This is a genomic window from Micromonospora sp. NPDC049559 (assembly GCF_040676675.1).
Lineage (GTDB): Bacteria > Actinomycetota > Actinomycetes > Mycobacteriales > Micromonosporaceae > JBFAPK01.
In genome coordinates this window covers 56,433-171,775 of sequence record NZ_JBFAPK010000012.1, presented here as the reverse complement: position 1 = coordinate 171,775, position 115,343 = coordinate 56,433, and the positions used below count along the sequence as shown (strand labels likewise).

At 73.4% G+C, this 115,343-nt stretch carries 96 protein-coding genes (2 of these 96 cut by a window edge); 51 read left to right on the top strand and 45 right to left on the bottom strand.

The genetic code is table 11. The features are described from left to right. Window positions 1-28, bottom strand: the start of a protein-coding gene (gene mdlC / locus AB0J86_RS16260; protein ID WP_363857718.1) for a benzoylformate decarboxylase. Its footprint begins 1,574 nt before the window's first position; 28 of the gene's 1,602 nt are visible here — the first part of the coding sequence; it begins with the start codon at window positions 26-28; its stop codon lies beyond the left edge, outside the window. A 126-nt stretch (window positions 29-154) separates the two neighbouring features. After that, entirely contained in the window at window positions 155-1,837 is a 1,683-nt protein-coding gene (locus AB0J86_RS16255) for a hypothetical protein (RefSeq protein ID WP_363857716.1), read from the bottom strand. A 261-nt stretch (window positions 1,838-2,098) separates the two neighbouring features. On the opposite strand from AB0J86_RS16255, the gene AB0J86_RS16250 reads away from it, so the two are divergent. After that, window positions 2,099-3,160: a phosphatase domain-containing protein gene (locus tag AB0J86_RS16250; protein ID WP_363857714.1), complete on the top strand. Its 1,062-nt coding sequence runs from the start codon at window positions 2,099-2,101 to the stop codon at window positions 3,158-3,160. Here the strand turns inward: AB0J86_RS16250 and AB0J86_RS16245 are convergent. Further along, complete coding sequence (locus AB0J86_RS16245; RefSeq protein ID WP_363857712.1) at window positions 3,151-3,783, bottom strand: pyridoxamine 5'-phosphate oxidase family protein; 633 nt, start codon at window positions 3,781-3,783, stop codon at window positions 3,151-3,153. The genes AB0J86_RS16250 and AB0J86_RS16245 overlap by 10 nt on opposite strands. A gap of 169 nt (window positions 3,784-3,952) precedes the next feature. Between AB0J86_RS16245 and AB0J86_RS16240 the strand changes: the two genes are divergently transcribed. Next, entirely contained in the window at window positions 3,953-4,528 is a 576-nt protein-coding gene (locus AB0J86_RS16240; RefSeq protein ID WP_363857710.1) for a hypothetical protein, read from the top strand. A 97-nt stretch (window positions 4,529-4,625) separates the two neighbouring features. Here the strand turns inward: AB0J86_RS16240 and glgB are convergent, their stop codons facing one another. From glgB to AB0J86_RS16225, 3 genes are all read right to left on the bottom strand, one after another. Continuing rightward, complete coding sequence (gene glgB / locus AB0J86_RS16235) at window positions 4,626-6,728, bottom strand: 1,4-alpha-glucan branching protein GlgB (RefSeq protein WP_363857708.1); 2,103 nt, start codon at window positions 6,726-6,728, stop codon at window positions 4,626-4,628. Between the two features lie 7 nt (window positions 6,729-6,735). Further along, complete coding sequence (locus AB0J86_RS16230; RefSeq protein ID WP_363857706.1) at window positions 6,736-7,503, bottom strand: maltotransferase domain-containing protein; 768 nt, start codon at window positions 7,501-7,503, stop codon at window positions 6,736-6,738. 211 nt (window positions 7,504-7,714) lie between these two features. Next, a complete protein-coding gene (locus AB0J86_RS16225) occupies window positions 7,715-8,734 on the bottom strand; it encodes an NADPH:quinone reductase (protein WP_363857704.1) in 1,020 nt (339 codons plus the stop codon). Between the two features lie 97 nt (window positions 8,735-8,831). Here AB0J86_RS16225 and AB0J86_RS16220 point away from each other — a divergent pair, with 97 nt between their 5' ends. The 3 genes from AB0J86_RS16220 (at window position 8,832) to pgm (ending at window position 12,093) form a co-directional block, all read left to right on the top strand. Further along, complete coding sequence (locus AB0J86_RS16220) at window positions 8,832-9,185, top strand: metalloregulator ArsR/SmtB family transcription factor (protein ID WP_363857702.1); 354 nt, start codon at window positions 8,832-8,834, stop codon at window positions 9,183-9,185. 195 nt (window positions 9,186-9,380) lie between these two features. After that, complete coding sequence (locus tag AB0J86_RS16215) at window positions 9,381-9,932, top strand: hypothetical protein (RefSeq protein ID WP_363857700.1); 552 nt, start codon at window positions 9,381-9,383, stop codon at window positions 9,930-9,932. Window positions 9,933-10,449: 517 nt separating this feature from the next. Beyond that, complete coding sequence (pgm, locus tag AB0J86_RS16210; protein WP_363857698.1) at window positions 10,450-12,093, top strand: phosphoglucomutase (alpha-D-glucose-1,6-bisphosphate-dependent); 1,644 nt, start codon at window positions 10,450-10,452, stop codon at window positions 12,091-12,093. Between the two features lie 113 nt (window positions 12,094-12,206). Here pgm and AB0J86_RS16205 read toward each other — a convergent pair whose 3' ends face one another. From AB0J86_RS16205 to AB0J86_RS16195, 3 genes are all read right to left on the bottom strand, one after another. Next, window positions 12,207-15,308 carry a M14 family zinc carboxypeptidase gene (locus AB0J86_RS16205; protein ID WP_363857696.1) on the bottom strand — a complete coding sequence of 1,034 codons (3,102 nt, stop codon included), beginning with the start codon at window positions 15,306-15,308 and terminating at the stop codon, window positions 12,207-12,209. A 209-nt stretch (window positions 15,309-15,517) separates the two neighbouring features. Next, complete coding sequence (gene asnB, locus AB0J86_RS16200) at window positions 15,518-17,398, bottom strand: asparagine synthase (glutamine-hydrolyzing) (protein ID WP_363857741.1); 1,881 nt, start codon at window positions 17,396-17,398, stop codon at window positions 15,518-15,520. Between the two features lie 47 nt (window positions 17,399-17,445). Further along, the gene (locus AB0J86_RS16195) at window positions 17,446-18,690 is read right to left on the bottom strand and encodes a glycosyltransferase family 4 protein (RefSeq protein WP_363857694.1); all 1,245 of its coding nucleotides are present in this window, start codon (window positions 18,688-18,690) and stop codon (window positions 17,446-17,448) included. A 276-nt stretch (window positions 18,691-18,966) separates the two neighbouring features. On the opposite strand from AB0J86_RS16195, the gene AB0J86_RS16190 reads away from it, so the two are divergent. The 7 genes from AB0J86_RS16190 to AB0J86_RS16160 all read left to right on the top strand — a co-directional run bounded on the left by AB0J86_RS16190 (window position 18,967) and on the right by AB0J86_RS16160 (window position 26,578). Continuing rightward, window positions 18,967-19,893 (top strand): NAD(P)-dependent oxidoreductase, encoded by a 927-nt coding sequence (locus tag AB0J86_RS16190; protein ID WP_363857692.1) that lies wholly within the window; start codon window positions 18,967-18,969, stop codon window positions 19,891-19,893. Between the two features lie 11 nt (window positions 19,894-19,904). Then, entirely contained in the window at window positions 19,905-21,227 is a 1,323-nt protein-coding gene (locus AB0J86_RS16185; RefSeq protein ID WP_363857691.1) for a nucleotide sugar dehydrogenase, read from the top strand. Beyond that, window positions 21,227-22,264 carry an NAD-dependent epimerase/dehydratase family protein gene (locus AB0J86_RS16180; RefSeq protein ID WP_363857689.1) on the top strand — a complete coding sequence of 346 codons (1,038 nt, stop codon included), beginning with the start codon at window positions 21,227-21,229 and terminating at the stop codon, window positions 22,262-22,264. Before AB0J86_RS16185 ends, AB0J86_RS16180 begins: the two co-directional genes overlap by 1 nt. Next, window positions 22,245-23,156 carry a methyltransferase domain-containing protein gene (locus tag AB0J86_RS16175; RefSeq protein WP_363857687.1) on the top strand — a complete coding sequence of 304 codons (912 nt, stop codon included), beginning with the start codon at window positions 22,245-22,247 and terminating at the stop codon, window positions 23,154-23,156. The genes AB0J86_RS16180 and AB0J86_RS16175 overlap by 20 nt, the downstream gene beginning before the upstream one ends. Beyond that, window positions 23,153-24,745: an O-antigen polysaccharide polymerase Wzy gene (wzy, locus tag AB0J86_RS16170; RefSeq protein ID WP_363857685.1), complete on the top strand. Its 1,593-nt coding sequence runs from the start codon at window positions 23,153-23,155 to the stop codon at window positions 24,743-24,745. The genes AB0J86_RS16175 and wzy overlap by 4 nt, the downstream gene beginning before the upstream one ends. 178 nt (window positions 24,746-24,923) lie before the next feature. Beyond that, a complete protein-coding gene (locus AB0J86_RS16165; RefSeq protein WP_363857683.1) occupies window positions 24,924-25,658 on the top strand; it encodes a sugar phosphate nucleotidyltransferase in 735 nt (244 codons plus the stop codon). 11 nt (window positions 25,659-25,669) lie between these two features. After that, window positions 25,670-26,578, top strand: coding sequence for an FkbM family methyltransferase (locus tag AB0J86_RS16160; protein ID WP_363857681.1), 909 nt, complete (start codon window positions 25,670-25,672; stop codon window positions 26,576-26,578). Window positions 26,579-26,653: 75 nt separating this feature from the next. Here the strand turns inward: AB0J86_RS16160 and AB0J86_RS16155 are convergent, their stop codons facing one another. Then, on the bottom strand, window positions 26,654-27,928 hold the full coding sequence (locus AB0J86_RS16155) for a hypothetical protein (RefSeq protein ID WP_363857679.1): 1,275 nt from the start codon (window positions 27,926-27,928) through the stop codon (window positions 26,654-26,656). Then, a complete protein-coding gene (locus tag AB0J86_RS16150) occupies window positions 27,925-29,151 on the bottom strand; it encodes a glycosyltransferase (protein WP_363857678.1) in 1,227 nt (408 codons plus the stop codon). The genes AB0J86_RS16155 and AB0J86_RS16150 overlap by 4 nt, the downstream gene beginning before the upstream one ends. Window positions 29,152-29,397: 246 nt before the next feature. Between AB0J86_RS16150 and AB0J86_RS16145 the strand changes: the two genes are divergently transcribed. From AB0J86_RS16145 to AB0J86_RS16110, 8 genes are all read left to right on the top strand, one after another. Next, entirely contained in the window at window positions 29,398-30,612 is a 1,215-nt protein-coding gene (locus tag AB0J86_RS16145; protein WP_363857676.1) for an aminotransferase class I/II-fold pyridoxal phosphate-dependent enzyme, read from the top strand. Beyond that, the gene (locus AB0J86_RS16140; RefSeq protein WP_363857674.1) at window positions 30,609-31,355 is read left to right on the top strand and encodes a sugar transferase; all 747 of its coding nucleotides are present in this window, start codon (window positions 30,609-30,611) and stop codon (window positions 31,353-31,355) included. Before AB0J86_RS16145 ends, AB0J86_RS16140 begins: the two co-directional genes overlap by 4 nt. Continuing rightward, window positions 31,352-31,996, top strand: coding sequence for an acetyltransferase (locus tag AB0J86_RS16135; RefSeq protein ID WP_363857672.1), 645 nt, complete (start codon window positions 31,352-31,354; stop codon window positions 31,994-31,996). The genes AB0J86_RS16140 and AB0J86_RS16135 overlap by 4 nt, the downstream gene beginning before the upstream one ends. Before the next feature lie 77 nt (window positions 31,997-32,073). After that, complete coding sequence (locus tag AB0J86_RS16130) at window positions 32,074-33,321, top strand: glycosyltransferase (RefSeq protein WP_363857670.1); 1,248 nt, start codon at window positions 32,074-32,076, stop codon at window positions 33,319-33,321. Window positions 33,322-33,539: 218 nt separating this feature from the next. Next, window positions 33,540-34,589, top strand: a complete 1,050-nt coding sequence (locus tag AB0J86_RS16125) for a DUF389 domain-containing protein (protein ID WP_363857668.1) — start codon at window positions 33,540-33,542, stop codon at window positions 34,587-34,589. A 32-nt stretch (window positions 34,590-34,621) separates the two neighbouring features. Beyond that, window positions 34,622-34,933, top strand: coding sequence for a nucleotide pyrophosphohydrolase (locus AB0J86_RS16120; protein ID WP_363857666.1), 312 nt, complete (start codon window positions 34,622-34,624; stop codon window positions 34,931-34,933). A 74-nt stretch (window positions 34,934-35,007) separates the two neighbouring features. Further along, window positions 35,008-35,460, top strand: coding sequence for a GNAT family protein (locus AB0J86_RS16115; RefSeq protein WP_363857664.1), 453 nt, complete (start codon window positions 35,008-35,010; stop codon window positions 35,458-35,460). Between the two features lie 133 nt (window positions 35,461-35,593). Further along, complete coding sequence (locus tag AB0J86_RS16110) at window positions 35,594-36,778, top strand: zinc-dependent alcohol dehydrogenase (protein WP_363857662.1); 1,185 nt, start codon at window positions 35,594-35,596, stop codon at window positions 36,776-36,778. Between the two features lie 160 nt (window positions 36,779-36,938). Here the strand turns inward: AB0J86_RS16110 and AB0J86_RS16105 are convergent, their stop codons facing one another. Further along, the gene (locus tag AB0J86_RS16105; RefSeq protein WP_363857660.1) at window positions 36,939-39,389 is read right to left on the bottom strand and encodes a Tex family protein; all 2,451 of its coding nucleotides are present in this window, start codon (window positions 39,387-39,389) and stop codon (window positions 36,939-36,941) included. 193 nt (window positions 39,390-39,582) lie between these two features. Continuing rightward, a complete protein-coding gene (locus tag AB0J86_RS16100; RefSeq protein WP_363857658.1) occupies window positions 39,583-40,239 on the bottom strand; it encodes a GPP34 family phosphoprotein in 657 nt (218 codons plus the stop codon). 214 nt (window positions 40,240-40,453) lie between these two features. On the opposite strand from AB0J86_RS16100, the gene dgt reads away from it, so the two are divergent. Continuing rightward, a complete protein-coding gene (gene dgt / locus AB0J86_RS16095) occupies window positions 40,454-41,965 on the top strand; it encodes a dGTP triphosphohydrolase (protein WP_363857656.1) in 1,512 nt (503 codons plus the stop codon). 111 nt (window positions 41,966-42,076) lie between these two features. Here the strand turns inward: dgt and AB0J86_RS16090 are convergent, their stop codons facing one another. The 5 genes from AB0J86_RS16090 to AB0J86_RS16070 all read right to left on the bottom strand — a co-directional run bounded on the left by AB0J86_RS16090 (window position 42,077) and on the right by AB0J86_RS16070 (window position 48,187). Continuing rightward, complete coding sequence (locus AB0J86_RS16090) at window positions 42,077-43,213, bottom strand: MBL fold metallo-hydrolase (protein ID WP_363857654.1); 1,137 nt, start codon at window positions 43,211-43,213, stop codon at window positions 42,077-42,079. 151 nt (window positions 43,214-43,364) lie between these two features. Beyond that, window positions 43,365-44,291, bottom strand: coding sequence for a serine hydrolase (locus AB0J86_RS16085; RefSeq protein WP_363857652.1), 927 nt, complete (start codon window positions 44,289-44,291; stop codon window positions 43,365-43,367). 485 nt (window positions 44,292-44,776) lie between these two features. Further along, window positions 44,777-45,538: a succinate dehydrogenase/fumarate reductase iron-sulfur subunit gene (locus AB0J86_RS16080; RefSeq protein WP_363857650.1), complete on the bottom strand. Its 762-nt coding sequence runs from the start codon at window positions 45,536-45,538 to the stop codon at window positions 44,777-44,779. Between the two features lie 19 nt (window positions 45,539-45,557). Continuing rightward, a complete protein-coding gene (locus tag AB0J86_RS16075; protein WP_363857649.1) occupies window positions 45,558-47,495 on the bottom strand; it encodes a fumarate reductase/succinate dehydrogenase flavoprotein subunit in 1,938 nt (645 codons plus the stop codon). A gap of 2 nt (window positions 47,496-47,497) precedes the next feature. Continuing rightward, a complete protein-coding gene (locus AB0J86_RS16070; RefSeq protein ID WP_363857647.1) occupies window positions 47,498-48,187 on the bottom strand; it encodes a succinate dehydrogenase cytochrome b subunit in 690 nt (229 codons plus the stop codon). Window positions 48,188-48,264: 77 nt separating this feature from the next. On the opposite strand from AB0J86_RS16070, the gene AB0J86_RS16065 reads away from it, so the two are divergent. Both AB0J86_RS16065 and rfbB read left to right on the top strand, forming a co-directional pair. After that, window positions 48,265-49,326 (top strand): LysR substrate-binding domain-containing protein, encoded by a 1,062-nt coding sequence (locus tag AB0J86_RS16065; protein ID WP_363857645.1) that lies wholly within the window; start codon window positions 48,265-48,267, stop codon window positions 49,324-49,326. Window positions 49,327-49,708: 382 nt separating this feature from the next. Further along, window positions 49,709-50,725, top strand: coding sequence for a dTDP-glucose 4,6-dehydratase (gene rfbB, locus AB0J86_RS16060; RefSeq protein WP_363857643.1), 1,017 nt, complete (start codon window positions 49,709-49,711; stop codon window positions 50,723-50,725). A gap of 119 nt (window positions 50,726-50,844) precedes the next feature. Here rfbB and AB0J86_RS16055 read toward each other — a convergent pair whose 3' ends face one another. The 6 genes from AB0J86_RS16055 to hrpA all read right to left on the bottom strand — a co-directional run bounded on the left by AB0J86_RS16055 (window position 50,845) and on the right by hrpA (window position 62,521). Beyond that, the gene (locus tag AB0J86_RS16055) at window positions 50,845-54,291 is read right to left on the bottom strand and encodes a ThuA domain-containing protein (protein ID WP_363857641.1); all 3,447 of its coding nucleotides are present in this window, start codon (window positions 54,289-54,291) and stop codon (window positions 50,845-50,847) included. A gap of 128 nt (window positions 54,292-54,419) precedes the next feature. After that, complete coding sequence (locus tag AB0J86_RS16050) at window positions 54,420-55,208, bottom strand: ABC transporter ATP-binding protein (protein ID WP_363857639.1); 789 nt, start codon at window positions 55,206-55,208, stop codon at window positions 54,420-54,422. A gap of 7 nt (window positions 55,209-55,215) precedes the next feature. Then, complete coding sequence (locus AB0J86_RS16045; protein ID WP_363857638.1) at window positions 55,216-56,220, bottom strand: ABC transporter substrate-binding protein; 1,005 nt, start codon at window positions 56,218-56,220, stop codon at window positions 55,216-55,218. 96 nt (window positions 56,221-56,316) lie between these two features. After that, window positions 56,317-57,270 (bottom strand): ABC transporter permease, encoded by a 954-nt coding sequence (locus AB0J86_RS16040; RefSeq protein WP_363857636.1) that lies wholly within the window; start codon window positions 57,268-57,270, stop codon window positions 56,317-56,319. Between the two features lie 150 nt (window positions 57,271-57,420). After that, window positions 57,421-58,188, bottom strand: a complete 768-nt coding sequence (locus AB0J86_RS16035; RefSeq protein ID WP_363857634.1) for a cupin domain-containing protein — start codon at window positions 58,186-58,188, stop codon at window positions 57,421-57,423. 82 nt (window positions 58,189-58,270) lie between these two features. Further along, the gene (hrpA, locus tag AB0J86_RS16030; RefSeq protein ID WP_363857632.1) at window positions 58,271-62,521 is read right to left on the bottom strand and encodes an ATP-dependent RNA helicase HrpA; all 4,251 of its coding nucleotides are present in this window, start codon (window positions 62,519-62,521) and stop codon (window positions 58,271-58,273) included. Window positions 62,522-62,836: 315 nt separating this feature from the next. Between hrpA and AB0J86_RS16025 the strand changes: the two genes are divergently transcribed. The 7 genes from AB0J86_RS16025 (at window position 62,837) to AB0J86_RS15995 (ending at window position 69,134) form a co-directional block, all read left to right on the top strand. After that, window positions 62,837-63,955 carry a beta-eliminating lyase-related protein gene (locus AB0J86_RS16025; protein WP_363857630.1) on the top strand — a complete coding sequence of 373 codons (1,119 nt, stop codon included), beginning with the start codon at window positions 62,837-62,839 and terminating at the stop codon, window positions 63,953-63,955. Window positions 63,956-64,129: 174 nt separating this feature from the next. Further along, window positions 64,130-65,146 (top strand): iron ABC transporter permease, encoded by a 1,017-nt coding sequence (locus AB0J86_RS16020; RefSeq protein WP_363857740.1) that lies wholly within the window; start codon window positions 64,130-64,132, stop codon window positions 65,144-65,146. Then, a complete protein-coding gene (locus AB0J86_RS16015; protein ID WP_363857628.1) occupies window positions 65,143-66,252 on the top strand; it encodes an iron ABC transporter permease in 1,110 nt (369 codons plus the stop codon). Before AB0J86_RS16020 ends, AB0J86_RS16015 begins: the two co-directional genes overlap by 4 nt. Next, on the top strand, window positions 66,252-67,040 hold the full coding sequence (locus AB0J86_RS16010; RefSeq protein WP_363857626.1) for an ABC transporter ATP-binding protein: 789 nt from the start codon (window positions 66,252-66,254) through the stop codon (window positions 67,038-67,040). The genes AB0J86_RS16015 and AB0J86_RS16010 overlap by 1 nt, the downstream gene beginning before the upstream one ends. Before the next feature lie 42 nt (window positions 67,041-67,082). Further along, window positions 67,083-68,027: an iron-siderophore ABC transporter substrate-binding protein gene (locus AB0J86_RS16005; RefSeq protein ID WP_363857624.1), complete on the top strand. Its 945-nt coding sequence runs from the start codon at window positions 67,083-67,085 to the stop codon at window positions 68,025-68,027. A 189-nt stretch (window positions 68,028-68,216) separates the two neighbouring features. Beyond that, complete coding sequence (locus AB0J86_RS16000; RefSeq protein WP_363857622.1) at window positions 68,217-68,600, top strand: hypothetical protein; 384 nt, start codon at window positions 68,217-68,219, stop codon at window positions 68,598-68,600. A 399-nt stretch (window positions 68,601-68,999) separates the two neighbouring features. Next, window positions 69,000-69,134, top strand: a complete 135-nt coding sequence (locus tag AB0J86_RS15995) for a hypothetical protein (protein WP_363857620.1) — start codon at window positions 69,000-69,002, stop codon at window positions 69,132-69,134. A 117-nt stretch (window positions 69,135-69,251) separates the two neighbouring features. Here the strand turns inward: AB0J86_RS15995 and AB0J86_RS15990 are convergent, their stop codons facing one another. After that, a complete protein-coding gene (locus AB0J86_RS15990; protein WP_363857738.1) occupies window positions 69,252-69,914 on the bottom strand; it encodes a hypothetical protein in 663 nt (220 codons plus the stop codon). Between the two features lie 1,207 nt (window positions 69,915-71,121). Between AB0J86_RS15990 and AB0J86_RS15985 the strand changes: the two genes are divergently transcribed. Next, a complete protein-coding gene (locus AB0J86_RS15985; protein ID WP_363857618.1) occupies window positions 71,122-71,685 on the top strand; it encodes a helix-turn-helix domain-containing protein in 564 nt (187 codons plus the stop codon). Beyond that, a complete protein-coding gene (locus AB0J86_RS15980) occupies window positions 71,682-72,767 on the top strand; it encodes a glycosyltransferase (RefSeq protein WP_363857616.1) in 1,086 nt (361 codons plus the stop codon). Before AB0J86_RS15985 ends, AB0J86_RS15980 begins: the two co-directional genes overlap by 4 nt. Window positions 72,768-73,686: 919 nt before the next feature. On the opposite strand, the gene AB0J86_RS15975 is transcribed toward AB0J86_RS15980, so the two are convergent. Then, window positions 73,687-74,088, bottom strand: a complete 402-nt coding sequence (locus tag AB0J86_RS15975) for a hypothetical protein (protein WP_363857614.1) — start codon at window positions 74,086-74,088, stop codon at window positions 73,687-73,689. A gap of 256 nt (window positions 74,089-74,344) precedes the next feature. On the opposite strand from AB0J86_RS15975, the gene AB0J86_RS15970 reads away from it, so the two are divergent. Next, window positions 74,345-74,770 (top strand): DUF6223 family protein, encoded by a 426-nt coding sequence (locus AB0J86_RS15970; protein ID WP_363857612.1) that lies wholly within the window; start codon window positions 74,345-74,347, stop codon window positions 74,768-74,770. Window positions 74,771-74,891: 121 nt separating this feature from the next. On the opposite strand, the gene AB0J86_RS15965 is transcribed toward AB0J86_RS15970, so the two are convergent. The 4 genes from AB0J86_RS15965 to trmB form a co-directional block, all read right to left on the bottom strand. Further along, window positions 74,892-75,554 carry a response regulator transcription factor gene (locus AB0J86_RS15965; protein WP_363857610.1) on the bottom strand — a complete coding sequence of 221 codons (663 nt, stop codon included), beginning with the start codon at window positions 75,552-75,554 and terminating at the stop codon, window positions 74,892-74,894. Next, window positions 75,551-75,895: an ATP-binding protein gene (locus tag AB0J86_RS15960; RefSeq protein WP_363857608.1), complete on the bottom strand. Its 345-nt coding sequence runs from the start codon at window positions 75,893-75,895 to the stop codon at window positions 75,551-75,553. Before AB0J86_RS15960 ends, AB0J86_RS15965 begins: the two co-directional genes overlap by 4 nt. A 143-nt stretch (window positions 75,896-76,038) precedes the next feature. Next, the gene (locus AB0J86_RS15955) at window positions 76,039-78,537 is read right to left on the bottom strand and encodes a DUF3516 domain-containing protein (RefSeq protein WP_363857606.1); all 2,499 of its coding nucleotides are present in this window, start codon (window positions 78,535-78,537) and stop codon (window positions 76,039-76,041) included. A gap of 52 nt (window positions 78,538-78,589) precedes the next feature. Then, window positions 78,590-79,366: a tRNA (guanosine(46)-N7)-methyltransferase TrmB gene (trmB, locus tag AB0J86_RS15950; RefSeq protein WP_363857736.1), complete on the bottom strand. Its 777-nt coding sequence runs from the start codon at window positions 79,364-79,366 to the stop codon at window positions 78,590-78,592. Between the two features lie 201 nt (window positions 79,367-79,567). Here trmB and AB0J86_RS15945 point away from each other — a divergent pair, with 201 nt between their 5' ends. The 3 genes from AB0J86_RS15945 to AB0J86_RS15935 are packed head-to-tail and all read left to right on the top strand — an operon-like array spanning window position 79,568 to window position 81,234. Then, a complete protein-coding gene (locus tag AB0J86_RS15945) occupies window positions 79,568-80,098 on the top strand; it encodes a hypothetical protein (protein ID WP_363857604.1) in 531 nt (176 codons plus the stop codon). 10 nt (window positions 80,099-80,108) lie between these two features. Next, window positions 80,109-80,804 (top strand): class F sortase, encoded by a 696-nt coding sequence (locus AB0J86_RS15940; RefSeq protein WP_363857602.1) that lies wholly within the window; start codon window positions 80,109-80,111, stop codon window positions 80,802-80,804. 37 nt (window positions 80,805-80,841) lie between these two features. After that, on the top strand, window positions 80,842-81,234 hold the full coding sequence (locus tag AB0J86_RS15935; protein WP_363857600.1) for a VOC family protein: 393 nt from the start codon (window positions 80,842-80,844) through the stop codon (window positions 81,232-81,234). Window positions 81,235-81,282: 48 nt separating this feature from the next. Here the strand turns inward: AB0J86_RS15935 and AB0J86_RS15930 are convergent, their stop codons facing one another. From AB0J86_RS15930 to add, 4 genes are all read right to left on the bottom strand, one after another. Further along, a complete protein-coding gene (locus AB0J86_RS15930) occupies window positions 81,283-81,603 on the bottom strand; it encodes an antibiotic biosynthesis monooxygenase (protein ID WP_363857598.1) in 321 nt (106 codons plus the stop codon). 9 nt (window positions 81,604-81,612) lie between these two features. Then, window positions 81,613-82,476: an exodeoxyribonuclease III gene (locus tag AB0J86_RS15925; protein WP_363857596.1), complete on the bottom strand. Its 864-nt coding sequence runs from the start codon at window positions 82,474-82,476 to the stop codon at window positions 81,613-81,615. Between the two features lie 103 nt (window positions 82,477-82,579). Then, window positions 82,580-83,500 carry a PAC2 family protein gene (locus AB0J86_RS15920; protein WP_363857594.1) on the bottom strand — a complete coding sequence of 307 codons (921 nt, stop codon included), beginning with the start codon at window positions 83,498-83,500 and terminating at the stop codon, window positions 82,580-82,582. Between the two features lie 3 nt (window positions 83,501-83,503). Beyond that, the gene (gene add / locus AB0J86_RS15915; RefSeq protein WP_363857592.1) at window positions 83,504-84,556 is read right to left on the bottom strand and encodes an adenosine deaminase; all 1,053 of its coding nucleotides are present in this window, start codon (window positions 84,554-84,556) and stop codon (window positions 83,504-83,506) included. Between the two features lie 443 nt (window positions 84,557-84,999). On the opposite strand from add, the gene AB0J86_RS15910 reads away from it, so the two are divergent. The 3 genes from AB0J86_RS15910 (at window position 85,000) to AB0J86_RS15900 (ending at window position 87,382) form a co-directional block, all read left to right on the top strand. After that, window positions 85,000-85,977: a peptidase M23 gene (locus tag AB0J86_RS15910; protein ID WP_363857590.1), complete on the top strand. Its 978-nt coding sequence runs from the start codon at window positions 85,000-85,002 to the stop codon at window positions 85,975-85,977. Window positions 85,978-86,257: 280 nt separating this feature from the next. Continuing rightward, window positions 86,258-86,404 carry a hypothetical protein gene (locus tag AB0J86_RS15905; RefSeq protein ID WP_363857588.1) on the top strand — a complete coding sequence of 49 codons (147 nt, stop codon included), beginning with the start codon at window positions 86,258-86,260 and terminating at the stop codon, window positions 86,402-86,404. Window positions 86,405-86,701: 297 nt separating this feature from the next. Continuing rightward, window positions 86,702-87,382, top strand: coding sequence for an EcsC family protein (locus AB0J86_RS15900; protein WP_363857734.1), 681 nt, complete (start codon window positions 86,702-86,704; stop codon window positions 87,380-87,382). 177 nt (window positions 87,383-87,559) lie between these two features. Here the strand turns inward: AB0J86_RS15900 and AB0J86_RS15895 are convergent, their stop codons facing one another. Together AB0J86_RS15895 and AB0J86_RS15890 are read right to left on the bottom strand one after the other, a co-directional pair. After that, a complete protein-coding gene (locus AB0J86_RS15895) occupies window positions 87,560-88,783 on the bottom strand; it encodes an MFS transporter (protein WP_363857586.1) in 1,224 nt (407 codons plus the stop codon). 119 nt (window positions 88,784-88,902) lie between these two features. Next, window positions 88,903-89,751: a GDSL-type esterase/lipase family protein gene (locus AB0J86_RS15890; RefSeq protein ID WP_363857584.1), complete on the bottom strand. Its 849-nt coding sequence runs from the start codon at window positions 89,749-89,751 to the stop codon at window positions 88,903-88,905. Between the two features lie 227 nt (window positions 89,752-89,978). Between AB0J86_RS15890 and AB0J86_RS15885 the strand changes: the two genes are divergently transcribed. After that, the gene (locus AB0J86_RS15885) at window positions 89,979-90,884 is read left to right on the top strand and encodes a methyltransferase domain-containing protein (protein ID WP_363857582.1); all 906 of its coding nucleotides are present in this window, start codon (window positions 89,979-89,981) and stop codon (window positions 90,882-90,884) included. A gap of 9 nt (window positions 90,885-90,893) precedes the next feature. After that, window positions 90,894-91,526 carry a helix-turn-helix domain-containing protein gene (locus AB0J86_RS15880; protein ID WP_363857580.1) on the top strand — a complete coding sequence of 211 codons (633 nt, stop codon included), beginning with the start codon at window positions 90,894-90,896 and terminating at the stop codon, window positions 91,524-91,526. 154 nt (window positions 91,527-91,680) lie between these two features. On the opposite strand, the gene AB0J86_RS15875 is transcribed toward AB0J86_RS15880, so the two are convergent. Genes AB0J86_RS15875 through AB0J86_RS15850 form a run of 6 tightly spaced genes read right to left on the bottom strand, consistent with a single transcriptional unit; the run spans window position 91,681 to window position 97,799 of the window. After that, the gene (locus AB0J86_RS15875) at window positions 91,681-92,106 is read right to left on the bottom strand and encodes a PPOX class F420-dependent oxidoreductase (protein WP_363857578.1); all 426 of its coding nucleotides are present in this window, start codon (window positions 92,104-92,106) and stop codon (window positions 91,681-91,683) included. Window positions 92,107-92,115: 9 nt separating this feature from the next. Beyond that, window positions 92,116-93,210, bottom strand: coding sequence for an NAD-dependent epimerase/dehydratase family protein (locus tag AB0J86_RS15870; RefSeq protein WP_363857576.1), 1,095 nt, complete (start codon window positions 93,208-93,210; stop codon window positions 92,116-92,118). Continuing rightward, window positions 93,207-94,397 carry a cytochrome P450 gene (locus AB0J86_RS15865; RefSeq protein WP_363857574.1) on the bottom strand — a complete coding sequence of 397 codons (1,191 nt, stop codon included), beginning with the start codon at window positions 94,395-94,397 and terminating at the stop codon, window positions 93,207-93,209. The genes AB0J86_RS15870 and AB0J86_RS15865 overlap by 4 nt, the downstream gene beginning before the upstream one ends. Then, window positions 94,394-95,863, bottom strand: a complete 1,470-nt coding sequence (locus AB0J86_RS15860; RefSeq protein WP_363857572.1) for a class I adenylate-forming enzyme family protein — start codon at window positions 95,861-95,863, stop codon at window positions 94,394-94,396. The genes AB0J86_RS15865 and AB0J86_RS15860 overlap by 4 nt, the downstream gene beginning before the upstream one ends. Next, a complete protein-coding gene (locus AB0J86_RS15855; protein ID WP_363857570.1) occupies window positions 95,863-96,687 on the bottom strand; it encodes a glycosyltransferase family 2 protein in 825 nt (274 codons plus the stop codon). The genes AB0J86_RS15860 and AB0J86_RS15855 overlap by 1 nt, the downstream gene beginning before the upstream one ends. Next, entirely contained in the window at window positions 96,684-97,799 is a 1,116-nt protein-coding gene (locus AB0J86_RS15850; protein ID WP_363857568.1) for a ketoacyl-ACP synthase III, read from the bottom strand. Before AB0J86_RS15850 ends, AB0J86_RS15855 begins: the two co-directional genes overlap by 4 nt. A gap of 109 nt (window positions 97,800-97,908) precedes the next feature. Here AB0J86_RS15850 and AB0J86_RS15845 point away from each other — a divergent pair, with 109 nt between their 5' ends. From AB0J86_RS15845 to AB0J86_RS15825, 5 genes are all read left to right on the top strand, one after another. After that, window positions 97,909-98,178 carry a DUF6343 family protein gene (locus AB0J86_RS15845; protein WP_363857566.1) on the top strand — a complete coding sequence of 90 codons (270 nt, stop codon included), beginning with the start codon at window positions 97,909-97,911 and terminating at the stop codon, window positions 98,176-98,178. 61 nt (window positions 98,179-98,239) lie between these two features. After that, window positions 98,240-99,655: an NADP-dependent succinic semialdehyde dehydrogenase gene (locus tag AB0J86_RS15840; protein WP_363857564.1), complete on the top strand. Its 1,416-nt coding sequence runs from the start codon at window positions 98,240-98,242 to the stop codon at window positions 99,653-99,655. A 108-nt stretch (window positions 99,656-99,763) separates the two neighbouring features. Further along, window positions 99,764-101,338, top strand: coding sequence for a Na+/H+ antiporter (locus AB0J86_RS15835; RefSeq protein WP_363857562.1), 1,575 nt, complete (start codon window positions 99,764-99,766; stop codon window positions 101,336-101,338). Then, the gene (locus AB0J86_RS15830; RefSeq protein ID WP_363857560.1) at window positions 101,335-101,592 is read left to right on the top strand and encodes a UBP-type zinc finger domain-containing protein; all 258 of its coding nucleotides are present in this window, start codon (window positions 101,335-101,337) and stop codon (window positions 101,590-101,592) included. The genes AB0J86_RS15835 and AB0J86_RS15830 overlap by 4 nt, the downstream gene beginning before the upstream one ends. A gap of 262 nt (window positions 101,593-101,854) precedes the next feature. Beyond that, entirely contained in the window at window positions 101,855-103,279 is a 1,425-nt protein-coding gene (locus AB0J86_RS15825) for an Nramp family divalent metal transporter (RefSeq protein WP_363857558.1), read from the top strand. A 60-nt stretch (window positions 103,280-103,339) separates the two neighbouring features. On the opposite strand, the gene AB0J86_RS15820 is transcribed toward AB0J86_RS15825, so the two are convergent. Then, window positions 103,340-105,994 carry a glycoside hydrolase family 9 protein gene (locus AB0J86_RS15820; protein ID WP_363857556.1) on the bottom strand — a complete coding sequence of 885 codons (2,655 nt, stop codon included), beginning with the start codon at window positions 105,992-105,994 and terminating at the stop codon, window positions 103,340-103,342. Window positions 105,995-106,331: 337 nt separating this feature from the next. Here AB0J86_RS15820 and AB0J86_RS15815 point away from each other — a divergent pair, with 337 nt between their 5' ends. From AB0J86_RS15815 to AB0J86_RS15805, 3 genes are read left to right on the top strand one after another with little or no spacing between them, the layout of a single operon-like run. Then, a complete protein-coding gene (locus tag AB0J86_RS15815; RefSeq protein ID WP_363857554.1) occupies window positions 106,332-107,465 on the top strand; it encodes a transporter substrate-binding domain-containing protein in 1,134 nt (377 codons plus the stop codon). After that, a complete protein-coding gene (locus AB0J86_RS15810; protein WP_363857552.1) occupies window positions 107,414-108,577 on the top strand; it encodes a hypothetical protein in 1,164 nt (387 codons plus the stop codon). Before AB0J86_RS15815 ends, AB0J86_RS15810 begins: the two co-directional genes overlap by 52 nt. A 43-nt stretch (window positions 108,578-108,620) precedes the next feature. After that, complete coding sequence (locus AB0J86_RS15805) at window positions 108,621-109,343, top strand: protein phosphatase 2C domain-containing protein (protein WP_363857550.1); 723 nt, start codon at window positions 108,621-108,623, stop codon at window positions 109,341-109,343. 20 nt (window positions 109,344-109,363) lie between these two features. Here AB0J86_RS15805 and hrpB read toward each other — a convergent pair whose 3' ends face one another. Further along, complete coding sequence (gene hrpB / locus AB0J86_RS15800; protein WP_363857732.1) at window positions 109,364-111,892, bottom strand: ATP-dependent helicase HrpB; 2,529 nt, start codon at window positions 111,890-111,892, stop codon at window positions 109,364-109,366. Window positions 111,893-112,080: 188 nt separating this feature from the next. After that, window positions 112,081-112,911: a SigB/SigF/SigG family RNA polymerase sigma factor gene (locus AB0J86_RS15795; protein WP_363857548.1), complete on the bottom strand. Its 831-nt coding sequence runs from the start codon at window positions 112,909-112,911 to the stop codon at window positions 112,081-112,083. Between the two features lie 206 nt (window positions 112,912-113,117). Here AB0J86_RS15795 and AB0J86_RS15790 point away from each other — a divergent pair, with 206 nt between their 5' ends. Next, on the top strand, window positions 113,118-113,741 hold the full coding sequence (locus AB0J86_RS15790) for an NTP transferase domain-containing protein (RefSeq protein WP_363857546.1): 624 nt from the start codon (window positions 113,118-113,120) through the stop codon (window positions 113,739-113,741). Window positions 113,742-113,965: 224 nt separating this feature from the next. Then, window positions 113,966-115,343: the 5' end (the start) of a LamG domain-containing protein gene (locus AB0J86_RS15785; protein ID WP_363857545.1), read on the top strand. Its footprint extends 1,466 nt past the window's final position; only the first 1,378 of its 2,844 coding nucleotides appear in the window; its start codon is at window positions 113,966-113,968; its stop codon lies beyond the right edge, outside the window.

Here is a 115,343-nt window from a genome sequence, read left to right as displayed (position 1 = left end):
CGTAGGTCGCCTCACGGACCGTCGCCATCTGCCAGCGCCTCCTGAGTACCGTCGGCCACGGAAGTTGCACGGACGAAGACCCGCCTATCCGTCATACCGCATCCGACCATGATCAAACCGACGATCCATCGCGGGACCGGGGTCCGGCCGTGGCTCATCGTTGCCATGGCCGGACCGGCCGGTCGGGCTGGTAGATCCGGTACGGGCCGACGTCGGTGACCCGGGCGGCGACGCCGCGTTCCCGCAGGTGCTCCCGGAACGCCGTGTCGGCGGCCTCGCCGACGGTGAAGATGAAGGCTGGATCGGCGGCGGCGTTCACCCGCTCCGGGTACGGGTCGTACCGGTTCTGCCCGAAGCGCAGGCGCTCGCCGAGCACCGCGCAGACGACCCGCTCGTTCGTGTAGAAGATCAGCCGGTTGCAGGTCCAGTACTCGGCGTAGGTGTCCCGGATCCCGGCCCGCCGGACGGCCGTGGCCAGCGCCCGGGCCTCCGCCTCCTCGGCGCGGATCTCGCCGACGTGTTTCACCAGCACCGCCGTCGTGTAGATCATCGCCGCGACGGTGGCCGCGAGCAGCACGGTGGCGCCCCCGCCGGCGACCCGCCCCGTCCGGCGCGCCACCGCCCGCCCGCCCACCGGTGTTCGGGGCGCCCGGCGCCAGGCCGCGCGGGCCGTCACCCAGAGCGGCCAGAGCGCGGCCGGCAGGGAGATCTGCAACGTCGAGAGGTACCGCGCGCTGGCCAGCGGCGCGGTCGCGGCGAGCGCGTTGCGGGCGTACCCGGCCACGGTCAGCGCCGCGCCGACGACCAGGGCGAGCTGGGCCACGTACCCGATCCGGCGCGCCACCGCCGACCCGGCGTCCGGTTCGCCCGCGCCGGCGGCCGGGGTGCCGGGCCGCAGCAGCCCGAGCACCGCCAGTACGGCCGCGACCAGCAGCAGGAGCAGATAGAACGGCCCCCACCAGCCCTGCCAGGAGCGGCAGCCGTCGGGCCGGCAGACGCCGTGGGCGAGCGGGATGCCGGTCAGCACCGCGCCGCGTACCCGGTCGGGGAGCGCGGCCGGTTCGCTCTCGCCGTGACTGAGCTGACGGAACACCGAGAGCGAGTCCTGCCCCGGCGGGGCGGTGAGGTTGTCCGCGACGAGCGGGGCGAGGCCGATCAGGAAACCGAGCAGCACCAGCAGGCCGGCCCGGCCGAGCAGCCGCCGGTGGCAGCCGACCAGCAGCACCACCACGGCGACCGCGAGGTACGGCAGCACCAGCCAGTCGTTCCACAGGGCGAGGCCGGCGAGCAGCCCGAACGCGCTGAAGGCGAGCCAGGGGTGCCGGCCGCGCCCCTGGCCGAGCGCGACCGCCAGCAGCAGCAGCGCCACCACGGCGAGCTTGACCTCGGGCCGGCCGCCCACGGCGGTCATCTGGTCCCGGACCACCCGCTCGGAGCCGAGCGCGAGCAGACCCACGGTGAGGACGGCCAGCCAGGGGGAGTAGAGCCGGCGGGTCAGCCGGTACATCAGGTAGACGAAGGCCGCGTAGAGCAGCAGGAGCGGGGTGCGCAGCAGCGCCCAGGTCGGCTCGAAGAGCACGAAGAGCGGCGCGGCGAGGTACGACTCCAGGGTGCCCATGTAGTGCTGCCCGTAGAGGAAGACCGGGAAGTCCCGCCCCGCCGCGATGTGGATCGCGACCAGCCCGAAGGTCGCCTCGTCGCTGTTGGAGCCCGGCACGTCGAGGGCGACCAGGGCCGCGCGGTAACCGAGCCCGGCGAGCCCGAGGACGAGGGCCACCAGGGCCGGCCGGTCGAGCCGTGGCCGCGGTCGCGCGCGGTGTCGCTCTGCTCCTGACACGACCAACGCCCCCGTCGCCGCCTCGCCAGGAGTCTTTCACGGTCCGCCCGACGAATGGTGGCGAATCGGGGCGTTCTCCCCGGGCCGCGCCGCCGTCCAGCGTACGTTCAGCTGCCCTCAAGCCGCTGGTCGGCCGCGCTCCGCCCCGCGGTCGCCGGGCTGACTCGCCGCCCGTGACGACGCCCGCCGGGGGCCGGCGGGCCGCCCCCAGGGGCTCCTCCCGGATGGGCGAACGTTGATGATCTGTGGCAGGGTGGCAGCGTGTCCCTCACGCCCCTTGGTCGAGCGGCCGCTCCTCGCCTGCACCGGGCCGCCCGGATCGAGGACGCGGTGCACAAGTTCGTCGAGCGCCGGATGCGCCGTACCGGTTGGGATGTCACGCTGATCGCGTACACCGGATACGGCACGCCCGAGTGGATCCGCGTGATGGCCCGGGTCCTGCTGCGCCGGCCCGAGACGAAGCCCCGGCGGCGCGCCGCCAACGTACGCGGCTGGCGCAGCTTCGCCACCCTGCCGGCGAAGAACGTGCCGGTCCTGATCGAGGCGGGCGGCGTACGGCACGAGACCAACGCCGACCGCAGCGGCATGATCGACACCGTGGTCCGGGCGGAGCTGCCGAGCGGCTGGCAGACCGTGCGACTGAGCAGCCTCGACGCCGAACCGGTCGAGGCGCCGGTACGCATCGTCGAGCCCGGCGTACGCTTCGGCGTCATCTCCGACATCGACGACACGGTCATGGTCACCGCGCTGCCCCGGCCGCTGCTCGCCGCCTGGAACACCTTCGTCCTGGACGAGCACGCCCGGATGGCGGTACCGGGCATGGCCGTGCTCTACGAGCGGCTGACCCTCGCCCACCCGGGCGCCCCGGTGCTCTACCTCTCCACCGGCGCCTGGAACGTCGCGCCGACGCTGACCCGGTTCCTCTCCCGGCACCTCTACCCGGCCGGCCCGCTGCTGCTGACCGACTGGGGCCCCACGGCCGACCGCTGGTTCCGCAGCGGCCGGGAACACAAGCGCGCCACCCTGGCCCGGCTGGCCACGGAGTTCCCGGACGTCCGGTGGCTGCTCGTCGGCGACGACGGCCAGCACGACCAGGAGATCTACGCCGAGTTCGCGGCGGCCCACCCGGAGAACGTCGCCGGGGTGGCGATCCGGCGGCTCTCGCCGACCCAGTCGGTACTGGCCGGAAGCCTGCCCATTCCGCACGCCGGCGGGGCGCGGGCGACCGGGCGGGAGGGGCAGCTCTGGTTCTCCGCGCCGGACGGCGCCGGGCTCTGGCACCTGCTGGAGGAGTCCGGGCTGGTGGTACCGCCTCAGCCGTAGAGCCGCCGGGCGTACTCGGGGCCGTAGTAGCGCTCCAACTCCTCGATGCTGTCCGTCGGGCGCTCGACCGCCTTGGCGATCAAAGCACGCGACGGCGCCGCCTCCGGCTGCCAGGTCTCCGGCTTCCAGAGCTGGGAGCGCAGGAACGCCTTGGAGCAGTGGTAGAAGACCTCCTCGATCTCCACCACGATGGCGAGTACCGGCCGGTGCCCCTTGACGATCATGCGTTCGAAGAACGGCGCGTCCCGGACCAGCCGGGCCCGCCCGTTGATCCGCAGCGTGTCGCCCCGCCCGGGCAGCATGAAGATCAGCCCGACGTGCGGGTTCGCCAGGATGTTCCGGTAGCCGTCCGCGCGCCGGTTGCCCGGGCGCTCCGGGATCGCGATCGTGGTGTCGTCCAGCACCAGCGTGAAGCCGGCCGGGTCGCCCTTCGGCGAGACGTCGCAGGTGCCGTCCGCCCCGGCCGTCGCCACCAGGCAGAACGGCGAGGCGGCCAGCCACTGCTTGTCGTACTCGTGCAGGCTCGGTCGGTCCTTGCCGGCCACCTGCGGCAGCGGCGTACCCAGCAGCTCCCGCAGCTCCTCCGGGGACGCTATCTCCGTCCACTCGCTCGTCTGGGTCATCGTGACCTCCGCCCTGTTTCCGGCCGTGGCACGCCGGTCGTCACCGGCCCGCGCGGCCTGGTTCCAGCCGTCCCGCGTCCGCGCCGTCGGGGACCGGGGGTCCGAGCCCAGCCTAGATCAGGCGTCAACGGGGAAACGGCCGGCGGCGGGGCAGGTGCAGGATGTCCGCGTGTACTACTCCCTCACATCGCCGCTCCAGCGGCGGGTACCGGACCTCTTCGACTTCGTCTCCGCCCGGCCCGGCCGCTCCCACGAGGGGGTACGCCGGCGGATCTTCGAGACCCTCGTCCTCGGCCGGGGCGACGCGCGGTTCCTCGCGTACACCACCGTCGTCGTCCAGGCGCAGGAGGGGATCACCCCCGAACTGATCGCCGACGCGGACTACCTGCCCACCGTGGCCGGACCGCCGGTCTTCTCGGCGGCCTTCGCCGAGGCCACCCGCGACGAGCTGCGCGACGAGCTGGACTGCCATCCGTGCCTGGTGCGCTGCGGCGGTACGGAGTTCGGCGGCTTCGTGGTGGCGCGGGTGCGCAGGTTCCTCCCCCTGGTCGACCCGGAGCGCTCCGAATACTGGACCGGCGCGACCGGGACGCCGCTGTTGCGTACCCCGGTCTACCGTCCCGAGCTGGCGGAGAGCTTCCACCTCGCCCGGGACGTCGACCATCCCGAGGTGCTGGTCTGCGGCCCCCGGCTGGTGCGGCTGGTCGAGTCGAAGGGACTCCGGATCCTCTTCGACCCGGCCTGACCGCGCCGACGGCTCCCGGCCGCCGGACCTGCCGCCCCGCCCGGCTGCCACGCCCGACCGCCCCGCCCGGCCGTCGGACCGGCCGCCCCGCCCGGCGCTACGCCGGGCGCAGCCAGAGCACGCCGAGCGGCGGTACCCGCAGCGCGGCGGAGGCCGGCATGCCGTGCCACGGCACGTCCTCGGCCGTGACCTGGCCGAGGTTGCCCACGCCCGAGCCGCCGTAGAGGTCCGCGTCGGTGTTGAGCACCTCGCGCCAGGTGCCGCCCGAGGGGAGTCCGACCCGGTAGTCGTCGTGCGGTACGGCCGCGAAGTTCGCCACGCAGACCAGGGTCGACCCGTCCGCCGCGATCCGGACGAAGGCCACCGTGTTGTTGTCCCGGTCGTCGCCGACGATCCAGCGGAACCCGTTCGGCACGGTGTCCTGCGACCAGAGGGCCGGAACGTCCCGGTAGACGGTGTTCAGGTCGCGGACCAGACGCTGCAGGCCGGCGCGCGCCGGGTCGTCCAGCAGGCGCCAGTCCAGCCCCCGGTCGGCGCTCCACTCGTGCTCGTCGCCGAGTTCGCAGCCCATGAAGAGCAGCTGCTTGCCCGGGTGGGCCCACATGTACGCCAGCAGCGCGCGTACGTTCGCCAGCCGGCGCCAGGTGTCGCCCGGCATCTTCCCGACCAGGGAACCCTTGCCGTGCACCACCTCGTCGTGGCTGATCGGCAGCACGTAGTTCTCGCTCCAGGCGTACACCAGCGAGAAGGTGAGCTGGTCGTGGTGGTACCGCCGGTGCACCGGGTCCTTGCCGACGTAGGTCAGCGTGTCGTGCATCCAGCCCATGTTCCACTTGAAGCCGAAGCCCAGGCCGCCGCCGTCGGTCGACCCGGTCACGCCCGGCCACGCGGTCGACTCCTCGGCGATCATCAGGATGCCCGAATGTCGCTTGTAGACGGTCGCGGTGACCTCCTGGAGGAAGCCGATCGCCTCCAGGTTCTCCCGGCCGCCGTACTGGTTCGGCGCCCAGCCGCCCTCCGGACGGGAGTAGTCGAGGTAGAGCATCGACGCGACCGCGTCCACCCGCAGCCCGTCGACGTGGAACTCCTCGCACCAGTAGAGCGCGTTGGCGACCAGGAAGTTGCGCACCTCGCGCCGGCCGAAGTCGAAGACGTACGTGCCCCAGTCGGGGTGTTCGCCGCGGCGCGGGTCCGGGTGCTCGTACAGCGGCGTACCGTCGAACCGGGCCAGCGCCCACTCGTCGCGCGGGAAGTGCGCCGGCACCCAGTCGAGGATGACCCCGATGCCGGCGGCGTGCAGCCGGTCCACCAGGTGCCGGAATTCGTCCGGGTCGCCGAAGCGGCTGGTCGGGGCGTAGTAGCCGGTGACCTGGTAGCCCCAGGAACCGCCGAACGGGTGCTCCATCACCGGCAGGAACTCCACGTGCGTGAAGCCCAGCTCCAGCACGTACGCGGTCAGCTGGTCGGCCAGTTCCCGGTAGGAGAGCCCCGGGCGCCACGAGCCGAGGTGCACCTCGTACACGCTGACCGGCTCGCGGTGCGGCTGCCAGCCGGCGCGCCGCGCCAGCCAGTCGGCGTCGTGCCACTCGTAGGTCGAGTGGTGCACCACCGAGGCCGTGCGCGGCGGCACCTCGGCGTAGGCGGCCAGCGGATCGACCTTGTCCCGCCAGACGCCGTCCCGGCCCAGGATCCGGTACTTGTAGCGCTGGCCCGGGGCCGCCTCGGGCACGAAGATCTCCCAGACGCCGCTGGCGCCCATCGAGCGCATCGGCCAGCCCTCGTGCGGGCCCCAGCCGGTAAGGTCGCCGACCAGCCGGACGCCCCGGGCGTTCGGCGCCCAGACCGCGAACGCCACCCCGCCGTCGCGCGCCCGCGCGCCGAGCGCCGTCCAGAGCCGCTCGTGCCGCCCCTCCGAGATCAGATGCAGGTCGACCTCGCCGATCGTCGGCGGGTACCGGTACGGGTCGTCGTGGATCTCCCCGTCGACGTCGAGCCGGTAGTTCAGGGCGGTACCGGGGACGCTCGCCTCGAAGACGCCCTCGTCGTGCACGCGGACCATCGGGTACCGGTCCCCGTCGACGAGTACGGCCACCTCGGCGGCGCCGCGCCGCCAGGTGCGGATCAGCGTACGGCCGTCGCTCGGGTGCGCGCCGAGCAGCGCGTGCGGGTCGTGCAGCTCACCGCTGATCAGGTGATCCATCGACTCGTCAATCCTCCGGGGTGTAGGTGAGGGGTGTGGGGTGGGCGGCGCCGGGGGTGGTCGTCGCCGCCGTCTCCGGCCGCCGGTGGTGGGCCGGACCGGCGTCCTCGGGGCCGGCGACCAGCGGGTTGTTGCATCCCTTGCGGTTGACCCGCCCGATCGGGTGCATGGGCGGAGGGTAGAGCACGTCGAAACCCATCGCCGCCACGTCCGCCAGCCGCTCTCGCGCGGTGGCGAACGCACCGTGCCGCACCGGCCCCGCCCGCCCCTCCGCCAGGGTGGCGACCTCGCCGGACCCGGTGCTCTCGGAGCGGGGGAAGAACTCGTACCAGGCCGAGAAGAGCGCCCGTGGGCGGTCTACCCGAATCGGGTACGCGTCGCTGCTGGTCACCCCGGTGCGCAGCGGGTACCGCCAGAGCAGCTCGGCCAGCTCCAGCGCGGGGCCGATCCGGCCGGCGAACGGTCGGGCGGTGTCGACCAATGCCGCCCCGGCGGCGCGTACCCGCCTCCGCTGCTCGTCGGGGAGGCACCCGGCGGCGGCGAGGAGCTGTGCGCCCTCGGCCAGGTCGTTGCCCGGCTCGGCGGCGCCCTGGCCCGCGTCGATCTCTTTGGTGTGCGCGGCTCGCCAGGTCAGATACCGGTCCCCGAACGCCTCATGTCCCTCCCGGTACGCTTTCGCGGCGACCGGCACCCGCTCGCCGACGACCGCCTTGGCCGGGTACCGACCGCACGCCACCGAGGGCGAGACGTCCTCGATCACGAAGCGGCCGGTCACGATGACAACCTACTGCCCGGCCGCCCACCCCGCCCGACGTAACGAGCGCCCCCTGGCGGACACGTCTCACGGCAGGGCCTTTCCACGCGGCGTGTTGGGGCCAGCGCTCCGCACGCTCTGGACAGCGACTGAAAGCCCGCGCGGCTTCCGGATCCGCCGACGAACGGACCCGCGCCCGATGCGGGTCGGAGATGCGGTAGTTGGAGGAACTTCAGGGCGTGACGTCCACCAGTACCTTGCCGACCGCGCCGGCCTCCACCGCTCGGTGAGCGTCGGCGGTGCGGTGCAGCGGAAAGCGGAGCAGTGGCAGGCCGTGCTCCTCGCCGACCGGCAGGGCGCCGGCACGGATCGCGGCGGCGACGTCCTCGACGGCTGCGGCGCGCGCCTGCGGGCCAGCCGTGTAGAGCACCAGGAACTGCAAGCGCGTGTTCAGCACCATGTTCTGCCCGACGTTCAGCTCGACCGCGTGTCCGCCCTCGTTGGCGTACGTCGCGATCGTGCCGCGGGTACGCAACACGGCCAGGTCCAGAGCCAGGTTCGCGCCCAGCGCCACCTCGGCGACGATGTCGACGCCGTCCGGGGCGATCGCACGGATGGCGGCGGCCGGGTCGCCCTCGCGATAGTTGATCGTGTGGTGGGCTCCGGCCGCGGTGGCCAGCTTCGCCTTCTCCGGGCCGCTGACCGTGCCGATCACAGTGGCGCCGGCCCATCGGGCGAGCTGGATCACCGCGTGCCCGACCGCACCGGCCCCGCCGGCGGCGAGCACCACCTTGCCGTCGAGTACGCCGGGGTGCAGGCGGCGTGGCCCGTCCTCGGCAACGGTGAGCGCGCGGTGTGCGGTGAGCGCGGGGACGCCGAGCGAGGCGCCGACGTCGAAACCGGCCTCGTCCGGCAGCGGCACGGCCTGATCGGCGGGTACGACGGTGAACTCGGCGGCGGTGCCGGTGGGCCGTCCGGCGGCGGCCATGAACAGCCACACACGCTGACCGACCCGGCCCGGGTCGACCCCGTCACCGACGGCGTCGACCACACCGGCGCCGTCGAGGTGCGGGGTGATCTCGGAGAACAGCTTGCGGTGGGAGATGCCGGAGCGGGCCTGCCAGTCGACCGGGTTGACCCCGGACACGGCAACCCTGACGCGGACTTCGCCGGGTTCGGGCGCGGGCCGGTCACGCTCGACGAGTTGGAGAACGTCGGGGCCGCCGTTGTCGCGGTAGATGATCGCCTTCATGATCCTCCAGTGTTCGATCTGCATCGAACCGTTCGAGCTGCATCGAACCGTACGATGAGAGTCGAACTTTCCGCAAGATCTGGCTAGGCTTCGTCTCGTGACCGAGGTGATCGAACCCGCCATCGAGACCGTGACGATCGACGTCGTGCTCAGCGCGCTTGCCGACCCGGTGCGGCTCGCGCTCGTGCGCGCCCTCGACGCCGCTGGGGACTGGACGTGCGGCAGCGACGTGCTCAAGGGCACCAGTGTCACGATCGGCAAGTCGACGCTGTCGCACCACATCAAGGTGCTGCGCGATGCCGGCCTGATCCGCACGCGCGTCGACGGCATCCGCCGGCTGGTCACGCTCCGCTACGACGAGGTGGAACAACGCTTTCCCGGGCTGTTGACCATGCTCCGTGAACACGGCCCTGCCCGTGCCGCCGCGGCGGCGCCCGCCTCAACCGCATGACGCAGACGAGGACGAGGACGAGCGCCACCAGATCGCTTTCGTTCGCGAGCCTTGCGGCGGGCGAGTTCAGCCTGGTTCAAACCAGCAAGGCTCCGTCGACGCTGACGGGTGCCACCCACCGCCACCGGTGCGCGCCGCCCAACTGGGACGTATGCCCGTTCTCGCTATCCGCGACTGACCCACTAGGCTTCCCGCATGTCAAGCTCGACGCCCGGCGTGGACTCGGCCCGCAGGCTGGTGTGGGCCTCCGACGAGGTGATCGCCCGCATCGAACAAGAGGTTCGGCCGCAGGTCAGTTTGCCGAGAATGATTGCGCTGGCAGCAACATCCGCCTTTGTTTTCACCTGGCTGCCGGCCTTCGTCGTGTTCGCGGCCACGACCATCGTCGCGCCATCGTTGACCAACGAGGCCAGCGTCGGGACGGCTGCCTTCTGGGCGCTGCAGGTCTCCATGCTGGTCGCGATTACGGCGGCGGTCACGACAGTGAGGCGGCGCGCCGCCAAGCTCGGCGGGGCCGGCACGGACGCGTCGACTCAAGGAACCTTGCTGCGTGTTGCGATCCACATACTGCTCACAGGCGCATGCGCGTGGTTGGTGCTTGCGCTGCAAGGGCTCTCAATCAGCCAGATCGCCTCGCTGACCGCCGTGCTCGTTGTCGTGCTGCACTTGGTGCCCGTGATCGGCGCCAGGCTACTGCGAGGAATTCGTGGGCGTCGTGGACCCAGCTTGTCTGACCCGGTGTCGTGACTACCCTCGGGTGATGATCCGCCCGGCCTCCGCTGAGGGATGATCGGTCCGTTCGGCCAGCCGGACGCGATGCTGTCGGCGTTCGTGCCTCCGCCAGCGAAACCAGCGCGCCGGACTCCCACCATCACCTCTCCCGGCATATCTGCCACTGACCCGAACAAGCCGCCGGACCCGTCCCGAGCACGGTCAGCACCCCGGGGCTCGAACAGTGACGCACGTGGCCGTGCGTCGGTGCGTGCGAGTGTGAATTGCTGTGGCGGAGGGGGCGAGCAGTGACCGGGAGCGGCAGCGTCTCGCCGGGCGGCGTGGTGGTCCTCGGCAAGGGCCGGGTCGTCCAGCCGTGAGGCGGAGATCCGCAGGTGTACGGCGCGCGGCGTCGGGCATGATGGCCGGGTGCCCCCGGTGCCCCCGGTGCCGCCGCGCACGCCCGGCGCGGGCCGTACCGGCGGCGCACCGCAACCGGCACCCGCCGCACCCGAGCCCGTAACCAGCGAGCCCGTAACCAGGAGGTCCACCGATGGTCCACGCCCGCGCCGGTCAGCCCGCCGAGCCCGGTGACCTGGTCGACGTACCACGCCTGATCACCGCGTACTACGCGGAGCACCCCGACCCGGCCGACCCGGCGCAGCAGGTCGCCTTCGGCACCTCCGGGCACCGGGGCTCCAGCCTGCGCACCGCGTTCAACGAGGACCACATCCTCGCGGTGACCCAGGCGCTCTGCGACTACCGTCAGGCGCAGGGCATCACCGGGCCGCTCTTCCTCGGCCGCGACACGCACGCGCTCTCCGAGCCGGCGACCGTCAGCGCGCTGGAGGTGCTCGCCGCCAACGACGTGACCGTGCTGGTCGACAGCCGGGACGGGTACACCCCGACCCCGGCGCTGTCGCACGCGATCCGCACCCACAACCGGGGACGCGACGCCGGGTTGGCCGACGGCGTGGTGATCACCCCGTCGCACAACCCGCCCACCGACGGCGGCTTCAAGTACAACCCCACCAACGGCGGGCCGGCCGACACCGACGTGACGAAGTGGATCCAGGACCGGGCGAACACGCTGCTCACCGGCGGTCTCAAGGAGGTGCGGCGGATCCCGTACGCGCGGGCCCGCGCGGCGGCCACCACCGGACGGTACGACTACCTCGGCGCGTACGTCGACGACCTGCCCTCGGTGCTGGACCTGGCGGCGATCCGGGCGGCCGGGGTGCGCATCGGCGCCGACCCGCTCGGTGGGGCGAGCGTGGCGTACTGGGGCGAGATCGCCTCCCGGCACGGGCTGGACCTGACCGTGGTCAACCCGGAGGTCGACCCGACCTGGCGGTTCATGACGCTGGACTGGGACGGCAAGATCCGGATGGACTGCTCCTCGCCGCACGCGATGGCCTCGCTCATCGCGGCGCGGCAGAGCTACCAGGTGGCCACCGGCAACGACGCCGACGCCGACCGGCACGGCATCGTCACCCCGGACGCGGGGCTGCTCAACCCGAACCACTACCTCGCCGTCGCGATCTCGTACCTCTTCGCGAACCGGCCCGGCTGGGCGGGCGACGCGGCGGTCGGCAAGACGCTGGTCTCCTCCTCCATGATCGACCGGGTCGCCGCCGACCTGGGCCGGAAGCTGGTCGAGGTGCCGGTCGGGTTCAAGTGGTTCGTGCCGGGGCTGAGCGACGGGAGCATCGGTTTCGGCGGCGAGGAGAGCGCGGGCGCCTCGTTCCTGCGTACCGACGGCGGCACCTGGACCACCGACAAGGACGGCATCCTGCTCTGCCTGCTCGCCGCGGAGATCATCGCCACCACCGGCCGTACGCCGAGCGAGCACTACGCCGACCTGGTCGCCCGCTTCGGCGACCCGGCGTACGCCCGGGTGGACGCCCCGGCGGGGCGCGCGGAGAAGGCGGCGCTCGGCAAGCTCACGCCGGACCGGGTCACGGCCGACACCCTCGCCGGCGAGCGGATCACGGCGAAGCTGACCAGCGCGCCCGGCAACGGCGCCCCGATCGGTGGCCTGAAGGTCTGCACCGAGTCGGGCTGGTTCGCCGCCCGGCCCTCCGGTACCGAGGACGTCTACAAGATCTACGCCGAGTCGTTCCGCGGGCCCGACCACCTCGCCCAGATCCAGGACGAGGCCCGCGAGCTCGTCTCCGACGTGCTGCGCCGCGCCTAGCCCCCGCGCCCCCCCGCCCCGCCCCCCGCGATCTAGGGCATATCGTCGTTACTTGATCTCCAATCACGACGATATGCCCTAGATCGACGGGGAAGGGCTAGTGGCGGGAAGGGCTAGTGGCGGGGGAGGAGGTGGCGCAGGGAGCGGGCGACCAGGTCGTTCCGGGCCGCCGGGGCCAGCCCCTCCAGCCCGAAGCCGAGATAGACGGTGTCCGGGGTGGTGACGACGGCCCCCTCCTCGAAGAGCTTCTGGCTGCGGGCGAAGTCGTTCGCCGCCGCCGTCGAGCCGGGCGGTGGCCCGGCCACCGTCCAGCCGCCCAGGTCGGTCTCGAACGACGTCTCCGCCACCGTGGCCCCGCCGACGATCACCCGGGCGTCGTCGACGAAGACGCCGAGCCCCTGGGTACCCCAGTCCGAGGCGTACGAGATGGAGACCTCGACCCGCTTGCCCGCGTACGGGGTGAGGTCGACCGACCACTCCTGCCAGCCGCCCGACGGGCCGGTGGCCGCGTGCCAGCTGCCCGTGGTGCCGGTGGGGGAGCAGTCGGCGCCCTGGTAGTGGGCCAGCTGCGGGTGCAGTTCGGCCACCCAGCCCTCGCCGCAACTGCTGCCGGTACCGGTGCCGGTGTGCCCGTTCGCGTCCGGCAGCGTGGTCCAGTCGTCGGTACCCACCTCGTGCGCCTCGACGAAGAGGTAGTCCCAGTTCGGCTCGGTGTCGTACGAGGTGGCGAAGCGCAGCTCGCCGCTGGTCGCCGACGTCAGGTCGACGGTCCGGGTGAGCCGCTTGTACGACGCGTCGGCCTGCCCGCTGGCGACGTACCAGTCACCCGTGCGCGGGTCGTACGGGGCGCCGCCCGGCCGGACCCAGCCCGCCGCCGCCTCGCTGCGGAACTGCGGGAACTGCTGCGGCGGCAGGAAGCTCGACGTGATCAGGAACGACGCCGTGTGGTCCTGGTTGCCGGCCGAGCCGGGCGCGTTGAGCGTGCCGGCGTACCCGGCGAACGCCCCCGCGTCGCCCCGCACCGGGTACGGCGTGCCCTCGGCGGTGCTGCCGCCGTCCGAGACGTACCCGTAGGCGCCCAGGTAGTACTGCTGGAAGTCGTTCGTCAGCGGCAGGCAGGTCGCGTCGTCGGCCGCGGCGCACTCGGGCGGCGCGTCCGGGTGGTAGACGTACGAGCCGTTGGCCGACTGGGCGAACAGCGCGTTCTTGCCGCTGACCAGCAGCTTGCCGCCCTCGTTGAGGTAGTCGCGGACGGCCAGCTCGGTCTCCAGCGCCGCCTTCGCGGCGGTGCCGGCCGGCTGGCCCGGCGCCCGCAGGATCACGTCGTCGCCGGTCTCCCAGACCACCGCCCGGTAGTGCGACAGCACCCCGAGCGGGTGCGGCGCCCTACGGCCGGCCGCGTCGAAGTCGTAGACGTCGCTGCTGCGGCCGGCGGCGGCGAGCGCGGCGGCCACCTCGTCGGCGTACCTGGCGCCGGTGCCGCCCTGGGTCGGGCTCGCGCCGGTGACGTCCTCGACGGCGAGCACCAGCACGTCACCGCCGATGTCACCGTTCACCCGATAGGTGAAGTGCTCGCTGGCGACCGTGCCGGCGCCGGGTTTGCGGCCGGTGAACCAGACCTCGACCCGGTCGCCGGGCCGGGCCCCGGTGACGGTACCGCGCAGCTCGGCGTAGTAGTCGTCGTTCTCGTCACCGTAGCGCTCGCCGCCGCGCCACTCCTTGACCCCGACCGTCCTCGGCCGGCCGCCGTTCACGACGTAGTGCATCCGTACGTCCTTCAGGGCCCGCCGCGTGATCGCCGCGACCTGCTGGTTCGTGCCGTACGAGACGTCGAAGGAGTCCACCACGAAGTCCGGGGTGCTCCGGCCGACCACCGACACCGGGTTGTCCGGGTCGGCCGCCGACTTCGCCACCGCGAGCGCGAACGGGAGGTTCTTGGCCACCTCGGCGGCGATCAGCTTCTCGTCGTCCGGGAAGATGAAGACGCTCGCGCACTCCTCCGGTTCCCACTGGTCGTCCGGGTCGACGGCCGAGGCGGTCTCGCAGGTCGACATCTCGGGGGTGAAGCCGAGCGTGCCGTACCGGGCGGTGGCGTAGCTGTCGGTGTCGCCGTTGGTGGGGTACAGCTCGGCGGAGATGTCCGGGTCGTAGCCGGGTACCGCCGGGTGGGCGTCGTCGCCGACCATCGCCTCGTAGATCACGTCGTCCGGGGTCGGCGTGCTGACCTGCCAGCCGGTGCCGTAGAGGAGCAGTTCGGCGGCGGAGTGGTAGTTGACGAAGAACTCGAAGCCGACCCGCCGGAAGAGCCGGTCCATCGCCTGGGCCTCCGGCTCGGAGTTCGGACCCGGGCCCCGGTACGTCTCGTCCGCCGGGTCGGGCGAGGAGCCCTCGTTGTCGTAGCCCCACTTGAAGTCGAAGTTGCGGTTGATGTCGACGCCGTCACCATTGGTGATCTTGCCGTCGCCGTTGTTGTCCCGCAGGTTCTTGCGCCACAGCCGGTTGTCCGGGGTGAACGTGTAGTCGTAGCCGTCCGGGTTCGCCACCGGCAGGAACCACAGCTCGGTGGTGTCCACCAACCGGGTGATCTCGCGATCACCGCCGTAGTTGTCCAGCACGTGGTGCAGCAGCCGCCGGGTCATCTCCGGGGTGATCCACTCCCGGGCGTGCTGCGTACCGGCGTAGAGCACCGCCGGCCGCTTCCCGTCCGCGACCCGGCTCGCGTCGCGGGTGACCTTCACCGCGAGGATCGGCTTGCCCTGGGTGGTCCGGCCGATCGTCTCCAGCTTGGCGAGCCGGGGGAACCGGGCCGCGGTCGCCACCAGCTCGTCGCGGATCCCGCCGGGCTCGCTGTACGAGCGGAACGCCGTCCAGCCGCTGGCCGACTGCTCCCGCAGCGTCCGGGACGCCTCCTTGCCGTGCACCTTCTTGACGCTCAGCCGGACGCCCCGCCCGACCAGCCGGGCCGCCTGCGCGCCGGTGAGCACCGCCTCGACCCGGGTGTTGCCGGCGGCGTCCCGGTCGGTCGCGGTGTCGGTGAGATCCACCCCCTCGGCCCGCAGCTCGTCGAGCTGTTTGGCGTCGACCGTGCCGGCGTAGACCTCTAGCCGATCGTGGTGCGCCGGATCCGACGGCGGCGCCGCGGTCGCGGGTGCGGTCAGCGCCAACGCGCCGACCAGGGTGAACACGCCGGCGACGGCCAGCGGTCTGAGCCTCATCACGCATGCCCCCTGGGTTGAAGGATCTGGTCGCCCGAGCCTTTCCCGTCGATGTGATCGGCGTCAATTAGTAGATCATCCTGAATCTCCTGGCCGGGCCGCTCAGCCGGCTCGCCGGGTGGCCGCCGGTCGCGGCCCCGGGCCTGGGGTGTCAGGAGCGGGCGGACCGGCTCGTGGGTGGCCGTCGGTCGCGAGCCGGGCCCGCGGTGTCAGGAGCGGGCGAGCAGGCCGGAGCTGCCCGAGGGCGGGGCCGGGGCGTCGACCGGGGCGAGGGCCTGGTGCGGCTCGTCCAGGAACCGGCGGTGCCAGAGTTCGAACTGGAGCAGCGCCCAGAGACGGTAGCCGAGGTCGTCACCGCGCATGTGCCGTTCGAGCAGCGCGGTCACCGCCTCGGGACGGAACAGTCCGCGCTCGCGGGTGGTGTGGTCGGTGAGCACGTCCCAGACGAGGTCACGCAGCTCGCCCCGGAGCCACCGGCCCAGCGGTACGCTGAACCCCTTCTTCGGCCGGTGCAGGATCTCGGCCGGCAGCCACGGTTCGAGGGCGCGCTTGAGCAGGTACTTTCTCGTGCCGGAGCGCACCTTCAACCGGGTCGGCAGGTGTCCCGCCCACTCCAGCAGCTCGTGGTCGAGCAGCGGCGAACGGGCCTCGAGGGAGGCCGCCATCGTGGTGATGTCCACCTTGGGCAGCAGGTCGCCGGGCAGGTACGTGTTGATGTCCGCGTCGATCACCCGGCCGACGTGGTCCGTCGCGCGCGACGACCGGTACGCCTCGCGCAGCAGCTCGTGGCTGTCCACGCCGGCCAGGTGTGCCCGCAGCTCGTCGGTGTAGAGGTCGTACTTCTGGTCGTCGCCGAAGATGGAGACGATCCGGGCGTACCGGTCGACCGTCGGTTCACCGAGAAGTTCCAGCACCCGGCCGAGACGGTGGACCGGGGTGCCCCGGGCCCCGCGCCTCGCCAGCGCCGGCCCGACCGTCCTGAGCAGCGGGGCGCTGCCCAGCGTGGGGACGCGGCCCAGCAGCCGCAGGATCGAGTACCGGTGGTAGCCACCGAACGCCTCGTCCCCGCCGTCGCCGTTGAGCACCACCGTCACGTGCTCCCGGCTCATCCGGGCGACGAGCAGGCTCGGTATCGCCGACGAGTCGGCGAACGGTTCGTCGAACTGCCAGGTGAGGGTGGGTAACAGGCCGATGCTCGACGGCGTGGCCACCAACTCGTGATGTTCGGTGGCGTACCGCTCCGCGACGACGCGGGCGTAGGGACGCTCGTCGTACCGGTCCTCGGTGAACCCGATGCTGAACGTCTTGACGGGCGCCGTCGAGAGCTGTGCCATCGCCGCGACCACGGCGGAGGAGTCCACGCCACCGGAGAGGAAGGCGCCGATCGGGCGTTCGCTGACCATCCGGATCCGGACCGCGTCCAGCAGCCGCTCGCGGAGTTCCGCGGCGGCCTCGCGCTCGTCGCGCACCTCGCGCGGCGTGCAGTCGAGTCGCCAGTACCGGCGTACCTCGACCGCCCCGTCCTGCCAGACGAGCAGGTGGCCGGGCGGCAGCTTCCGTACGCCCTCGAACATCGACCACGGCGCCGGGACGTACTGGTAGGTGAGGTAGTGGTGCAGCGCCGTGAGGTCGAGCCGGCGGGTCAGCCCGGGGTCGCAGAGCAGCGACTTGAGTTCCGAGGCGAACGAGATCGTCCTGTCCGCCGACGACCGCCAGTAGAGCGGCTTCTTGCCGACCCGGTCCCGCCCGAGCAGCAGTCGCCGGCGGCGGACGTCCCAGATCGCGAACGCGAACATCCCGCGCAGGCGGTGCACGAGGTCGTCACCGTGCTCCTCGTAGAGGTGGACCAGGCACTCGGAGTCACCGTCGCTGGTGAGGCGGTGCCCGCGGCCGGTCAGCTCGGCCCGCAGCTCGCGATAGTTGTAGATCTCGCCGTTGAAGACGGCGACCACGCTGCCGTCCTCGTTGCGTACCGGCTGCTGCCCACCCGCGACGTCGATGATCGCCAGTCGCCGCATGCCCAGTGCGGCGTGCTCGTCGGTGTGGAGGCCGAAGCCGTCCGGGCCGCGATGTGCGATCACGTCGCACATCCGCCGGACCAACTCCGGGTCGGGACGGCCCGCTCCGATCGTCCCCGCTATGCCGCACATGGGCGCTCCAGGATGTGTCGCTGCTGATAGATGGCAAGGTGGGCCGCCGCGGCGGCGTCCAGGCTGAAGGGGCTCGACCGGAACGCCGCCGCCGCGGACTCGCGGTCGCGGTCGCCGCCCGGGCGGACCCCCGCGGCGTCGATCGCCTCCGCCCAGTCGGCCGCGCTCGCGTCCTGAGCCAACACGGTGACGCCCGGCAGTTGTCCGGCGATGAACCGCACGCCCGGCAGGTCCGAGGCGGCCACGGCGGTGCCGACCGCCAGCGCCTCCAGTACGACGCCGGGCAGCCCCTCCCGCTGGGAGGGGAGCAGGAGCACGTCGGCCTGCCGCATCAGGCTGCCCACGTCGTCGCGCGCCCCGAGCAGGTGCAACCGGTCGCCGACGCCGTACGCCTCGGCCTCGCGCGACACCCGCGCGTCGTCGTCGGGATCGTGGCCGCCGACCAGGACCGCGCGCGCCGGCAGGCCGCGCGCCTGTAGCCCCGCGACGATCGCCGGTACCAGCCATCGGCGCTTCTCCGGCGCCGCCCGCCCGACGTGCATGCAGATGATCTCGTCGGGCGCGGCCCCGACCGCCGTGCGCAGGTCGAACCCGTGGTCGCGATGGAGGCGGTCCAGGTCCAGCCCGTTGGGGATGACCCGGCACCGGGGGTCCGTCCGCCAGGACGGCAGGTAGCAGTGGGAGAGCGCGCCGGGCGCGACCCCGAGGATGTCGGTGGCGCAGAGTCGCACCAGCCTGCGCATCACCCAGCGTTGGGCCCGGCGCCGTGGACCGTTGCCGTGTCCGTCCGCGTCGCTGCGGAAGTGCGCGATCCGGACCGGTACCCGGGCCGCCCAGGCGAGCAGCAGGATGAAGCCGGAGAAGGTGGCGACGTCGGAGTGCACCACGCGCGGTCGCAGGCGACGGAGCAGCCGGAGGAAACGCGGGGGGAAGGCGAGGCTCAGACGCAGCGGGTGCACCCTGGCGCCGAGCCGCTCCACCTGGGGCGCCAGTACGCCCGCCCGCCCGGTCAGGGTGACGAAGTGGATCTCGGCTCCGGCCGCGATCAGCCGGGGCAGCAGTTCTATGGTGCGTAGCTCCGCACCTCCGACGTCGAGCGCGCCGAAGACCCGGACGACGCCGTACGGGTGAACGGACGAGGACGGGGCGGTCTGCGGCGACTCCTCGCCGTCGACCGGAGCCTCGACGCGAGGCGTGGGGCAGGACACCTGCGCTGCTGGTTGTCGGGTCATCATCTCTCCGCGGTCCGCCCGACCAGGTGGTGTGTGGCCGGACAGTGGGTTTCTGCCCGAGCTGGGCACCTCATCACCATAAGGTCGGCGATGCGATTATTTGATCGGTCTGGGCTTTTGCCGCGCCAAACGGCTTTTGTCGGATATCTTGGTCTCGATCGACTTATAGGGCATTTGCCGCGCAACCGAACACTTCAGCCTTCGTTGACCGAGATGCCGTCCCGCGCCGCCGGTCGAATGGCCGGCGAGGAGGACCGAATGAGAGACGGAGCTGGCATGACCAGAGTGCTGCTCTTCGGCGGTAACGGCTTCCTCGGCCGGCACGTACGCGACGCGCTCACGCCGTACGCCGAACTGCTCTGCCCCGACCGCAACGGCTGCGACCTGGTGACCGCCGGGGTCAAGGAGCTGACCGGGCTGCTGCGGGCGACCGAGCCCGACGCGGTGGTCAACTGCACCGGCCGGCTCGACGGCAGCGGATACCAGCTGGTCACCGCGAACACCGTGGTCACCGCGAAGCTGATCGACGCCGTCGCCGCCGGGGCGCCCCGCGCCCGGCTGGTCCGGATCGGCTCGGCCGGCGAGTACGGTCCCGTGCCCACCGGCCACGCCGTCTCCGAGCAGGACGCGGCCCGGCCGGTCAGCGAGTACGGCCTCAGCCACCTGGCCGGCACCCGGCTGGTCGAGCTGGCCTGCGCCGCCGGCCGCCTCGACGGCGTGGTGCTGCGGGTGTTCAACCCGATCGGCCCCGGCCTGCACACCGACACCCTGCTCGGCCGGGCGCTCGCCCTGCTGCGCCAGGCGCTGATGCACGGCGCCGACCGGATCGAACTCGGCCCGCTCGACGCGTACCGGGACTTCGTCGACGCGCGCGACGTGGCCCGCGCCGTCCGCGCGGCCGTCGAGGCCCCGGAGCTGAGCCAGCCCGTCCTCAACATCGGCGGCGGCCGGGCCGCCGCCACCCGCAGCGCGGTGCGGCTGCTCGCCCAGGTCGCCGGCTTCACCGGCGAGATCCTGGAGGGCGCCAGCGCGCCGGGCGCGAACCGCACCGCCGCCATCGGCTGGATCTGCGCCGACATCTCCGCGGCGGCCCGGGTGCTCGGCTGGGCCCCCACCTACGACCTCAGCGATTCCGTGAAGGCCCTCTGGGCCGAGCCGGGCGGCGGCGGGCCGCGGGCCACCGCCGGTGACCCGCATATCTAGGAGGCAACAAGTTGTACCAGAGAATTGGCGTCGTCGGTCTCGGCTACGTCGGCCTGACCCTGGCCGCCGTGCTCGCCCGCAAGGGCTACGAGGTGTACGGCGTCGACAGCCAACCGGCCGTGCTGGAGTCGCTGCGCCGTGGCCGGCTGCACCTCTACGAGCCGGGGGTGGAGGAGACGCTCGCGTCCTGCCTCGGCCGGACCCTCTTCGTGGACGAGTCGCTCCCAGCCGACCTCGACGCGGTGGTGCTCTGCGTCTCCACCCCGGTGCAGGGGCCGGCGCACGCGCCCAACCTCGACAACCTCGCCGCCGCCGCGGCGGAGGTGGCGCGGGCCTGCGGACCGGAGACGCTGGTCGTGGTGCGCAGCACCGTACCGGTCGGGACGAGCCGCAAGGTCGTGCTGCCGCCGCTGCTCGCGGCGTGGGGCCGGGCCCGGCTGGTGATGGCGCCCGAGCGCACCATCCAGGGCCAGGCGCTGCGGGAACTCGTCGACCTGCCGCAGGTCGTCGGCGGACTGGACGAGCGGAGCCTGGCCGCCGGGGCGGATCTCTTCGGCGGCTTCGCCAGCCGGGTCGTCCCGGTCTCCAGCCTCGAAGCCGCCGAGCTGGTGAAGCTCGCCAACAACTGCCACACCGACCTGATCTACTCGTTCGGCAACGAGCTGGCGCTCATCGCCGAGCAGCACGGGCTCGACCCGCTGGAGGTCATCGGCGCGGCGAACCTGCACTACCCGCGCCCCGACCTGTCCAAGCCGGGGTACGTGGGCGGCGGCTGCCTCTCCAAGGACCCGTACCTGATGATCAGCAGTGCCGGCTACCGGCTGCCGTTCCTGGTCGGCGCGGCCAGGCAGCTCAACGAGTTCCTGCCGGTGCACGTGGCCCGGCGGGTGGTCGAGCTGATCCGGCAGGAGCGCGGCGTCACCGCCGGCGCCCGGCTGGCCGTACTGGGCTGGGCGTACAAGGGCTGGCCCCCCACCGACGACATGCGCGGTACGCCGATCGAGGCGATGATGCCCGTCTTCCGGGAGGCCGGACTGGTCGTCCTCGGGCACGACCCGATGGTCACCGACGACGTGATCCGCCGGTACGGCGGCGAGCCGACCAGCCTGGACAAGGCGTTCAGCGACGCGGACGCGGTGCTGGTGGTCAACGACCATCCGGACTACCGGGCGATCGAGATCTCCGCGCTGCTCGGCGAGTCCCGACCCCGGGTGGTCTACGACTCGTGGCGGATCCTCGACGAACAGACCCTCGTCGCCGCCGGCATCCGCTACGCCGGCATCGGGTACCTGCCCGGCGGCTTCGCCCGCGAGCTGTCGGGGGTGGCGGGCTGATGCGCGCGCTGGTGCTCGGCGGGGCCGGGTTCATCGGGTTGCACCTGGCCAGCCGCCTGCTCACCGAGGGGCACACGGTCACCATCGTCGACGACTTCTCCCGGGGCCGCGACGACGAGTGGCTGGCGGCGCTGCGGACCCACCCGGACGTCGAGGTGCTCTCCGCCGACCTGACCGACGCGGCCGCGTGGTCCGGGCTGCCGCGCGGCTGCGACCAGATCTACCTGCTCGCCGCCGTGGTGGGCGTACGCAACGTGGAGGCCGACCCGGCCCGGGTGATCCGGGTCAACACGCTCACCGCGCTGCACCTGCTGGACTGGCTAGCCCCGGGCGACCGGGTCTTCTTCAGCTCGACCAGCGAGGTCTACGCCGGCGGGGTGGACCTGCGCACGGTCGCCGTCCCCACCGCCGAGGACGTGCCGGTCACCATCGCCGACGTGACCGCGCCCCGGTTCGCGTACGCGATCAGCAAGCTCCTCGGCGAGGCGGCCTTCGTGCACACCGCGCGGGCCCGGGGCTGCGCGGCCGTGGTCGGTCGCTTCCACAACGTCTACGGCCCGCGCATGGGCGCCGACCACGTCATTCCCGAGATGACGCTGCGCGCGCTGCGCGGCGAGGACCCGTTCCGGGTCTGGGGCGCCGAGCAGTACCGTGCCTTCTGCCACGTCGACGACGCGGTCGAGGCGATGCTGCGGCTGATGGCCACGCCCGCCGCCGCGGGCGAGATCGTCCACATCGGCAACGACAGCGAGCAGACGAACATCGGCGACCTGGCCAAGCTCGTGCTGCGGCTGACCGGGGTCAGCCCGCGGCTGCGGATGGTGCCGGCGCCGCCCGGCTCGGTCCACCGGCGCTGCCCGGACCTGGGCAAGCTGCGCCGGCTCACCGGCTTCGAGCCGGCCGTACCGCTGGAGGAGGGCGTCCGGAGCACGATCGACTGGTACCGGTCCTCGCTGGTGACCGCGCCGACGGCGGTCCGGCGGGAGGGTTCGGCACACCCGGACAAGGAGCGGATCCGTGCTAGACAGCGAGCTTGAGGTCAGGTCCGGCGAGCGGTTCGCCTTCGGGGACAACTGGAACGCCTTCCTGAAGGTCGTCGACGACGAGCGCATCTCGGTGGCCAGGCGCTCCCTGCAGGAGGCGCTGGGCCGGCCGGACCTGCGCGGCCTGTCGTTCCTCGACATCGGCTGCGGCAGCGGGCTGTTCTCGCTGGCCGCGTACCAGCTCGGCGCGACGGTCCACTCGTTCGACTTCGACCGGAACTCGGTCGCGGCCACCGCCGCGCTGCGGTCACGGTACGCGCCGGACAGCCCCTGGCTGATCGAGACGGGCTCCATCCTCGACCGCGACTTCGTCGCCGGTCTGGGCCGGTACGACATCGTCTACTCCTGGGGCGTGCTGCACCACACCGGCGACATGTGGTCGGCGGTGGCGGCGAGCGGCGACCTCGTCCGCCCCGGTGGGCAGCTGTTCATCTCGATCTACAACGACCAGGGGCGCGCGAGCCGGGTCTGGCTGCGGGTGAAGCGCCGCTACAACCGGTCGGGGCGGGTCGGGCGGGCGCTGCTCGTCTCGCTCAGCGCCCTGTACCTCTACTGGCGGCTGCCCGTACGGATGCTGGTGAACCTGGTCCGGCCCGGTCGCCTGCCGGGCGCGTCGGGAGCGCGGGGACGGGGCATGTCGCGCCGCCACGACCTGGTCGACTGGGTGGGCGGATATCCGTTCCAGGTGGCGCGGCCCGAGGAGATCTTCCGGTTCGTGCACGACCGTGGTTTCGAACTCCGCCATCTCTGGACCTGCGGCGGCAACCTCGGCTGCAACGAGTACGTCTTCCAGCGCGGACCCCTCCCACGGCCGGGATCCGCCGCGCCGCCCCAGGTCCGGGGCGCCGGGGCGGGGCGCCCGTACGGGGAGGAAGCCGACTCATGATCTCGGCCGCGCTGACCGCCGCCCGGCGAGCCGGTACGGGGCGTCGCCGCCCGAGGATCGCCTCCCCCGGCGACGCCCCCCGGGCTCCGGGTGGGGTCCCGCCGCAGGTCGCGGCGGCGGTCGCGGCGGGTCAGCTGGCGGTCCTCGCCGTGGCCTACCAGGTGCTCGTGGTCTCGCCGCGGCTCGCGGCGGCGGCGGCCCTGGTGGTCGCCGTCGTCGACATCACGCTGCTGACCCGTCTCCGTGGGAACCGGCAGATCTCCCTGGGCTCGATGTGGCTGATCATCTACGCCCTGTTCCACGTGGGCCTGGCGACCTACCTGATCCGCGGGGCACTGCCGGACCCGTTGAAGCTGGACAACGGTCAGCCGCGTACGTGGCTGCTGTCGCCGCAGATCCCGCACGCCGTGACGCTGGTCGCCGTCAGCATCTCCGTGTACCTGCTCGGATACTCCCTGATGTGGTGGAGCAAACCCGCGCGGAACCCGGGTACCGCCGGGGCGCGGGAGTCGCACCGCGGCGCGATCGCGGTCATGCGTTGGGTCGGGCCGCTGCTGACGATCGTGGGAATCGCCCTGCTCCTCGGGGTCGTCCTCGCCGAGGGGCTGAGCAACCTCGGCGCGGACAACTTCCAGGTGTTCCGGAACGCGCAGAACGACCCACAGCTGTCGTGGGCGTTCATGTGCATGGGCCTCGGCATGGCGGCGTTGGGCACCAGCGGATGGTCGGGCTCGGCGCGCTGGTGGTTCCTGATCTTCCTTCCGTTCCTGCTGCTCCCGCTGGCCATCGGGGCACGCTCCGGCACCATCTTCCCGATGGCCGCGTACATCGTGGCGCTGAGCCGGCGGCACTGGCTCCGGTTGCGGCTGTGGCACGGCGGGGTCCTCCTCGTCCTGCTGTCGATCGGATCGGTCATCCGCCAGGCCCGGAACGGCGGGCCGACCGGGTTCCGCCTCGCGGACGCCTCGCTCGACCCACTGGGCGGCCTGGGCGAGATGAGCGCGACGTTGCGCCCCGTGGTGTCGGTACTGGAGTGGACCAATGTCGAGCGGCAGCCGTTGGTCGGCTGGGACACCTACTGGGCTCCGGTGGGGCGTCTGATCGGCCGGGTGCTGGGGCTGCCCATCACCCCGGCCACCATGGACGAGCGAAGCCTGTCCACCGCGGTCATGGCCCGTCCGAACGTCGGCGCCATCGGTGGGTCGCCCACGGCCGAGGCGTACCGCGCCGCGGGCCTCGTCGGGGTCGTCGTCGTGCTGGCGCTGCTCGGCGCGGTGGTCGCGCACCTCGACGCCCGAGCCTCCGGGTCGATCTGGGAGTACGCGGTGCCGATGGTCGGCTACGTGCTGATGGTCTGGGCCCGTAACGACTTCACGCCGGTCGTGTTCCAGACCGGGCTCGGCCTGAGCATCATCGTGGCGGCCCGGCTGCTGGCCGTGCTGGCGCAGGCACCGCCGGAACTGCGGGCGCAAACGCACTCCGAGCTGCGGGCGCAGCCGCTGCCCGAGGTGTGGGCGCAGGAGTCCTTTGGGCTGCGGACGCAGCCGGCGGTACCGACGACGGGGCGTACGGTCGACTCCTCCGCGTAATTGCCGTTTGGGGGATTTGTCGCTAAATCCAGGTAGGATCGAGTCAGCGCCGGCCGTTGCCGAGGTGCCGCGTTCCGCGGCTCGTCACGGGGCGCTTCCGAGAGCCGGGTCGCGCGGGGCGGGGAATCCCCCCGGCCGCACCCGGGGACCCGAGTACGCGGGGAAGACAGATCGGACGATGGACATGCACGCAGTGATCATGGCGGGGGGCAGGGGAACCCGCCTGAAGCCGTACACGACCGCCCTGCCCAAGCCGTTGGTACCGATCGGTGACGACCACGTGATCCTGGAGATCGTCCTGCGCCAACTGGCCTGGCACGGGTTCACCGACGTGATCCTGGCGATCAACCACCTCGGCTCGTTGATCCGCGCCTTCGTCGGCGACGGGGCGCGTTTCGGGCTGCGGGTGAGCTACGCCGAGGAGCGGGTGCCGCTGTCGACGATCGGGCCGCTCTTCGGCCTGCGGGATCGGCTACCCGAACACTTCCTCGTCATGAACGGGGACGTGCTGACCGACCTCGACTACGCCGACCTGCTCCGGACGCACCGGGCCTCCGGCGCTCCGCTCACCGTCGCCACGTTCCACCGGTCCGTCAAGATTGACTTCGGTGTGCTCAGCGTCCGGAACGGCCGGATCGTCGAGTTCAGCGAGAAGCCGACCCTCGACTACCACGTCAGCATGGGCGTCTACGGCCTCTCCGCGAGCACGATCGAGTCCTACCCCGAGGGCCTGGTCTTCGGCTTCGACCAGTTGGTCCTCGACCTGCTACGGCAGGGCCGCCCGCCGGCGAGCTACGAGTTCGGCGGCTACTGGCTCGACATCGGCCGTCCGGAGGACTACGACGAGGCCAACCACAGGTTCGAGAGCCTCCGGGACCACCTGCTGCCCTCGCTCGTGCCCGAGCCGGCCTGACGGAGGGGACGATGAGCAGGTTGGAGCGGATGCAGCACGGCACCTTCCCGGCGCCGGCGATCGATCTCGGACTGGAGATATCGCCCTCGGCCCGGCTCAAGCGACGGTTGTTGCGCGCGGTGGACCGGCGCGTCGACCCCCGCCTGATCGCCGGGCTCGGCTCGGTGTACCTGTCGGCACGCGCGCGGTCCCGCTGCGCCGTCCGGTACGACGGCGGACACTGGATACACCGGTACCGGACCGGGACCGTGGTCAACACCGTGCTCGGCGGGCTCTCGGCGGAGCGGGAGGACGAGAAGACGCGGGAGGTCTTCCTCTTCGACTACTGTCCCCGACCCGGCGACACGGTCGTCGACATCGGTGCGGGAGTCGGCGGCGAGGTACGCCTCTTCTCGCGCCTGGTCGGCCCGTCCGGACGGGTGCTGAGCATCGAGGCGCATCCCGCCACCTTCCGATGTCTACGCCGGACCGTGGAGCTCAACCGGCTCGGCAACGTCACGCCGGTGGAGTGCGCCGTGGTCGGTACCGCCGGTCCCGTGCTCATCGAGGACCGGGCGGTCGACCACATCGGCAACGGACTGACCACGGACACCGCCCACGGTGTCGAGGTCGCCGGCCGCCAACTGGGTGAGATCCTGGCCGCCCACGGCGTCGACCACGTGGACCTGCTGAAGATGAACATCGAGGGCGCCGAACTCGCCGTGCTGGAGTCCTCCCTGGACGTGCTCGACCGGGTGGACCATCTGGTCGTCTCCTGCCACGACTTCCTCGCGCTCCGCCCGGACCAGGCCTGGCAGCGCACCTTCGCGCCGGTCGGCGACCTGTTGCGGCAGGCGGGTTACACCCTCCGTACCCGGCCGGAGGACAGCCGCGCCTGGGTCCGGTGCTACATCTACGCCTCACGTCCGCACCGACCCTGACCGGCGGCCCAGCTTCCGTCGGCGGGACACCCGCACGGCCGTGGTGCGAGCCCTTCACACCCGGGCGGGCGCCCCTCACACCCGGGCGGCGGTACGCCGGTCCGGGTCGGCCTGGGGGAGCGGCAAGCTCGTCAGGTGCCGCCGCAGCAGCAGGCACGTGGCGAGGGAGAGGCCCGCGTAGCACAGCGCGGAGGCTGCGGCCGTGCCGTACATGCCCCAGAGCGGCACGGCCACGCCGTAGAGCGCTATCGCACCGATGCCGCCCAGAAGGCCGATCGAGCCGGCGGTACCCATCCAGCCACCGCCGAGAATGCCGCGGCTCGCCACCGCGTATGGCGCGAACAGGATCTCCGCCAGCAGCAGGATCAGCAGGAGCGGCCGGGCCGGCGAGAATCCGGCTCCGAAGACGGGGGTGATGAACAGCCAACCTCCCGCCGCGACCAGCAGGCCGATCCCGGCCGCCGCCGCGACCGCCAGCGGTACGTCCCGTCGCAGGCGCACGTGCCCGCGGCCGAGCGCCACCTCGCGGCTGACGAGCTGCCCCAGCGCCGCCGGTACCATCCGGATCGTCTCGCTGAGCGTGGCGGCCAGCGAGTAGATGCCGACGGCGGCGGCACCGGCGGCGGCGCCGAGCAGGTACCGGTCCGCGCGCAGGGCCAGCGTCAGGCCGACGGTGAGGCCGAGGGCCTTCGTACCGGAGCGGAGCAGGTAGGTCAGCTCCGGCAGGACCGGCGCGCGTAGCGAGACCAGCCCGACCCGGCCCAGGTGGATGCTCTGCCCGGCCGCCGCCAGCACCATGCCCAGTCCCTGCCCGAGCAGGAGGACGTCGGCGCTGCGGTCGACCAGCGCGCCGAGGACCACGCCGAGCAGGCCGCCGCCCGCCATGACCGCCGCCCAGGAGCCGCCGGCCCGGAAGCCGCCGGCGGCGTACCAGGCGTCCGGCATCTGGGTCAGGGCCGCGTACCCGACCGCCACGACCACGGCGGCGACCAGGAACCGGGGAGCGGAGAGCCCCGCGTCGATGAACGGGGCGCAGCCGAGGCAGAGCGCGGCGGCCACCGCGCCGGCCCCGAGCGCGGCCAGGACCGACCACCAGGTGTACGTGGCGAGCAGGCGCTCGCGCGCCGCCGGTGCGGTCACCCGGGGCAGCCGTGATCGCAGCGAGGAGCCGGTACCCATGCCGGCGACGAGCCCGGCGAGGGTGGCGCTGGTGATACCGATGACCATGAGGCCACGGTCGTGCGGACCGAGCAGGCTGCTGGCCAGCACCGCGCTGAGCGCGGAACCGACGGTCTGGGCGAGGCTGGCGGTGGTCAGGAGGGCGAGGGTGGAACCCCGTCTCGCGGTCACCGCGACACGTCGGCGAGATCGGACCGACGACGGCGCGTCCGGGCCCCGGTCGCCGGGTGCCGTTCGGTTGCCGCGCGGACCGCCCCGTAGAACGCGTCCCGGCGCCGGGCGAGCACCTCCTCCGAGTAGTCGCGGGCTCGGGCGAGGTTGCGGGCGGAGGACGTCCGCAACCGGGCCGGATCCGCGACGAGCTGGCGGATCGCCTCGGCCAGCGTGACCGGGCTCTCGGGCGGGACGAGCTCGGCCGCCGGCAGGAGCTCGGGGATACCGCCGACGTTGGTGGCGACGGCCGGCAGCGCCCGGGCCATCGCCTCGATGAGCGCGCGGGGCAGCCCCTCGGCCCGGGACGGCAGGACGAACAGGTCGGCGTCGTCGAGCCGTTCGCGTACCCGTGGGCCGGCGGGGAGCCGACCGGTGAAGGTGACCCGGTCGGCGAGGCCGAGCCGGGCGGCGAGCCGTTCCAGCTGCGGCCGGTAGCGGCCGTCGCCCACGTGGGTCAGGCGCAGGGGGAGGCCGGTGGCGGCCAACCGGGCGAGGGCCTCCAGCAGGGTGTCGATCCCCTTGTAGAGCTGTTCCAGGCTGCCGACCGAGACGAGGTTGGTGATCGGCCGGTCCGGGTCGAACGAACGCGGCCCGGCGAGGTACGCCTCCTCGGGCAGGTCGACACTGGAACAGGCGATGGTGACCCGGCCGGGCCGGGCCGGGTAGCGGCGCTGCAACGACGCCGCCGTGACATAGGAGACGGCGACGGCCTCCCGGCACTGGTGCCGCAGCCGGTCCGTCAGCCAGCGCCGGAGCAGCGGGCGGGCGGGGTGCCGTACCACCCCGGGCGCGAAGACGTCGTACGGATCGCCGACCACCTCGACGGCGTACGGCAGGCCCCGACGCTCCCGCGCGGCGGCCAGCGGCGTGCCGACCGGCGACGGCACCCGGAGGATCACCGCGTCCCCTTCCGCCGCGGCGTCGCGGACCGAACGGACCAACGCGGCCCGGCGCAGCAGGTACTGGCGCGGTCCCACGTAGTAGGGGACCGGCCAGACCTCGACCCCCGTACCGTCGACGCGGTGCGCCTCGTCCACGGGGCCCGGCACGTCCTGGGTCCGGGCGACCAGCCGTACCTGGTCGAACGCCGAGAGATAGCGGGTCCAGAACCGGTGGGCGGGCCCCTCCCGGGTCCACACCGCACCGTCCGGCGTGCGCAGGTACCGCGTCTCGGCGGTCACCACGACCCTCATCCGCGCCCGTGCCCTGGCTGCGGGAACCGGTCGACCATGCGCGTCCCTCCTGTCGGACCGACGTGGGGTCAACGACCGGGCGAACCGCGGGGTCACGCGAGTTTGGGAGGAATCGTGGGTTCTTCCCAGACTCGTCCACGGTAGAGCGTTTATGGTGAATTCAAGCCATATAAGGTTCGGAAGGTGCTAAACCGGACCACGTACCTCACGCAGGTTTCGTCTCATGGAGGACCCGTGGATCTCGCGGATCGCGCTACCAGGTCCGGGGCCCAACCGACCCCGCGTCAGGACAGGGGAGGCGACCCCCGTCCCGCGTCGCCGGAACGCATCTACCTCTCGCCGCCGGACGTCGGCGAGTTGGAGGAGACATATGTCCTCCGCGCGCTGAGATCGGGATGGGTGGCGCCCGTCGGCGCGGAGATCGACGCGTTCGAGCGGGAGGTGGCCCACCGGGTCGGCACCGCGTACGCGGTGGCCGTCAACTCCGGCACCTCCGCCCTGCACCTGGCCCTGCTCGCGCTCGGCGTCGGCGCGGGCCAGGCGGTCGTCGTGCCGACGCTCACCTTCGCGGCCACGGCCAACGCCGTGGTCTACACGGGGGCGGAGCCGATCTTCGTCGACTGCGAGCCGGGTACGGGCAACGTCGACGTGTCGCTCCTGGCCGAACTGCTGCGCGACCTGCGGGCCGCGGACCGCCGGATCGGCGCCGTGCTGCCGGTCGACATGTTCGGCTCCTGCGCCGACTACGACACCCTGCTGCCGCTCTGCGCCGAGTTCGGCGTACCGGTGGTGGAGGACGCGGCCGAGGCGCTCGGATCGACGTACCGGGGCCGGGGTGCGGGATCGTTCGGCCGGGTCGCCGCCGTCTCCTTCAGCGGCAACAAGATCGTCGGTACCTCGACCGGCGGGATGCTCCTCTCCGACGACGAGGGTCTGCTGGCCCGCTGCCGACACCTGGCGAACCAGGCTCGCGAGCCCGTGCCGCACTACGAGCACGTCGACGTCGGCTACAACTACCGGCCCAGCAACGTCCTCGCCGCGCTCGGGCGGGCGCAACTGCGTCGACTCGACCAGATGCTGGCCCGCCGCCGGGAACTGCGGGCCCGGTACGCGAAGCTGTTCGCTCCCGTACCGGGCGTCGCCCTGCTGGCCGAGCCGGACGCCGGCTCGAACTGCTGGCTCACCGTCATCGTGGTGGACGAGACGATCGCCGGCTGGCGGGCCGAGCAGCTCGGGGAGCATCTGGCGGCGTGCGACATCGAGACCCGGCGGGTCTGGAAGCCGATGCACCTCCAGCGCGCCTACGCGGGCGCGCGGGCCGTGCTCACCGGCGCGGCCGACCGGCTGTTCGCCGACGGTCTCGCGCTGCCCAGCGGATCGGCGATGACCGAGCCGCAGTTCGCCCGGGTGACCGAGGCGATCTCGGACTTCCTCCGGGAACGACCGTGACGCGACGGACGACCGCGTACGACGTCGCCAAGCGACTCGCCGAGCCGGTGATCGCGGCGGTGGGGCTGGTGCTCCTGGCGCCCCTCATCCTGGTCGTCGCGGTCGCGGTGGCGGCGACGCTGGGTCGCCCCGTGTTCTTCCGGCAGACCCGACCCGGGCTGTACGGCAGACCGTTCGAGCTGGTCAAGTTCCGGACGATGCGGCCGGCCCCGGAATCGGCGCGGCTCGCCGACGCCGACCGGCTGACCCCGTTCGGCCGCTGGTTGCGCTCCACCAGCCTGGACGAGCTTCCCACCTTGTGGAACGTGGTCCGGGGAGACATGAGCCTGGTCGGGCCGCGTCCCCTGCTGATGCGCTACCTGACCCGCTACACGCCGGAGCAGGCCCGCCGGCACGAGGTCCGCCCCGGCCTGACCGGGCTGGCCCAGGTGCGGGGACGCAACGCGTTGACCTGGGAGCAGCGGTTCGCCTACGACGTCCGGTACGTCGAAGACCGCAGCCTCGGCCTGGACCTGCGGATCCTCGCCGAGACGGTGCGGGTCGTCCTGCGCCGGGAGGGCATCACGGCGCCCGGTCACGCCACCATCGCCGAGTTCCTCGGCAGCGCGGGGCAGCCCGGGGCCGACGCACAGCCCAGGACGGACGGGCAGCCCGGGTTCGACGGGCAGCCCTGGCTCGACGGGCAGCTCGGGAGCGTCCGTCTGTCGACCGCCGAGCCCAGCGCGAAGAGGCCGGTCGCGTGAGCCTGGACATCGTCGTCGTCGGGTGCGGCGGGCACGGCCGCGAGACCCTGGCCGTCATCCACGCCGTCAACCAGGGCCTGGCCGAGCCCGTCTGGCGGGTGCTCGGGTTCGTCGACGACCACCCCTCGGAGCTCAACCGCAAGCGCGTACAGCAACTGGACCTGCCCTATCTCGGGCCGATCGACCGGCTGCGCGACCTGCCGGAGGGAACCCACGTCGCGGTCGGGATCGGTGATCCCCGGGTACGGCGGACCGTGAGCGCGCGGATCGACGCGTACCGGTTGCCGGCCGCCAACCTGGTCCACCCGGCGGCGATGGTCGGCGCCGACACCGTGGCCGGTGAGGGCCTGCTGGTCTTCGCGGGAGCCCGGGTGACCACGAACGTGACCCTCGGCCGGCACGTGCACCTCAACCAGAACGTCACGGTCGCGCACGACTGCGTGTTGGGCGACTTCGTCTCGGTCAACCCGCTGGCCGCCGTCTCCGGCGAGTGCCGGCTGGAGCCGGGCGTGATGGTCGGCGCGGGCGCCGTCGTCCTGCAGCGGCGGCGGGTCGGGGCGGACGCGACGATCGGGGCCGCGGCCTGCGTCGTACGGGACGTCGCGGCGGGAGCCGTCGTGAAGGGAGTTCCGGCGAGATGACGCTCCGCACCCCGGACGGGAATGCCCGGCGCGTCCTGGACGGCCCCGGTCAGGCAATCGAGAGGAGAGCGGAACCGGTGACAAGCTTGCGAATTGCCGTGATGCTGAAGACCAACAACGGCGGTCTCTGGATCCTGCCGCAGATAACGGAGCTGCGCCGCCGCGGGCATCACGTCATCGTGGTGATTCCGCCGGGTCCCGGCCGGTTGAGGTCGATGCTGGCCGAGGCGGGATTCGAGGTGGTCGACTCCCCGTTCGACTTCCGCTACCGGCCGAGTCTCGCGACGCTGCGAGGGCTCTGGCGGCTGCGCCGGCTGGTACGCCGGTTGCGCCCCGACGTCCTCAACTACCACCTGTACTCGTCCGCGCTGGCGGCGCGTCTGATCGCGATCGGGCTGCCGATGCGGCGGGTGCACATGGTCGCCGGGCCGCTGTACCTCGAATCGCCGTTGATCCGGCCGGTCGAACGGTTCCTCTGGCGCATGGACGACGTCACGATCTGCTGCACCGAGCACATATCCCGCCTCTACGGCGAACTTGGCTGCCCACCCGAACGGCGGCCGGTGGCCCAGTACGGCACCGACCTGGACTACTTCAGACCCGACTGGTCGACGGCGCCCGGCCCGTCCGCCGGGGTGGCCAGCCCGTCCGCCGGGGTAGTCGGCCCGTCCGCCGGGGTGGCCGAGCGACGGGCCAAGGCCCGCGCGGAGGTCGGCGTCGCCGAGGGCGACTTCCTGGTGGTCATGGTCGCCTACGTGTACGTGCCGAAACGGCTCGCGCACAACGCCCGGGGGTTCAAGGGACACGACGTGCTGTTGTCCGCCTGGCCCGCCTTCCACGCCCGCCATCCCCGCTCCCACCTCCTGCTCGTCGGTGAGGGCTTCACGAAGGAGGCCGAGGACTACCGCCAGCGGCTGATCGACCAGTTCGGGGTGGCGACGAACCCGAGCGTCACCTGGCTCGGCTGGGTGCCCGACCTGCGTCCCTACTTCGTGGCCGCCGACGTCAGCGTCACCCCGTCGCTCTCCGAGGGGAGCAACGGGGTCGTCCGGGAGGCGTCGGCGATGGGCGTGCCGACGATCGCCAGCGACGCGGGCGGACTGCCCGAGGCGGTCGACCCGTCGTTCGGCTGGATCGTGCCGCGGGGCGACAGCGCCGCGCTCGGCGCCGCGCTGGAGGCGGCGTACCAGGAATTCGAGGCGGGCCGCCTCGCCGATCGGGGGGAGTTGGCCCGGCGGCACGCCACCCGGTACTTCGACCGGCGGGCGGCGGCGCGGCAGGTGGCGGGCATCGTGGAACGAGCGGCGGGCGGCGCACGGAGCTGAGCCGGCCGGTACCGTCGAGGCGCGGGCTCGACCGTGCCGGGCCGCCCGGTCGCCCCGGCACCGCGATGAATCCGGTGGGCGCCGGCGGGAGACGATCTTGCCGGCCCACCCGGGGTGGTGCCCCGCGTCCGGCACCCGGACCCGGCCTGTCACTGCCGTACTAGAGTCTCTCGCGGTCCGTGGGGTGGCCCGTCGGACCCGATCGAGGGAGCCGGGCAGTGCTGCACCTGCGAATCATCGTCCCGCCGGACCGTGCCCCGGCGGTGGTCGACCTGCTCGCCGGCATGGAGGTGGTGACCCACCTGGTCGTACTGCCCGGGGCCGCGAAGCGCCCGGCCGGTGACCTGGTGCTCTGCGACGTGGCCCGGGAGGGCGCCGACGGGGTGCTGCGGGCGCTGCGGGAACTCGGCGTCGACGACGCGGGCGCGATCGCCGTGGACGAGACCGACGTGACGCTCTCCGCCGCCGCGGACCGGGCCGAGCGGGTGGCGCCCGGGCTCGGTACCGACGCCCTGGTCTGGGACGAGATCGCCCACAAGACGGGCGAGGAGACCCGCCTCTCCGTGACGTACCTGCTGCTGATCACGGTGGCGACCATCATTGCCGGGATCGGCGTACTGATCGACCAACCGATCCTGATCGTCGGCGCGATGGTCGTCGGGCCGGAGTTCGGCCCGCTCGCCGCGCTCTGCGTCGCGGTGCTGCGCCGGCGCCCGGCGGTGATCGTACGGTCCACGGTCGCCCTGGTGGTCGGGTTCCTGGTGGCGATGGCCGTCACCGTGCTCACCACCTGGCTGCTGACCGCTGCCGGGCTGGTCGACCGGTCGATGCTGCTGGCGCCGCGCCCGCTGACCGACTTCATCTGGCGGCCGGACGCGCTCTCCTGGGTGGTGGGCTTCCTCGCCGGTGCCGCCGGCATGATCTCGCTGACCGCAAACCGGGCCGGCCCGCTGGTCGGGGTGCTGATCTCGGTCACCACGGTGCCGGCCGCCGCGAACGTGGCGGTCGCGCTCGCGTACGGCATACCCGACGAGGCGCTCGGTTCGGCCGCGCAACTTCTGATCAACATCTGCGCGATCGTGCTGGCCGGCGTGCTCACCCTTGTCGTGCAGCAGTTCTGGTGGCGCCGGATCACCCGCCGTCGCCGCCCGCGCGCCGTCTCGACCCCGTCCCGCCTCGGCGCATGGCCTCTCGCGCCCCGGAGCGACCCCGAGCACCGAAGTGAGCCCGTGAACGGGACGACGGGCTCGCCTGGTTCGGGCCGGTGACCGGAGGGCCGGCCGCACGATAGGTTCCCCGGATGGATCTCGAAAGCCTGCGGGCGCGGGCCGTCGCCATCGCCGAGCTGTACGACCGGTACAACATCGCCGCCGGTCGGGGCGCCTGGGACACACGTGATCTGGCGCTGGGCTTCGTCGGCGACGTCGGAGACCTGGCGAAGCTGGTGATGGCCGTAGACGGCCGCCGGGAGATCCCGGAGGCGCGGGCCGAGCTCGGTCACGAGCTGGCGGACTGCCTCTGGGCGGTGCTCGTGCTCGCCGACCGGTACGGCGTGGATCTTGCGGCAGAGTTCGACCGGATGACCCGGGAGATCGAGCAGAACCTCGGCTGAGCCGCCCGCTACCTGATCTCACCGGCCGGGTACGGCCCGCGGAAATGTCGGTGGCGGGTGCCAGACTCCCCGGAATGAGCGATGAGGTGCGGTTGCGGGAGGTGGAGCGGCCCGATCTGGAGCTGTTCTTCGAACAGGAGCACGACCCCGAGGCGGTACGCCGGTCGAATTTCCCGCCCCGCGAGCGGGAGCGGTTCATGACCCACTGGGCCACGAAGGTGCTCGGCGATCCCACCGTGTTCGTGCAGACGGTGACGGTCGACGGCGAGGTGGCCGGCAACGTGGTGGCCTGGTGGGCGGAGGACCGACGCTTCATCGGCTACTGGCTCGGCCGGGCGTACTGGGGGCGGGGAATCGGCACCCGGGCGCTGGAGCTGTTCCTCGCGCGCGAGAAGGCACGCCCGCTGCACGCCGACCCGTACGTCGGCAACACCGGTTCGGTACGGCTGCTGGAGAGGGTCGGCTTCGAGCGCACCGGCACCCTCCGGCACGGCGAGCACGAACACGTCCTGCTCGTGCTGCGCTGATCGACGGCACGCACCTCCGAGCAACCGTCCGGAGTGGACTGTGGGTCGTCGCGGCGGGCCCCGGCGGGTTGGCCCGACCCGTCCGGGGTAGCAGGTAATCCCGTAGCCGTCGCCGAGCGGGAGGGACACCACCATGAAGGCACTGACCTGGCAGGGCAAGCGCGAGGTACGGGTGGAGGAGGTGCCCGACCCGCGGATCGAGGAACCGACCGACGCGGTCATCCGGGTCACCTCCACCGCGATCTGCGGCTCCGACCTGCACCTGTACGAGGTGCTGGGCGCCTACCTCAAGCCCGGCGACATCCTCGGACACGAGGCGATGGGGATCGTCGAGGAGGTCGGCTCGGCGGTCGACCGCCTCCGTCCGGGGGACCGCGTCGTCGTGCCCTTCAACATCGCCTGCGGATCGTGCTGGATGTGCCAGCGGCAGCTGTACGCCCAGTGCGAGACCACCCAGGTGCGGTCCGAGGGCAAGGGCGCGGCCCTGTTCGGCTACACCTCGCTGTACGGCTCGGTACCCGGCGGGCAGGCCGAGTACCTGCGCGTACCGCACGCGCAGTTCGGCCCGATCAAGCTGCCGGCCGAGGGCCCGGACGAGCAGTACCTGTACCTTTCCGACATCCTGCCGACGGCCTGGCAGGCGGTGCGCTACGCCGACGTGCCGCCGGGCGGCACCCTGGCCGTCTTCGGGCTCGGCCCGGTCGGGCAGTTCTGCGCCCGGGTCGGCCGCCACCTCGGCGCGGGCCGCGTGCTCGGGCTGGACCTCGTCCCCGAGCGGCTGGAGATGGCCCGGCGGCACGGCGTCGAGGTGATCGACGTGACGGACCTCGACGACGTACCGGGCGCCCTCCTCGACCTGGTCGACGGGCGGGGGCCGGACGCGGTGATCGATGCCGTGGGGATGGAGGCGCACGGCTCGCCCGTGGGCAAGGTCGCGCAGACGGCGACCGGGCTGCTGCCCGACTCGGTGGCCCGGTCGATGATGGACCGTTTCGGCGTGGACCGGCTCAGCGTCCTGCACGCGGCGGTGAAGTCGGTACGCCGTGGCGGCACGGTGTCGCTCTCCGGCGTCTACGGGGGCGAACTCGATCCGATGCCGCTGCTGGAGATGTTCGACCGGGGCGTGCAGCTGCGGATGGGGCAGGCGCACGTGCGGCGCTGGACCGACGAGATCATGCCCCTGCTGGAGCGGGACGGCGACCCGCTCGGCGTGCGGGACCTGCGTACCCACCGGCTGCCGTTGCAGCGTGCGCCGGAGGCGTACGAGATGTTCCAGGAGAAGAAGGACGGCTGCATCAAGGTCGTCCTGGAGCCGTGAGTCGCGTCCGACCCCGGAACGGATGCGAACGCATACAGAGAATGAGTGGCTATCCCGCGCCGGATAGCCACTCATTCTCTGTATCTGTGCTGTCGCCGCCCTCGCCCGGGCGGTGCTGCCGCGCTGCCGCCGACCCCGGGCGGCGGTGCCGCGCGCCGGACTAGCGCAGGCCGGCGCGGCGCAGGGCGTCGGCGAGCGCCGTGTTGACCGGGGCACCGCCGCCGGAACCGCCCCGGCCACCGCCACCGCCGGAACCGCCCCGGCCACCGCCGCCCGAGCCGCCCCGGCCACCGCCACCCGAGCCGCCCCGGCCACCGCCGCCGGAGCGCTGGCCGCCCGTACCGCGGTCGCCGCCGCCCCGGCCGGGACGCTGGCCGCCGCCGCCGTTGCCGTTGCCGTCGCGCGACGACGCGCGGGTGTCGACCTCGTCCTCGATCCGCAGCGTGAGCGAGATGCGCTTGCGCGGTACGTCCACGTCGAGGACCTTGACCCGGACCACGTCGCCCGACTTGACCACGTCGCGCGGGTCCTTCACGAAGGTGCGCGACATCGCGGAGACGTGGACCAGCCCGTCCTGGTGCACGCCGATGTCGACGAAGGCCCCGAACGCGGCGACGTTGGTGACCACGCCCTCCAGCAGCATCCCCGGCGCCAGGTCGCTGATCTTCTCGACTCCGTCCGCGAAGGCGGCGGTACGGAAGGCCGGTCGCGGGTCGCGGCCCGGCTTCTCCAGCTCCTTGAGGATGTCGGTGACGGTCGGCAGGCCGAACGTGTCGTCGACGAAGTCCGTCGGCTTGAGCGCGCGCAGCAGGTTGCTCTTGCCGATCAGCCCCTTGACGTCGGTACCGGTGGCGGTGAGGATCCGCCGCACCACCGGGTACGCCTCGGGGTGGACGCTGGAGGCGTCGAGCGGATCGTCGCCGCCGGGGATGCGCAGGAAGCCGGCGCACTGCTCGAACGCCTTGGGGCCGAGCCGCGGCACCTCCTTGAGCGCCTGCCGGGTCCGGAACGGGCCATTGGCGTCCCGGTGCAGCACGATGTTCTCGGCCAGCCCCGCCCCGATGCCGGAGACCCGGGTGAGCAGCGGCGCCGAGGCGGTGTTCACGTCGACGCCGACGGCGTTGACGCAGTCCTCGACGACGGCGTCGAGCGAGCGGGACAGCTTGATCTCGGAGAGGTCGTGCTGGTACTGGCCGACCCCGATGGAGCGCGGGTCGATCTTGACGAGCTCCGCGAGCGGGTCCTGGAGGCGGCGCGCGATCGAGACCGCCCCGCGCAGCGAGACGTCCAGGCCGGGCAGCTCCTGCGAGGCGTACGCGGACGCGGAGTAGACCGAGGCGCCGGCCTCCGAGACCATCACCTTGGTCAGGTTCAGGTCCGGGTGCTGCCGGATCAGGTCACCGGCGAGCTTGTCGGTCTCCCGGGAGGCGGTGCCGTTGCCGATCGCGACCAGCTCCACCTTGTGCGCGCGGGCGAGCTGCGCGAGCAGGTGGATGGACTGGTCCCACTGCCGGCGCGGCTCGTGCGGGTAGATCGTCTCGGTCGCCACCACCTTGCCGGTCGCGTCGACCACGGCCACCTTGACCCCGGTGCGCAGGCCCGGGTCGAGCCCCATGGTCGGGCGGGTACCGGCCGGCGCGGCGAGCAGCAGGTCGCGCAGGTTCGTGGCGAAGACCCGGACCGCCTCCTCCTCGGCCGCCTGCCAGAGCCGCATCCGCAGGTCCGCCGCGAGGTGGATCAGGATCCGGGTACGCCAGGCCCAGCGCACCGTGTCGGTGAGCCAGCGGTCGGCCGGGCGGCCCCGGTCGGCGACCCCGAACCGGGCGGCGATCTCGCCCTCGTACCGGGTCGGTCCGGCCGGTACGGCATCCGGCTCGGCCGGCTCCTCCTCCGGCTCCAGGGTCAGTTCGAGGACGTTCTCCTTCTCGCCGCGGAACATCGCCAGCACCCGGTGCGAGGGCAGCCGGGTGAACGGCTCGGAGAAGTCGAAGTAGTCGGCGAACTTCGCGCCCGACTCCTGCTGGCCGTCGCGGACCCGGGCGACCAGCCGGCCCCGGCCCCACATCTGCTCACGGAGCGAGCCGATCAGGTCGGCGTCCTCGGCGAAGCGCTCGACCAGGATCGCCCGCGCCCCGTCCAGCGCCGCCGTGGCGTCGGCCACGCCCCGCTCGGCGTCGACGAAGGCGGTCGCGGCCGTACGCGGATCCTGGCTCGGGTCCGCGAGCAGCGCGTCGGCGAGCGGCTCCAGTCCGGCCTCGCGCGCGACCTGCGCCTTGGTCCGGCGCTTCGGCTTGTACGGCAGGTAGATGTCCTCCAGCCGGGCCTTCGACTCGGCCGCCATGATCTGCGCTTCGAGCGCCTCGTCCAGCTTGCCCTGGCCGCGGATGGACTCGAGCACCGCGGCCCGCCGCTCCTCCAGCTCCCGCAGGTACCGCAGCCGCTCTTCGAGCGTACGCAGCTGCGCGTCGTCGAGGGCGCCGGTGACCTCCTTGCGGTAGCGGGCGATGAACGGCACGGTGGCCCCGCTGTCGAGCAGTTCGACGGCGGCCTGTACCTGCCGCTCGCGAACGCCGAGCTCCTCGGCGATCCGCTGATGAACAGACGTCGTCACGATCCTGATCCGCCTTCTGGGTGAGGTTCGGCATGCATTCTGCCCGCCCGACCCGCTCCGCGTCGCGCCGGCCCGCCGCCGACCCCGCCGATTCCGCCGGGCCTGTCGCGCCTCGCGCCGGCCCGCCGCCGATCCCGCCGGGCCTGTCGCGCGTCGCGCCGGCCCGCCGCCGATTCCGCCCGGCGAGGGGGCGCTACCGGCGGGCCAGCGACGGACCGCCGCTGATGGTCGCGTCGACGGCGGTGAGCAGATCGGCGAGGCTCGGCGGCAGCAGGCGCCGGGCGGCCACGATCCGCTCCACGGCCGACCGGTCCTCCAGCCCGAGGATCTTGGTGAGGCCGCCGGCGCGTACCAGGGACGCCAGGGTGGCGGTCCGCACGTCGAGCGGCTCCTCCGAGCGTTGCAGGACGGCCGCGAGCCGCACCCGGGGCCGGGCCACCACGTTCGGGTCCACCCCGGGCCAGCGTACGGTCGAGCGCAGGCTCAGGCCGCGGCTCGTCTCCCGCAGCACCACGCCGCCGTTGACCAACCGGTCGCCGACGTGCTCCCGGACGTGCGGGCGCATGAACTCCAGCCAGGCCCGCGCCGCGTACCCGTTGCCCCGCCGCACGATCTCGGCGAGCGCCAGGTCGGTCACGGGCTCGTGCCAGGGGCGGTCGTCGGTGACGTAGACCTCACCGCGATCGATGTTGATCCGGCCGGCGAAGGCGAGTTCGCCGAGGACCGCGCCGGCCAGCGCGGCGTCGATCAGGTTCCCGGGCGCGAGAGGCTTCCCCGTGAAGTCGTCGTGTCCGATGAGGAACAGCTCGTCAGCGAGCCGCTCCGCGGTGCCGCTCTGGTGATTCTGCATCGGTCATCCTCGCCCCGGCCGGTTGCGTGACTGGTCGGTCGCATCTCGTGTCGTCGCAGGACGGTACGGCAACAACACGCGCTGCTCAACCCGCAGCGTACCGAGGGGTCCGATTTGGACCGGCCGCGCCGGGCCCCGGCGGAACCCTCAAGATCCGCCGACATGCCTTCCAACCAGTGGAAAGGCGGCGCACGGCTGCGATAGCGTCAGGATCATGGAAAAGCCGGCCGACCCGCGGTCCCGGCGGCGCTTCGGCAGCCGTACCGGGACGCTCGACGATCTCGCCGCGAGCCCGTACCGGGCCGACCGGGACCGGATCGTCGGTTCACCCTTCTTCGCCCGCCTGGCCGGGGTCACCCAGGTGATCAGCCCGGGCGGGTCGGGGCTGCTGGTGCACAACCGGCTGACCCACAGCCTGAAGGTCGCCCAGGTCGGGCGCGCGGTCGCTGAGCGGCTCGCCGGCGACGAGCGGTACCGCGACCTGCTGGAGAAGCTCGGCGGCTGCGACCCGGACGTGGTGGAGGCGGCGGCGCTCGCCCACGACCTCGGGCACCCGCCCTTCGGCCACCTCGGCGAGTACGTGCTCGACCGGCTCGCCCGCCAGCGCCTCGGCCTGCCGGACGGATTCGAGGGCAACGCGCAGTCGTACCGGATCGTCACCAGCACCGAGATCCGCGGCGCGGCCACCATCGGTCTGGACCTGACCGCCGCCGTCCGCGCCGCGATGCTCAAGTACCCGTGGACCCGGTCCGGCTACCCCGACCCGCACCCGAGCCGGTTCGACCCGCCGCCCCGGGGCGCCACGCCGCCGCCGGACGAGCCGGGCAGCGGCGCGGCCAAGTTCGGCGCGTACGGCACCGAGGAGGCGGACCTGCGGCAGGCCCGGGAGCCGTTCGCCGGGCGGATCACCGACTGGCAGCAGACGGTCGAGGCTTCGATCATGGATACCGCCGACGACATCGCGTACGCCATCCACGACCTGGAGGACTTCCACCGGGTCGGCGTGCTGCAACAGGGGGCCGTCGGCGCCGAACTGCTCGCCTGGCAGCGCGAACGAGGCCTGTTCCAGCGGCTCACCGAACCGGCGCTGCGCGAGGCGCCACGCCGGCCCGGCGCCTCGATCGAGCGGCTGCGCCGGCAGCTGCACCGCAAGGACGGCTGGATCAGCGACGACGACGCCTTCGCCGCCGCCGTCGAGCACGTCCGCGTGGAACTGGTCGACGGGCTGCTCGCCGCGCCCTTCGACGGCTCGATCGAGTCCGAGCAGCGGGTGGCGGGCTTCTCCGCCCGGTGGACCCGCCGGTTCGTCGAGGCGATCACGGTGGAGCCGCAGCCGACGGTACGCTCCGGCCACGTCCTGCTCGGCGTCGCCCAGTGGCACGAGGTGCAGGTGCTCAAGCTCGTGCACCACCGGTTCGTGCTGGCCCGCCCGGACCTGGCCCTGCACCAGCGCGGGCAGGCGCGGGCGCTGGCCACCCTGGTGGAGGCGCTGCTCGAATGGCTGCTCGACCCGACCGAGGAGGCGCGGTTGCCGCAGCGCCTGCACGACCTGGTCGAGCTGGCCGAGGCGGAGCTGCACCCGCGTACGCCGGAGCGGGACGCCCGGGCGCGGGGGCGGGCCATCGTCGACTTCGTCGCGGCGCTCACCGACGGTCAGGCGGTGGCCCTGCTCGACGCCCTCTCCGGCCGCTCGGGCCAGCTCTGGACCGACGCGTTCGTCCTCTGACCCCGGGCCCCTTTCCCTGTCGATCATGGAGTTGTGGTCGACAAGAGAGCCCCTATATGGGGTTTTGTCCCCGCCACAAGTCCATGATCTACAGGGAGGGTGGATCGGCGGTCAGGCGACGCTCCGCCACCAGCCGTCGACGGGCGGCGGGTCGTCCACCCGTACCCGCTCGCCGGGGCGGGGCACCGCCAGCGACACGCCCCGGGCCTGCGCCTCCCGCCAGAGCCGCTCCACCGGGTCGGACCAGGCGTGCCGGGCCAGGTTGAACGTGCCCCAGTGCATGGGAACGAGCAGCCCCCCGCGCAGCTCCCGGTGGGCGGCGACCGCCTCCTCCGGGAACATGTGCATGTTCGGCCAGGCCGGGTCGTACGCGCCGACCTGCACCAGTGCGGCGTCGAAGGGCCCGTACCCGGCGCCGATCTCCGCGTACCCCTCGAAGTAGCCGGAGTCGCCGCTGTAGAAGACCCGCCGGCGCGCGCCGGCGACGACCCAGGAGCCCCAGAGCGTACGGTCCCGGGCCAGGCCGCGCCCGGAGAAGTGGTACGCCGCGGTCGCCGTGATCGTCAGCCCGGCCAGCGCGACGCTCTCGGTCCAGTCGAGCTCGACCACCCGCGCCGCGGGTACGCCCCAGCGCTCCAGGTGCGCGCCGACGCCGAGGGGGACCAGGAACGGTGCCGTGCCGGCGCGGGCCAGCGCCCGTACCGTCGCCATGTCGAGGTGGTCGTAGTGGTCGTGGGAGATCAGCACCGCGTCCACCGGCGGCAGCCGCTCCAGCGGTACCGGTGGCGGGTGCAGCCGGCGCGGACCGATCCGGGCCGCCGGCGAACAGCGGTCGCTCCAGATCGGGTCGACGAGCACCCGCCGCCCCTCGATCTCGATCAGCGCGGAGGCGTGCCCGTACCAGATGATGTTGAGTTCGTCGGGCGGTGCCGTGGCCGGCGCGGCCGGTGCGGCGGCCACCAGCGGGACGGGACCCGCCGGCCGGCGCCGCTCGCCGCCGAAGAGCAGTTCGCGCAGCGCGTCGCGACCCGCCTCGGGAAGCGCGATCCGGCTGGTCACCGGGTTGCGGAAGACACCCGCGCGGAACTGCGGGGAGCGCTGTATCCGGTCGGCCCGGTCGCCGGCGGCCCGCCCGCCCAGCGCGGCCGGTACGCCGCGGACCGCCCACGCGCCCGCGACCAGGGCGCCGAGCGCCGCCAGCCCGACCCCGCGCCCGATGCCGGACCGCCGCCGTCGACCCGCCCCCATCCGGCACCTCCTCGACGCCCACAGTAGATCATTTCCCCGGGGCGCCGAGGAGTGGCCGGACTCGTCGATCTAGGGCAAATCGTGGTGATTAGAGATTCACTAGCAGGGATTTGCCCTAGATCGACGGGGAGCGGGTCCCGGATCGACGGGGTCAGCCGCCGTTGCTGGGGTGGTAGAGCGGGCGCGGGCGTCGCGGCGACCCGGTGCGCGGCTCTGGGGCCCCGGCCAGCGCCTTCAGGAACCGGGGACCCATGTCGGCGCGGGCCTGCACGGCCGGGTGGGTGGCGCCGAAGTTGTCCGCGTCGGCCTGGCCGTCGGCGAACATCGCGTACGTCAGCACCGGCGCGCCGGCCGCGTCGAAGATGATCCCCGCCTCGTTGCGCCCGTCGGCGAACCAGCCGGCCTTGGTCGCGATCCGGGCCCGGTCCGCCGAGGACATGTTGCGCCGGATGCCGTCGGTGAAGGCGATCGGCGAGCGGAGCGTGTTCAGCAGGAACGCGGTGGAGCCGGCGCTGAGCAGGGTGCCGCCGACCAGGGCGCGCAGCAGGTTGTGCGTGTCACGCGGGGTGGTGGTGCCGAGGAAGAAGCGGTTCGGGTTGGCCACCGGCTCGACCTGGGTCTTCGGGAAGCCCTTCGAGACCAGGATCGCGTTGAGCTCGGCGGCCGGGCAGACCAGCCCGCAGAGCCGTACCGCGGTGTCGTCGGAGACGGTCAGCAGCGCGGCGAGCGCGTGCCCGAGCGTCACCGAGCTGGGGTACGCCCCGTCGAGGCTGAAGATCCCGTCGCCGCCCGGGATGACGATCGCGTCGGTCACGTCGACCCGCTGGTCGAGGCGGAGCTGACCCCGGTCGACCTTGTCGAGCACCGCGGTGGCGACCGCGATCTTGTTGACGCTGTACGCCTCGACCGTGGTGTCCGGGTTCACCTCGACGGCCGGTACCGCCGCGCCGCTCGCGTCGTTGACGCTGATGTACGACAGCCAGCGCCCGCCGGCGGAGGCCGCCTCGTACTGGTAGATCGCCGCGATCCGGTCGGCCAGCTCCTGCCCGGCGGCCGAGGCGTCGGCGCTGTCACTCACCGGCACCGCCGCGGAGGCTCTGGCGCTCGTACCGAGTACCGCGCCGGCTGTCACCGCCGTACCCAGCCCAAGCGCCGTCCTGCGATTCACCGTGTTCGCCACTCGTCTCTCCCCAATCCGGCAGGCCGTGTCCCGCCGGTCGGTGCCACATGCTCGGCGGGACAAGGCATGGACCGGGTAACGATAGGTGAATCCGGTGGGGGAGGGGATGGGTAGAAGCGGCCAACGTGGTCGATATGCGCCAGCCTGGACGGTGCGCGTCGCGGGCCGTCCGGGCAGGCCGCGATCCGGCGGTGCCGGCGGGGACGGGCCGTCCGGCGTCGCCGCCGACCCGGCCGAGGGTGGCGCAATCGCGCCACCCTGGCGCGTGCGGGTCACGGCGCCCACCCGGCACCACCCCGCGAAGCGGCGGCCGGTCGGCGGTCGTCCGGTGCGTCGCCCCGCTGTGCCGCCCCGCGCGGCGGCGGCCGGTCTCGAACACCCGCTCAGGTGCCGGGCGTGTCACCGCGACGCCGGGACGCCTTCAGGTAGTCGCGGTTGAGCCGACCGATCGAGGTCAGCGGGATACCCTTCGGGCAGACCGCGGTGCACTCGCCGGCGTTGGTGCAGCCGCCGAACCCCGCCTCGTCGTGCGCGTCGACCATTCCGATCACCCGGGTGTACCGCTCGGGCTGGCCCTGCGGCAGCAGCCCGAGGTGGGTCACCTTCGCGGCCGTGAAGAGCATGGCGGACCCGTTCGGGCAGGCCGCCACGCAGGCGCCGCAGCCGATGCAGGCGGCGGACTCGAACGCGGCGTCCGCGTTGGCCTTCGCCACCGGTACGGAGTGCGCCTCGGGGGCGCTGCCGGTCGGCGCGGTGATGTACCCGCCCGCCGCGATGATGGTGTCCAGGGCGCTGCGGTCGACGACGAGGTCCTTGATCACCGGGAAGGCGCGGGCGCGCCACGGCTCGATGTCGATCGTGTCGCCGTCGGAGAAGTGCCGCATGTGCAGCTGGCAGGTGGTGGTCGCCCGCTCGGGGCCGTGCGCCACGCCGTTGATGACCATGCCGCAGGCGCCGCAGATCCCCTCGCGGCAGTCGTGGTCGAAGGCGACCGGCTCCTCGCCGTCGAGGGTGAGCTTCTCGTTCAGTACGTCGAGCATCTCCAGGAAGGACATGTCCGGGGAGATGTCCGTGACCTGGTACGACACCATCCGACCGCGATCTGTCCGGTCGGTCTGGCGCCAGATGCGCAGGGTGAGATTCACTTGTGGCTCCGGTGGGACGTCACTTGTAGCTCCGCTGGGTGGGGTGGACGTATTCGAAGTTCAGGTCTTCCTTGTGCAGCACGGGCGCCCGGTCGGCCCCGGTGAACTCCCAGGCGGCGACGTAGCTGAAGTGGTCGTCGTCGCGCTGCGCCTCCCCGTCGGGGGTCTGGCTCTCGGTCCGGAAGTGCCCGCCGCAGGACTCGGTGCGGTGCAGCGCGTCGATGCACATCAGCTCGGCCAGCTCGAAGAAGTCGGCGACCCGGCCGGCCTTCTCCAGCGCCTGGTTGAGCCCTTCGCCGTCGCCCGGCACCCGGACCCGGCGCCAGAACTCGTCGCGCAGGGCCCGTACCTCGGCGAGCGCCTTGCGCAGCCCCGCGTCGCTGCGCTCCATGCCGCAGTGGTCCCACATGATCCGGCCCAGCTCGCGGTGGAACGAGTCGACCGTACGGTCACCGTTGGCCGCGAGCAGCCGGGAGATCCGGTCGGCCACGTCGTCGCGGGCCTGTACCGCCGCCGGGTGGCTCTCGTCGACCGGCTCGAACGGACCGGCGGCGAGGTAGTCGGCGATGGTGCTCGGCAGCACGAAGTAGCCGTCGGCCAGCCCCTGCATCAGCGCCGACGCGCCGAGCCGGTTGGCGCCGTGGTCGGAGAAGTTGGCCTCGCCGATCACGAACAGGCCCGGGATGGTGGACTGGAGGTCGTAGTCGACCCAGAGGCCGCCCATCGTGTAGTGCACGGCCGGGTAGATCCGCATCGGCACCTGGTACGGGTCCTCGCCGGTGATCCGCTCGTACATCTCGAAGAGGTTGCCGTACCGCTCGGTGACCGTGGCCCGGCCGAGCCGCTTGATCGCGTCGGCGAAGTCGAGGTAGACGCCGAGACCGGTCGGCCCGACGCCACGGCCGGCGTCGGAGACGTTCTTCGCGGCCCGGGAGGCGATGTCGCGGGGGACCAGGTTGCCGAAGGACGGGTACATCCGCTCCAGGTAGTAGTCCCGCTCGTCCTCGGGGATGTCCGCCGGGGAGCGCTCGTCGCCGGCCTGCTTCGGCACCCAGACCCGGCCGTCGTTGCGCAGCGACTCGCTCATCAGGGTCAGCTTCGACTGGTGGTCGCCGGAGACCGGGATGCAGGTCGGGTGGATCTGCGTGTAGCAGGGGTTGGCGAAGAGGGCGCCCTTGCGGTGCGCCCGCCAGGTCGCGGTGACGTTGCAGCCCTTGGCGTTGGTGGAGAGGTAGAAGACGTTGCCGTACCCGCCGGAGGCGAGCACCACGGCGTCGGCGAACTCGGTCGTGATCTCGCCGGTGGCGAGGTCCCGTACGACGATGCCCCGGGCCCGCCCGTCGACGACGACCAGCTCCAGCATCTCGTGCCGGGCGTGCATCTCCACGGCACCGCGAGCGATCTGGCGCTCCAGCGCCTGGTACGCCCCGAGCAGCAGTTGCTGGCCTGTCTGGCCTCGGGCGTAGAAGGTGCGCTGCACCTGGGCGCCGCCGAACGAGCGGGTGTCGAGCAGTCCGCCGTACTCGCGGGCGAACGGCACGCCCTGGGCCACGCACTGGTCGATGATCTCGACGGAGATCTCGGCCAGCCGGTGCACGTTCGACTCCCGCGAGCGGAAGTCGCCGCCCTTGACGGTGTCGTAGAAGAGCCGGTGGATCGAGTCGCCGTCGTTGCGGTAGTTCTTGGCGGCGTTGATGCCGCCCTGTGCGGCGATGGAGTGGGCCCGCCGGGGGCTGTCCTGGTAGCAGTAGTTCTTCACCCGGTAGCCGAGCTCGCCCAGGGTCGCGGCGGCCGAACCGCCGGCCAGCCCGGTACCGACGACGATGACGGTGAGCTTGCGCCGGTTGGCCGGGTTCACCAGCTTGGCGTCGAAGCGGCGCCGCTGCCAGCGGGTCTCGATCGGCCCGTCCGGAGCCTTGGTGTCGGCGATCGGGGCGCCTTCGGTAAAGAGATCCATGATCAACCAATCAGTCCGGTCAGCACGGCGAACGGGACCACCAGGTAGCCGGCGCAGAGGGCGATGGCGAAGGCCAGGGCCGCCGCGCGGGCCCGGCGTTCGCCGCGCGGGGTCTGCTGGCCCAGGCTGCGCAGGGCGCTGAAGACGCCGTGGCGCAGGTGGAAGCCGAGCGCGATGATCGCGAGGGTGTAGGCGAGGGTCGCGTACCAGTGGTCGGGCGCGAAGTCCGCGACCACGTTGCCGTACGGGTCGTGGCGGTCACCGACGGGGTTGAGCGTCCCGGCGGTGAGGTCCAGCAGGTGGTAGATGACGAAGAGCAGGATGATCACCCCGCCCCAGCGCATGGTGCGGGCCGCGTAGCTGCCCTGCACCGGGCGGTGGTGGGCGTAGCGCACCGGACGGGCCGACCGGGCGCGCAGGGCGAGCACGGTGGCCGCCCAGATGTGGGCGACCAGGGCGATGCCGAGCACCGAGCGCTGGATCCAGAGGTACCAGGTCCCGGGCAGCACCGGGGCGCCGATCTCGCGCAGCCAGTGGGCGTAGTGGTTGAAGGAGCCGCCCCCGGCGAAGATCTTCAGGTTGCCGAGCATGTGCGCGATGAGGAAGAGCACCAGCAGGATGCCCGTCACGGCCATCACGGCCTTGAGCGCCACCGAGCTGCGGATCGGGGCGCGTGTCGTCGTTGCTACCACGCTACTGAAGCTAGGAGAGCTTGGATCAGTCGTCCAATGCATCGGAACCTTACTTCCGATAGCTTTAAGCTATGTAGATGCAACTCCATCAGTTGAAGTACTTCGTAGCGGTGGCCGAACTACGACATTTCACCCAGGCCGCCGACAGCGTGGGCATCACCCAGCCGTCGTTGAGTAAGCAGATTCACGCTCTGGAGGCCGACCTCGGGGCGCCGCTCTTCGAACGGGTGCGCGGGAACATCGCGCTCACCGCCGCCGGCGAGGTGCTGCTGCCGCTGGCGAAGCGGATCCTCGCCGACGTCGAGACGGCCCGCCGCGAGGTGCAGGAACTGGTTGGGCTGCGGCGCGGCCGGGTACGCCTCGGCGCCACCCCGAGCCTCTGTACCGCGCTCGCGCCCGAGGTGCTGCGCCGGTTCCGGGACGCCCACCCCAACGTCGACCTGCGGGTGGAGGAGGGCGGCTCGCAGGACCTGGTCCGGGACCTGCTCCGGGGTGAGCTGGATCTCGCGATGATCATCCTGCCGGCCACCGGCGTCGACCCGGGGCTGCGGGTCGAGCCGTTGCTGCGGGAGAGCCTCGTGGTGGCCTCGGTCGATCCGCTGCTGCCCATGACCGGCGAGCCGCCGGCCGGGGAGCTGCCGGTCGGTGAACTGCCGGCCGGGGAGCCGTCGGCCGAGGAGCCGTTGGTCGGGAGGCTGCCGGTCGGGGAGCGGCGGCCCGGCGCGGGGGCGGGGACGCTGCGCCTCACCGACCTGCGTGACCGGCCGATGGTGATGTTCCGGAGCGGCTACGACCTGCGGGATGCCACCATCGCCGCCTGCCGGGGCGCCGGCTTCGAGCCCTCCTTCGCCGTCGACGGCGGGGAGATGGACGCGGTGCTGAGCTTCGTCGCGGCCGGCCTCGGCGTGGCCCTGGTACCCGGGATGGTGGTGGCCCGGCGGCCCGGCATCCGGGTCACCCCGCTGGCGCCCCCCGGGGTGCGGCGCACCATCGCCCTGGCCCGCCGCCGGGAGGCGGTACCGACCAACGCGGCCCGGGCGCTGCGCCGCATCCTCCTCGACTACCTGCGCGACGCCGCGGAACGGGGTCAACTGCCCCCGGGCGTCGAGCACCTCGCCCGCCCCGCCCGGCCCCAGTGAGCGGACACCTCCGCCGCGCCGGCCCCCGCGCGGCGGTGCGCTGACCAGCTCATCCAGGTGTAACGTCCCCCGAAAGGGGACAAAGGCCCAGCCATATCCTCAGTCCGAAATCTCCGGTTAGTCGGGTATGCGGGACGGGGCTCGACCGACGCTGTCGTCATCGGGATGCGCGGATTTGTCGCCATGCCGGTTGCCGCGCCGTCCGGCGAAGCGGAATCCGTGGGCGGTCAACGGACCGCCGGTGTTCTCCGTGCCTCGGGCCGAAGTCCCGGCTGCGGGATCGGCGGAACCGGACTCGGTCTACCGCCGCCACCGGACCGCTCCTGACTGAACGAATCAAGATTGCAACCCGCCGGGGTCGACCTGGCGTTGGAGGACTTACATGAGGATTCTGGTCACCGGTGGCGCCGGGTTCATCGGATCGCACTTCGCCCGCTGCCTGCTCGATGGACGCTACGCCGGCTTGGAGAACTGTCACGTGACGGTGGTCGACAAGCTCACCTACGCCAGCAACCGCGACAACCTCCCGCCGGCGCACCCGCGGCTGTCCATGATCGTTGGTGACGTCTGCGACTCCCGCCTGCTGAGCGAGGTCGTGCCCGGCCACGACGCCGTGGTGCACTTCGCCGCGGAGTCGCACGTGGACCGCTCGGTCGACGACCCCGCCCGGTTCTTCGAGACCAACGTGATCGGTACGCAGCGCCTGCTGGACCAGTGCGTCCGCGCCGCCGTCGGCCGGGTGGTGCACGTCTCGACCGACGAGGTCTACGGCTCGATCCCGACCGGCTCCTGGACGGAGGAGTGCCCGCTGGAGGCGAACTCCCCGTACGCCGCCTCGAAGGCGGCCAGCGACTGCGTCGCCCGCGCCTACTGGCGCACCTACAGGCTGGACCTCTCCATCACCCGCTGCGCCAACAACTACGGCCCGTTCCAGCACATCGAGAAGGTCGTCCCGCGCTTCGTCACCAGCCTCCTCACCGGCCGGGAGATCACCCTGCACGGCGACGGCAGCGCCATCCGGGAGTGGCTGCACGTGGACGACCACTGCCGGGCGGTCGCGCTGGTGCTCGGCAAGGGCCGGGCGGGCGAGGTCTACAACATCGGCGGCGACACGGAGATGACCAACAGGTCGCTGGCCCAGGCGATCCTGGCGCTGCACGGCTCGGGCTGGGACCGGGTCCGGTACGTGGCCGACCGCAAGGTCCAGGACCGGCGTTACTCGCTCGACTACCGGAAGATCCAGAACGAGCTGGGCTTCGCGCCGCAGATCCCGTTCTCCGAGGGACTGGCCGACACCTTCCGGTGGTACCGGGAGAACCCGGCCTGGTGGGCCGGGACGCTGGACGAGGTCGACCCGTTCTGCCTCGACGAGGTGGTGATGGAGCCGGTCGCCGGCTGACCGGGCCGCCCGGCCGACACGAGCCGACCGGCCGGGCCCCGCCGGTACCCCGGGTGCCGGTCCCGCCCGGGACCGGCACCCGTCGGGCGTACGGCGGCGCGGTGCGCCGTACGCCCGGCTCAGCTCACTGTGATCGCCACGTTGGCCGACATCGTCGCCCCGGCGCTGTCGGTGACGGTCAGTCGGGCCGTGTACGCCCCGCGCCGGGCGTAGGCGTGGCTGGCCGAGGCGGCGTGCACGACCGCGCTGTTGTCCCCGAAGTCCCAGGCGTAGTCGGTGATCGTCCGCCCGGCCGGCGGCGTCGCCGTACCGGTGAACCGGACTGTCAGCGGGGCCGTACCGCTGCCCGGGCTGGCCGTGGCCGAGATGGTCGCCCCGGTCTCCTGCTTGACGCCGGCGCCGTTGAACCGCAGCCAGTCCAGTGAGAGCAGGTCGGGTGTGCCGCCCACCTGCGCCGGATTGACGAAGACGGCGTACAGGGTGAACGTGCCGCCGGGATTGCTCAGCGCCACCGTCGGCGAGATCACGTTGTCCCAGCCGCCGGTGCTGCCGATCGTGGCCCGGCCGAGCAGCGTACCGGTGGGGGAGCCGGCCCGGAACTCGATGTCGCCGCCGGTGCTGCCGGAGCTGGCGCCGACCGTGACGGAGCTGATCCCCTTGAGGTTCACCGGGCCGAAGCTGATCCACTCGCCGTGGTCGACGTCGCCGATCCGTCGGCCCGCGCGCGCCGTGGCCCGGTCCAACACCTGCACCCCGCTGGCACCGTCGAAGTGCTCGGCCTCCTTGCTCTTCGGTTGCAGCTCGGCGCGGGTCGAGCCGACCAGCGCCGGCGCGCCGGCCGCCCCGCCGTCGGTGTACTGCGCGGTCAGCACCGTGTAGAGGTTCTGGCCCGGACCGTGGCCGTCCCCGGCGCTGCCGTCCGTGGCGACCGTGCCCGCGCAGCCCACGTAGTTGTCCAGCGGGTGGGTGTGGCTGTCGTGGCCGAGCTGGGTCTGCACGACCACCCGCGAGCAGTCGACGGCGCCGTCCTCCGGGTCGGTGACCGTGACCGTGTACGGGATCCGGTCGCCGAAGTCGAAGAAGCCGCCGTCGGGGACGCTCAGGGTCACCGTGGGCCGGGTGTTGCCCACCGTGATCTCCGTGGTCGCCACGGCCGTCGAGCCGCCGGAGCCGGTGACGGTCAGCCGGGCGGTGAACCGGCCGGTGGTGGCGTACGTGTGGCTCGGGTTCGCCGCCGTCGAGTCGGTGCTGCCGTTGCCGTCGAAGTCCCAGGCGTACGTGATCGGGCGGCCGTCGGTGGCGGCCGAGCCGGCGCTGGAGAAGCGGACGGTCAGCGGCGCCGGACCGCTGTCCCGGTCCACGCCCAGCTTCGCCACCGGCGGCCGGCCGTTCGCGACGTAGTCGATCCGGTAGATCCCGGCGCCGTCGTTGGTGCCGCCGCGCCCGCTGCCGGTACCGGCGCCAAAGTCGATCACGTAGAGCGAGCCGTCCGGCCCGAACTCCGCCTCGAACGGCTGGATCCAGGACATGCCGCCGAAGATGCCGTTGATCGACTGGAGGTCACCCACCCGGGTCGGGCCGAAGCGCGGGTCGGTGAAGCTCTGCGCCGTACCGTGCACCGAGAGCGTCTTCCACCACTGGCGGGTCAGCTCGTAGACGATCCACTTGCCCTCGAAGTACTCCGGGAACTTGGTGGGTCGCGGGTTGGCCGGGTCGAAGTCGTAGACCGGGCCGCTCATCGGCCCGCCGCCGCCGGTACCCAGCTCGGGGAACTGGGCCGAGGCCGAGTAGGCGTACCAGACCAGCGCGGGCCGGGCCGCGGGCAGGTTGGTCAGGCCGGTGTTGTTCGGGGAGTTGTTGACCGGGGCCGCGCAGTTGAACTTCGGCCCGGAGGTACCGGTGGCGAAGTCGAAGTCGTTGAACGGCGTGTTGTCGCCCACGCAGTACGGCCAGCCGTAGTTGCCGGCGCTGGTGATCCGGTTGAACTCGACCGTCCCCTCCGGACCCCGGTTCGGGTCGGCGGCCCGTGCGTCCGGCCCGTAGTCGGCCACCAGCAGGGCGTTGGTCAGCGGGTCGACGGTGATCCGGAACGGGTTGCGCAGCCCCATCGCGTAGATCTCGGGCCGGGTCCGGACGGTACCGGGCGCGAAGAGGTTCCCGCTCGGTACGGTGTAGCTCCCGTCCGGCTGCGGCGTGATCCGGATGACCTTGCCCCGCAGGTCGTTGGTGTTGCCGGCGGTGCCCTGCGCGTCCCAGGCCCGCCGGCCGGAGCGCTCGTCGACCGGGGTGAAGCCGCTGGAGTCGAAGGGGTCGGTGTTGTCCCCGATGGCGGCGTAGAGGTTCCCCTGCCGGTCCATGGTGATCGAGCCGCCCATGTGCGAGTTGGCCCGGCCCTCGCCGCGCCAGGTGGGGATCGTGAGCAGGCGCTTCTCGCTGCCGAGGCTGATGGAACCGCCGGTGACCGTGAAGCGCGAGAGGTTGAGCTGCTTGGCGGTCTTGTCGGACCAGAGCAGGTAAAGCCAGCTGTTGCTGGCGAAGTTGCGGTCCAGGGTCATCCCGAGCAGCCCGTCGGACTGGCTGGTCTGCTCGGCGGTGTAGGCGAAGTCGAGCAGCGTGGTGACCGCGAGGGTGTTCTGGTCGACCGCCTTCACCGCACCGGTCCGCTGGATGTAGAAGACCCGCCGGTCCGGCGCCACGGCCAGCTCGAACGGGTCGGCCAGCCCCTCGCTGACCAGCGGTACCCGCTGGAAGTTGTCGCTCTTCGTGGCGCCGCAGTCGCCGGCGACCGCGCCGGCCGCCCACTCGATGCCGCCGCGCAGGTGGGCCAGGAAGCCCGGCTCGGCGAAGGAGGAGGGGGCGTGCCCGCCGGCGGTGAACCACGAGCGGCCGCCGTCGTAGTTCTGGCACCACGAGTACGCGTGGTCGACGCCCTCGTCGAGCCCGGGGATGCCGTCCCGGACCTTGATCTGCGCCAGCGTGTGCACCCGCCCGGTCGGGTTGGTGCGCCAGTTGTACCACTCCTCGCCCCGCTCCCACAGCTCCGGCAGGTCGCGGGTGGACGGGTGCGCGTGGTCCAGCACCTTGATCCGTCCGGGGAAGGTACCACCGGTCGAGGAGAAGTCCGGATGGTAGTCGAAGATCGTGCCGACGAGCCCCTCGTACCAGGCCCAGTCGCGCTCGCTCGCCGAGGCGGCGTGCAGCCCGACCCAGCCGCCGCCGGCGCGGACGAATCCCTGGAGGGCGGCCCGCTGCGCGGCGTCGAGCAGGTCGCCGGACTCCGGCGTGGAGTTGGTGTTGTTGAAGACCAGGGCGTCGAAGCGGGCGAGGTTCGCCTCGGTGAACGCCCCGGCGTCGGTGGTCGCCTCGACCTCGAAGTTGTTCGCCGCGCCGAGCTGCTGAATCGCGGCGACGCCCGCGGGGATCGAGTCGTGGTAGTAGTTCGTGACCTTGGAGAAGACCAGCACCCGGAAGCGGGGCGCGGCCGAGGCGGGGGTCGGGGTCGTACCCAGCAGGAGGGTCAGGACCGCGAGGAAGACGAGCGGCGGGATGGTGCGGTGGCGTCTCATACGGGCGCTCCCGGCGGAGGTGACGGATGTGTGTGGACAAGCGCTTTCCTGCCGCCGACCGCCCCAGACTATGCACTCCTATCCGCGACCGTCAATGTATCGGTCGCGTTTCCCGCCGCTCCTCCTCGTCAGTGGGCCGCGCCGAGCTCGGCGCGGATCCCGGCGGCCAGCCGGTCGAACCGCTCGTCGCCCATCACCTCGGCGTAGTCGCGCGCGGCCGGCAGGTCGACCGGCAGCGTACGCACGATCCGCCCCGGCCGCGGGCTCATCACCTCCACCCGGGTACCGAGGAAGACCGCCTCCTCGATCGAGTGCGTGACCAGCAGCACGGTCGTACCGGTCTCCCGCCAGATCCGGTTCAGCTCGGTGTTGAGCTGTTCGCGGGTGAGCGCGTCGAGCGCCCCGAACGGCTCGTCCATCAGCAGCACCGGGGGGCGGTGCAGCAGCGCCCGGCAGAGCGACACCCGCTGCTGCATCCCGCCCGAGAGTTCGTGCGGCAGCGCCCGCTCGAAGCCGGTCAGGCCGGTCAGCTCGATCAGCTCGTCGGCCCGCCGCCGGGCGGCGCCGCGCTCCATGCCGCGCATCTCGGCCTGGAGCAGGATGTTGCGCCGCACGTCCCGCCACTCCAGCAGCGCCGCCCGCTGGAAGACGAAGCCGATCTCGGTCTGCGCCCGGGTGACCGGGCGCCCCCGCAGCGAGACCCCGCCCGAGGTCGGGCGCACCAGCCCGGCGACGAGCTTGAGCAGGGTGGACTTGCCGCAGCCGGACGGACCGACGATGGTGACGAACTCGCCCGGCTCGGCCCGCAGGCTCACGTCCTCGACGGCGGTGGTCTCGGCCCGCCGGGACCGGAACCGGACCGTCACCCGGTCCAGCTCGACGGCGGTACCGGTCAGCGTCGCGGTGGTGCTGGTCATCGGCCCGTCACCCCTTGCCGGCGTACGCGCCGTCCCAGTACCGCGCCGGCTGGCCGGGGTCCTTGAGGTCGGCGTACCGGCTCATCAGGTCGATCGTCTCGCTCCACTTCGCCTCGCTGTTGACCCCCGGCGCGGCGCCGCCCGCCCCGAGGTCCAGCAGGGGTACGAGCAGCGTGAGCTGCTTGGTCAGCACCTCCGCGGCCGGCTCGTTTTCGGCCAGCTCCGCCATCGCGGCGGTGGCGCCCGGAATGTCCGCCGCCGCCTCCGTCCACGCCTTCTGCGTCGCCCGGACGAAGCCGCGTACCAGCTCCGGGTCCTCGCTCAGCGTCGACTCGTTGACGACCAGTCCGGTACCGAGCATGTTCATGCCCCAGTCGGCGTAGAGCAGGTAGTCGACCTTCTTGCCGGTACGGGCCTCGATCGTCGGGGCCTGGTCGTGGAAGAAGCCCTGAATGGCGTCGACCCGCCCCTCGGCCAGCGCGGGAATCTTGCCGGCCGCGTCCAGGTTGACCACCTTCACATCGCTCTCCGCCAGCCCGTTCGCCTTCAGCCAGGCCGGGAAGGTGGCGTAGAGCGCGTCGCCCGGGGTGCCGCCGACCGTCTTGCCCTTCAGGTCGGCCGGCTTGGTGATTCCCTTGTCGGCGAGGAACTCGATCGAGCTGGGGCCCTTCTGGAGGAAGACCCCGACGCTCTTCACCTTCATCCCGGTGGCGATCGCCTTGAGCAGCGGCGGCGTGTCGGCCCAGCCGAAGTCGGTCTGGCGCTGGGCGACCGCCTGGATCGTCTTGCCCGAACCGCCGCCGGGCTTGATCTCCAGCTCGATCCCCTCCTGCTCGTAGAAGCCGCGCTTGAGGCCGTAGTAGAAGGGGGCGTGCTCGCCGTACGGCACCCAGTTCAGGGTCAGGCTGACCTTCTTGCGGCCGTCCGTACCGGTTTCGCGGGGCGCCGAGGGGCTGCACGCGGCCGTACCGAGCAGCAGCAGCGCGGCGGCGGCGAACGCGAGACGTCTCATGATGGTGCGGCCTCCCTGGGTCGGTGGTGGTGGGTGTGGCTCGGCGCGGTGGACGGCTCTTCCGGTGGTCGGCGCGGTGGACGGGCCGCGCCGAGGTCAGGAGGTGGTCAGCGGCGTGCTGGCCCGGCGGCTGGCGTGCCAGCCGATGAGCAGCGCCTCGGCCGCCTCCACGAGGACGAAGAGCAGGATGCCGATCAGCGACATGAGGAAGAGGTCGGCGAAGAGCAGCGCCGCGTCGAGGTTGCCGTTGGCCAGCAGCAGTACGTAGCCGAGGCCCTGGTCGGCGCCGACGAACTCGCCGACCACCGCGCCCACCACGGCGAGGGTGACCGCGACCTTGCACCCGGAGAGCAGGTGCGGCAGCGCGTTCGGGAACCGGATCTTCCGGAAGGTGCGCCACGGCCCGGAGCCCATGGTGGCGGCGAGGTCGAGCAGTTCGGGATCGGTCGAGCGGAGCCCGGCCACGCCGGAGATCACCACGGGGAAGAAGGCGATCAGCACCGCCAGCACGATCTTCGGCGCCAGCCCCACGCCGAACCAGACCACCAGCAGCGGCGCGATCGCGATCTTCGGGATCACCTGGGCGAAGAGCACGACCGGGTAGATCGCCTTCTCCATCGTGCGCGAGTAGGCGATCAGCACGGCGGTGGCCAGGCCGAGCAGCACGGCCAGGACGAAGCCGATGACCGTCTCGTAGAGCGTCACGTAGCTGTGTCGCAGCAGGAACGACCACTGCTCCACGGTGGTGGCCCAGACCTGGGCGGGGGTCGGCACCAGGTAGTTCGGCATGTACTCCCGCTCGGCGGCGAACCACCAGGCCGCGAAGATCGCCGCCAGCAGCAGCGCCGGGCGCCAGGACGCCTCGGCCAGTCCCGCCAGCCGGCTCGCCGTCCGGGCGCCGCTCGTCCGGCCGCCCGCCGTGGCGGTACGGCCGCTCGTCCGGTCGGTACGGCCGCCGTCCGGCGCCGCGGCCCCCTCGCCGGTCCGGGTGGGATCCTCGCCGGCCTTGTCGGGATGGTTGACGGTCTGGTCGACGGCTTGGTCGGACACGCGCACCCTCCTGGCTTTTCGGGACAGTAGAAGGGATCGGGCCGGATAGGCAAGGCCTTTCCTGTAACGATGTAGGCAGATGCGCCGAACTCCACCGCCCACCCCCCGACGTGGCGCCGGCGGGGCGGCGGTGCCGCCGGTCCGGGTCGGTCAGACCGGTCGGCGCAGGGGATAGGTGTCCAGCAGCCCGCACATGCCGTGCCGGCCGCGCTCCACCGGGCCGGGCAGCTCGTGGACGTCGGCGGCGGCCAGGTGCGGCGCCTCGCCGCGGGCGAGCGCGTCGAGCTGCCGACCGGTCTCCTCGGCCGCCCGCAGCGCGCCCTCCCGCCACCGCGCGCGCCAGCCCGCCACCCTCGGCCCGACGAGGCGTACCGCCGCCGCGTGGAAGTCGCGCAGCGGGGCCGGATCGCCGTCGAGGGTGGCGCCGCGCAGCCGCTCGAAGCCGCGTACCGCCAGGTCCCGCCGGGCGTACGCGGCCGAGAGGTCGCCGCCGGGCGCCCCGCCCCCGGGCAGCGCCACCGCCGCCGCGTACACCGCCGGGTCGGCGAGCAGCTCGGGCGGGAGGGTCAGCACCGCGTCGCCCGCCTCGGGCAGGCCGCTGTTCTGCATCAGCACCACGATCTCCAGCCCGCCGTGGTTCACCAGCCGGTGGATGGTCCCCGGGGCGAACCAGACCACCGCGCCGGGGCGCAGCGGGGTCTCGCGGTACCCGGACAGGGTCAGCGTCTGTACCAGCCCGGCACCGCCCACGACCACGTACGCCTCGGTACAGCAGAGGTGCAGGTGCGGGCTGCCGCCGACCGTACCGTCCGGGGCGAGGGTGTCGTACACACAGAGCCGGGAGATCCCGACCCCGCCCGGCAGCGGCAGCGGGAACCCGGCCGCCGCGCCGGTGGCCGGCTCGGTCGAGGCGCTCATCGTCCGACGCTATCGATCCGCGTCGACAACCGTCAACGCGCGCCGGACGGGCGAGCGCCCCGCCGCACCGCGTCGGATCGCCTCAGCGTCCCTCGGCGACGTCCATCGCCCGGTAGATCCGCTGCTCGGAGACCGGGTACGGGGTGCCGAGCGCCTGGGCGAAGACGTTCACCCGCAGCTCCTCGATCATCCAGCGGATCTGCCGTACCGCGTCCTCGTCGCGGCGGGCCGGCGGCAGCGCGGCGAGCATCTCCTGGTACTCCCGCTGCACCTGCTCGATGCGGGCCTGCTGCTCGCGGTCGCGCTGCGGGTTCTGCGGCAGCCGGTCGAGCCGCCGCTCGATCGCGGTCAGGTACCGGGGCAGGTCCGCCAGGCGGGCCCAGCCGGTCTCGGTGACGAAGCCCCGGTACACCAGGGCCGAGAGCTGCCCCCGGATGTCGGTGAGCGCCGACACCAGCGCCAGGCTGCTGGTCCGGCCGAGGCGCTGCTCGACGGCGTACGCGGCGCCGAGCACCCGCCGGACCCGGTCGACCACCTCGGCCACGGTGTCCACCAGGTCCGCGCGGACCCGGTCGCGCAGCGCCGCGAAGCCCGCCTCGTCCCAGGCCGGGCCGCCCGCGTCGGCCATCAGCTTGTCGATCGCGGCGCCGGCCGCGTCGTCGAGCAGGTCCACCACGCTGCGATGCGGGTTGCGGCTCAGCGCGAGCTTCGCCTCGTTGGAGAGCCGGCCCTGCAGGAACCGCGCCGGCGACGGCACCGAGAGCTGCAACAACCTCCGGGTGCCGCGCCACATCGCCCGCTGCTGTTCGGCCGGGGTCTCGAAGACCCGCACCCCGACGCTCTCGCCCTCGTCCACCAGCGCCGGGTACGCGGTCACCACGTAACCGGCCCGGTTCTGCTGCACGCTGGTCGGCAGCGTACCGATGCTCCACTCGCGCAGCCCGGTGCGCTCCACGTCCGGTGCGGCGGCCGCCACCACCTGCCGTACCTCGGTCTTGAGCTGCCGTTGCAGCGCCGGCAGGTCCCGGCCCTCGGCCACCGGGCGGTCCTGCTCGTCGAGCACCCGGAAGTTGGGGCGCAGGTGTGGCGGGAGCCGCTCCAGGTCCCAGGCGTCCCGCGGCACGGTGACGCCGGTCATCCGGCGCAGCTCCCGGGTGAGCGCGTCGAGCAGCGGCTCCCGGCCGGGCTCGATCGCGGCCAGCGCCGCCCGGGCGAAGTCCGGCACCGGTACGAAGTTGCGGCGTACCGCCTTCGGCAGGGAGCGGATCAGCGCGACGACGACCTCCTCGCGCAGCCCCGGTACCTGCCAGTCGAAGCCCTCGGGGTCGACCCGGTTCAGCATCGGCAGCGGGATGTCGACGGTCACGCCGTCGGCCGCGTCGCCCGGCTCGAACCGGTACGTCAGCGGCAGCGCCAGCCCGTCCGAGTGCCAGGTGTCCGGGTAGTCGGCCTCGTCGACCCCGCCCCGGCCCTGGTTGACCAGCAGCTCCCGGGTGAACGTGAGCAGCTCGGGCTGCTCCCGCCGGGTCCGTTTCCACCAGGCGTCGAAGTGTCGGCCGGAGCTTACCTCGGCCGGTATCCGCTGGTCGTAGAAGTGGTAGATGGTCTCGTCGTCGACCAGGATGTCCCGGCGCCGGGCCCGGTGCTCCAGCTCCTCGATCTCGTCGAGCAGCGCCTGGTTCGCGGCGAAGAACGTGTGGTGGGTCTGCCAGTCCCGCTCCACCAGCGCGTGCCGGATGAACAGCTCCCGGGAGAGCACCGGGTCGATCCGGCCGAAGTTGACCTTCCGGCCGGTGACCAGCGGGATGCCGTAGAGGGTGACCTTCTCGTAGGCCATCACCGCGGCCTGCTTCTTCTCCCAGTGCGGCTCGCTGTAGCTGCGCTTGACCAGGTGCCCGGCCAGCGCCTCGACCCACTCGGGTTCGATCCGGGCGGCCATCCGGCCCCAGAGCCGGGAGGTCTCCACCAACTCGGCGGCCATCACCCACTGCGGCGGCTTGCGGAACAGCGCCGAGCCGGGGAAGAGGGCGAACCGGGCGCCGCGCGCGCCCAGGTACTCGTTGCGGGCGGCGCCCGGCGGTCCGCCCGCCCGGCCGCCGCCCGGCGCGGCGTTCGCCTTGAGCGGGTCCCGCAGCCCGACGTGCGACAGCAGCCCGGCCAGCAGCGACTGGTGGATCCGCGCCAGGTCGACCGCGTCCGGGCCGTCCCCGGCCGCCACCACCACGCCCGTCCCGCCGCCGTCGCCGGCCGCCGCGCCCGTGCCGGTCCCGCCGTCGGCGGCGACCGCCGCCGGGGCCGGTCGCGCGCCCGCGCCGTCCCGCCGGGGCCCGCCACCGTCCCGGCCGCCCGCGCCGCCGCGCCCCGACCGGGTACCGGCCGAGCTGTCGCCGATGCTGCGCAGCACCTGCCGGAGCTGGCTGTTGATGTCCTGCCACTCGCGTACCCGCAGGTAGTTGAGGTACTCGGCCCGGCACATCCGGCGGAACCCGCTGGAGGAGCGTTCCCGCTGCTGCTCGCGCAGGTACCGCCACAGGTTCAGCAGCGCCGCGAAGTCGGACTCCTTGTCCGCGAACCGGGCGTGCGCCTGGTCGGCCTGGGCCTGCTTGTCGGCCGGGCGCTCGCGCGGGTCCTGGATGGAGAGCGCCGCCGCGATCACCATGACCTCCGGCGCGCAGCCGTTGCGCTCACCCTCCAGCACCATCCGGGCCAGGCGCGGGTCGACCGGCAGCTGGGCCAGCTTGCGCCCCATCGGCGTCAGCCGCAGGCCGTCGTGGCCCTGCGCCGACTCCAGCGCGCCCAGCTCGTGCAGCAGGTTCACCCCGTCGGTGATGTTGCGCCGGTCCGGCGGGTCGATGAACGGAAACGCGGTGATGTCGCCGAGCCCGACCGCCGTCATCTGCAGGATGACCGAGGCGAGGTTCGTACGGAGGATCTCCGGGTCGGTGAACTCGGGCCGGCCGAGGAAGTCCTCCTCGGCGTAGAGGCGGATGCAGATGCCGTCCGAGGTACGCCCGCAGCGGCCCTTGCGCTGGTTCGCCGAGGCCTGCGAGATCGGCTCGATCGGCAGCCGCTGCACCTTCAGCCGGTGGCTGTACCGGGAGATCCGCGCCGTACCGGGGTCGATCACGTACTTGATGCCGGGAACGGTCAGCGAGGTCTCGGCGACGTTGGTGGCCAGCACCACCCGGCGGCCGGTGTGCGACTGGAAGACCCGGTGCTGCTCGGCGGCCGAGAGCCGGGCGTAGAGCGGCAGGATCTCGGTGTCCCGCAGTCGGGGACGGTTGCGGACCAGCCGCTCCAGCGCGTCGGCCGTGTCCCGGATCTCCCGCTCGCCGCTGAGGAAGACCAGGATGTCTCCCGGCCCCTCGGCCGCCAACTCCTCGACCGCGTCGCCGATCGCCTGGATCTGGTCCCGGACGTTGTCGCCGCCGTCCTCGTCCGGCTCGCCCGCGTCCTCGTCGGCGGCGAGCACCAGCGGGCGGTACCGCACCTCGACCGGGTACGTCCGCCCCGACACCTCGACCACGGGCGCCGCCGGTGGCTCCTCGGGCTGGCCGGCCTGCCCCGGCTCCTCGACCGGCCGTCCCGGCGGGGCGAAGTGGCGGGCGAACCGGTGCGGGTCGATGGTCGCCGAGGTGATGATCACCTTGAGGTCGGGGCGGCGGGGGAGCAGCTGCCTCAGGTACCCGAGGATGAAGTCGATGTTGAGGCTGCGCTCGTGCGCCTCGTCGATGATCAGCGTGTCGTACTGGTTCAGCATCCGGTCCTGCTGCAGCTCGGCCAGGAGGATGCCGTCGGTCATCAGCTTCACGAGGGTGCCGTCGCCGACCTGGTCGGTGAAGCGGACCTTGTACCCGACCACGCCACCCAGCTCGGTACCGAGCTCCTGGGCGATGCGGTCGGCCACGGTACGGGCGGCGAGCCGGCGCGGCTGCGTGTGCCCGATCAGTCCCCGCACGCCCCGACCCAGCTCCAGGCAGATCTTCGGCAGCTGGGTGGTCTTGCCCGAGCCCGTCTCGCCCGCGACGATCACCACCTGGTGGTCCCGGATCGCCGCCGCGATCTCGTCGCGCTTCTCGCTGACCGGCAGCCCCTCGGGGTAGCTGATCACCGGTACGCCGGCCCGCCGCAGCGCCAGCCGCTCCTCGGCGGCGGTCACGTCGGCGCTGATCTCCTCGATCGCGGACTGCCGCCGCTGCGGGTCACGGATCTTGCGTACGCCGTCCATCCGGCGCTGGATGCGCCGCTGGTCCCGCAACATCAGCTCGGGGAGACGCCGGTTCAGTTCGCGCAGCGCGTCGGGCAGGGCGCGGGCGGGTGGTGATGTCTGCATGTCGTCGCCAAGGATAGGCACCCCCGGCGGCGACCGCCCGCGAGTTACCCGGCCCGCCCGCCGGGCGGCCGACCGGCCCCCGGTTCCGGTCGAGCGCGAACGCGGGCCCCCGGGCGCGAACGGCGCCCCCGTCAGGGTGGGGCCCGCCGTGCCCGGCGAAGACATCAAGCGTGACGGGCTGAGCCGGGCATGGCGGCCCCACCCCACCACGCCGCCCACGACGCACCCCACCCCCGCGCCCACCACGCACCCGGACCGGCCCGCGACCCGAAACGGATTCGGCACCGTAACCCGCGAAGGAGCATGATCACCCGCATGGCCGATCACGAACGCGAACGCCGCGTCGCCCTGCTGCGCGCCTGCGACCAGATCCTCTCCGGCGTCCGCCCCCTCTCGATGGCGGAGCGGCTCGCCGCCCTGCCGCCGCCGCCACCCGAGGCCATGCCCGACTACTACGGCGACGGCGGCCCGGTGGGCGAACTGGAGGAACGGGTCGCGGGCCTGCTCGGTACCGAGGCCGCCGCCTTCTTCGTCACCGGGACGATGGCCCAGCAGGTGGCGCTGCGCATCGGCGCCGAGTGGACCGGGAACCCGGCCGTCGGCCTGCACCCGCTCAGCCACCTGGTACGGCACGAGCGGGACGCCGACATGGTGCTCTCCGGGCTGCGCCGGGTCCACACCACCGACGCCCCGCGCAACCCGGTCGCCGGGGAGGTGGCCGGCCTCGACGAGCCGATCGGCACGCTGGTGCTGGTGCTGGAGCTGCCGCTGCGGGACGCCGGCTTCGTGCTGCCGACCTGGGACGAGCTGACCGGGGTGGTGGCGGCGGCCCGGGCCGCCGGGGCGCGGGTGCACCTCGACGGCGCCCGGCTCTGGGAGTCGGCGTACCGGCTGGGCCGGCCGCTCGCCGAGGTCGCCGGGCTGGCCGACACCGTCTACGTCTCGTTCTACAAGTCGCTCGGCGGGATCTCCGGGGCCGCGCTCGCCGGGCCGGCGGACGTCGTCGCGCAGGCGCGCGCCTGGCGGCACCGGTACGGGGGCCAGGTGTTCCAGTACTGGCCGGCGGCGTTGAGCGCGCTCGCCGGGCTGGACGAGGAGCTGCCCCGGCTGGGCCGGTACCTGGACCACGCCCGCACGGTGGCGGCGGCGCTCGCGGCGGTACCGGGGGCGCGGACCTTCCCGGCGCCGCCGCACACGCACCAGTTCCGGCTCTGGCTGCCGTACCCGCCCGAGCGGTTGCGGGCGGCGAACCTGGCGCTGGCCGAGCGGGAACGGCGCTGGTTCGCGAGCAACTGGGAGGCCAGCGACGTACCGGGGCTGTCGGTGACCGAGATAACGGTCGCCGCGCCGGCCCTGCGGCTCGACGCGGCGGCGGTCACGGAGCTGACGGAGCGCTTCCTGGCGTACGCGGCGCGCGGCGAGACGCCCTCCTGACCCCGGGGTCAGCCGGGCGGGCGGCCCGACCAGCGGGTACGCGGTCGGCGGGGCGGGGTGAGATGGGTCATGCCGGCGTTTGCATCGCTCGGGGTAGGCCCTAAGGTTAGGCGACCCTAATCCGAGAGGTGTGAGGCCGTGACCGTCACCGCCGCCGCCCGTCCGGCCGGGCCGGTGCCCCGGACCCGGCGGCGGGGCACGCGCCGCCGGCTGACGATCGTCGCCGCGGCGGCCCTCCTGCTCGGGCTCGCGGTGCTGGCCAGCTTCGCGCTCGGCAGCAAGCCGCTGGCGCCGGGGCAGGTCTGGCACGCCCTCGTCGCGCCGGACGGCGGGGAGGCCAGCATCATCGTGCGCCAGCTGCGGCTACCCCGTACCGTGCTGGGCCTGGCCGTCGGCGCGGCGCTGGCGGTGGCCGGGGTGCTGATGCAGGCGCTCACCCGCAACCCGCTCGCCGACCCGCGCATCCTCGGCGTCAGCGCGGGCGCGTCGCTCGGCGTGGTGCTCGCCATCGCCGTCCTCGGCGTCGGCACGCTCGCCGGCTACGTCTGGTTCGGCATCGCCGGCGCGCTCCTGGCCGGCCTGCTGGTCTTCGGCATCGCCAACCGCACCCGCGACGGCGCCAGCCCGGTCACCCTCGCGCTGGTCGGCGCGGCCCTCGACGCGAGCATCGGCGCGGTCGTCGCCGGCCTGCTCACCGCCGACGCGCGCACCTTCGAGGAGTACCGCTTCTGGGTGGTCGGCGGGCTGGCCGGTCGGGACACCGGCGTCGCCGCCCAGGTCCTCCCGTTCGTCGTCGCCGGCCTGCTGCTGGCCGCGATCGCCGCCCGGGGCCTGGACGCGCTCGCCCTCGGCGACGACGTGGCGCGCGGCCTCGGGCACCGGGTCGGGCTGGTCCGCCTCGCCGGCGGCGCCGCGGCCGTGCTGCTCACCGGCGCCGGCGTCGCGGCGGCCGGCCCCATCGCCTTCGTCGGGCTCGCCGTGCCGCACCTGGCCCGGGCCCTGGTCGGCGCCGACCACCGGTGGACGCTCGCGGTGTCCGCGCTGCTCGGACCGGCGCTGCTGCTCGTCGCCGACATCGTCGGCCGGTTGATCGCGCCGCCGGGCGAGGTGCAGGCCGGCATCGTCACCGCCCTCATCGGGGCGCCGCTGCTGGTCGTACTGGTCCGCCGGGCCCGGGTGGTGACCGCGTGAGCGCCCCGAGGACCCGGCCGCGCCCGGGCGGCCCCACCACGGCCCCGCGACCGCCGGTCACGGCGGCGCACCCCGGCCGGCCCGCCGGGCGTACGCTGCTGCGCCTCGGCGGCGCCAGCCTGCTGGTCCGGCGCCGGCCGCTGCTGGTGGCGCTGGTACTGACGGTGGTGCTCGCCGCCGCCCTGCTGGCCAGCCTCTCGCTCGGCACCCCGTACGTCTCCGCGGTCGACGTGCTGCGCTCGCTCTCCGGCGCCGGCACCCCGTACGACCTGGTGGTGCTGGAGCTGCGACTGCCCCGCGCCGTCCTCGCGGCGGTGGCCGGCGCGGCCTTCGGCATCGCCGGCACGCTGGTGCAGAGCGTCGCCCGCAACCCGCTGGCGAGCCCCGACATCATCGGCGTCACCCAGGGCGCCGGTCTGGCCGCCACCGTCGCCCTGACCTCGGGTGCGGCCGCCGCGCTCGTCGCGCCGGCCGCGCTCGCCGGCGGCCTGATCGCCGCCGCGCTGGTGCTGGCCGTCGGCTCGCGGCACGGGCTGGCCGCGCAGCGCTTCGTGCTGGCCGGCGTCGCGGTGGCGATGGCGCTGCGCGCGCTGACCGAGGTGGTGATGCTGCAGGCCGACGCGATCGACGGGCAGCGGGCGCAGATCTGGCTGGTCGGAACGTTCGCCGGCCGGGGCTGGAGCGAGACCGCCTACGTGGCCGGGACCCTGGTGGTGCTGCTGCCGATGCTGCTCTGGGCCGGCTGGGCGCTCAACAGCAGCGCGCTCGACGACGACACGGCCCGCGGGGTCGGCCTGCGGCCGGTGGCGCGCCGGGTGGGCTTCGCCGCCACCGGCGTGCTGGCCGCCGCCATGGTCACCGCGCAGGTCGGCGCGGTGGACTTCGTGGCCCTGGTGGCGCCGCAGGTGGCCCGGCGCCTGGTCCGGGCCGAGCGGCCGCCGCTGCTCTGCGCCGCGCTCACCGGCGCGGTGCTGGTGGTCCTCGCCGACCTCGCCGGCCGGCGGCTCTTCGCCCCCACCCAACTGCCCGCGGGCGTGCTCACCGCCGCCATCGGCGGGCCCTACCTCATCTTCCTGCTCGTACGGGGTCGGCGGAAGGACTCCTGATGCTCTCCACCCGGGAACTCGTCACCGGCTACGACGGCCGTACGGTCATCGACGGGCTCGACCTCGACCTGCCCGCCGACGCGTTCACGGTCATCGTCGGCCCGAACGCCTGCGGCAAGTCGACGCTGCTGCGCACCATGGCCCGGCTGCTCACCCCGACCGGGGGCAGCGTGCTGCTCGACGGCAGCGCCATCCGGGACCTGCCCACCCGCGAGGTCGCCCGCCGGCTGGCCGTACTGCCGCAGAGCCCGCTGGTACCGGAGGGGATCACCGTCGCCGACCTGGTCGGCCGGGGCCGGCAGCCGTACCAGCGCTGGTGGCGGCAGTGGTCGGCGGCCGACGGCGCGGCGGTACGCGAGGCGATGGCGCTGGCCGACGTGGCGGAGCTGGCCGAGCGGCCGGTGGACACCCTCTCGGGCGGCCAGCGGCAGCGGGTCTGGATCGCGATGACCCTCGCCCAGGACACCCCGGCGCTGCTGCTCGACGAGCCCACCACCTTCCTGGACCTGGCCCACCAGGTGGAGATCCTGGATCTGCTGCACCGGCTGCGTACCGAGCGGGGCCGCACCGTCGTGGCGGTGCTGCACGATCTCAACCAGGCCGCCCGCTACGCCGACCACCTGGTCGCCATGCGCGACGGGCGGGTGGTCGCGGCCGGCCCGCCCCGCGAGATCCTCACCGCCGAACTGGTCCGTACGGTCTTCGGGCTCGACTGCGTGGTGGTGCCGTGCCCGGTCAGCGGCGCACCCCTGGTCGTGCCGGCGCTGACGGTCTCCCGGCCCGCCTGAGCCGCACCCTCGTTCCACTCACCTCCTCCTGAAAGGATCACCATGCGCCGTATCGCCGCCATAGCCGCCGCGGTCGTCGCCGTTGGTGCCGGGCTGACCGGATGCGCCAAGAGCGATCCCGTTGCCGGCACCGGTACGGCGGAGACCCGTACGATCACCCACGCCATGGGCACCACCGAGGTGCCGGCCGAGCCCAAGCGGGTGGTGGTGCTCGACACCGACAAGATCGACACCGCGATCACGCTGGGCGTGGTACCGGTCGGCGCCGCCCAGGCCAGCGAGACCGAGGGCCTGCCGAAATACCTCGGCGAGCAGGCCGCCGGCATCAAGAGCGTGGGGACGCTCAGCGAGCCCGACCTGGAGGCGATCACGGCGCTCAAGCCGGACCTGATCCTCGGCAGCAAGTTCCGGCAGGAGAAGTTCTACGACGAGCTGTCGAAGATCGCCCCGACCGTCTTCACCGAGAAGGTCGGCATCACCTGGAAGGAGAACTTCCTGCTCGACGGCACCGCCCTCGGCAAGGAGCAGCAGGCGCGCGACCTGCTCGCCGCGTACGAGAAGCGGGCCAAGGAGGTCGGCACCAAGATCGGCGACCCGGGCACGAAGAAGATCTCCATCGTCCGCTTCCGACCCGGCGAGATCCGGGTGTACGGGCCGCAGTCCTTCTCGGGCATCGTGCTCGGCGACGTCGGGCTCGGCCGCCCGACCCGGCAGCAGCTCGCCGACAAGCAGGACAGGCGCTTCGACAAGGTCAGCCCCGAACGGATCGCCGAGGTCGACGGCGACGTCATCTTCGTCTCCGCGTTCGGCCAGAAGGCGGCCGACGAGCAGGCCAAGGTGACCGCCGGTGGTCTCTGGCAGAACCTCGGCGCGGTCAAGGCCGGGAAGACCTACCCGGTGGCCGACGAGATCTGGATGACTGGAATCGGCGTCACCGCCGCCAACAAGATCCTCGACGACCTCCAGAAGTACCTCGTCACCGCCTGACCCACCGGGGGCGGGGTGCCCGGGCGCGACGACGCGCAGCGCCCGCAAGGTCGCGCTACTTCCCTGATGCAGTGCCCTCGCCAGCTCAGGAGGGGCCTGTTTCCGGGCAGTAGCGCGACCTTTTGCGTTGCGAACGGAGTTATCCACAGGGGTCCGCGCGACGCCCCGTATTCGGTCACGCTGGGGCGCATGCCTGTCACCGCACGGCGTCCACGGCAACTGCGTGGACAGATCTTCCGTGGTTCCCATGCCGTCGCCGCCGGTCTGCTCACCCGGAACGAGCTGCGCAGCTCAGCCTGGCGACCGCTGTTCCGCGATGGTTACGCCGATGCCGACCTGACCGTCTCGCATCGCGCCCGATGCCTGGCCGCCGCTCGGTGGCTGATGCCGCCCGGCGCCGCCATCGCCGGTCGCGCCGCCGCTGGCCGCTACGGAGCGGTGGAGCTGGGTGAAGGCGACCCGCTCGACGTGGTGGTGCCCTCGGACGTCCGGTTCGGGCCGGTGAACGGGCTGCGGGTGCACCGGGCCCGGCTGGTCGCCGGGGATGTTCGTGATCGGGACGGGTTTCCTTGACCACGCCGGAACGGACCTGCTGGGATCTGCCGCGCTCGCTCGATCTCGTGGAGGCGGTGGTGCTTCTGGACCGGCTCCTCGCGGCCCGGGTGGTGACCGTACCGCGACTGCGGGACTACGCGCTGGCCCGCGCCGGTGACCGAGGATGGCGCCGCCTCCTGCGCGCGGCCGACCTCGCCGACGCGGGCGCCGAATCGCCGCCGGAGAGGCGGGTACGGGTGCGGCTGATGCTCGCCGGGCTGCCTCGGCCCCAGACGCAGTACGCCGTCGCGGATGGTGGGCGTTTCGTCGCCCGGCTCGACCTGGCCTGGCCCGAGGCGAAGGTCGCCGTGGAGTACGACGGGGCTCTGGCACAACGCCACGATCCAGTTCCATCGAGACCGGCGACGTCTCAACCGGATGCTCGGACACGGGTGGGTCGTCCTGCACGTCACCGCACAGCGGCTGAACGAGGACTTCGAGGGTTTTCTGGCCGAGCTGCGCGCCGCCCTGCGCGCCGGGCGAGCACGACACCTGACCGGTGGCGGCCAGTAACGGTGGCGGGGCGGGTGGGGTCGCGCGTCCACGGGGCGGCCCGCGCCACCACCGGAGGCGACGACCGAGGCTGCGTCGCGTCCGGCGGCGGCGCGGAGGCCGCGGGCGATGTTGTCGTCAGGCGGCGGTGGACCAGATGGCGGTGAAGGCGGCGGCCTCGCCGGCCAGCCACCGCTCGACCTGCTCGGCGCGTACGTTCGGGTCGCGCCGGTAGGAGTGGCCGCGTCGCACGTCGACCAGTACCGGCTCGGCGTGCGGGAGCACCTGGTCCATGTGCCGCGCCATCAGGTGCAGCGTGGCCAGTACCGCCTCGTCGCTGGGCGGCTGCTCGTCGAAGTGCAGGCGTACGGCCTCGGCGTGCCCGTCGTCGTGGCGCAGCCCGAACTGCGGATTGATCTTCAGGGGAAGGCCGCCGAGCAGGGCGAGCGCGTCCCGGGTCGGTACGAGTTCTACGGTCGAGGGGTCGCCGAGCGAGCGGAGGTAGGTCAGCGCGCCGGGGACGAGCGACTCGTAGAGCGGACGCCAGCGGGGCTTGACGACGTTGGCGACCTCGCTCAGGTGACGCCCGTCGGTGTGGAAGGCGATGTCGGCCTTGAGCGCCTTCACGAGCTGCCCGTGGGGATTGAAGCCGGAGCGGCTGGCGCGCTGCTTGCGCAGGCCGCCGACGAAGGTCGCCTTGGCCGGTCCGGTCCGGTCGACGTAGCGGGTGAAACCGAGCAGGGTCGCGTACGGCAGGGGAGCGGCGGTCGGGGCGGCAGGGGCGGGAGTGGCGGGCGCAATCACGGCAATCCTCCCAGTTCAGAAGCCGTTTTAGTACATACATTCTAATCGACTTTGGCCGCTGCGCCCACTGAATCTGGGCGTTCTACGATGTCGCGTCCGCGCGAACCCTGCGAGTGTCCGGGAAGGTCTGCGGGTGATCTTGCGAGCCGTCCGGAACGGGTTGCGAGTCACCCGTACGCGCCGAGTTGGCGCCGGAGAACGGCGTTGGAGAGCAGGGTGCCGTGGTATGAGCGTCGGTTCTCCGACGGGCTCCAGGGTCGTGGTGCCGGTGGCCGGGAACGGGCGCGGATGCCGGCCGGGCGGTTGAACTGCCTGAGCGTCCGGCTGGCGGACGAGGAGATGCCGGAAGTGTCTGCGGCGGTCCGCCGGGTGGGTTTGACTCCGGCCGGGTGCGCGGGGGAGGTAGCGGTCGCGGCGGCCCGGGAGGATGCCGGGGGTAGCGCCGTCGGAGCCACGCGGGCCGAGCTGGCACGGGTGCGGCGGGAGGTGTTCACCGTTCGGGCTGCGCTGGTCAGCGCGGCGCGGTCGATCGCAGGCGGCTCCGAGGGGTCGCTGCGGGAGACGGTCGAACGCCCCGACGGGGTCGGGGCCGGTGGTCGGGTGTCGGTGCGGTGGGTAGCGGTACGCCACGCCGATGACTTCCCCAGCAGGGCACCTGACGATCTACAACGCGCTCGACGAGAACGGCTTCCTCTTCGGCGCACCAGCCCGGCACTGGCGTGAGCACGTCCTCTGAGTGGCGAGAAGGCCGAGTCGGAGGACCTACCTTCGCGGCGCATGGTCGCCTCGGGTCAGGATTTTCGCAAGATGGGCCCGGACGCTTCGGCACGATGTCGTCCGGACCTACCTTGCGAGTTGCTGGTCAGCGCCCCTTGCGAGTTGCCGGTCAGCGCCTCGGTCGTCCGCAACCTTCCGGCGGACCCGACACCCGCTGTCCGGTCCAACCGAAGGTGGCCAGTCCGCGGGAAGTTGGCCAGTCCGCGGGAAGTTGGCCAACGGCGTGGCCATGTCCGGGCCACGTCCGGCTGAAGGGCGGCGATCAGGAATCGGATGATCGATGTCGAAAGATGCTGACTTGAGGCGTTGAGTGCGATCTCCAAGCGGCTGACGTGGGAGCTGGACGGCTTCGGGCTCCGGTAGTCGACGCAGATGGTGTGCGGTACCGGCTGCTGCTGGGGGCAGATTCGTGTTAACGTCCGCTAACATGAAACTGTCACGCGTATACACTCAGACAGCGCGCGCCGAGTCCATGGCCGCTACCCGACAGCGCATCGTCGAAGCGACGGTGGCAGCTTTCGGCGAGCTACCCGAGGTGACCCTCGCCGACGTCGCGGCCCGCGCGGAGGTAAGCGTGCAGACGGTGCTGCGCCACTTCGGTAACCGTGACAAGCTCATTGCGGAGGCGACCTCGACGCTCGTCGAGGAGCGGGCTACACCGGCCGGCGACCCGGCACGTGCCATCCGGGTGCTCTACGACCAATACGAACGGCGCGGCGACGCCAACGTCCGGCTACTCGGCAAGGAGGATGCCGACCCGCACGTCAAACGCCTGATGGACCGTGGCCGAGCCGTGCATCGTGACTGGGTCACACAGGTGTTCGCGCCAGCCCTCGACGCCCGCCCTCCAGCCGCCCGTGACGCGCTACTCGACCTGCTGATCGTCGCCACTGATGTCTACACCTGGAAGCTGCTGCGCCGCGACCGCGGGCTCAGCCGGCGCCTGGCGGCTTCCCGCGTAAAACTACTCGTCGACCGAGTCTTGCAATGAGCGACATCCTGGTCGTCACGTGGGACGGTGGCGGCGCCGCAGCAGCGGCCGTGGGCATAGCGACCGAGCTACAGTCCCGCGGCCACCGCGTGCGGGTTCTCGGTCACGCCCAGATGCGCTCGCCGATCGAGTCCAATGGCTTTGTTTTCCACACGTACCAACAGGCCCGCGTTTGGCAACCGGGGGCCCGGCTGACCACCCGCCGAACCGAACTGACCTACCTGGCCACGTGCGTCGACCGGGGCGCCGGCCGTGACGTCGCCGCCCTTCTGCGCGAGCACCCGTGTGACGTGGCTGTCGTGGACTGCATGCTGGTCGGCGCGCTCGCGGCGGTCCGGCGGTCCGGCGTGCGGCACGTGGCGTTGGTGCACACTTTCTACGAGTACATTCGGCAGGAGTTCGGCACCGGAGTGACCAACGCGATCGCCACCCTGAAGGGCCTACGTCCCCGTCGCCTCTGGGACGGCGCCGACCGGGCGCTGGTCACCACCGTGCCGTCGCTCGAGCCCACGTCGCCGCTGCCGACCAACGCGCGCGTGGTCGGCCCGGTCGTGCCACCCGCCGTCCCGGCCTGCTCCTCGGGCAAGGTGCTGGTGAGCCTGAGTTCGCTGTATTACCCAGGCCAGGTCGACACCCTACAGTCCGTCGTGGACGCGGTCGCCGACCTGGCGCTGCCGGTCATCCTCACCACGGGCAACGCCGTACGGCCCGAAGAGATCCGGAAACCGCCCACTGTGGAAATTCATGGGTACGTCTCGCATGCCAAGGTGATGCCGGACGTGTCCCTCGTTGTCGGCCATGGCGGCCACGGCACAACGATGCAGGCCCTCGCGCACGATCTACCGATGGTGATCCTGCCGATGTTCGACCGCAGCGACCAGCCACTGGTCGGCTCGCTGATCCAGGGCGTCGGCGCCGCCGAGGTGGTGTCGCGGCAGGCCGCTCCAGCCACCATCCGCGCCGCCGTCGACCGCATGCTCGCCCCCGGCCCGCACCGCGCCGCAGCCGCTCGTCTCGGTGCCGAGATCCGCTCCTCTCCCGGCGCTCCCACCGCCGCCGACGAGATCGAGGCCCTGCTGTGACATGGAGCGGTGTGCACCAACATGTCCAGCCGCGCCATGGGACGCTCCATGGCCGTCGGTGGACCCCCGGTGGTGAGCACCACCTCCCGAACCCTGACCACCGCCACCGAACAGCTGTTGACCGACCGGTTGCGGGTGCCCAGCCCGGGACCGTTGGCACCGACGGTGGCACCCGTGCGGGTTGTGCAGGAGCGACGTGCCGAAAACGTGGGCGCACCCCCCGAGCCAGCGGGAGTACCCTTCGGCCCAGGGCGCTCTGGAATACTGGGCCAATGTGATACCTCGATGGCTGATCGCCGTACCTGCCTTGCTTGTAGTGACCGCGATGTGCGGATGTGCCGGAGGTGACGAGGGCTCGTCTGCCGGCGACGCCACCGCGACGCCGAGCACGATTGCAACGCCGGCAACGGCCGCCGCCACGACCGCCGTCGCACCGAGCGGATCTTCGTCGTCGACCTCCACGGACGCTGCTGGCCAGCAGATGTGTGACTCGTTGAAGGGGATCGAGGCTGCCGGTGGGGCGACTCCAGCGGACCTGGCCGCCGCGGGTGAGGTCGGCGCGGAGTCATCCAACCCCGACATCAGTGGGCCGGCGCGTCTGCTGGCCGCGTACGCGGCGGCGGCCGTAGCGGGGAATCGGGCGGGCGACCTGCGCGGAATGGTTCAGGACCTGCTGGCGGCGTGCCGAGAGAACGGCTACACCCAGCTAGCGCCCAAGGCTGGCCCTTGGACAGCACTGCCTCCCGGGAACCCACCGAGGCTTCAAACACCGAGATCCCCGAATCCGCCAGCGGATCCTGGACAACTCAGCAGCCGAGCGTCTGAAGCTACCTGGTGGAGACGACCTCAACGCCCACCCGGCTCGTCGGCATCCCTCGCAGGGTGAGGACGTCCTTGCTTCCCCGTCCGGATGGTGCCGTCACTTCAGCTCCTGGTGGCGGGTGCGCTTGATGACCACGGTGATCCACACGGCCGAGACCGCCCAGCCGGTGACCAGGGTGACCGCCCACATGACTGGTGGGTCGGGGTCGAAGACGTCGTTGGTGAACCAACCCGACAGGAAGAAGCCGGCGGCGAAGATCCACGGTGTGAACAGCAGCAGGGTAAGGCGGGCGCTGCGCGGTTGTCCGGCTGGCCTTGCCTTCGGCGGGTCGATCTGCTCTGCACCGCCGTCCCCGTCCGCCACGGGCTGCGCCGACGCGCCGGCGGTGGCGGACGGCCGCGGCCTGGCGCGGTCACGGAGGGTCATCAGCAGCGCAACGACCGACGCGATCCCGCCGACGATGCCCACGACGACGTTCGCCACATTGAGCACATCCACGAACCCCTTGTACACATGGGCTCGCTGGTCCGCTAGAGACACCGGGCGGCAATAGCGTCACGGCCGGCGGATTCCGGTACTGGCGGGGACGGACGAGGCCGTGTTCCGGGCGGGGGAGACAACCGTGGCGGTAGGACGCTCCGGGCGCACACAACCCGGGTGGTAGGCCCATCGGCGACTCCGGCACGACGACGTGTCACCGCGCCGCTACATACGCTGCCGCCTGTACCCGTCATGCGAGCGAAGGGGATCCTCGATGTCCGTCCGTCACCTGCTCACCGCCGCCGCGACCGCCCCGCTCGGCGGGATCGGACTCGCCTCGCCGGCCGCCGACCACGGATCGTTCCACTCGGCCGCGAGCGTCTACACCATGAGCCCCGGGCGGATCGGGGCAGCCCTGGCCGCCGTGGTGGCGTTGGTCGGCGTGGTCGTCGGTTGGTTCGCCCGGACCCGCGCCGCCGGCCGTACGGGCACCGGCTCCGGGCGACGCGAGGCCGTCGTCGCCCTGCTGCTGGGGTTGATCGGAGCGGCCGTCGGCGCGGTGGTCGTGGTCATCTCCGACGGTGGTCTCGGCACCGGCAACGGGCGAGGCGGGGGCATCGTGGCGATCCTGGTGGGGTTGGTCGCCATGGCCGTCGCCGGGCTGGCGCTGGCCCGCTCCCGCCGCCCGGCCGGCCGCTGACCCGCCAGCCCGCTCCCGCCGCCCGGCCGACCGCTGACCCGGCGGCACACCGGCCCGCCAACGCGGGCAACGACGTACGGCCGCCGGCCGGTTCGACCGGCGGCCCGCGCCTGGGCCGGGGTCAGGGGCGGGTGAGCCAGCCGGGGATCGTCAGGCCGGACTCGTACGCGAGGATCACCAACTGGGCCCGGTCCCGGACCTGGGCCTTGGTCATGATCCGGCTGACGTGTGTCTTCGCGGTGGCCGGGCTCAGCACCAGCCGGGCCGCGATCTCGTCGTTGGACAGGCCGGCGGCGACCAGCGCCATCACCTCGCGCTCCCGCTCCGTGAGCCCGCGCAGCCGCGGTCGCGGGTCGGGGTGCGACGCCCGGGCGGCGAATTCGGCGATCAACCTGCGGGTGATCGACGGCGCGATCAGCGCGTCACCGCGCGCCACCACCCGCACCCCGTGGATCAGCTCCGCCGGCTCGGTGTCCTTGACCAGGAAGCCGCTCGCGCCGGCCCGCAGCGCCCCGTAGACGTAGTCGTCCAGGTCGAACGTGGTCAGGATGATCACGCGGACGTCGGAGCTCGCGGTGATCTCCCGGGTGGCGGCCAGGCCGTCCAGCCCGGGCATCCGGATGTCCATGAGGACGACGTCCGGCCGCGACTGCCGGGCGAACCGGACCGCCTCGGCGCCGTCGGCGGCCTCGCCGACCACCTCGAAGCCGTCCTCGCCCTCCAGGATGGAGCGGAAGCCGGCGCGTACCAGGGTCTGGTCGTCGGCGACCAGGACCCGGATCATGTCGGCGCTCCCGCCGGCGCCGGTCCGGGGCGCAACGGCAGGCGCGCGGCGACACGGAAGCCGCCGTCCGGGCGTGGACCCGTGGCCAGGGAACCGCCCAGCGCCCGGGCCCGCTCGCCCATGCCGAGAATCCCGTTGCCGGGCGTACCCGGTCCGCCGGTGCCGTCGTCCTCGACCTCCACCAGCACGTCGTCGCGGTCGGGCCGGACCCGGACCACCGCGGCGGTCGCGGCCGCGTGCCGGGCCACGTTGGTCAGCGCCTCCTGGACGATCCGGTACGCCGCCAGGTCGACCTCCGGCGGCAGCGGCCGGGTCTCGGCGAGCTCGACGCGGATCTCCAATCCGGCTCGCCCGGCCGCCGTGACCAGGTCGCCGAGGCGGTCCAGGCCGGGCGCGGGCGCGTTCGGCGCCTCGCCCTCCTGCCGCAGTACCTCCAGCGCCGCGCGGACCCGCTTCCGTGCGGCCCCGGGCGACCGGCCACCGCCTAGAGTTGGCCGACCTCGGTCACCCGGAGCACCGCCGCGCCGACCTCGTCGGAGGCGGCCAGGTCCACCTCCGCGCTGATTCCCCAGTCGTGGTCGCCGTCGGGATCGTCGAAAATCTGGCGTACCGTCCAGCGGTCCCGCTGCTGGTCGACCATCAGCAGCGCCGGCCCGCGCGCCTGCGGGCCGGTACCGATCTCGTCGTACGCCTCGAAGTACGGCTCCAGCGCGTCCGCCCACGCGTCGGCGTCCCACCCGGACTCGGCGTCCAGCGCGCCCAGTTCGTCGTAGCGGCGTAGCGCGGCCAGCTCCACGCGGCGGAAGAGCGCGTTGCGGACCAGCACCTTGAAGGCGCGGAGGTTCCCGGTGACCGCGGGCGGCCGCTCGTCGAGCACGGCCTCGACCGTCGCGCCGGGGTTGCGCAGCCGCTCCCACTCGTCGATGAGGCTGGAGTCCACCTGCCGGACCATCTCGCCCAGCCACTCGATGAGGTCGACCAGTTCCTCGGTCTTCGCGTCCTCGGGGACGGTGTGCCGCAGCGCCTTGTACGCGTCGGCGAGGTAGCGCAGCACGAGCCCCTCCGACCGGGAGAGGCCGTAGAAGGAGATGTACTCGACGAAGGTCATGGCCCGCTCGTACATGTCGCGGACCACCGACTTCGGGGCGAGTTCGTGGTCGGCGACCCAGGGGTGGCCCCGGCGGTACATCTCGTAGGCGGCCTCCAGCAGCTCGGCGAGCGGCTTCGGGTGGGTCACCTCGTCGAGCAGTTCCAGCCGGGCCTCGTACTCGATGCCGTCGGCCTTCATCTGCGCGACCGCCTCGCCGCGGGCCTTGAACTGCTGGGCCGAGAGCACCTGGCGTGGGTTGTCCAGGGTCGCCTCGATCACCGACAGCACGTCGAGCGGGTACGTCGGCGACTCGGCGTCCAGCAGCTCGATCGCGGCCAGGGCGAACGGCGACAGCGGCTGGTTGAGGGCGAAGTCGAACTGCAGGTCCACGGTGAGGCGTACCCGCCGGCCGGCCTCGTCCGGCTCGGCCAGCTGCTCGACCACCCCGCCGGCGAGCAGCGCCCGGTAGATCGCGATGGCGCGCCGGATGTGCCTGCGCTGCGCCGGCCGGTCCTCGTGGTTGTCGGTGAGCAGGTGCCGCATGGCGCCGAACGCGTCCCCGGGCCGGCTGATCACGTTGAGCAGCATGGAGTGGCTGACCTGGAAGCTGGAGGTGAGCGGCTCCGGCTCGGCCTCGACGAGGCGGTCGAAGGTCGGCCTGCCCCAGCCGATCGATCCCTCCGGCGGCTTCTTGCGCACCACCTTGCGCCGCTTCTTCGGGTCGTCGCCCGCCTTGGCCAGCGCCTTCTCGTTCTCGATCACGTGCTCGGGCGCCTGCACCACCACCCGCCCGATGGTGTCGAAGCCGGCGCGACCGGCCCGGCCGGCGATCTGGTGGAACTCGCGGGCCTTGAGCAGCCGGGTCTTCACCCCGTCGTACTTCGACAGCGCGGTGAAGAGCACCGTGCGGATCGGTACGTTGATGCCGACCCCGAGGGTGTCCGTACCGCAGATGACCTTGAGTAGCCCGGCCTGGGCGAGGGTCTCCACCAGCCGGCGGTACCGGGGCAGCATCCCGGCATGGTGTACGCCGATGCCGTGCCGGACCAGCCGCGAGAGCGTACGCCCGAAGCCGGCGGTGAAGCGGAAGTTCCCGATGGCCTGGGCGATGGCGTCCTTCTCGGCCCGGCTGCAGACGTTGATGCTCATCAGCGCCTGGGCCCGTTCCAGGGCGGCGGCCTGGGTGAAGTGCACGACGTAGACCGGTGCCTGGTGCGTGCTGAGCAGCTCCTCCAGGGTCTCGTGCAACGGCGTGGTGACGTACGAGAACATCAGCGGTACCGGCCGCTCGGCGTTGCGGACGTTCGCGGTCGGGCGCCCGGTACGCCGGGTGAGGTCGTCGACGAACCGGGTGACGTCCCCCAGGGTGGCCGACATCAGCACGAACTGCGCCTGGGGCAGCTCGATCAGCGGCACCTGCCAGGCCCAGCCCCGGTCTGGCTCGGCGTAGAAGTGGAACTCGTCCATGATCACCATGCCGACGTCGGCCTGGTCGCCGTCGCGCAGGGCGATGTTCGCCAGGATCTCGGCGGTGCAGCAGATGATCGGCGCGTCCTCGTTGACGCTCGCGTCGCCGGTGAGCATGCCGACGTTCTCGGCGCCGAATATGTCGCAGAGCGCGAAGAACTTCTCGGAGACCAGCGCCTTGATCGGCGCGGTGTAGAAGCTCACCCGGTCGTCGGCGAGGGCGGCGAAGTGGGCACCCGTCGCCACCAGGCTCTTGCCGGATCCGGTCGGGGTGCTGAGGATGACGTTGGCGCCCGACACGATCTCGATCAGCGCCTCTTCCTGGTGCGGATAGAGGGTGAGCCCCTGATCCTTGGCCCAGCCGGCGAACGCGTCGAAGAGGGAATCGGGGTCGGCGCTGCCCGGCAGCTGATCGGTAAGGGTCATGGCGCGTCAATGGTGCCTTGATCACGCCGCGAGCGCCAGTCGGCCCGGGCGGTCAGCCGGGATCGGCGGGGAGCGCCGCGCGGCGGAAGATCAAATCGAAGATCTGGTGCCCGCTGGCGAGCCCGCGCCGCTCGAACTTGGTGACCGGTCGGTGCGCGGGCCGGGGCGCGTACCCGTCGAAGGCGTTGACCAGCTCGGGATCCGCGGCGAGCGTCTCGGCCATCGCGGCCGCGTACTCGGCCCAGTCCGTGGCGCAGTGCAGCGTCCCGCCCGCCACCAGCCGGGACCGGAGCAGCGCGACGTGCGCGGGCTGGATCAGCCGCCGCTTGTGGTGGCGCGCCTTCGGCCACGGGTCGGGGAAGAAGACGTGTACCGCGTCGAGGCTCCCGGCCGGCAGGAGCCGGACCAGGTCGATCGCGTCGCCCTGGGCGACCCGGACGTTGGTCAGGCCGCGCCGCTCGGCGAGGGCGAGCAGGTTGGCGATTCCGGGGGTGTGCACCTCTACCGCGAGATAGTCTCGGCCCGGGTCGGCGGCCGCCATCGCGGCGGTGGTCTCACCCATGCCGGAGCCGATCTCCAGGACCACGGGCGCCCGGCGGCCGAAGAGGCCGGGCAGATCCACCCCGGTCGCGGCGGACGCGTCCGACGTCGCCGGATCCGGGACGGCCGTCGTCGCGCCCGCGCGGGTGCGCGGCGCGCCCGGAGCCCCGGTACCCGGAACCCGCGGCTCGGTGCCCGGCACGAGGAGTCCCCAGCGCGGCCAGAGCCGCTCCAGCGCGTCGTGGTGCCGCCCGCTCAACCGACCCCGGCGCGGATGGAAGGTACGAATCTGAGCAACCCGCCGCGGCGTCGGCGCCCCGGCCCGATGCTGGAAGGCAGGGGTTTCCGCCGGCTGGATGGAGGTCACAGGGAGATGAGCCTACGCGACGGCCGGTACCGGTCAGGTGTGAGCTACCACGCGGGATAGCACGATCGTCGGCACGGCGGGCCGGTCCTTCCGGCGCCGGCCGGCGTACGGGGAGGAGGCATGGTGTCCGGAGCGAGCCGAGGCGCGGCGCTGCTCGCCGCCGTCCTGGCACCCCTCGCCGTGCTGTTGGGCGCCGCGCCGGCCGCGGCGGCCGACACGTTCGTGCGGCTCGACCCGGACACCGTGCAGGCCGGATACCGGGTCGAGATCAAGGCGAGCTGCCGGGTCAACACCCAGGCGGCAACGGTCGAGTCGGCCGCCTTCGGCGGGGTCACCGTGTACCCGCAGGCCGGCTTCCTGGTCGGGTCCGCGACCGTGCCGCACACCACCCGGGCCGACACGTACCGGGTCCGGCTGAGCTGTCCGGACGGCAGGTCCGCCACGACCCGGCTGGTGGTGGTGGCGGGCGACATGCCCTGGCGCGGCCCGGCGACCGGGTTCGGCGGCGGCGGGGGCGTCGACCCGGGGAAGCTGATCCTCGCGGGCGGCGTCGGCACCACCGCGCTCGGTGTCGCGCTCGGGATCGTCACGCTGCGGCGTCGGCGCGGCGCGCCGACCGTCCGACCGCCGTCGCCCGGTGGCGCGGGCCGCTGACCTCCACGCCATGCCCGCGCCGTCCGTTCCGCGTTATCCGACGGTTCGGGGCCGTCGGACGGCGGCGGGCGGCCACGGTACGGCGCGCGGCGGCCGGCGCCGCTGGAGCGGCCCGCTCGCCGTGGTGCTGGTCCTCGTCGGGGTCTTCGCCACCGGCGCCGGCCTGGGCCGGTCCCGGGACTGGTCGCTGGAGTTGCTCGGCTCCGGCAGCCGCCCCCCGCCGCGGGACTTTCCGGTGCTGGAGCCGAGCCGCCCGGTCCGCGTGGAGATCCCCTCGATCCGGGTGAAGGCGCCGGTGCAGCGGGTCGGGCTCGCCGACGACGGCTCCATCGCCGTACCGCCGCTGGCCCGGCACAACGAGGCGGGCTGGTACGAGCGCGGCCCCACCCCCGGGCAGTTCGGTCCGGCGATCATCGTCGGGCACGCCGACACCCGTACCGGGCCGTCGGTCTTCCACGACCTGGTCCGGCTGCGCGCCGGTGCGAAGATCCAGGTGGCCCGGGCGGACCGGTCGGTGGCGATCTTCGAGGTCAACTCGGTGGAGCACTTCGACAAGGCGAAGCTCCCGACCGAGCGGGTCTACGGCGACTACCAGCGGCCCGGGCTGCGGCTGATCACCTGCGGCGGTGAGTGGGTCGGCGGGAGCATCGGTTACGCCGACAACGTGGTCGTCTTCGCCTCGCTGGTCAAGGCCCGTAAAACCTGAGCGGCACCACCGGGCGCGGGACGCGTACGCTCCGGCGGTGCATCTTGATCTCGTAACCGTCGTCGTGGCCGAGTACGACCCGGCGATCGAGTTCTTCACCCGCGTGCTCGGCTTCGAGCTGACCGAGGACAGGCCCTCGACGACGACCGACGGGCGCCCGAAGCGGTGGGTGGTCGTACGGCCGCCGGGTGCCCGTACCGGGATCCTGCTCGCCCGGGCCGACGGCGAGCGGCAGGCCGCCGCCGTCGGCGACCAGGTGGCCGGCCGGGTGGGCTTCTTCCTCCGGGTCGACGACTTCGAGGCCACCCACCGGCGGCTGACCGAGGCCGGGGTCACCTTCGTCCGGCCGGCGCGGACCGAGCCGTACGGCCGGGTCGCCGTCTTCCTCGACATCGCCGGCAACCGCTGGGACCTGCTCGGCCCGGCCTGAACCCGCACCGTCCCGGCGCCCGGGCCCGTGCCGGCCCGGCCGGGGCCGTCAGCCGTTGCCCACCTGCTGGACCACCTCGAACTCCAGCAGGCTGGCGCCGGTGGAGACCGGTCTCGGCGCCTCACCACCGCCGTGCGGCCGGGCGTGCGCCTCGCGGGCCGGCCCGCTCGCCCAGGCCTGGTACGCCTCTTCGCTCTCCCACCGGGTGTAGACGAAGTAGCGGGTCTCGCCGGCCACCGGGCGCAGCAGCTCGAAGCCGAGGAATCCGGGGGAGCCCTCGACCGCGCGTTGCCGGGCGGCGAACCGGCGCTCCAGCTCCTCGCCGGCGCCCGGCGGTACCTCGATCGCGTTGATCTTCACGACTGCCATGGCTCCAGCCTATGGCTCGACCCCGCCGGACGGCTCGGCACCGCGCGGCGGCGCGGCATCCCCGGACGGCGCGGCGCCGAACTCCGCCGGCCCGGTGCCGAAGTCCGCGTCGACGACGATCGGGGCGTGGTCGGAGGGACCCTTGCCCTTGCGGGCCTCGCGGTCCACGTACGCGGAGCGCACCGTCGCGCCGAACGACTCGGTGGCGTAGACCAGGTCGATCCGCATGCCCTTGTTCTGGTGGAACATGCCGGCCCGGTAGTCCCAGTACGTGTACGGGTGCGGCCCCTTCATCGGGGTGGGCACCACGTCCCGCAGGCCCAGCTCGCGCAGCCGCGCCAGCGCCTGCCGCTCCGGCGGGGTGACGTGCGTCGAGTGGACGAAGAGGGCCGGGTCCCAGACGTCGGCGTCGGTCGGGGCGACGTTGAAGTCACCGCAGACCGCCAGCGGCGTACCGGAGCGCAGGTCGTCGGCGAGCGCCTCGCGCAGCGCCGCCAGCCAGGCGAGCTTGTACTCGTAGTGCGGCGAGTCCGGGGTACGCCCGTTCGGTACGTAGATCGACCAGACCCGCAGCCCGTCGCAGGTGGCGGAGATGGCGCGGGCCTCCGGGTCCGGGAAGCCCGGCTCGCCCGCGAACCCCACCCGTACGTCGTCGAGGCCCACCCGGGAGAGAACGGCGACCCCGTTCCAGCGGCCGTCGCTGTGGCTGGCGGCCCGGTAGCCCAGCTCGCCGACCTCGGCCACCGGGAACGAGCCGTCCGGGCACTTGGTCTCCTGCAGGCAGACCACGTCCGGCCGGGTCTCGTCGAGCCAGGCCAGCAGTCGGGGCAGCCGGGCCTTCACGGAGTTCACGTTCCAGGTCACCAAGCGCATGGGCCCAGCCTGCCGCATCCGCGCCGGACCCGCCCACCGTGCCGCGCACCCCGGCCCCGCGGGTACGGACGGGCCCCCTGGACAAGGGGCCCGTCCGCGCAGCTCAGCGGGTGGGCGGATCGCCCGGCTTGCCCTGCTCGGCGAGGAAGCGCTCCAGCTCGGCGCCGAGTTCGTCGGCGGTGGGCAGCGGCCCGCTCGGGTTGATCAGCAGGTTGTTCTCGCCGCGACCGCGGGCGAACGCGTCGTACTGCTCCTCCAGCGCCTGAACCAGCGCCACCGCCTCGTCGGTCTGGGCCACCTGCCGGTCGATGTCGGTGCGTACGGCCTCCGCGGCCTCGCGCAGCGCCTCGGTCGGCAGCAGCAGGCCGGTGGCGCGGGAGACCGACGTGAGCAGCAGCTCGGCCGCGGCCGGGTACTCGGTCTGGGCGACGTAGTGCGGCACGTGCACGGCGAACCCGAGCGCGTCGCGCCCCCGCTCGCCGAGGCGGTATTCGAGCAGGTGGCCGGCGCTGCCCGGCACCTGTACCCGCTGGAGCCAGGGCTCGTAGCCGCCGATCAGGTCGCGGCGGGTGGCGTGCGCGGTGATGCCGGTGGGGCGGGTGTGCGGTACGGCCATCGGGATCGCGTTGAACCCGGCGGTGAGCCGTACGCCGAGCCGCTCCACGAGCGCGATGACCGCCTCGGTGAACCGTTCCCACTGCAGGTCCGGCTCGGGGCCGGTGAGCAGCAGGAAGGGGGTCTCGTCGTCGTCCCGGAGCAGGTGCAGCTGGAGCTTGGGCTCCTCGTACCGCTCCCAGTGGTCCTCGACGAAGAGCATGGTGGGTCGGCGGGACCGGTAGTCCAGCAGCTGGTCGATGTCGAAGGTGGCGACGGGGCGCCCCTCCAGCGTGGAGAGCAGGTGCTCGCGGGCGAGTCGGGTGGCGTTACCGGCGTCGACGAAGCCGGTCAGCGCCTGGATCAGCACCGGCTGACCCAGTTCGGGCAGATCGTCGGCGAGCTGGTAGAGCTCGTGCGGGTCGAGCACCGGTCAGGACCTCCTCAGCGGGGTGGGCCGAGGCCCGTCCACGGCGGACGCGACCTCGGTCAAGGCAACGCGTCCGCCATCTTCCTGCATTCCGCCCAGCCACCTTTCGACACCCGCCAGCATCGCGCGCCGTACCGCCGCCGGGGCGGCGCTGGCCTCGATCGAGTACCGGGCCAGTTCGGCCAGCTCGGGATCGGAACAGCCCAGCTCCGACCGCGCGGTCGCGTACTGGTCGGCCAGCCCGTGCTGGAACAGCAGCGGGTCGTCCGGGCCGAGCGCGACCCGTACCCCGGCGTCGAGCAGCGGGCGCAGCGGGGTAGCGGCCAGGTCGGCGGTCACTCCGAGCGGCGGATATGAGCTGGGACACACCTCCAGCGTGACCCCGCGCTCGGCCAGCAGGGCGAGCACGGCCGGGTCGCCGACGGCGGAGAGGCCGTGGCCGATCCGCTGCGCGCCGAGCAGCCGTACGCAGTCGCGGACGTGCCAGGCGGCCTCGTAGAAGCCGGCGTGCGGGGTCACGAGCAGGCCGGCGTCGGCGGCGACGCGGGCGGCCGGTACGAAGTCGGCGACCCGGCCGAGCCGTTCGTCGTTGGAGATGCCGAAGCCGACCACCCCGGCGCCGGCGTGCCGGGCCGCGAGGCGGGCCACCCGGGTGGCGTGCTCGGGGGCGGCGGCCCAACTGGTGGCGAGGACGATGCCGGCGGCCCGACCGGCCGCGCCGGCCAGCACCGCCTCCACCACCGGTTCCAGGCCGCCGAGCCGCTCGGCGTACGAGGTCGGGTCGACCTGCAACTCCAGCCAGCCGCCGCCGTCCGCCGCGCTGTCCTCGGCGGCCTCGGCCACCGCCCGGGTGAGGTCCGCCGGGGTACGCAGCACCGCGCGGGCGGTGTCGTAGCGCTCCTGGAAGGCGGCCCAGCCGTGCACCGCGCCCGCGCGCAGGGGCGACGGCCGCGCCAGCCCGTACCGGTCGGCCAGCTCGACGAGCGTGGCGGGCCGCAGCGACCCGGTGAGATGCAGGTGCAGGTTCGCCTTGGGCAGCGGCCGGAGGTCCCGCATCGGCATCACCTCGATGGTCAGCCCGGAGAGCGCGGCCCAGGCGGTCGGAGACGAACGGCTCGACGAGGGCGAGGAAGCGTTCGGGCGCCGAGGAGAACACTACGTGGCCGCCGTCGAACGCCTCAAGGAGAGCGTGCGCCCCGCGGGGAACGTCCCAAGACGCGCGTGTGCCCCGCCCGGCCCACCCCGGAGTGGCCGCGGGTGGGGGGTCCGCCTGGTACGAACGGGGGAGGGGCGCCGCAGGTGCCGACTCGACCTGATGATTCGAAGGTAAATGCCAGCCTGGTCCCGAAAAAGTGTGATACCCGGGATGCCGGAGTTGCGCGGGTTGACCCTCGGCGGCCGCCGGTGCGGTCGGCTGACCGGTTGGTCGGCCCGCAATTGTGGCAAGGGCCACGTTACCGGCCGGTGAACTCGGGGTTTGACCTGCCTAGCCTCGTCGGATGCGTGACGACGACTCACTTGACGACAAGTACGGCGCCGCCGCTTCCACCGGCCGAACGGAGGATGCCCCCTCGTCCGTACCGACGGGGGGTCGACCGGGCCGGGCCGCCCGGCTGCGCGACCGGCTCCGTACCGTGGCCGCCCGCTCCGGCGACCGGATCGAGGACCTCGAAGACGCCACCCGCCGGCGGCTCGTCGCCCTGGCCGGCACGCCGGCCGGCAGCCGGACCCGCAAGCTCTTCGGCCGGCGCGACGTCCGGCTGACCCTGGCCACGGGCGCGGTCTGCTGCCTCGGCTTCGCCGCCTTCGCCCAGGCCGGGTCCGCGCCGGAGGGGCAGGTGGCCAAGGCCGAGCCCGCCGCCGCCCAGTCGGAACTGGCCCGGCGGGACCAGGCGGCCCGCGCCGCGACCCGGGCGCAGCGGGCCGAGCCGGACGCCCCGCCGGCGACCCGGGCCACCACCGACCCCGACGTGGCCGACTCCGCCACCCCCGCCGCCCCGGCCGAGGAGGCCGCCCCGAAGCGCGTCGACCCCGGACCGGTGGCCGGCCTCACGGGCGTACAGATGGACAACGCCAAGGCGATCGTGCGGACCGGGCGGGACATGCACATGCCCCGCCGCGCGCTGATCATCGCGGTGGCCACCGCGATGCAGGAGAGCAACCTCTACAACCTGGCCAGCGGCGTGCTGCCGGAGTCGATGGACTACCCGCACCAGGGCGTCGGCTGGGACCACGACTCGGTCGGGCTGTTCCAGCAGCGCAGCAGCAGCGGCTGGGGGCCGGTGGGCAAGCTCATGGACCCCGCGTACGCCACCGCCCAGTTCCTCAACGCGCTGGCCCAGATCCCCGGGTGGCAGCAGATGCCGCTGACCGACGCGGCCCAGGCCGTACAGGTCTCGGCGTTCGGGTGGCTCTACGCCCAGCACGAGTGGGCCGCCACGCAGGTCGTCGACGCCATCGTGCCGGGCTGGCAGTGACGCGCCCGGTCCCCGGGGAACCCACCCGATCCCGGGGACCGAACGCGGCGCGGGCGCGTGCCGGGCGCGCGTCGGGGAGCCGGTGACGCCGACTCCCCGACGCGGGTCGAGGATCGTTTCCCGCCGCGCCGGGCCCGGTACCGTCCCCGCCCGGCCGGCGGGGCGAGGTGATCTCCGGGGTGGACTCTTTTCGCCATGATGGGAGTCGGTCGCCACGCCCGGCGTGTGGCACCGGGTCGACGCGGGTAGATACCGGGACGACCCAGACAGGAGGACCGACATGCCAACGCTCGTGCAGCGGATCCGCACCTTCCTCGGCTCGCCCCGGGGACAGATGATGATCGAACGGGGCCGGCGGGAACTGGCCAAGCCCGAGACCCAGCAGCGGCTGCGCCGGGTCCTGGCCCGGTTCTCCGGTCGGCGCTGACCGGCCGACCGGCCACCGTCCGCCGTTTCCGATCCCCCTGGAGCAGACGTGACCGAGCAGACCTCGACCGGCGGTACCGACGACGTTCCGGCGGCGCCCAACGGCCGCGATCCGCAGCACCGCGCGTCGCAGGGCCCGGCGTCGCAGAGCCGCGCCGAGCGGGGCGCCGCCCCGGAAGGCCCCGCCGAGCCGGGGCGCGTCCCGGAGAGCCGCGCGCCGGAGGCGGTGGAACCGGCGCCGGCCGGCGGGTCGGGGGACCGGTCACCGGCCGCCGCCGATCCCGCTCCGGCGGGGGCGATCCCGGACGAGGCCGCGGCCCCGCCGCCCGGCCTCTGGGACCGGATGCGCGACGATCCGCAGTACGCCCCGGAGCACCTGGCCCTGGAGGCGGTCCGGCGGCTGGGTCCGGAGGCGCGCGACTGGGCCGAGCGGAACCGGGCGCAGCGACCCGACCTCCACCCCGAGGAACTCGCCCGGCTCGCGGCGGGACGGTTCCTCGCCCACGCCCGCCTCTCGGGCGCCGTCTCCGGCGCGGCCGGGCTGCCCGGCGCCATCCTCGACGTCGGCGTGCTGGCGTGGACCCAGGCTCGGATGGTGCTGCACATCGCCGCCGCGTACGGCGCCGATCCGGTGCACCCCGACCGGGCCACGGACCTGCTGGTCCTCCAGCGGGTGCACAAGGTCGCCGAGACCGCCCGGCTGGCCCTCGGGGTCGCGGCCGGCCGGGAGCGCGCCGCCGCCCTGTTCCAGCGCTCGAACACCCCGCTGCGGCAGGCGCTGCTGCGGTTGAGCGTCAAGCTCGCGCAGATGGCCGGGATCCGGGCGGCGAAGCGGGTCGCCGCGAAGATTATCCCGGGGGCCGCGATCATCCTCGGCACGTGGGCGAACTCCTCGGCAACCCGGGACCTGGCCCGGCGGGCGGAGGCGCTGTACCGGCCCAGGGCGATCGAGGCGGGCCGCCCACCCCGGCAGCGGTGACTGGCCGTGCGACCTCCCGAGCGCCGGTCGTGACCGGCAACCCGTGACCGGGCGCTCGACCGTGCGCGGCCTTCCGAGCGCGACCGGCCCCCCGGGCACGCTGATTGCCGGACGCCGGACGCCGGACGCCGGACGCCGGACGCCGGACGCCGGGCGGTGCGGCGGCGTGGCGGCGGGTCAGGTCGCCGGTCTCCGGAGGGTTCCGCGCAGGCCGAGCAGGGCGATCACGGCCAGCGCGATGACGGCGAGGGTGAACTCGTCGGCGGTGCGGGGCAGGCCGCCGCCGTGCACCACGAGATAGCCGGCGATGACGGCGGGCAGGCCGAGACCGACGTAGCAGACGATGTAGAGCAGCGAGAGGACGCTGGCCCGTTCGTGCGCCTCGACCAGCGGCATCACGCTCTTGATGCTGCCCTGGAACGTACCGCCGAAGCCGACCCCGCCGAGCGCGATGCCGACGAAGAAGGCGGCGACGGAGTGCCCGTTGACCGCGAACATCGTGATGATCATGCCGAGGACGAGGGCGACGATTCCGGTGAGCAGCACGGTCCGCGCGGGCGCGTTGCGCAGCACGAGAACGGTGCCGGACGAGATCATGGCGAAGACGAAGACCGCCACCCCGCCGAAGACGATCGAGGTCGGGCCGAGCACGCGGACGAGCGCCGGGCCGAGGGCGCCGAAGAAGCTGGCCAGCGACCATCCGGCGAAGAGCACCGGGGCGACCGCCAGCACCGATCCGCGTGCGGTCCGGGGCAGGCTGATCTCCGGCCGAAGGCTGCGCAGGGCGCCCCGCATCGGGGTGACCGTCTCCGGCATCAGGACCACCCCGACGGTCTGCACCAGCAGGATCACCAGCAGCACGATGTAGACCAGCCGGGTCGGTGCGGGCAGGAACTGGACGAGCGACGCCGACAGGAGCGCGCCGGTGCCGGTCCCGATCCCCGGCGCGATCGAGTTGGCGAGCGTGCCCCGGGCCCGGTTGACGTCGAGCATGGCGGCGCCGATCGCGCCGATCGCGGCGCCGGCCGCGAGCCCCTGGACGATCCGGGCGGCCAGCAGCGCGGGTACGCCGTTGGCGAGGATGAAAATGATCAGCGCGGCCATCTGGACCACGATCGCGCCGAGCAGGACCGGTCGCCGCCCGAGGTGGTCGGAGAGCTTGCCGAAGGTCAGCAGCGAGCCCAGTACCCCGACGGCGTAGACCCCGAACACGACGGTGGTGGTGATCGGCGAGAAGTGCCAGTCCGCCTGGTACGTCGGGTAGAGGGGGGTCGGGGCGAACGAGGAGGCGAGGAATGACACGAGGACCGAGGCGAGCAGGAACAGGGTGAGGTTCGGCCCGAGACGCCCCCGCCGGGCGGTACCGGACGTCGCGCCGCTCGCGGTGCTGTCGCTGCTCACCCCAGCCGTTCCCTCCGCCCGATCCGCGGTGGCACGTGCCGCGCGGGAGCCTGCGTACCGGCGTGCGCCGGGACGGCACGGCGAGTACCCCGTGGCCCCGGCGACATGCGCCCGGCCGCTCAGTAGCCGGAGTTCTCCCAGCTGACCTCGGCGAGGCGGTTCTGGCCGGCCACGTTCGGGTGGAAGTAGTCCAGCGGGTTGACCAGGTCGAGGGTGAACCGGACCCGGTGTACGGCGCCGTTGTCGTACCGGCAGCGGGACCCGTACGCCCGGCAGGCGGCGGCGAGCTGCCGGTTGTACGCGTCGATCCGGTCGGCGAAGGCGGCCCGGCGCCGCCGGTCCGCCTCGGCCGTCGACGTCGGATTGGCCAGCAGGGCCGGGCAGATGCCCCGCGACCAGATCCGGGTGACCCTCGACTCGGTGTGGCCGACCTCCCAGAGCCGGTTCAGGTCCGGCAGGCTCAGCACCAGCACCCGGGCCTTGGGTAGGCCCTGCTTGAGCACCTTGAGGGCGCGGTCGAGGTCGCGCCGGAACTCGTCGACCCCGGTCATCGCGTCGACCGTGCCGCGACAGGCGTCGTTCGCGCCGATCAGGATCGTGACGTACTCCGCCTTGGCGCGTACCGCCGTCTCGGCCTGCGCGGGCAGCGCGGACGCGCGGGCGCCCGGCGCGGCGGCGTTGTGCGCGTGCCCGCGGATCGCCGGGTTGGTTTTTTGCAGGCGCCGGTAGTGGCTCTCGACCCGCAGACCGTCTCCCGTGGACCACGAGTTGCGGGTGCAGGAGGCGAGCAGCACGCAGGAGCCGAAGCCGGTGGTGATCGAGTCGCCGAGCGCGGCGATCGAACCCGGCGTCCCGGGCCTGGGCCGGCCGGGATCGCTCGGGCCCGATCCCGCGCCGGCGGAGCCCTCGCAGGCCAGGGCGAGGAGACCGAGCAGGGCGAGGACCGCGACGGTCCAGCGTGGAGACATTGTTCCCCGTCCCGGAGCCGAGAGCGACGTTTCGGTAACTCTACGACGTTGCGGCCGGTGGTCGGTACGGCGGAAGTGCCCGGGTCGGAAGTGCGACGGGGTGGGGTGCGAGGCGTCCGTTGACAGTGGATGGTCTGCGGTCGCATCATGAACGCCTGTTCATGAACACGCGTTCACTAATCGTCGTCGCAGTTCCGGCCGAGCCGGAGCCTCGTGGGAGGGGGACCATGACCACCGTCGTCAACACCGAGCAGGCCGCGGCCTGGAACGGGTACGAGGGCAACCACTGGGCCGACAACTGGACCCGGTACGACGCCGTGAACAGCGGCTTCAACGACGCCCTGCTCGACGCCGCCGGCATCGGCGCGCGGGACCGGGTGCTCGACATCGGCTGCGGCAACGGACAGGTGACCCGGCTCGCGGCGGAGCGCGCCCCGCGCGGGGAGGCGGTCGGGGTCGACCTGTCGGCACCGATGCTGGCCCGGGCGCGTGCGGCGGCGGTCGAGACGGGCGTGCCGAACGTGACCTTCGAGCAGGGCGACGCGCAGGCGCATCCCTTTCCGGACGCCGCCTTCGACGTGGCGCTGAGCCGGTTCGGGATCATGTTCTTCGCCGACCCGGTGGCCGCCTTCGGCAACATCGCCCGCGCGCTGCGCCCCGCCGGCCGGCTCGCGTTCCTCTGCCTCGACCGGATGGCGGGGACGGACCTGGGGCGGGTACTGGCGGCGCTGACCGACCAGCTGCCGGCCGGCCACCCCGCCGCTGGCGCCGCTGCCCGCGCCGCCGCTCCGGCCGCCGCCGCCGGCAGCGGGGGCGCCGGGCGGGACGCTCCGGGGCCGCTCTCGCTCGCCGATCCGGCCCGGACCAGGGAGGTACTGACCGCGGCCGGGTTCACGGAGATCGACATCACCGCGGTGTCGGCCCCGCAGGTCTGGGGCCGCGACGCCGGGGACGCCGGACGGTTCCTCGGCACCTGGGGACCGGTACGGCACCTGCTGAGCCAGGTGGACGCCGAGGTCGCCGAGCGGGCCCGGCGGGCGCTGACCGAGGCACTGCGCGCGTACGAGCAGCCCGACGCCGTACGACTGCGGGGCACCGCCTGGCTGGTCCGGGCCGTACGCGCGGGCGAATAGCATGTCCCGATGTCACCGAGGAGGGCGGCGGCGCTGCGCGGCGGCGACCGTGACCTGCGCGAGCACCTGATCGCCGCGGCCGAACGACTCATCGCCCGGCGCGGCACCGCCGGGCTGACGGTACGCGACATCGCCCGCGAGGCGCAGGTCGCCGACGGGGTGCTCTACAACCACTTCGGCGACAAGGAGGAGTTGCTCGCCCAGGCGCTGCACGCGCACGTGCGCAGCGCCGAACGGGCGCTCGGCGAGCTGGCCGTACGCCCCGGCGGCGACACGGTCGAGCGGAACCTGCGGGCCTACCTCGACCGGGGACTGGCGCTGCACGCGGCGATCCTGCCCGCCTTCGCCGGGCTGCTGGCCCGCCCCGACACCCTGGCCCGCCTCGCCGCCCTGCCGAACCCGATGGCGGCCGGCCGGGGCCTGCGGAGCGAGCTGGCCGACTACCTGCGCGCCGAGCGGGACCTCGGCCGGCTCGCCCCGGACGCCGACGTGGACGTCGCGGCCACCATGCTGATCGGGGCCTGCCACGAGCTGATCCTGCCGCGCCTGTTGCGCGGCGAGTCCGCCGCCGAGCTGCGGATACCGCCGGGGTTCGTGGACGGGCTGGTCGCCACCGTCCTGGCCGGCATCGGGCCGCACTGACCCGTGACTCGCGCCGACCCGTGGGCCGCGCCGCTCGAGATCGTGCTACTGCCCGGATCCAGTTCCCTCCGTGGCTCGGGAGGGGCCTGTTTCCGGGCAGTAGCGTGAGCGCCGCCCGCCCCGGACCGGACGGGGCGCGCCGACCGGGCCGTCGCTACCGCCGGCCGGCCGGCTGCGGGCTGCCGCCGGTCACGGCGACGAAGTGCTCCGGGCGGATCGTCACGACCACCCGTACCGGGGCGTCGTTGATCGGGTACACGTTGCCGTACCGCTCCTGCAGGAAGCGGTAGAACGAGGCATCCTCGTCATCGTCGTCGATCTTCTCGACGACGCCGCGCACCTCCAGGAACCGGTACGGGTCGTCCGGGTCAGCCACGGAGAGCGCCACCCGCGGGTCCCGCTCCAGGTTCCGGAACTTCTGCCGGTTCTTGGTGTGCGTCATCCGGATGCGCGAGCCGTCCCAGGTGAACCACATGACATTGCTCTGCGGTGATCCGTCGGGCCGCACGGTCGCCAGGTGGGCGAAGAGCGGGCGTTCGAGGAGATCGGCGTGACTGTCGGGCACGATGGGAGCGTTCATGCCCCATTCTTACCCGATCTGATCATCCGTACCGAGGTGATCGGCGAAGGAGCGCCGAGGCCGGAAACCCCGAGCCAGCGCCCGCTCCAGATCCAGCACCAGCGGGCGGGCCAGCTGCTCGACGGCGTACCGGGTCAGCCGAGGCGCGCCCGCGCCGCGCAGCCGGGCCAGGCCGGTCGCCCCGGCGGCGGCGCCCATCGCGAGCGCCACCGGCACGTGCACGACCCGCACCGGCCGTCCCGCCGCCGCCAGCGCCGCCCGCAGCGTGGCGTCGCGCGGGTACGGCCGCGCGTCGGCGATGTTGTACGCCCCGGCGGGCCACCCCGGCGCGAGCAGGCAGGCGTCGGCGAGGTTCTCCACCGCGGTCAGGCTCATCGGCGCGTCCGGTCCGGGGACGGGCAGCAACCGGCCACGCACCGCCGCCCGGAGCCGGGGCAGCAGGTGCGGGTCGCCCGGCCCGTAGACCGCCCGGGGGCGCAGCACCACCGCGCCGGCCGCCAGCGCCAGCGCCTCGCCCGCCGCCTTGGTCCGCCCGTACGCGCTGCGCTGGCCGCCGACCGGGTGGTCCTCGCGCACCGGGCCGGCGGGGCGTACCCGCGGGTCGTACACGCTGGCGCTGCTCACCCAGACCAGCGGACGGCCGGACGCCGCGGCGATCAACCGGGCCGCACCTCCCACGTTGACCGCCCGGTACGCCGCCTCGGCGGCCCGGCCGGGCACCGGGTCGCCGACCGCGGCGGCCAGGTGCACCACCACGTCCACGCCGGTGAGGTCGGGGGGAGCGCCGGTGGCGTCCCAGAACCGGTGTCGGCCGACCGGGCCGGGCCGGCGGCCCACGCAGACCACCTCGGCGCCGACGCGCGCCGCCGCCCGGGCCACCGCCGCGCCGCAGAAGCCGCCGGCGCCGGTCACCGCGATCCGAGCCCCGTCGAGCCGCACACCGCCGCCGCCGGTCAACGCGCCGCCGTCCCCGGTCAACCCGCCGCCCCCGATCAACCCGCCCCCGATCAACCCGCCCCCGATCAACCCGCCCCCGATCAACCCGCCCCCGATCAACCCGCCCCCGATCAACCCGCCGCCGGTCAACGCGCCGTCCCCGGTCACCGCGCCGCCTCCCGGTGTCCCGCCGTCGGGCGCAGCACGAGCGAGGCCCAGCCGGGCAGCGCGGCGCGGCGGTCGGCGCGGGCCCGGACCACCGCCGGCCGGTACGGCGCCAGCGCGGCCAGCACGTCGGCGAGCTGTGCCCGGGCCAGCCGGGCGCCCGGACAGGCGTGCGGTCCGGCACCGAAGACGAGCTGGGCGACCCGCGCCGGGGCCGGGTCGGCGCAGTCCGGATCGGCCGAGTGCGCCCCCGCCGCGTGCCGGGCCACCAGGACCAACCGGTCCCCGGCGCGTACCGGGCAACCGCCGGCCCGGCCCGGTCCGGCCGCGACCCGGGGCAGCAGCGGGCTCGGCGCGACGACCCGCAGCAGCTCGGCGACCAGCGCGTCCCGGGTCGGCGCGGTGGCGGCGTCCCAGAGCCGGTCGTCGGCGCACCAGGCGACCGCGCGCGGGATCGCCGCGACCGTGGTGTTGACCGCGGCCACCGCCAGCATGGCCCCAACCGCGCCCCCGGGCCGGGCAACGGCCGCGACCCGGCCGGGCCACCCGGTGCCGCCCGACGCGGTGAGCAGGCCACTGCCCCCGGGAGCGCTGAGCAGGCCGGTCCCGCCGGACGCGGTGAGCAGGGCGGACAGCTCGGCCGCCGCCGCGCGGCTGGCCCGGCGCGCGCCCGGCCGGGGCGGTCCGGGCAACTCCTCGCGGGCGGCGGTGGCGGCGGCGCGCCGGGCGGCCCGGGCCAGCGCCACCGGATCCACCGCGACGCCGAGCAGCGCGGCCGTGGTCGCCCCGGCCAGCTCGGCCACCACCGGTACCAGGTCCAGCGGCTCTCCGGCGGCCAGTGGGGCGAGCCGGCGGTCCAGCACCGCCGACCAGACCGGGCGGAGCCGGTCGACCCCGGCCGCGCCGAGCCCGTCGCCGAGGGCCCGGCGGGCGTGGCGGTGACCCGTACCGTCCTGGTCGAAGAGGAGCCCGGCCTCCGCGAGCCGGCGGGCAGTGCCGCCGGTGGTGCCGGCCGCGGCCCGGTCCAGCGGCACCCGGGTCAGCGCCTCCAGGTACGCCTCGCGCCCGTGCACCAGCACCGTGCGGCCCAGCCGCCGGACCGGGCGGTGCCGGGTGGCGGCCAGCAGTCCGAAGAGCACCGGGTGACTGCGCAGGTAGACGCGGCGGTCGCGGCGCCGGGCGCGGCTCACCGGGGCACCGTCCCCACCCGCCGGGCGGCGAGCGCCGACGCGGCGGCCCGGTCGGGTTTACGGGACCGTCCGGCGGTCGGCACCGGGGCGAAGACCAACTCGTCCGGCCGGGCCGCGCCCATCCGGTCCAGCACCGGGCCGAGCGCCGCGCGCAGCCGCACCGGGTCCGCGTCCGGCTCGGCCTGCACCACCGCCACCAGCCGCTCGTCCCCGTCGCCGGCCGGTACGCCCACCAGCACCGCCAGCTCCACACCGGGCACGTGCAGCGCCGGCTCGTACAGGCCCGGGTAGATGTTCTCGGCCCCGCGCAGCACCATGTCCTTGCACCGTCCGCCCAGGACGATCCGGTCGGAGACCAGCCGGCCGACGTCGCCGGTACGCAGCCACCGCCACGGCGGCTCGCCGAGGTAGCGGTCGGCCTGCCCGGGCCCGGTCAGCAGCAGCTCGCCCGAGGGGTCGGTACGGACCCGTACCCCCGGCAGCGGCGCGCCGACCAGGTCCCCGTCCCCGGTGAACGCCGCCTTCTCGGTCGCCTCGACGGCGGCGGCCGGGAAGAGTTCGGTCAGCGCGTACACGCCCCAGGCGGAGTCGGCGCCGGCCCGGCGGACCCGGTCCAGCAGGGCGGCGCTGACCGGCGCGGAGCCGCTGTAGACCGCGCCGCTGAGCCGGGGCCGCTCGGCGAGCAGGGCCCGCAGCTGGGGTGGGGTCAGGTAGGTGGCCTGCGGGCGCAACCGGGCCAGCTGGCGGGCCAGCACCCGGGGCCGCCGGGCCGGCAGCGCCACCGGAGCCCCGCTGGCCAGGGCCGGTACCAGCACGAAGAAGGTGCCGCCGAGCAGCGGTCGCTCGGGCCGGGCGTCGACCAGTTCGGCGGCGGCGCGCATCGCGGCGGCCAGCCCGGCCCGGCCGTGCACCACGGCCCGGGGACGGCTGGTGGTGCCCGAGGTGAAGATGATCACCGTGTCCCCGTCGGTGCCGGTCCGGTCGGGGGCCGGTCCGCCCACCGGTTCCAGCGCCGGGGCACAGCCGGGCAGCCGCCGCCCGACGGTCAGCACCGGGCCGAGGTCGGCCAGCGGCGGCAGGTGCAGCCCGGCCCGGCGGCCCAGCGGCCGGGCCCAGCCGGCCACCGCCTGCGCCGCCGCGTCGGCCACCACCAGCGCCGGCCGGGCCAGCGCCAGCCGGGCGGTGAGCACGTCGGGGCCGGCCGACGGGTCCAGCACGGCGATCCGCACGCCGAGCCGGTACGCGGCCAGCATGAGCGCGAGCGCGCGGGCGCCGGGGCGTACCGCCACCCCGAGCGTGTCGCCGGGGCCGAGCCCCCGGGCGTGCAGCGCGGCGGCATACCCGTCGGCGAGGTCGACCAGTTCGCCCCGGGTGGCGCGTACCCGCTCGCGGCCGGTCGGTCCGGCGGTGAGCACCGCCGGACGGTCGGGGTGCCGGCGCAGCGCGGCGGCGAGTTCGTCGAGCATCAGCGCGGGTCCGGGGTGAGCGGGCCGCTGCCGCGACCGAGGTACCAGGTGGCGGTGCGGCGCAGGCCGTACGCCCGCAGCCGGCGGGTCGAGTTCTGCACCACCATGGCCCGGCTGTGGCCGATGGCGGCGGTGCCCCGCCGGACCCGGTTGAGGAAGGCGCGGTCGGTGGGGGAGGGGCGCCGGGGCATGCCGCCGACCGCCAGATACAGCCCGGCGGTGATGGCCATGTTGTTGCCGGCGTGCATCCGGTAGGGCACCCGGTAGCCGGGGCCCCGGTGGGCCGGGCGTAGCCGCCCGAAGGCCGCCGCCAGCGCGACCAGCACCCGGAAGCCGGCCCGCCCGAGCGGACCGTGCTCGTCGCGGCGGGCCACGATCCGGCCGCAGACCATCTCCGCGCCACCGACGAGCGCGGCCCGCGCGGCGGCGACCCAGCCGGGCTCCGGCAGACAGTCCGCGTCGGTACGGGCCAGCAGGGCGGCGCCGTGCGCGATGGCGTACCGGAAGCCGGTGTCCACCGCGCAGCCGACCCCCTTCTCCGGCTCGGAGATCACCCGTACCGGCATCGGGGCGCGGGCCGCGAAGCGGTGCGCGACTCCCGGGGTGCCGTCGGTGGAGCCGTTGTCCACCACCAGCAGGGTGAAGTCGAGGTCGGTCTGTGCGGCGAGCGCGTCGAGGGTCCCGCCGATGCGGGTCGCCTCGTCGAAGGCGGGCACCACCACCCAGAGCCGCCCGTCCCGCCCGTCCGCCCGGACCGCCCGCGTCCCGGTCCCGTCCGGCCGTCCGGTGGCCTCGTGCGGGCCCGCGGCCTCCGGGGCGGTCACGACTTCTCCCAGACCATGGTCATGAGGCTCACGCCGCCGCCGAGCCCGATCAGCAACACCCGGTCGCCGGGGCGCAGACCGGGGGCGCTGCGGGCCAGCTGCACGCCGAGCGTGGCGCTGGCCACGTTGCCCAACTCGGTGACGGTGACCTCCAGTTTCTCCTTCGGCACCCCGGTCACCTCCACGAAGCGCTCCAGGTACGGCAGGGTCACCTGGTGCACCAGCACCCGGGCGTAGTCGGACCAGTCCAGCCCGGTGCGGCGGCGTACCCGGGCCAGGATGCCGGCGCCGATCCGCTCGAAGACCTCGCGCAGCGCGTGCCCGTCGCCGTGGAAGTACGTGTGCTCGTCGCCGCGCGGGTGCCGCGACCCGCCGCCCGGGATGCCGCCCACCCGCCAGTGCTCCGAGTGGGTCTCGGTGTCGACGTCGAGGATGCCGCCGCTCGGTACCGGCTCCACCAGCACGGCGGCCCCCGCGTCGCCGAAGGTGTAGCCGGCGAACGCGGCGCGGACCTGCGCGAGGTCGGCCAGTTGCCAGCGCATCGCCCGGGTGGGGGTCTCGCCGGTCACCACCAGGGCCCGCCGGGCGCGACCGGCCAGGACGAAGGAACGGGCGGCGTCGATGCCGTTGAGGAAGCTGTTGCAGGCGTTGGTGAGGTCCAGCGCGTGTGCCCGGCTGCCCAGTTCGGCCTGGACGATGTGCGCGGTGGCCGGCTCGATCATGTCTCGGCTGGCGGAGGCGAAGAGCAGCAGGTCGACGTCGCCCGGCTCCCGGCCGGCGTCGGCCAGCGCCGCCCGGGCGGCCCGTACGGCCAGGGTCGAGGCGTACTCCCCGTCGCGGGCGACCCGGCGCCGTTCGATCCCGGTGGTACGGGCGAACATGCCGGCGGGCAGCGGGAGCCCGCTGTCGCGCGCCACCCGGTCCTGGAGTTCGGCGGTCTCCACCACCCGGTCCGGGAGGCTCACGCCGACGGCGGTGATGCCGACCCGAGCCGGGCCGGACGCCGGCCAGGCGGCCAGCGGCGCGCCGGACGTCGGTGCGGGGGACGTCGGCCCGCCGGACAGGGGCACCGGCGGGCCCGCGGGGTTGCTGTTGCGCGGCGAATGGGACATGGGGGCATGCTTTCCGAGGCGGGCCGGCCGGGGGATGAGTAAGGGTGCTCACGCTGGAGCGGGTCGGCTGCTCAGGTTAGCCGCTACCGCAACCGGGTAGTCGGGTGGAATGGCCGCGAGACAACAACCGCGCGGGGCGAAGGGGACGGTGGGGCACCCCTACAGCGCGCTGAACCTGCGCCTGGCCCTGGCCAGCTTCGGGCTGGTGCTCACCGTGGTCCTCGGCGTGCTCGTGGCCCGGGCCGGGCACGAGGTGCTGGCGGGGATCCTCTTCGCGCTCACCGTGGTCACCATCGTCGACCTGGTGGTGATCTCGCGGCGCCGGGCCGCCCGCCGCCGGCAGGAGCCGCCGGGTACGCACCACTCGCTCTTCGAGTGAGCGGCGGGTCTTCCGGGGAATCGCAGCAGTCCACCCGCTCAGGCGAGCGTCAGGAGGAAAGATGACCATCGCCACCATCAACCCGACCAACGGGGAGCTGGTCAAGTCCTTCGACCCGATGTCGGACGCCCAGGTCGACGCGGCGATCGGGCGGGCCGACGCGGCGTTCCACGAGCTGCACGGGACTAGTTTCGCCCAGCGCGCCGGCTGGATGGTCGCCGCCGCGGACCTGCTCGACGCCGAGCGGGACGAGGTGGCGCGGATGATGACCACCGAGATGGGCAAGACGTACGCCTCGGCGAAGGCCGAGGTGACCAAGTGCGCCGCCGCCTGCCGCTTCTACGCCGAGCGCGCCGAGGCGTTCCTCGCGGACGAGCCGGCCGACGCGAAGGCGGTCGGCGCGACCAGGGCGTTCGTCCGCCACCAGCCACTCGGTCCGGTGCTGGCGGTGATGCCGTGGAACTTCCCGCTCTGGCAGGTGATCCGGTTCGCCGCGCCGGCCCTGATGGCCGGCAACGTCGGCCTGCTCAAGCACGCCTCGAACGTGCCGCAGACCGCGCTCTTCCTGGAGGAGCTGTTCCGCCGCGCGGGCTTTCCGGAGGGCGCGTTCCAGGCGCTGCTCGTCGGCTCGGAGGCGGTCGAGCGGATCCTCGGCGACCGGCGGGTACGGGCCGCCACGCTGACCGGCAGCGAGGGCGCGGGGCGCGCCATCGCCCGTACGGCCGGGGAGCAGCTGAAGAAGACGGTGCTGGAGCTGGGCGGCAGCGACCCGTTCGTGGTGATGCCGTCGGCCGACATCGCGCGCGCCGCCGAGGTCGCCACCACCGCCCGCTGCCAGAACAACGGCCAGTCCTGCATCGCCGCGAAGCGGTTCATCGTGCACACCGACGTCTACGACGCCTTCGCCGAGGCGTTCGTCGAGCGGATGGCGGCGCTGCGGGTCGGCGACCCGATGGCCGAGCAGACCGACGTCGGGCCGCTCGCCACCGAGCGGGGCCGCAAGGAGGTCGACGAGCAGGTACGCGACGCGGTCGAGCGCGGCGCCCGGGTGCTCTGCGGCGGGCAGCGGCCGGACCGGAACGGCTGGTGGTACCCGCCGACCGTGGTGACCGAGCTGACGCCGGAGATGCGGATGTGGTCCGAGGAGGTCTTCGGGCCGGTCGCCGGCCTCTACCGGGTCTCCTCGTACGAGGAGGCGATCGAGGTCGCCAACGGCACCGAGTACGGCCTCGGCTCCAACGCCTGGACCCGGGACCCGGCGGAGCAGGAGCGGTTCGCCAACGACCTGGACGCCGGCAGCGTCTTCGTCAACGGCATGACGACCTCCTTCCCCGACCTGCCCTTCGGCGGCGTACGCAACTCCGGCTACGGGCGCGAGCTGTCCGCGTACGGCATCCGGGAGTTCTGCAACGTCAAGACGGTCTGGGTCGGCGAGGGCACCGAGGCGGGCGCCGGGGCGGGCGCGCACGCCGAGTAGCCGTGCGGCGCGGGCGGTGTCCCCCGCGCGGGACGGCGGGCTCCGCCTACCCCCGGCGGGCGCCCAGGGTAGGCGTGTCCGGCGCGACACGCCCTAAGCTCTGGGCGCATGGAGGCACTGTTCGAGGTCGTCCTGTTTCTGGCGATCGCCACCCTGGGCGCGGCGCTGGCCCGGCGCATCGGGGTGCTCGCGCCGATCCTGCTGGTGATCGTCGGGGTCGGGCTCTCCTTCGTACCCGGCTTCCCGCAGGCGCACCTCGACCCGGAGCTGGTGCTGGTCGGCATCCTGCCGCCGCTGCTCTACGTCGCGGCGCTGGAGACCTCGGTGCCGGCGTTCAAGTTCAACCTGCGCCCGATCCTGCTGCTCGGCGTCGGGCTGGTCATCTTCACGGCGGTGGCCATCGGGTTCGTACTACACGCGCTGCTGCCCCAGGCCCCGCTCCCGATCTGCATCGCGCTCGGCGCGGTGGTGGCGCCCCCCGACGCGGTGGCCGCCACCGCCATCGCGCGCCGCATCGGCCTGCCCCGGCGGCTGGTCACCATCCTGGAGGGCGAGAGCCTGATCAACGACGCGACCGCCCTGGTGATGCTGCGGGTCGCGACCGCGGCGGCGCTCGGGCCGGCGGTCGGGGCCTGGGACGTGGTCGGCGAGGTCGTCATCACCGCCGGCGGGGGACTGCTGATCGGCGCGCTCGGCGCGCTCGTCATCGGCGCGATCCACCGGCGCATCCGGGATTCGCTGCTCGACAACACGTTGTCGCTGCTCACCCCCTTCATCGTGGTCTTCGTGGCCGAGGAGGTGCACGCGTCCGGTGTGGTCGCCGTGGTGGTGACCGGGCTGTCCCTGGGGCACCGGCTGCCGGTGCTGATGTCGGCGGGCTCCCGGTTGCAGATGGCCGCGTTCTGGCGGCTGGTCCGGTTCCTGCTCGAAGGGCTGGTCTTCCTCCTGGTGGGGCTGCAACTGCGTACCGTGATCCCGCGCATCGACACCCCCTGGACGACGATCACCGTGGTGACCGTCCTGGTGCTGCTCACGGTCATCCTCACCCGCTTCGTCTGGCTCTACCCGGCCACCTACCTGGCCCGGCTGGTGCCCGGGGTACGCCGCCGCGACCCGAGCCCGGCGCTGCGGGTACCGACGGTGCTGGCCTGGGCGGGCATGCGCGGCGTGGTGACCCTGGCCGCCGCGCTGGCGCTGCCGCTGACCCTGGCCGGCGGCGCGCACTATCCGCGCGAACTCTTCGTCTGGCTGGCGTTCACCGTGATCGTCGGCACGCTGGTGGTGCAGGGCGCGACGCTGCCGATGGTGGCCCGGGCCATGCGGCTTCCCGGCGACGACCCCACCCAGGACGCCCTCGCCGAGGCGTCGGTGCAGCAGCAGGCCGGCCGGGCGGCGCGGGAGCGGCTGGAGGCGGCGGCCGACGGGGCGCCGCCCGTGGTGGTCGAGCGGCTGCGCGCGCTGATCGAGAAGCGCACCAACTCGGCGTGGGAACGGCTGGGGGGCGACGAGCGGGAGACGCCGTCGCAGGCGTACGTTCGGTTGCGGCAGGAGATGATCGACGCGGAACGCGAGGTGTTCCGGACCGCCCGCGACGACGGGCGCATTCCCGAGGAGGTACTCGTGCGGGCCTACCGCGACCTGGACCTGGAGGAGTCACTGTTGCGCCGGAGTGAGCAGGAATGAGCTGCGAGGACCTGAACGCGGCCGGTACCCCCGAGCCGCAGAGCACCGAGGGCTGCCAGGACTGCCTGGAGCAGGGGCGGACCGACTGGGTGCACCTGCGCACCTGCCTGACCTGCGGCCGGGTCGGCTGCTGCGACTCGTCGCCGCTGCGGCACGCGAGCGGGCACTACGCGGCGACGGGTCACCCGGTGATCCGGTCGGCGCAGCCCGGCGAGCAGTGGCGCTGGTGTTTCGTGCACGAGGAGGTCGGCTGACGACACGACCGGGCGGGCGCCGGCAGTAGCGCCGGTAGCCGCCGGTAGCCAGCGGGGCCGGGACGGATCGACGGCGGGGCCGGGACGGATCGACGGCGGGGCCGGGACGGATCGACGGCGGGGCCGGGACGGATCGACGGCGGGGCCGGGACGGATCGACAGCGGTGGCAAATGTCGATCTATGTGGGACGATGTCTCGGGCGGGTTTCGATGCCGGCCCGCCCCGGATTCGGGGCGGGCACCTCACCCCCTGGAGGTCCCGATGCCGCCGAGCGCCGCCGACCGTTTCCCCACCCGGTACCTGCCCCGGGTGACCGTACGGGAACTACCCCCACCACCCGCCTCGGCCTGGCCCGTCATCGGTCCGGGCGTGATCGCCGCCGGGGTCGGGCTCGCCTCCGGCGAGTTCATCCTCTTTCCGTACATCGCCTCCCAGGTCGGCCTGGTCTTCCTCTGGGCCGCCGCGGTCGGCATCGTCACCCAGTGGTTCCTCAACATGGAGATCGAGCGGTACACGCTCGCCACTGGGGAGACCGCGCTGACCGGCTTCGCCCGCTTCTGGCGGCACTGGGGCCTGATCTTCGCGGTGATGACCTACTTCGCCAACCTCTGGCCCGGCTGGGCCACCAGCTCGGCCACCATGCTCACGTACCTCTTCGGTGGCAACGCGACCTACATCGCCGTCGGGTTGCTGCTGGTCATCGGCGTGACGCTGACCCTGGCGCCGGTGATCTACACGGCACTGGAGCGGGTGGAGTTCGTCAAGGTCGCGCTGGTCGTGGTCTTCATCGTCGTCGCCCTGGTCTTCGCGGTCTCCGCCTCGGCCTGGAGCGCCCTGCCGGACGCGGTGACCGCGCCGGCGTTCCCGACCGAACTGGGCTTCGCGCTGATGCTCTCCGCGCTGGTCTTCGCCGGTGCCGGCGGCGGGCAGAACCTGGTGCAGTCCAACTGGATCCGCGACAAGGGCTACGGCATGGGCCGGTACGTGCCGCGCCTGGTCAGCCCGGTCACCGGGCGGGAGGAGGCGGCGTCGGACGGTGCCGGTTTCGTCTTCGAGCCGACCGACGAGAACCTGGCCCGGTGGCGGCGCTGGTGGCGGTTGGCCAACCGGGAGCAGCTGGTCACCTTCGTACTGATCTCGTTCGTCACCATCGTGCTGATGTCGATGCTGGCGTACTCGACCGTCTTCGGCGTACCCGGGCTGGCCAACAGCGTCTCCTTCCTCAAGGTGGAGGGCGAGCGGCTCGCCGAGGCGGTCGGCGGATGGTTCGGCAAGCTCTTCTGGCTGGTCGGGGCGCTCTCGCTCTTCGCGGCGGCGATGGGCATCGTGGACTACACCAGCCGGCTCGCCGCGGATGTGCTGAAGACCTCGTACCTGCGCCGGCACTCGGAGAACCGGATCTACTTCGCCCTGGTCTGGGGGCTCGTGGCGCTGGGCTGCGTGATCCTGCTGGCGGGCTTCGACCAGCCCCTGCCGCTGCTGGTCATCTCCGCCTGCGTGGGCGGGGTGATGATGTTCCTCTACTCGATCATGCTGCTGGTGCTCAACCGGCGCGTGCTGCCCGAGCCGATCCGGCCCCGGTCGTACCGGGTGGTGGCGCTGCTCTGGGCGGTGGCCCTCTTCGGCGTCTTCTCGGCGCTGACCGTCTGGCAGCAGGGCGAGCGGCTGCTGGACTGGCTGCGCTGAGCCGGCGTGCCCTGCCGGCCGGGGTGTCCCCGGCCGGCAGGGCGGTGCGGGCGCCGCCGGTCAGCCGCAGGCCGCGCCGTTGACGGTGAAGAGCCCCGGTGTGGGGTTCGCGCCGCCCGCGGTGGTCACGTTCATCCCGAAGGTCACCTTGCCGCCGGGCGTGATCCGCGAGTTGTACGACTCGTTGCGCGCCGTCACCGTGGCGCCCGACTGGGTCACCCGGCTCATCCACGCCTCCCGTACCCGCTGGTCGCCGGTGAAGGCGAAGCGCAGCGTCCAGCCGTTGACCGGGGTGCTGCCCGTGTTCGTGATGGTCACCTGGGCGGTGAAGCCACCGCCGCCGTGCCAGGGGCCGTAGTTCTCGTAGTCGACGCGGCAGGTGGCCCGGGCCGGCGCGGCGGCGTCGCCCTGGTCGTCCAGGAACGACGCGATCCAGGCCAGTGCCGAGTTCCAGTTGATCGCCACCTCGTTCGTCGCGTACGAGTTGATGTCGTCGACGTAGCAGAACATCGGCGCGCAGCCCGCCAGCAGCTGCTTGGCGAACGGGTCGTCCAGCCCCGCGTTGGCGCCGCCGGCGATCGAGCCGGCCGGCGGGTTCGGCAGGGAGGCGTCGAGCTGGTGGGCGAAGATCCGGGTGTGCTGGTTGCGCGAGGCGTGCTCGCCCCAGCCCGTCACGTACGACTGGTTGAGCGCGTTGCGGCCGAAGATGTAGTCCATCCCCTGCACCGCGCCGTCCCGGTACTTCACGTCGCCGCTGAGGTCGTACGCGGTGGCGAGCACCACCGCGTTGTTGATGATGTTGCCGTTGCCGCCCCAGAAGTAGCTGCTCGCCGCACCCGGGATCGGCAGGCCGTACGCCTGGGCGCGCAGCGTGGCGAGATAGCCGTCGGCGGCGGTCAGCACCGAGGCGCGGATCCGGGCGCGCTCGGCGGCCGGCAGTCCACTCGGGACGGTGGCGAGATCCAGCCGGCCGAGGGCCGCCACACCGCCCCAGCTGAACCCGTTGGGCGTGAAGACCTCGCCGGTGTGGTGCGGCGAGGCGGTCACGTCGGTCAGGTACGCCGGCTCGCCCGTGGTCAGGTACAGCTCGGCGGCGGCCCAGTAGAACTCGTCCGTCACGTCGTTGTCGCTGTAGGCGCCGCCGCCGTTGCCGTCCTGCGGGCTGGCGTAGACGGCCGGGTTCGCCTTGGCCGCCGCGTACGCGGTCCGGGCCGCGGTGCGGCAGCGGGTGGCGAACGCCGCGTCGTAGGAGGCGAAGAGGCGGGCGCACTGCGCGGCGGTGGCGGCCAGGTTCAGCGTGGCCGCGGTCGACGGCGGGTGCAGCTCGCGCAGCTGCGGGTCGTCCTCGGGTTGCAGCGGCAGCCCGGTCCAGTTCTGGTCGTGCAGCTTGTGGTGGGCCATCCCGGCCAGCGGCTTGCCCGCCGGCACCTGCATCCGCAGCAGGAACTCCAGCTCCCAGCGGGCCTCGTCGAGGATGTCGGGCACGCCGTTGCCCCGCTCGGGCACCCGCAGGGTCCCGTCGCCGAGCGCCGCGCCGCCGCCCGCCGTCGGGGCGGTCTTGGTCCGCTCGAAGGCGTTCAGCAGCTGGTAGGTGGCGATGCCTCCGTTGACCACGTACTTGCCGTGGTCGCCCGCGTCGTACCAGCCGCCGCGCCCGTCGAGCCGGTAGTCGCAGACGCCGGGCTGGCACGGTACGTCGGTGTCGCCCCGGTTCGGCGCCACGCCGAGGTGCCCGGCGGGGCGGGCGTACTCGGCGCCGGCCAGCGCCGGGTCGATCGCGATGCCGCTGCGCTGGACGTAGAAGAAGTGCAGCGAGTCGGAGCGGAGCTGGTGGTAGAGCGTGGCGGAGATGTCGAACGGGTGGCTGGTCTCGCCGTCGACCACCAGCGTGTACCCGGTGCCGGGGGTGCGGTACGCGCCGAAGTCGAGGCTCTGCACGTTCTGCCCGGAGGCGGCGTCGACGCCGCGCGGGGTGGTCCGGCCGCTGGCGACGACCGCGCCGCCGGCCGACTTGAGCTGCCAGGGCAGCGGCTCGGTGGCGGGGGTGACGACGGTGGCGTTCTTCGGGCCGCCGGGCAGGTAGCCGACCTGGTTGACGCGGACCCGCGGGCCGGTGTCCGGTACGTACGGCGGTGCCTCCTCGCCGCCGCGCAGCGAGACGTTGTCCAGGCAGAACTCGTACCCGGCGGCGTTGCCGCCGACCTGGAAGGCGACCTGCGCCGCGCTGGTCTCCTCGGTGGCCGTGAAGGTGCGCTCGACGTGGGTGACCGTGGGGCTCAGCGCCACGTCGGCGGCGAAGTAGGAGGTGTACGGCTCGGCGCCGAGCTGGACCGCCGCCCGCACGGTCGCGCCGGGGCTGGCCGTGGCGTCGAAGGAGATCGTGTACGAGGCGCCGGCGACCAGCGGTACGTCGTTCTGGCCGACGCCCGCGTCCCAGGGGTTCGCCAACCCGCCTGGTACGGCCGAGCAGAGCCGCCCGTCGCGCACGTCCGTCGAGGTGGTGCCGTACGAGTACCAGCCGGCGGTACCGTCGGCGAAGTCGCCGTTCTCGATCTGTTCGGGGGCGTCCGGTGGCGGGTCGTCGAGCGCCTCGGATGGCGTGGGCGTGGCTGTGGCGGGTGCGGCCGTGGCGGGCGCGCCGGCCACGGCCAGGGTCGTCGCCGTGACGGCGAGCAGGGCGAGGGCTCGCCCGTGGCGCCGGGTTGGTCGGGTCACGGTGGGTCCTTCCGGTGAGGTGGTCGGCGCCAGGCCCCGCTCGCGCCGCCGGGGGAGCCGGGTCGTCGAGGGCCGCGGGTCGCGCCCCGTCGGAGGCCATGATTGGGAGCGCTCCCAGCTATCGGTGATGTTGCCAGCCCGTTTCCGGCCTGTCAATCGACGGATGTGGATCACGTGGCCGGACCCGAGGCTGATTCGCCTGCCGGTCTCGCGGCGCGTCCGGGGTCCGGCCGGAGGGCGGGCGCGACTCGCCGTCGCTGCCCACTCGGCGGGTTTCCCGCCTCCCTTACCGTCGGCTTAGATGGATGTTTCCGCAGACGTGATGGCGAGGTGCGGCGTGACCAACGGCAGATCCGAGGACGAGACCCCGGCCGCCGCGGCCGGCCCCGCCCCCGCCGAGCGGCCCGCCCCGGCGCCGCCCCACCCGGACGCCCAGCCCACCCCGGCGGAGGCCTCCGCCGGCCCGGCGGCCGACCCCGCCTTCGGCGCGGCAGCCGGCCACGGCCAACGCGAGGGGATCACGCGCACCGTACGGCTGGTCGCGCTCCTCGTGGCGCTCGCGGTGGCCGCGGTGGCGGTGGTCACCACGCTGGTGCTCACCGGTCCGCCCTCCCGGCAGGACCTGCTCGAACAGGCCGGGTTGATCGGCAAGCGGGAACTGCTCGTCGGGGTCAAGGACGACCAGCCCGGCATCGGCTGGCAGGACCCGCAGACGAAGGTCTTCTCCGGGTTCGACATCGACATCGCGCTCATGATCGCCTCCGATCTCGGCTTCCGCCCGAACGAGGTCAAGTTCATCCCGATCCAGAGCGAGGACCGGTCCCGCATGCAGGCCGGCGGGAAGATCGTCGACCTCGTCATCGCCTCGTACAGCGTCACCGCCGAGCGGGAGGCGTCCGACCAGGTGACCTTCTCCGCGCCGTACCTGGAGACCGAGCAGTCCGTGCTCACCCGCGTCGACCACCGCCGGGTCGACACCCTCTTCGACCTCGCCGGCGAGCGGGTCTGCACCCTGGCCACCTCCACCTCGGCCGCCCGCGCCTCGCTGGCCGGCGCGACCCTGGTGCGCAAGCTCGGCATCGGCGAGTGCGAGAAGGAGCTGTTGGAGGGGCGGATCGACGCGATCACCACGGACGCGGCGATCCTGGCCGGGCTGGTCAACCGCAACCGGGAGAAGCTGCGGCTCTACGACGTCGGCGACGAGGCGAGCGAGTTCTACGGGGTCAACACCGGCGACAGCGAGGCGCTGCGGGACCTGGTGAACCTGACCCTCTACCAGTCGCTCACCGACCCGGACGACCGCCGGTGGGAGGACGCCTTCGACCGACACCTGCGGCCGGAGCAGCCGGCCGCCGGGGACCAGCCGGTCGCGGTGGACCAGCAACCGGACGTCAAAGAGGTGGAGGTACGGCGGTGGCCGTGGGAGACGCTGGCCCGGGCGCCCCGATCGGTGGCGGCGACCGTTCGCTGACCGCCCGTCAGGCGCAGCAGTGGCTCCTGACCCTGCTGCCGACCTTTCCGGTCCTGCTGCTGGTGCTGCGACTGTGGCACCTGAGCCGGCAGGACCTCTCCACCATGCTCCTGCTGGTGCAGTACGTCAGCCCGCTCGGCCTGCTCACCGCGCTGCTGATCACGCTGGTCTGGGTACTGCCGCTGGCCGTCCTGCTCGCCGGGCTGCTGGGACGGCTGCTCTGGTCCAGCGCGCCGGACCGGTTCGACCCGGAGCGCTCGCTGCTCGCCCGCACCACCGTCCGTACCCCGGGCTGGGTCATCACCTCGGCGGTGCTGCTGGCCGCGCTCACCTGGCAACTGCGGTTCCTGCCGGCGCTGCTGATGATGAGCCTGGCCGTCCTCGGGCTGCACACCCGGCGGCGTCACCCCGACGACCCCGCCCGCACCCGGCTGGCCTGCGTCGCGCTGCCGCTGCTGGCGGCCTGGCTGGCGTACGCCTGGCTGCTGCCGGCCATCGCGGACGCCGTACGGTCCGGGGAGGCGGTGACCGCCCTGCTGCTGGCGGTCCCGCCGGGCCTCGCGGTCTTCCTGACCGGGCCGCTGCCGCGCCGGGTCGCGCCGCCGCTGACCCGCTGGGCGTCGCTCTCGGTCGCGCTCACGTTCCCGCTGCTGCTCGGGACGATCTTCCTGCGCGCCCCGATCCTGCCGAAGGTGGCGGTCGAGGTGGACGCCGACCCGGCCACGCCGGCGGCCGCCGGGGGGCCGGCGACCGGGTCCGTGCTGCTCGGTCGCGTGATCACCGTCAACGATCGGATGACCACCCTCATCGACGACCGCGGCATGGTCCAGTTCGTCTCGAACGAGCGGGTGCACTCGCAGACCCTCTGCCCCGAGACGACCCAGGTCCCCTACAGCGTCGTACGGGTGCACGGCTGGCCGGTCGAGGAGACCGCCCTGGAGTGGCTGATCCCGCGCCGTCCGCCCAGTACGCTCGCCGACCCGCGCTGCGCCGGCCGGCTGCGCGACGTCGGGGAGTGGCCGGCGGACGAATCGGCGGAAACGCCGACGCCTACTCGTGACAGTGATATGACGCCGAGTAAGATTCCTCCGACCACCGTCACACCACGGTGATCTACTAGAGACATCCCGGTTCCGGTTTGGCAGGCTGCGTGCCATGACCCTGAAGCTGCGTTCCGCGGCGGTGACCGACCGTGGCCTGATCCGGAGTGGAAACCAGGATTCGGTGCACGCCGGCCCCTGGCTCATCGCCGTCGCCGATGGTATGGGCGGTATGGCGGCCGGCGACCTGGCCAGCACGATCGCCATCGACGCGATCTCCGCGCTCGACGTGGAGACACCGGAGGACAGCCTGGTGGCGGCGCTGCAACAAGCGGTCGAGGTGGCCACGGTACGCATTCGCGCGGCGATCGAGGAGGACCCGGAGCGCCAGGGGATGGGCACCACCCTTACCGCGCTGCTCTTCGCCCGTACGGGAAGCTGCCTCGCGCTCGTTCACATCGGCGACTCGCGCGCCTACCTGCTCCGCGACGGCATGCTCAAGCAGATCACCCGGGACGACACCTTCGTGCAGATGCTCGTCGACGAGGGCGTGATCAGCCCGGAGGAGGCGAGCAGCCATCCGCGCCGGGCCGTGGTCACCCAGGCGCTGCAGGGCGAGTCGGTCGAGCCGGCCTACTCGACCATGGTGCCCCGGGCCGGGGACCGCTGGCTGCTCTGCAGCGACGGGCTCTCCAATGTGGTGCGCCCCGGCACGATCGCGGAGACGCTGGTGTCGTACCCCGACCGCCAGCAGTGCGCCGCCCGCCTGGTCGACCTCGCCCTGCGCGCCGGCGGCCCCGACAACATCACCGTCGTCGTCGCCGACGTGGTCGACTGAACCAGGCCCGGGGCCGCGTCCTAACCGGGGACCTCCGGCCAGGCGTGGCGGGGGTAGCGACCGCGGAGTTCGGCGCGGACCCGGGGGTATCCGGTACGCCAGAAGGAGGCCAGGTCGGCGGTGACCGCCGCCGGCCGGCCCGCGGGCGAGAGCAGGTGCAGCAGGACCGGTACCCGACCGCCGGCCACCCGGGGCGCGTCCCGCCACCCGAACGTGTCCTGGAGCTTCACGGCGAGCACGGGCGAGGCCGGGTCGCGGTAGTCGAGCCGCCGCCGCGACCCGTCCGGCATGGTGACCCGCTCCGGCGCCAGCTCGTCCAGCTGGCCGGCCTGCGGCCAGGGCAGCAGCCGGCGCAGCGCCGCCGCGACGTCGACGCGGGCCAGGTCGGCCCGGCGCCGGGCGGCGGCGAGTTCCGGCCCGAGCCACTCGGGCGCCGCGGCCAGCAGCGCCTCGTCGCCGACCTCGGGCCACGGGTCGCCGAAGGTCTGCCGGAGGAAGGCGAGCCGGTCCCGCAGCGACCTCGCGGCCGGCGTCCAGGTCAGCAGCGACAGGCCGACCCGGCGCACGCCGTCGAGCAGCGCCTCGGCCACCCGCTGCCGGTCCGGCCGGGCCAGCGGGCGGTCGACCAGGACGAGCGCGCCCAACCGTGCCACGTCCCGGGCGGTGACGTCCCCGTCCGTCCAGGCGATCTCCTGCTCGTGCCGGAGCAGCGGCCCGCCGGCCTCGCGGGCGACGGCCTCGTCGATCACCGCCGCGAGCCGGACCTGGGCGCCGCTGCGGCCGGGGGCGCGGTCGGCGACGGCGATCGCCAGCCAGGGCGAGCCGGTCAGCGCGGAGCCGGGCGCCAACTCGGCCGCGGTACCGCCGGCCATCAGGTACGTGCCGCCGCCCTCGCGCCGCCGCCGGGCCAGCCGCTCCGGGTAGGCGAGACCGACCAGCAGGCCGGCGGCCAGGTCGTCGGGGAGCCGCCGCGCGCCCGCCCGCCCGCGCCCTGTCGCGTCCGGCCCTGTCGCGTCCGGTCCTGTCGTGCCGGGGTGCGTCGCACCGGGCTCGTCGGTTTCCGCGCCGGCGGCACCGGCGGCGGTACGCAGCCGCCGCACCTCGGCCCGCCAGCGGGCGCTCGCCCCGGCGTCGACCCCGTCGCGCAGCCGGCGCCAGCCGGCCACCAGGTCGTCCCCGGGCGTGCCGGCCTCCTCGGAGAGCAGGGCGACCACCTCCGCCGCCCGGCGGGTGCCGATCCGCCCGGCGCCGTCGAGCAGGGCCCGGGCCAGGCGCGGGTGCGCGCCCACGGCGGCGATCTCCCGGCCCCGCGGCGTCACCCGGCCCGCCTCGTCCAGCGCCCCGAGCGCGCCGAGCGTGGCGCGGGCGACGCGCAGGGCGGCGGCCGGCGGGGGATCGGGCAGCGCCAGCCCGGTGCCGTCCGGATGTCCCCAGCAGGCCAGCTGGAGGGCGAAGCCGGTCAGGTCGGCCAGCGCGATCTCCGGTTCCGCCTGCGGCGCCAGGTGCGCGTGGGTCGCCTCCGACCAGCACCGGTAGACCCGGCCGGGCGCCTCGCGGCCGGCGCGTCCGGCCCGCTGGGTGGCCCCGGCGCGGGAGACCGGTACGGTCACCAGCGCGCCGAGCCCGCGGCCCAGGTCGGTACGGGCCTGCCGGCTCAGCCCGGCGTCGACGACGATCCGTACCCCGGGCACGGTGAGGCTGCTCTCGGCCACGGCGGTGGCGAGCACCACCCGGCGCCGCCCGCCGGGGCGCAGCGCGGCGTCCTGCTCCCGGCTCGACTGCCGGCCGTGCAGCGCGAGCACGTCGACCTCGTCCCGCACACCGGCGAGGCGCCCGGCCAGCCCGGAGATCTCGCCCGCCCCGGGCAGGAAGACCAGGACGTCCCCGTCGGCCTCGCGCAGCGCGCGCCGTACCGTGGCGGCGACGTGGTCGAGCAGCCGGGGGTCGACCCGCAGCCCGTGCGGCGCGTCCACCGGTCGGGGCGGCGGCGCCCAGACGACCTCCACCGGGTGCGGCGCCGACTCGGCGCGGATCACCGGGGCCGGGTCGGTGGCGGTACCGACGACGGCGGCGAAGCGCTCGGCCGCGAGGGTCGCCGAGGTGGCGAGCAGCCGCAGCTCGGGGCGGAGGGTGGCGCGTACCTCGGCGGCGAAGGCGAGCGCCAGGTCGGAGTCGAGGTGCCGCTCGTGGCACTCGTCGAGCATCACCACGGCGGTACCGGCGAGTTCGGGGTCGTGTTGCAGGCGCTGGACGAGCAGCCCGGTGGTGACCACCTCCACCCGGGTACGCGGCCCGACGCGCCGTTCGCCGCGCACCGCGTACCCGACGCGGTCGCCGACCTGCTCGCCGAGGAGCGCCGCCATCCGGCGGGCGGCGGCGCGGGCGGCGATCCGGCGCGGCTGGGAGACCAGCACCCGGCCGTCGAACCGTTCGGCGAGCGCCAGCGGTACCAGGGTGGTCTTGCCGGTGCCGGGCGGCGCCACCAGCACGGCGGCGCCGGCGTCCCGCAGCGTCCCGGTGACCGTCGGCAGGACGTGGTGCACCGGCAGCGTGGTCGCGTCCTCGGGCAGCACCCGGCAAGTCTCGCACCGCCGGACGGACGGGCCGTCGCCGCGCCGGCACACGGCGCCGGGCCGCCCGTGCGAGGGGGTCGGCCGCCGATGGCGGCAGATGCCGACGGGGCTGCCGGCGTCGCACATGGTGTGCGGCGCCGGCAGCCCCGTCGGCGTTGCGACGCTCAGTACGTGTCGCCGAGCTGGCCGCGGAGCTTGGTGAGGGCGCGGGCCAGCAGGCGGGACACGTGCATCTGGGAGACGCCGATCTGCTCGGCGATCTGGGACTGGGTCATGTTGCCGTAGAAGCGGAGCGTGAGGATCTTCTGCTCCCGCTCGTCCAGGGTGGCGAGCGCCGGCCCGAGCGCGACGCGCAGCTCGGCCAGCTCGAACTCGCCGTCCTCGCCGCCGAGCAGGTCGCCCAGCTCGGTGGCGCGCTCCCCGTCGCCGGTCGGGGTCGAGAGGGAGACGGCGTTGTAGGCGCGGGCGCCTTCCAGCCCCTCCAGGACCTCTTCCTCGGTGAGCTTCAGGTGGGCGGCGATGTCGGCGACCGTCGGGGAACGCCCGAGCGTCTGCAGCAGCGAGCTGTTCGCCTCGGAGATGCTCAGCCGCAGCTCCTGGAGCCGCCGCGGCACCCGGATGTCCCAGGTACGGTCGCGGAAGTGTCGCTTGAGTTCGCCGATGATGGTCGGGATGGCGTAGCCGGCGAAGTCGACGCCGCGGCTGGGATCGAACTTGTCCACGGCCTTGATCAGACCGACGGCGGCGGTCTGGGTCAGGTCGTCGGTGGGCTCCCCACGGCCGCTGTAGCGGTTCGCCAGGTGCTGGGCCAGCGGCAACCATGCCTCGATCACCTTGTCCCGCAGCGCGGCGCGGGACGGGTGGTGGGCCGGCAGCGCGGCCATCGCCTGGAGTAGTTCGGTGGCGCTGTCGGCGAGAGTGCTCGCGTCGAGCGTGATGTCTTCCGTGGTCGATGCCATGGTGGTGCGCTGGCCGACCTTCGTTGGCGCGGTCATGGTGGTCCTCCCTGCACCTCGTCCGCGGAATATGGGCAAACGCGGTAAGTCGTACGTTGGTGGAGCGCATGCTCCTCTGTTCAGAGACCTACGTTAACCCGGGGGGTCAGGAAAAGCTAGCCGAAAGTACGATGTATAAAGCGCGTGTCTCTGGACAAATCGGGCAAGGCTGCGAGGTTTTCTGCCGTGAACTACCCTCCAAAGCCATGACAGTGCGCCGGCCGGGCGGATCCGCGGCGGTTCCGTGGGCCACCGGACCGGCCGTGGCCGGGCTGGTCCTCGCCGCCGGCGGGGGCCGTCGCTACGGAGGACCGAAGGCGCTCGTACGGCTCGACGGGCGGCTCCTGGTCGAGCGGGCGACCGTCACGGCGCGGGACGGCGGCTGCGACCCGATCGTCGCGGTGCTCGGCGCCGCCGCCGGTACGGTACGCGCCCGCGCCGACCTGACCGGCGTCGTACCGGTGGAGAACCCCGACTGGGCCACCGGCCTCGGCTCGTCGCTGCGGGCCGGGCTGGCCGCCCTGCGCGAGACCGACGCCGTCGCGGTGGTGGTGCTGCTGGTGGACATGCCCGGCATCGGCGCCGAGGCGGTACGCCGGCTGGCCGCCCGCGCCGAGCCGGGCGCGCTCGCCGTCGCCGGGTACGGCCCCCGCACGGGGCACCCCGTCCTGCTCGGGCGGGACCACTGGGCCGGCGTGGCCCGGCTCGCCGCCGGCGACGTCGGCGCCCGGCCCTACCTGCGCGAGCACCGGGCGCTGGTCCGGGTCGTACCGTGCGACGACGTGGCCGACGACACCGACCTCGACACCCCGCCCGCGCCGTCGGCCTGAGCACGGCACGGCCGTGGCCTGAGCACGGCGGCGTCGGCTCGAACACCGCCCGCGCCGCCAACCTGAGCACCACATGGCGGCGCGCGTGCGCGTCCGCTCCGCCCGGTATCGCCACTCCTGTCGGGTGCGGAAGTGGACACTGTCCGCTTCCGCCCTCTCCGATCGATCTCCTCAACTTGCTCAATTCAGGTTGAGGGCGATCGACGTGGGAGGTCGGCGTGGGAATGTGGACTCGAAGAGGCTGGCGGCCGCTGCTCGCGTCGCTGCTCGCGGTCCCGATGCTGGTGGCGGTTGCGGGCGGACCCGCGGCGGCGGATCCCGCCGGCCCGGCCGACGGGACCGGGTATCCGGCCGGCCGGGCACCGGCGGAGCGCGCCGCCGGCCGGGCACCGGAGGGCGTGGTCGAGCAGGCGCCGGACGAGGCGTCGGCGCGGGAGCGGGCCCGGCGTACCGGGCGGCGCGTCGAGGTGACCGGCCTGCGCACCGACACCCGGGAGGTGTACGCCAACCCGTCCGGGACGATGCTGCTGCGCGCCTACGCCCGGCCGGTGCGGTCGGTGGCCACCGCGGCGACGAACCTCTACTACCCGTCGGTCAAGTCGGCCTGGGGCTACGTCGAGCAGAGCTACTCGGGCACGCCGTTCTACAACAACAAGGAGGTTGCCCGGGTCGGGTACTTCAACGACCGCTCCATCGGCGAGTCCGACACCTTCCGGTCGATGTTCCGGATGGACATCGCCCCGGTCACCGGCGGGCAGATCTTCAGCGCCACCTTCTCGGCGTACGAGACGTACTCGTGGTCCTGCGAGGAGCGCGGCGTGGAGCTGTGGGAGATCGGCGTCTTCGGCAGCGGCACCACCTGGAAGAAGCAGCCGACCTGGCTGCGCAACCTGGAGACCCGGAACGAGGCCAAGGGCCGCAGCGGCTGCCCGGCCGGGCCGGTCGAGTTCAACGCGATGGCGGCGGTGGCGGACGCGGCGGCGGCCGGCCAGCCCACGGTCAACCTGGGCCTGAAGGCCACCGACGAGAAGGACAGCTACGGCTGGAAGAAGTTCCAGAACAACCCGACGCTGACCATCGAGTACAACTCGATCCCGGACGTGCCTACCGCGCTGCGGGTCGCCCCCTCGTACGTCTGCGCGGCGAGCGCCGACGCCGCCCCGGCCCAGTCGGACACCACGCCGACGCTGACCGCCGCGCTGAGCGACCGGGACAGCGCACAGCAGATCGTCTCGGCCGGCTTCGAGCTGTCCCGGGACGGCGCCACGATCTGGACGTACCAGACGCCGGCCAAGCAGGCGGGCGGGGTAGCCGTGACCACACCGGCGCTCGTCGACGGCGCCACCTACGCGTTCCGGGTACGCGCCGACGACGGCATCGCCCAGGGCCCGTGGAGCGACTGGTGCTACTTCCGGGTCGACGTCACCGCGCCGAACCTGGTGCCGGTGGTGACCTCCAGCGCCTACCCGGAGGCGGACCCGGCGAACCCGGTCCGCTCCGGTGGGGTCGGCAAGCCCGGCAGCTTCACCTTCTCGGCGGGCGGCATCGCCGACATCGCCGGCTACCGGTACGACGTGGACAACCCGCAGCCGACCAGCACGG

Coding starts and splice junctions, on each gene's coding strand:
- AB0J86_RS16245 (WP_363857712.1), bottom strand. CDS start 3,783: ATGACCCAGACGAGCGAGTGGACGGAGATAGCGTCCCCGGAGGAGCTG.
- glgB (WP_363857708.1), bottom strand. CDS start 6,728: ATGGATCACCTGATCAGCGGTGAGCTGCACGACCCGCACGCGCTGCTC.
- AB0J86_RS16225 (WP_363857704.1), bottom strand. CDS start 8,734: ATGAAGGCGATCATCTACCGCGACAACGGCGGCCCCGACGTTCTCCAA.
- AB0J86_RS16215 (WP_363857700.1), top strand. CDS start 9,381: ATGTCAAGCTCGACGCCCGGCGTGGACTCGGCCCGCAGGCTGGTGTGG.
- pgm (WP_363857698.1), top strand. CDS start 10,450: ATGGTCCACGCCCGCGCCGGTCAGCCCGCCGAGCCCGGTGACCTGGTC.
- AB0J86_RS16205 (WP_363857696.1), bottom strand. CDS start 15,308: ATGAGGCTCAGACCGCTGGCCGTCGCCGGCGTGTTCACCCTGGTCGGC.
- asnB (WP_363857741.1), bottom strand. CDS start 17,398: ATGTGCGACGTGATCGCACATCGCGGCCCGGACGGCTTCGGCCTCCAC.
- AB0J86_RS16195 (WP_363857694.1), bottom strand. CDS start 18,690: ATGACCCGACAACCAGCAGCGCAGGTGTCCTGCCCCACGCCTCGCGTC.
- AB0J86_RS16190 (WP_363857692.1), top strand. CDS start 18,967: ATGACCAGAGTGCTGCTCTTCGGCGGTAACGGCTTCCTCGGCCGGCAC.
- AB0J86_RS16180 (WP_363857689.1), top strand. CDS start 21,227: ATGCGCGCGCTGGTGCTCGGCGGGGCCGGGTTCATCGGGTTGCACCTG.
- wzy (WP_363857685.1), top strand. CDS start 23,153: ATGATCTCGGCCGCGCTGACCGCCGCCCGGCGAGCCGGTACGGGGCGT.
- AB0J86_RS16165 (WP_363857683.1), top strand. CDS start 24,924: ATGGACATGCACGCAGTGATCATGGCGGGGGGCAGGGGAACCCGCCTG.
- AB0J86_RS16160 (WP_363857681.1), top strand. CDS start 25,670: ATGAGCAGGTTGGAGCGGATGCAGCACGGCACCTTCCCGGCGCCGGCG.
- AB0J86_RS16120 (WP_363857666.1), top strand. CDS start 34,622: ATGGATCTCGAAAGCCTGCGGGCGCGGGCCGTCGCCATCGCCGAGCTG.
- AB0J86_RS16115 (WP_363857664.1), top strand. CDS start 35,008: ATGAGCGATGAGGTGCGGTTGCGGGAGGTGGAGCGGCCCGATCTGGAG.
- AB0J86_RS16110 (WP_363857662.1), top strand. CDS start 35,594: ATGAAGGCACTGACCTGGCAGGGCAAGCGCGAGGTACGGGTGGAGGAG.
- AB0J86_RS16100 (WP_363857658.1), bottom strand. CDS start 40,239: ATGCAGAATCACCAGAGCGGCACCGCGGAGCGGCTCGCTGACGAGCTG.
- dgt (WP_363857656.1), top strand. CDS start 40,454: ATGGAAAAGCCGGCCGACCCGCGGTCCCGGCGGCGCTTCGGCAGCCGT.
- AB0J86_RS16090 (WP_363857654.1), bottom strand. CDS start 43,213: ATGGGGGCGGGTCGACGGCGGCGGTCCGGCATCGGGCGCGGGGTCGGG.
- AB0J86_RS16075 (WP_363857649.1), bottom strand. CDS start 47,495: ATGGATCTCTTTACCGAAGGCGCCCCGATCGCCGACACCAAGGCTCCG.
- AB0J86_RS16065 (WP_363857645.1), top strand. CDS start 48,265: ATGCAACTCCATCAGTTGAAGTACTTCGTAGCGGTGGCCGAACTACGA.
- rfbB (WP_363857643.1), top strand. CDS start 49,709: ATGAGGATTCTGGTCACCGGTGGCGCCGGGTTCATCGGATCGCACTTC.
- AB0J86_RS16055 (WP_363857641.1), bottom strand. CDS start 54,291: ATGAGACGCCACCGCACCATCCCGCCGCTCGTCTTCCTCGCGGTCCTG.
- AB0J86_RS16050 (WP_363857639.1), bottom strand. CDS start 55,208: ATGACCAGCACCACCGCGACGCTGACCGGTACCGCCGTCGAGCTGGAC.
- AB0J86_RS16045 (WP_363857638.1), bottom strand. CDS start 56,220: ATGAGACGTCTCGCGTTCGCCGCCGCCGCGCTGCTGCTGCTCGGTACG.
- AB0J86_RS16035 (WP_363857634.1), bottom strand. CDS start 58,188: ATGAGCGCCTCGACCGAGCCGGCCACCGGCGCGGCGGCCGGGTTCCCG.
- hrpA (WP_363857632.1), bottom strand. CDS start 62,521: ATGCAGACATCACCACCCGCCCGCGCCCTGCCCGACGCGCTGCGCGAA.
- AB0J86_RS16025 (WP_363857630.1), top strand. CDS start 62,837: ATGGCCGATCACGAACGCGAACGCCGCGTCGCCCTGCTGCGCGCCTGC.
- AB0J86_RS16010 (WP_363857626.1), top strand. CDS start 66,252: ATGCTCTCCACCCGGGAACTCGTCACCGGCTACGACGGCCGTACGGTC.
- AB0J86_RS16005 (WP_363857624.1), top strand. CDS start 67,083: ATGCGCCGTATCGCCGCCATAGCCGCCGCGGTCGTCGCCGTTGGTGCC.
- AB0J86_RS16000 (WP_363857622.1), top strand. CDS start 68,217: ATGCCTGTCACCGCACGGCGTCCACGGCAACTGCGTGGACAGATCTTC.
- AB0J86_RS15995 (WP_363857620.1), top strand. CDS start 69,000: ATGCTCGGACACGGGTGGGTCGTCCTGCACGTCACCGCACAGCGGCTG.
- AB0J86_RS15985 (WP_363857618.1), top strand. CDS start 71,122: ATGAAACTGTCACGCGTATACACTCAGACAGCGCGCGCCGAGTCCATG.
- AB0J86_RS15980 (WP_363857616.1), top strand. CDS start 71,682: ATGAGCGACATCCTGGTCGTCACGTGGGACGGTGGCGGCGCCGCAGCA.
- AB0J86_RS15970 (WP_363857612.1), top strand. CDS start 74,345: ATGTCCGTCCGTCACCTGCTCACCGCCGCCGCGACCGCCCCGCTCGGC.
- AB0J86_RS15965 (WP_363857610.1), bottom strand. CDS start 75,554: ATGATCCGGGTCCTGGTCGCCGACGACCAGACCCTGGTACGCGCCGGC.
- AB0J86_RS15955 (WP_363857606.1), bottom strand. CDS start 78,537: ATGACCCTTACCGATCAGCTGCCGGGCAGCGCCGACCCCGATTCCCTC.
- AB0J86_RS15940 (WP_363857602.1), top strand. CDS start 80,109: ATGCCCGCGCCGTCCGTTCCGCGTTATCCGACGGTTCGGGGCCGTCGG.
- AB0J86_RS15930 (WP_363857598.1), bottom strand. CDS start 81,603: ATGGCAGTCGTGAAGATCAACGCGATCGAGGTACCGCCGGGCGCCGGC.
- AB0J86_RS15925 (WP_363857596.1), bottom strand. CDS start 82,476: ATGCGCTTGGTGACCTGGAACGTGAACTCCGTGAAGGCCCGGCTGCCC.
- add (WP_363857592.1), bottom strand. CDS start 84,556: ATGCGGGACCTCCGGCCGCTGCCCAAGGCGAACCTGCACCTGCATCTC.
- AB0J86_RS15910 (WP_363857590.1), top strand. CDS start 85,000: ATGCGTGACGACGACTCACTTGACGACAAGTACGGCGCCGCCGCTTCC.
- AB0J86_RS15905 (WP_363857588.1), top strand. CDS start 86,258: ATGCCAACGCTCGTGCAGCGGATCCGCACCTTCCTCGGCTCGCCCCGG.
- AB0J86_RS15890 (WP_363857584.1), bottom strand. CDS start 89,751: ATGTCTCCACGCTGGACCGTCGCGGTCCTCGCCCTGCTCGGTCTCCTC.
- AB0J86_RS15885 (WP_363857582.1), top strand. CDS start 89,979: ATGACCACCGTCGTCAACACCGAGCAGGCCGCGGCCTGGAACGGGTAC.
- AB0J86_RS15880 (WP_363857580.1), top strand. CDS start 90,894: ATGTCACCGAGGAGGGCGGCGGCGCTGCGCGGCGGCGACCGTGACCTG.
- AB0J86_RS15875 (WP_363857578.1), bottom strand. CDS start 92,106: ATGAACGCTCCCATCGTGCCCGACAGTCACGCCGATCTCCTCGAACGC.
- AB0J86_RS15860 (WP_363857572.1), bottom strand. CDS start 95,863: ATGCTCGACGAACTCGCCGCCGCGCTGCGCCGGCACCCCGACCGTCCG.
- AB0J86_RS15850 (WP_363857568.1), bottom strand. CDS start 97,799: ATGTCCCATTCGCCGCGCAACAGCAACCCCGCGGGCCCGCCGGTGCCC.
- AB0J86_RS15845 (WP_363857566.1), top strand. CDS start 97,909: ATGGCCGCGAGACAACAACCGCGCGGGGCGAAGGGGACGGTGGGGCAC.
- AB0J86_RS15840 (WP_363857564.1), top strand. CDS start 98,240: ATGACCATCGCCACCATCAACCCGACCAACGGGGAGCTGGTCAAGTCC.
- AB0J86_RS15835 (WP_363857562.1), top strand. CDS start 99,764: ATGGAGGCACTGTTCGAGGTCGTCCTGTTTCTGGCGATCGCCACCCTG.
- AB0J86_RS15830 (WP_363857560.1), top strand. CDS start 101,335: ATGAGCTGCGAGGACCTGAACGCGGCCGGTACCCCCGAGCCGCAGAGC.
- AB0J86_RS15825 (WP_363857558.1), top strand. CDS start 101,855: ATGCCGCCGAGCGCCGCCGACCGTTTCCCCACCCGGTACCTGCCCCGG.
- AB0J86_RS15805 (WP_363857550.1), top strand. CDS start 108,621: ATGACCCTGAAGCTGCGTTCCGCGGCGGTGACCGACCGTGGCCTGATC.
- AB0J86_RS15795 (WP_363857548.1), bottom strand. CDS start 112,911: ATGACCGCGCCAACGAAGGTCGGCCAGCGCACCACCATGGCATCGACC.
- AB0J86_RS15790 (WP_363857546.1), top strand. CDS start 113,118: ATGACAGTGCGCCGGCCGGGCGGATCCGCGGCGGTTCCGTGGGCCACC.